94 protein-coding genes, 6 tRNA genes and 1 pseudogene (1 of these 101 running past the window's edge) are annotated in these 115343 nt (G+C 64.9%); 26 read left to right on the top strand and 75 right to left on the bottom strand.

Annotated features, from left to right (window positions below; all coding sequences use genetic code 11):
- The 6 genes from BLT68_RS01285 to BLT68_RS01260 all read right to left on the bottom strand — a co-directional run.
- Positions 1-136: the start of a phosphatidylinositol mannoside acyltransferase gene (locus BLT68_RS01285; protein ID WP_074632529.1), read on the bottom strand. It extends 791 nt beyond the left edge of the window; only the first 136 of its 927 coding nucleotides appear in the window; the start codon lies at positions 134-136; its stop codon lies beyond the left edge, outside the window.
- Positions 133-759 carry a phosphatidylinositol phosphate synthase gene (gene pgsA / locus BLT68_RS01280; RefSeq protein WP_050694667.1) on the bottom strand — a complete coding sequence of 209 codons (627 nt, stop codon included), beginning with the start codon at positions 757-759 and terminating at the stop codon, positions 133-135. Before pgsA ends, BLT68_RS01285 begins: the two co-directional genes overlap by 4 nt.
- The gene (locus BLT68_RS01275) at positions 759-1352 is read right to left on the bottom strand and encodes an HIT family protein (protein ID WP_050694666.1); all 594 of its coding nucleotides are present in this window, start codon (positions 1350-1352) and stop codon (positions 759-761) included. Before BLT68_RS01275 ends, pgsA begins: the two co-directional genes overlap by 1 nt.
- 5 nt (positions 1353-1357) lie before the next feature.
- Positions 1358-3355, bottom strand: a complete 1998-nt coding sequence (gene thrS, locus BLT68_RS01270) for a threonine--tRNA ligase (protein WP_050694665.1) — start codon at positions 3353-3355, stop codon at positions 1358-1360.
- A gap of 73 nt (positions 3356-3428) precedes the next feature.
- Entirely contained in the window at positions 3429-4454 is a 1026-nt protein-coding gene (locus BLT68_RS01265) for a lipid II:glycine glycyltransferase FemX (protein WP_050694664.1), read from the bottom strand.
- Between the two features lie 113 nt (positions 4455-4567).
- Positions 4568-5845, bottom strand: a complete 1278-nt coding sequence (locus BLT68_RS01260; RefSeq protein ID WP_070778991.1) for a carboxylate--amine ligase — start codon at positions 5843-5845, stop codon at positions 4568-4570.
- 71 nt (positions 5846-5916) lie between these two features.
- Between BLT68_RS01260 and BLT68_RS01255 the strand changes: the two genes are divergently transcribed.
- Together BLT68_RS01255 and BLT68_RS01250 are read left to right on the top strand one after the other, a co-directional pair.
- Positions 5917-6684 carry a flagellar basal body-associated FliL family protein gene (locus BLT68_RS01255; protein WP_050694662.1) on the top strand — a complete coding sequence of 256 codons (768 nt, stop codon included), beginning with the start codon at positions 5917-5919 and terminating at the stop codon, positions 6682-6684.
- 100 nt (positions 6685-6784) lie between these two features.
- Entirely contained in the window at positions 6785-7558 is a 774-nt protein-coding gene (locus BLT68_RS01250; RefSeq protein WP_070778990.1) for a hypothetical protein, read from the top strand.
- A 299-nt stretch (positions 7559-7857) separates the two neighbouring features.
- Here the strand turns inward: BLT68_RS01250 and BLT68_RS01245 are convergent.
- From BLT68_RS01245 to BLT68_RS01225, 5 genes are all read right to left on the bottom strand, one after another.
- Positions 7858-7932: transfer RNA gene (locus BLT68_RS01245), tRNA-Val, on the bottom strand.
- A 1-nt stretch (position 7933) separates the two neighbouring features.
- Positions 7934-8004: transfer RNA gene (locus tag BLT68_RS01240), tRNA-Cys, on the bottom strand.
- A gap of 34 nt (positions 8005-8038) precedes the next feature.
- Positions 8039-8111: transfer RNA gene (locus BLT68_RS01235), tRNA-Gly, on the bottom strand.
- Between the two features lie 56 nt (positions 8112-8167).
- Positions 8168-8239, bottom strand: a tRNA-Val gene (locus tag BLT68_RS01230).
- A gap of 1 nt (position 8240) precedes the next feature.
- A tRNA-Gly gene (locus tag BLT68_RS01225) sits at positions 8241-8313 on the bottom strand.
- A gap of 152 nt (positions 8314-8465) precedes the next feature.
- Between BLT68_RS01225 and glgX the strand changes: the two genes are divergently transcribed.
- From glgX to BLT68_RS01210, 3 genes are all read left to right on the top strand, one after another.
- Positions 8466-10577 (top strand): glycogen debranching protein GlgX, encoded by a 2112-nt coding sequence (gene glgX, locus BLT68_RS01220; RefSeq protein WP_050694660.1) that lies wholly within the window; start codon positions 8466-8468, stop codon positions 10575-10577.
- A 116-nt stretch (positions 10578-10693) separates the two neighbouring features.
- Positions 10694-11248, top strand: a complete 555-nt coding sequence (locus BLT68_RS01215; protein ID WP_050694659.1) for a DUF3000 family protein — start codon at positions 10694-10696, stop codon at positions 11246-11248.
- Positions 11249-12493 carry an HRDC domain-containing protein gene (locus BLT68_RS01210; RefSeq protein WP_074632527.1) on the top strand — a complete coding sequence of 415 codons (1245 nt, stop codon included), beginning with the start codon at positions 11249-11251 and terminating at the stop codon, positions 12491-12493. It begins immediately after the preceding gene.
- Positions 12494-12515: 22 nt separating this feature from the next.
- Here BLT68_RS01210 and dxs read toward each other — a convergent pair whose 3' ends face one another.
- The gene (dxs, locus tag BLT68_RS01205; protein WP_050694657.1) at positions 12516-14417 is read right to left on the bottom strand and encodes a 1-deoxy-D-xylulose-5-phosphate synthase; all 1902 of its coding nucleotides are present in this window, start codon (positions 14415-14417) and stop codon (positions 12516-12518) included.
- A gap of 133 nt (positions 14418-14550) precedes the next feature.
- Here dxs and BLT68_RS01200 point away from each other — a divergent pair, with 133 nt between their 5' ends.
- Together BLT68_RS01200 and BLT68_RS01195 are read left to right on the top strand one after the other, a co-directional pair.
- Positions 14551-16551, top strand: coding sequence for a S9 family peptidase (locus BLT68_RS01200; RefSeq protein ID WP_074632525.1), 2001 nt, complete (start codon positions 14551-14553; stop codon positions 16549-16551).
- A 50-nt stretch (positions 16552-16601) separates the two neighbouring features.
- Positions 16602-18404, top strand: coding sequence for a chloride channel protein (locus tag BLT68_RS01195; RefSeq protein ID WP_070779064.1), 1803 nt, complete (start codon positions 16602-16604; stop codon positions 18402-18404).
- Positions 18405-18542: 138 nt separating this feature from the next.
- On the opposite strand, the gene BLT68_RS01190 is transcribed toward BLT68_RS01195, so the two are convergent.
- Both BLT68_RS01190 and BLT68_RS01185 read right to left on the bottom strand, forming a co-directional pair.
- A complete protein-coding gene (locus BLT68_RS01190) occupies positions 18543-19889 on the bottom strand; it encodes a class I SAM-dependent RNA methyltransferase (RefSeq protein WP_074632524.1) in 1347 nt (448 codons plus the stop codon).
- Positions 19886-21949, bottom strand: a complete 2064-nt coding sequence (locus tag BLT68_RS01185; RefSeq protein WP_050694654.1) for an APC family permease — start codon at positions 21947-21949, stop codon at positions 19886-19888. The genes BLT68_RS01190 and BLT68_RS01185 overlap by 4 nt, the downstream gene beginning before the upstream one ends.
- A gap of 106 nt (positions 21950-22055) precedes the next feature.
- On the opposite strand from BLT68_RS01185, the gene BLT68_RS01180 reads away from it, so the two are divergent.
- Both BLT68_RS01180 and BLT68_RS01175 read left to right on the top strand, forming a co-directional pair.
- Positions 22056-22706 (top strand): potassium channel family protein, encoded by a 651-nt coding sequence (locus tag BLT68_RS01180; protein ID WP_207512872.1) that lies wholly within the window; start codon positions 22056-22058, stop codon positions 22704-22706.
- A 2-nt stretch (positions 22707-22708) separates the two neighbouring features.
- The gene (locus BLT68_RS01175) at positions 22709-23410 is read left to right on the top strand and encodes a potassium channel family protein (protein ID WP_050694652.1); all 702 of its coding nucleotides are present in this window, start codon (positions 22709-22711) and stop codon (positions 23408-23410) included.
- Here BLT68_RS01175 and BLT68_RS01170 read toward each other — a convergent pair.
- From BLT68_RS01170 to BLT68_RS01155, 4 genes are read right to left on the bottom strand one after another with little or no spacing between them, the layout of a single operon-like run.
- Positions 23356-24027 carry a DUF3159 domain-containing protein gene (locus BLT68_RS01170; protein ID WP_070778986.1) on the bottom strand — a complete coding sequence of 224 codons (672 nt, stop codon included), beginning with the start codon at positions 24025-24027 and terminating at the stop codon, positions 23356-23358. The two genes, BLT68_RS01175 and BLT68_RS01170, sit on opposite strands and share 55 nt — an antisense overlap.
- Positions 24027-24407, bottom strand: a complete 381-nt coding sequence (locus BLT68_RS01165) for an OB-fold nucleic acid binding domain-containing protein (protein WP_050694650.1) — start codon at positions 24405-24407, stop codon at positions 24027-24029. Before BLT68_RS01165 ends, BLT68_RS01170 begins: the two co-directional genes overlap by 1 nt.
- Position 24408: 1 nt before the next feature.
- On the bottom strand, positions 24409-25047 hold the full coding sequence (locus BLT68_RS01160; RefSeq protein WP_050694649.1) for a DUF3710 domain-containing protein: 639 nt from the start codon (positions 25045-25047) through the stop codon (positions 24409-24411).
- A 9-nt stretch (positions 25048-25056) separates the two neighbouring features.
- On the bottom strand, positions 25057-25359 hold the full coding sequence (locus tag BLT68_RS01155) for a DUF4193 domain-containing protein (RefSeq protein WP_050694648.1): 303 nt from the start codon (positions 25357-25359) through the stop codon (positions 25057-25059).
- Between the two features lie 166 nt (positions 25360-25525).
- Here BLT68_RS01155 and sepH point away from each other — a divergent pair, with 166 nt between their 5' ends.
- Positions 25526-26692, top strand: a complete 1167-nt coding sequence (gene sepH / locus BLT68_RS01150) for a septation protein SepH (protein WP_074632522.1) — start codon at positions 25526-25528, stop codon at positions 26690-26692.
- A 24-nt stretch (positions 26693-26716) separates the two neighbouring features.
- Here the strand turns inward: sepH and BLT68_RS01145 are convergent, their stop codons facing one another.
- Complete coding sequence (locus BLT68_RS01145) at positions 26717-27865, bottom strand: alkaline phosphatase family protein (RefSeq protein WP_074632519.1); 1149 nt, start codon at positions 27863-27865, stop codon at positions 26717-26719.
- Entirely contained in the window at positions 27858-28412 is a 555-nt protein-coding gene (locus BLT68_RS01140) for a DUF5998 family protein (RefSeq protein ID WP_050694645.1), read from the bottom strand. The genes BLT68_RS01145 and BLT68_RS01140 overlap by 8 nt, the downstream gene beginning before the upstream one ends.
- Positions 28413-28479: 67 nt before the next feature.
- Between BLT68_RS01140 and BLT68_RS01135 the strand changes: the two genes are divergently transcribed.
- A complete protein-coding gene (locus BLT68_RS01135; RefSeq protein WP_074632517.1) occupies positions 28480-30954 on the top strand; it encodes a DNA gyrase/topoisomerase IV subunit A in 2475 nt (824 codons plus the stop codon).
- Between the two features lie 94 nt (positions 30955-31048).
- On the opposite strand, the gene BLT68_RS01130 is transcribed toward BLT68_RS01135, so the two are convergent.
- The 5 genes from BLT68_RS01130 to BLT68_RS01110 all read right to left on the bottom strand — a co-directional run bounded on the left by BLT68_RS01130 (position 31049) and on the right by BLT68_RS01110 (position 37962).
- Positions 31049-31999, bottom strand: a complete 951-nt coding sequence (locus BLT68_RS01130) for a PfkB family carbohydrate kinase (RefSeq protein WP_050694643.1) — start codon at positions 31997-31999, stop codon at positions 31049-31051.
- Positions 31992-33455 carry a sugar porter family MFS transporter gene (locus BLT68_RS01125; protein ID WP_074632516.1) on the bottom strand — a complete coding sequence of 488 codons (1464 nt, stop codon included), beginning with the start codon at positions 33453-33455 and terminating at the stop codon, positions 31992-31994. The genes BLT68_RS01130 and BLT68_RS01125 overlap by 8 nt, the downstream gene beginning before the upstream one ends.
- Positions 33456-33673: 218 nt before the next feature.
- On the bottom strand, positions 33674-34696 hold the full coding sequence (locus BLT68_RS01120; RefSeq protein ID WP_074632514.1) for an N-acetyltransferase: 1023 nt from the start codon (positions 34694-34696) through the stop codon (positions 33674-33676).
- A gap of 17 nt (positions 34697-34713) precedes the next feature.
- Complete coding sequence (locus BLT68_RS01115; RefSeq protein ID WP_082175829.1) at positions 34714-35652, bottom strand: GNAT family N-acetyltransferase; 939 nt, start codon at positions 35650-35652, stop codon at positions 34714-34716.
- A 189-nt stretch (positions 35653-35841) separates the two neighbouring features.
- Entirely contained in the window at positions 35842-37962 is a 2121-nt protein-coding gene (locus tag BLT68_RS01110) for a DNA gyrase/topoisomerase IV subunit B (protein WP_074632511.1), read from the bottom strand.
- 265 nt (positions 37963-38227) lie between these two features.
- Between BLT68_RS01110 and BLT68_RS01105 the strand changes: the two genes are divergently transcribed.
- Positions 38228-38443, top strand: coding sequence for a DUF7455 domain-containing protein (locus tag BLT68_RS01105; protein WP_050694638.1), 216 nt, complete (start codon positions 38228-38230; stop codon positions 38441-38443).
- Between the two features lie 46 nt (positions 38444-38489).
- On the opposite strand, the pseudogene BLT68_RS09475 reads toward BLT68_RS01105, so the two are convergent.
- From BLT68_RS09475 to ileS, 8 genes and pseudogenes are all read right to left on the bottom strand, one after another.
- A pseudogene (locus tag BLT68_RS09475) lies at positions 38490-39690 on the bottom strand (IS110 family RNA-guided transposase).
- 358 nt (positions 39691-40048) lie between these two features.
- Positions 40049-43759: a chromosome segregation SMC family protein gene (locus tag BLT68_RS01095; protein WP_074632509.1), complete on the bottom strand. Its 3711-nt coding sequence runs from the start codon at positions 43757-43759 to the stop codon at positions 40049-40051.
- A gap of 20 nt (positions 43760-43779) precedes the next feature.
- Positions 43780-44250: a nucleoside-diphosphate kinase gene (gene ndk / locus BLT68_RS01090; protein ID WP_074632507.1), complete on the bottom strand. Its 471-nt coding sequence runs from the start codon at positions 44248-44250 to the stop codon at positions 43780-43782.
- Complete coding sequence (dhaM, locus tag BLT68_RS01085) at positions 44247-45017, bottom strand: dihydroxyacetone kinase phosphoryl donor subunit DhaM (protein WP_074632505.1); 771 nt, start codon at positions 45015-45017, stop codon at positions 44247-44249. Before dhaM ends, ndk begins: the two co-directional genes overlap by 4 nt.
- The gene (gene dhaL / locus BLT68_RS01080) at positions 45014-45676 is read right to left on the bottom strand and encodes a dihydroxyacetone kinase subunit DhaL (protein WP_074632503.1); all 663 of its coding nucleotides are present in this window, start codon (positions 45674-45676) and stop codon (positions 45014-45016) included. Before dhaL ends, dhaM begins: the two co-directional genes overlap by 4 nt.
- Before the next feature lie 22 nt (positions 45677-45698).
- Positions 45699-46691, bottom strand: a complete 993-nt coding sequence (gene dhaK / locus BLT68_RS01075; protein WP_074632502.1) for a dihydroxyacetone kinase subunit DhaK — start codon at positions 46689-46691, stop codon at positions 45699-45701.
- Positions 46692-46810: 119 nt separating this feature from the next.
- A complete protein-coding gene (locus BLT68_RS01070) occupies positions 46811-48478 on the bottom strand; it encodes a bifunctional folylpolyglutamate synthase/dihydrofolate synthase (RefSeq protein WP_074632500.1) in 1668 nt (555 codons plus the stop codon).
- A 235-nt stretch (positions 48479-48713) separates the two neighbouring features.
- Positions 48714-51989: an isoleucine--tRNA ligase gene (gene ileS / locus BLT68_RS01065; protein ID WP_074632499.1), complete on the bottom strand. Its 3276-nt coding sequence runs from the start codon at positions 51987-51989 to the stop codon at positions 48714-48716.
- A 345-nt stretch (positions 51990-52334) separates the two neighbouring features.
- On the opposite strand from ileS, the gene BLT68_RS01055 reads away from it, so the two are divergent.
- The 5 genes from BLT68_RS01055 to BLT68_RS01035 all read left to right on the top strand — a co-directional run bounded on the left by BLT68_RS01055 (position 52335) and on the right by BLT68_RS01035 (position 57940).
- A complete protein-coding gene (locus BLT68_RS01055; RefSeq protein WP_074632497.1) occupies positions 52335-53345 on the top strand; it encodes a permease in 1011 nt (336 codons plus the stop codon).
- Positions 53342-54205 carry a TIGR03943 family putative permease subunit gene (locus BLT68_RS01050; protein ID WP_074632699.1) on the top strand — a complete coding sequence of 288 codons (864 nt, stop codon included), beginning with the start codon at positions 53342-53344 and terminating at the stop codon, positions 54203-54205. Before BLT68_RS01055 ends, BLT68_RS01050 begins: the two co-directional genes overlap by 4 nt.
- Before the next feature lie 140 nt (positions 54206-54345).
- Positions 54346-55866 (top strand): sulfatase family protein, encoded by a 1521-nt coding sequence (locus tag BLT68_RS01045; protein ID WP_074632496.1) that lies wholly within the window; start codon positions 54346-54348, stop codon positions 55864-55866.
- A gap of 8 nt (positions 55867-55874) precedes the next feature.
- Complete coding sequence (locus BLT68_RS01040) at positions 55875-57149, top strand: anaerobic sulfatase maturase (RefSeq protein ID WP_050694627.1); 1275 nt, start codon at positions 55875-55877, stop codon at positions 57147-57149.
- Positions 57146-57940, top strand: coding sequence for a sulfite exporter TauE/SafE family protein (locus BLT68_RS01035; protein ID WP_074632494.1), 795 nt, complete (start codon positions 57146-57148; stop codon positions 57938-57940). The genes BLT68_RS01040 and BLT68_RS01035 overlap by 4 nt, the downstream gene beginning before the upstream one ends.
- Before the next feature lie 167 nt (positions 57941-58107).
- Here the strand turns inward: BLT68_RS01035 and BLT68_RS01030 are convergent, their stop codons facing one another.
- Genes BLT68_RS01030 through glpA form a run of 3 tightly spaced genes read right to left on the bottom strand, consistent with a single transcriptional unit; the run spans position 58108 to position 62221 of the window.
- Entirely contained in the window at positions 58108-59391 is a 1284-nt protein-coding gene (locus BLT68_RS01030) for an anaerobic glycerol-3-phosphate dehydrogenase subunit C (protein ID WP_074632493.1), read from the bottom strand.
- Entirely contained in the window at positions 59388-60638 is a 1251-nt protein-coding gene (gene glpB, locus BLT68_RS01025) for a glycerol-3-phosphate dehydrogenase subunit GlpB (RefSeq protein ID WP_050694624.1), read from the bottom strand. The genes BLT68_RS01030 and glpB overlap by 4 nt, the downstream gene beginning before the upstream one ends.
- Positions 60635-62221, bottom strand: coding sequence for an anaerobic glycerol-3-phosphate dehydrogenase subunit GlpA (glpA, locus tag BLT68_RS01020; RefSeq protein ID WP_074632491.1), 1587 nt, complete (start codon positions 62219-62221; stop codon positions 60635-60637). Before glpA ends, glpB begins: the two co-directional genes overlap by 4 nt.
- Positions 62222-62485: 264 nt before the next feature.
- On the opposite strand from glpA, the gene BLT68_RS01015 reads away from it, so the two are divergent.
- Complete coding sequence (locus BLT68_RS01015) at positions 62486-64534, top strand: M13 family metallopeptidase (RefSeq protein ID WP_074632490.1); 2049 nt, start codon at positions 62486-62488, stop codon at positions 64532-64534.
- A gap of 115 nt (positions 64535-64649) precedes the next feature.
- Positions 64650-67214 carry an aminopeptidase N gene (gene pepN / locus BLT68_RS01010; RefSeq protein ID WP_050694621.1) on the top strand — a complete coding sequence of 855 codons (2565 nt, stop codon included), beginning with the start codon at positions 64650-64652 and terminating at the stop codon, positions 67212-67214.
- A gap of 152 nt (positions 67215-67366) precedes the next feature.
- On the opposite strand, the gene BLT68_RS01005 is transcribed toward pepN, so the two are convergent.
- From BLT68_RS01005 to BLT68_RS00950, 13 genes are all read right to left on the bottom strand, one after another.
- Entirely contained in the window at positions 67367-68158 is a 792-nt protein-coding gene (locus BLT68_RS01005) for a PspC-like choline-binding domain-containing protein (protein WP_232618786.1), read from the bottom strand.
- A 471-nt stretch (positions 68159-68629) separates the two neighbouring features.
- Complete coding sequence (locus tag BLT68_RS09500) at positions 68630-69670, bottom strand: RodZ family helix-turn-helix domain-containing protein (protein ID WP_332838225.1); 1041 nt, start codon at positions 69668-69670, stop codon at positions 68630-68632.
- A gap of 79 nt (positions 69671-69749) precedes the next feature.
- A complete protein-coding gene (locus BLT68_RS09495) occupies positions 69750-70382 on the bottom strand; it encodes a CAP domain-containing protein (RefSeq protein ID WP_332838226.1) in 633 nt (210 codons plus the stop codon).
- A gap of 1208 nt (positions 70383-71590) precedes the next feature.
- Positions 71591-71663: transfer RNA gene (locus tag BLT68_RS00995), tRNA-Ala, on the bottom strand.
- A 128-nt stretch (positions 71664-71791) separates the two neighbouring features.
- The gene (locus BLT68_RS00990) at positions 71792-72526 is read right to left on the bottom strand and encodes a histidine phosphatase family protein (RefSeq protein ID WP_074632488.1); all 735 of its coding nucleotides are present in this window, start codon (positions 72524-72526) and stop codon (positions 71792-71794) included.
- Positions 72523-72948: a ribosome silencing factor gene (gene rsfS, locus BLT68_RS00985; RefSeq protein WP_074632487.1), complete on the bottom strand. Its 426-nt coding sequence runs from the start codon at positions 72946-72948 to the stop codon at positions 72523-72525. Before rsfS ends, BLT68_RS00990 begins: the two co-directional genes overlap by 4 nt.
- Before the next feature lie 13 nt (positions 72949-72961).
- Positions 72962-73672, bottom strand: coding sequence for a nicotinate-nucleotide adenylyltransferase (gene nadD / locus BLT68_RS00980; protein ID WP_074632485.1), 711 nt, complete (start codon positions 73670-73672; stop codon positions 72962-72964).
- Positions 73669-74949 (bottom strand): glutamate-5-semialdehyde dehydrogenase, encoded by a 1281-nt coding sequence (locus BLT68_RS00975; protein ID WP_050695741.1) that lies wholly within the window; start codon positions 74947-74949, stop codon positions 73669-73671. The genes nadD and BLT68_RS00975 overlap by 4 nt, the downstream gene beginning before the upstream one ends.
- Before the next feature lie 37 nt (positions 74950-74986).
- Positions 74987-76114: a glutamate 5-kinase gene (gene proB, locus BLT68_RS00970; protein WP_050694616.1), complete on the bottom strand. Its 1128-nt coding sequence runs from the start codon at positions 76112-76114 to the stop codon at positions 74987-74989.
- A 2-nt stretch (positions 76115-76116) separates the two neighbouring features.
- On the bottom strand, positions 76117-77634 hold the full coding sequence (gene obgE / locus BLT68_RS00965) for a GTPase ObgE (protein ID WP_050694615.1): 1518 nt from the start codon (positions 77632-77634) through the stop codon (positions 76117-76119).
- Between the two features lie 75 nt (positions 77635-77709).
- Positions 77710-77967: a 50S ribosomal protein L27 gene (gene rpmA / locus BLT68_RS00960; RefSeq protein WP_003792637.1), complete on the bottom strand. Its 258-nt coding sequence runs from the start codon at positions 77965-77967 to the stop codon at positions 77710-77712.
- A 33-nt stretch (positions 77968-78000) separates the two neighbouring features.
- Positions 78001-78321: a 50S ribosomal protein L21 gene (gene rplU / locus BLT68_RS00955; RefSeq protein ID WP_050694614.1), complete on the bottom strand. Its 321-nt coding sequence runs from the start codon at positions 78319-78321 to the stop codon at positions 78001-78003.
- Between the two features lie 218 nt (positions 78322-78539).
- Positions 78540-81305, bottom strand: coding sequence for an Rne/Rng family ribonuclease (locus tag BLT68_RS00950; RefSeq protein WP_074632695.1), 2766 nt, complete (start codon positions 81303-81305; stop codon positions 78540-78542).
- 360 nt (positions 81306-81665) lie between these two features.
- Here BLT68_RS00950 and BLT68_RS00945 point away from each other — a divergent pair, with 360 nt between their 5' ends.
- From BLT68_RS00945 to BLT68_RS00925, 5 genes are all read left to right on the top strand, one after another.
- Positions 81666-83213, top strand: coding sequence for a cytochrome ubiquinol oxidase subunit I (locus tag BLT68_RS00945; protein ID WP_074632484.1), 1548 nt, complete (start codon positions 81666-81668; stop codon positions 83211-83213).
- Positions 83214-83229: 16 nt separating this feature from the next.
- Complete coding sequence (gene cydB / locus BLT68_RS00940) at positions 83230-84351, top strand: cytochrome d ubiquinol oxidase subunit II (protein WP_070778958.1); 1122 nt, start codon at positions 83230-83232, stop codon at positions 84349-84351.
- Between the two features lie 108 nt (positions 84352-84459).
- Positions 84460-86148 carry a thiol reductant ABC exporter subunit CydD gene (gene cydD, locus BLT68_RS00935; protein WP_173546182.1) on the top strand — a complete coding sequence of 563 codons (1689 nt, stop codon included), beginning with the start codon at positions 84460-84462 and terminating at the stop codon, positions 86146-86148.
- Positions 86145-87899, top strand: a complete 1755-nt coding sequence (gene cydC, locus BLT68_RS00930; protein ID WP_074632482.1) for a thiol reductant ABC exporter subunit CydC — start codon at positions 86145-86147, stop codon at positions 87897-87899. The genes cydD and cydC overlap by 4 nt, the downstream gene beginning before the upstream one ends.
- Entirely contained in the window at positions 87896-89548 is a 1653-nt protein-coding gene (locus BLT68_RS00925) for a sensor histidine kinase (protein WP_074632480.1), read from the top strand. The genes cydC and BLT68_RS00925 overlap by 4 nt, the downstream gene beginning before the upstream one ends.
- Positions 89549-89656: 108 nt before the next feature.
- On the opposite strand, the gene BLT68_RS00920 is transcribed toward BLT68_RS00925, so the two are convergent.
- The 9 genes from BLT68_RS00920 to BLT68_RS00880 form a co-directional block, all read right to left on the bottom strand.
- Positions 89657-93154, bottom strand: coding sequence for an alpha-L-fucosidase (locus tag BLT68_RS00920; protein WP_074632479.1), 3498 nt, complete (start codon positions 93152-93154; stop codon positions 89657-89659).
- A gap of 255 nt (positions 93155-93409) precedes the next feature.
- Positions 93410-94024: a response regulator gene (locus BLT68_RS00915; protein ID WP_050695738.1), complete on the bottom strand. Its 615-nt coding sequence runs from the start codon at positions 94022-94024 to the stop codon at positions 93410-93412.
- A gap of 76 nt (positions 94025-94100) precedes the next feature.
- Entirely contained in the window at positions 94101-94826 is a 726-nt protein-coding gene (rnc, locus tag BLT68_RS00910) for a ribonuclease III (RefSeq protein WP_050694608.1), read from the bottom strand.
- Complete coding sequence (locus tag BLT68_RS00905; protein WP_074632478.1) at positions 94826-95377, bottom strand: YceD family protein; 552 nt, start codon at positions 95375-95377, stop codon at positions 94826-94828. The genes rnc and BLT68_RS00905 overlap by 1 nt, the downstream gene beginning before the upstream one ends.
- Positions 95370-96080: a hypothetical protein gene (locus BLT68_RS00900; protein WP_074632476.1), complete on the bottom strand. Its 711-nt coding sequence runs from the start codon at positions 96078-96080 to the stop codon at positions 95370-95372. Before BLT68_RS00900 ends, BLT68_RS00905 begins: the two co-directional genes overlap by 8 nt.
- A gap of 30 nt (positions 96081-96110) precedes the next feature.
- Positions 96111-96581: a pantetheine-phosphate adenylyltransferase gene (coaD, locus tag BLT68_RS00895; protein ID WP_074632475.1), complete on the bottom strand. Its 471-nt coding sequence runs from the start codon at positions 96579-96581 to the stop codon at positions 96111-96113.
- On the bottom strand, positions 96578-97216 hold the full coding sequence (gene rsmD, locus BLT68_RS00890; protein WP_074632473.1) for a 16S rRNA (guanine(966)-N(2))-methyltransferase RsmD: 639 nt from the start codon (positions 97214-97216) through the stop codon (positions 96578-96580). Before rsmD ends, coaD begins: the two co-directional genes overlap by 4 nt.
- A 23-nt stretch (positions 97217-97239) precedes the next feature.
- Positions 97240-99387, bottom strand: coding sequence for an ATP-dependent DNA helicase RecG (locus tag BLT68_RS00885; protein WP_131800057.1), 2148 nt, complete (start codon positions 99385-99387; stop codon positions 97240-97242).
- On the bottom strand, positions 99375-100988 hold the full coding sequence (locus BLT68_RS00880) for a DAK2 domain-containing protein (RefSeq protein ID WP_074632472.1): 1614 nt from the start codon (positions 100986-100988) through the stop codon (positions 99375-99377). Before BLT68_RS00880 ends, BLT68_RS00885 begins: the two co-directional genes overlap by 13 nt.
- Positions 100989-101190: 202 nt before the next feature.
- On the opposite strand from BLT68_RS00880, the gene rpmB reads away from it, so the two are divergent.
- Positions 101191-101382 (top strand): 50S ribosomal protein L28, encoded by a 192-nt coding sequence (gene rpmB, locus BLT68_RS00875; protein ID WP_003792657.1) that lies wholly within the window; start codon positions 101191-101193, stop codon positions 101380-101382.
- A 203-nt stretch (positions 101383-101585) separates the two neighbouring features.
- On the opposite strand, the gene BLT68_RS00870 is transcribed toward rpmB, so the two are convergent.
- The 10 genes from BLT68_RS00870 to BLT68_RS00825 form a co-directional block, all read right to left on the bottom strand.
- Positions 101586-102230 carry a TetR/AcrR family transcriptional regulator gene (locus tag BLT68_RS00870; protein ID WP_050694602.1) on the bottom strand — a complete coding sequence of 215 codons (645 nt, stop codon included), beginning with the start codon at positions 102228-102230 and terminating at the stop codon, positions 101586-101588.
- A 169-nt stretch (positions 102231-102399) separates the two neighbouring features.
- Positions 102400-102588, bottom strand: coding sequence for a hypothetical protein (locus tag BLT68_RS00865; RefSeq protein ID WP_050694601.1), 189 nt, complete (start codon positions 102586-102588; stop codon positions 102400-102402).
- 91 nt (positions 102589-102679) lie between these two features.
- On the bottom strand, positions 102680-103672 hold the full coding sequence (gene thiL, locus BLT68_RS00860) for a thiamine-phosphate kinase (protein WP_074632692.1): 993 nt from the start codon (positions 103670-103672) through the stop codon (positions 102680-102682).
- Positions 103673-103720: 48 nt separating this feature from the next.
- Positions 103721-104569, bottom strand: a complete 849-nt coding sequence (locus tag BLT68_RS00855) for a TrmH family RNA methyltransferase (protein ID WP_074632470.1) — start codon at positions 104567-104569, stop codon at positions 103721-103723.
- A 3-nt stretch (positions 104570-104572) separates the two neighbouring features.
- A complete protein-coding gene (gene rplT, locus BLT68_RS00850; protein ID WP_050694599.1) occupies positions 104573-104953 on the bottom strand; it encodes a 50S ribosomal protein L20 in 381 nt (126 codons plus the stop codon).
- 27 nt (positions 104954-104980) lie between these two features.
- A complete protein-coding gene (gene rpmI / locus BLT68_RS00845; protein WP_050694598.1) occupies positions 104981-105175 on the bottom strand; it encodes a 50S ribosomal protein L35 in 195 nt (64 codons plus the stop codon).
- Between the two features lie 36 nt (positions 105176-105211).
- On the bottom strand, positions 105212-105835 hold the full coding sequence (infC, locus tag BLT68_RS00840) for a translation initiation factor IF-3 (RefSeq protein ID WP_278246123.1): 624 nt from the start codon (positions 105833-105835) through the stop codon (positions 105212-105214).
- A 321-nt stretch (positions 105836-106156) separates the two neighbouring features.
- Positions 106157-106924, bottom strand: coding sequence for an SseB family protein (locus BLT68_RS00835; RefSeq protein ID WP_050694596.1), 768 nt, complete (start codon positions 106922-106924; stop codon positions 106157-106159).
- Complete coding sequence (locus BLT68_RS00830) at positions 106924-107124, bottom strand: hypothetical protein (protein ID WP_050694595.1); 201 nt, start codon at positions 107122-107124, stop codon at positions 106924-106926. The genes BLT68_RS00835 and BLT68_RS00830 overlap by 1 nt, the downstream gene beginning before the upstream one ends.
- Positions 107121-107768 carry a hypothetical protein gene (locus BLT68_RS00825; protein WP_050694594.1) on the bottom strand — a complete coding sequence of 216 codons (648 nt, stop codon included), beginning with the start codon at positions 107766-107768 and terminating at the stop codon, positions 107121-107123. The genes BLT68_RS00830 and BLT68_RS00825 overlap by 4 nt, the downstream gene beginning before the upstream one ends.
- 93 nt (positions 107769-107861) lie before the next feature.
- Here BLT68_RS00825 and BLT68_RS00820 point away from each other — a divergent pair, with 93 nt between their 5' ends.
- Positions 107862-108092 (top strand): RNA-binding S4 domain-containing protein, encoded by a 231-nt coding sequence (locus tag BLT68_RS00820; protein ID WP_050694593.1) that lies wholly within the window; start codon positions 107862-107864, stop codon positions 108090-108092.
- Positions 108093-108146: 54 nt separating this feature from the next.
- Here the strand turns inward: BLT68_RS00820 and dnaE are convergent, their stop codons facing one another.
- The 7 genes from dnaE to BLT68_RS00785 all read right to left on the bottom strand — a co-directional run.
- Positions 108147-111689: a DNA polymerase III subunit alpha gene (gene dnaE / locus BLT68_RS00815; protein WP_050694592.1), complete on the bottom strand. Its 3543-nt coding sequence runs from the start codon at positions 111687-111689 to the stop codon at positions 108147-108149.
- A 75-nt stretch (positions 111690-111764) separates the two neighbouring features.
- Positions 111765-112718, bottom strand: a complete 954-nt coding sequence (locus BLT68_RS00810) for an RluA family pseudouridine synthase (RefSeq protein ID WP_050695735.1) — start codon at positions 112716-112718, stop codon at positions 111765-111767.
- A gap of 11 nt (positions 112719-112729) precedes the next feature.
- Complete coding sequence (lspA, locus tag BLT68_RS00805) at positions 112730-113230, bottom strand: signal peptidase II (protein WP_074632467.1); 501 nt, start codon at positions 113228-113230, stop codon at positions 112730-112732.
- Positions 113231-113300: 70 nt separating this feature from the next.
- Entirely contained in the window at positions 113301-113873 is a 573-nt protein-coding gene (locus tag BLT68_RS00800) for a DivIVA domain-containing protein (RefSeq protein WP_050694590.1), read from the bottom strand.
- A 175-nt stretch (positions 113874-114048) separates the two neighbouring features.
- Positions 114049-114360 (bottom strand): YggT family protein, encoded by a 312-nt coding sequence (locus BLT68_RS00795; protein WP_074632465.1) that lies wholly within the window; start codon positions 114358-114360, stop codon positions 114049-114051.
- Positions 114361-114369: 9 nt separating this feature from the next.
- Positions 114370-114822 carry a cell division protein SepF gene (locus BLT68_RS00790; RefSeq protein ID WP_050694589.1) on the bottom strand — a complete coding sequence of 151 codons (453 nt, stop codon included), beginning with the start codon at positions 114820-114822 and terminating at the stop codon, positions 114370-114372.
- 171 nt (positions 114823-114993) lie between these two features.
- The coding region (locus tag BLT68_RS00785; protein WP_131800056.1) for a purine nucleoside phosphorylase YfiH/LACC1 family protein at positions 114994-115343 on the bottom strand (350 nt) is incomplete at its 5' end.

Genomic DNA, 115343 nt, shown 5'->3' with positions numbered 1-115343 from the left:
TCGAACGCAGGCGAAGGACAGATGGTCCCCCGAGCCACGCCGCAATCCCCGCGCCGACGTGCCCCGCGCGCATGACGACCCGTAGGGGGATATGAGGCGCAATCGCAAAAGCGAGCGACAGGGGCGAAAAGGTCACCGCGTTCCCTCATCGATCGTGCGGGCGGTGAAGTAGATTCGTTGGCACACTGTCACGAAGGACGCACAGGCGACCCACGTCAGGCCGAGGGCGAACACCCACTGCGGGGCGCCCACGCTCATGATCATTGCCGACCCGTTGCCCACGATCAACCGGTCCGCGCGTTCGGCGATACCAAGCTTCGCGACGACGCCGACCGATTCCGCGCGGGCGCGCGCGTAGGGAACAGTTGCGGCGCCGACGATCGAGCAGATACCCGCGATAATCGTCCACGTGCGGACGGGAGTATCGGCCATGTTAAACACCGCGTAGGCGGTGAGGGAGCCAAAGACCGCACCGTCAGCCAAGCGATCAAGCGTCGAATCCAGGAACGCGCCGAATCGGGTGCCACCGGTCGTCATGCGGGCCAGGGTCCCGTCTACTGCGTCCCCGAACATGACGACCGCCAACGCGATGCCGCCCTGCCAAATCCACCCCCTCGGAATGCAGATCACCGCGATTGCGATCGAGGCGACGGTGCCGACGACCGTCACCATGTTGGGAGTGACCCCCATCCTGGCTAAGATTCGCGCGAGAGGAGTAAAGACGGTCTTCGCGATAGAACGCCCGTGATTTCCGAGCATCAGTCCTCCTTCGGCCAGGCAAAAGCGAGCCGCACACGCGCGTCTTCAAGCAGCTCGGGCACGGCCTTCGTCCGCGCGATGATCGGCAGGAAGTTCGCGTCGCCCGGCCAGCGTGGGACGATGTGCTGGTGCAGGTGAGCGGCAATCCCAGCACCGGCCACCTCACCCTGATTCATTCCCAGGTTGAATCCCGCGGGAGCGGAGACCTCGCGGCACACCCGCATGGCGGTGGCCGTGAGCTCTCCCAGCTCCACGCGTTCTTCATCGCTCAAGAACGCATAGTCGGAAACATGACGGTACGGGCACACGAGCATGTGCCCAGAGTTGTAGGGAAACAGGTTCATGAGCACGAAGCATGACCGGCCCCGATACACGATGAGCCCCTCGTCATCGCTCTTGTCGGGGGCGATACAAAACGGGCAGGTACGATCCGATGAATCCGCCGGTTTTCCCTCCCCGTGGATGTATGCCATCCGATAGGGGGTCCAGAAACGACCGAAACCGTCCGGGACGCCCGCGAGAGAGCGGGCGTCCTCGGTCGGAAGCGGGCTACCTGGCGTGCCGTCACCGTCGGTGTTAGCGTCGCTGTTCATGTCTCTCACGCCTGGTCGAGGCCGTCGATGTGGTCGCTGTTGTGGCGCCCCCTGATGTGGGCGTCGATCAGTTCGACCGCACGATCAACGACGATTCCGTTGTGTTGCGACCCGTCGCGCAGACGGAACGACACGGCTCCGGCCTCCACGTCCTCGCCGCCCGCGATGAGTGTGAAGGGAATCTTCTCCTTGGACGCGTTGCGAATCTTCTTGCCGAAACGGTCATCGGAGAGATCGGTTTCGACCCGTACCCCGCGTTCGCGCAGCTTCGCGGCAACGTCTTTCACGTATCCGTCGAATGCCTCGGCAACGGGGATCAAACGCACCTGGACGGGGGCGAGCCACGCCGGGAACGCGCCCGCGTAGTGCTCGGTGAGCACTCCGATGAAGCGCTCAATGGAGCCAAACTTTGCCGAGTGGATCATGACCGGCTCGCGGCGCGTTCCGTCGGGGGCCGTGAATTCCAGGCCGAAGCGGTGCGGCTGGTTGAAGTCGTACTGGATGGTGGACATCTGCCACGTGCGCCCGATGGCGTCCTTGGCCTGGATGGAGATTTTCGGGCCGTAGAACGCGGCGCCCCCCGGGTCGGCCACGCACTGGAGACCCGTATCGGCGGCGCAGCGCTCCAGGATCGCGGTGGCCTGCTCCCACTGCTCATCGGTGCCGATGAACTTGTCCTTCTTCTTGCCGTCGGTGTCGCGCGTGGACAGCTCCAGGTAAAAGTCGGTGAGCCCGAAATCCTGGAGCAGGCGCAGGATGAAGGTGAGCAGGTGCTTGATCTCGTCCTGCGCCTGCTCCGGCATGACGTAGCTGTGCGAGTCGTCCTGGGTGATGGAGCGCACGCGGGTGAGGCCCTGGAGCACGCCGGACTTCTCATCGCGGTAGACGGTGCCGAACTCGAAGAGTCGCAGGGGCAGCTCCCGGTAGGACCGCCCGCGGGCGCGGTAGATGAGGTTGTGCATCGGGCAGTTCATGGCCTTCAGGTAGTAGGCCTGGCCCTGGTCGTCCATCGGGGGAAACATGCCGTCCGCGTAGTAGGGCAGGTGGCCGGAGGTGTGGAACAGTTCCTCCTTGGAGATGTGGGGCGTGGCCACGTACTGGAAGCCGTTGGCGATGTGCGACTCGCGCACGTAGTCCTCCATGACGCGCTTGAGGACGCCGCCCTTGGGGTGGAAGACGGGCAGGCCGGGACCGATCTCCTCGGGGAAGCTGAACAGGTCCAGTTCGGTGCCGAGGCGGCGGTGATCGCGGCGCTCCGCTTCCTTTATGCGCTCCTGGTAGGCGATCAGGTCGTCCTTTGAGGCCCAGGCGGTGCCGTAAATGCGCTGCAGCTGGTCGCCGTCCTGGTTCCCCTTCCAGTAGGCGGCGGACGCCTTCGTCAGGGCGAAGCCGTTACCGATTAGCCTGGTGGATGGCAGGTGGGGGCCGCGGCACAGGTCCTTCCATGCGACCGAGCCGTCGCGGCGCACGTTGTCGTACATGCTCAAGGTGGCGCCACCGACCTCAACGGAGGCCCCCTCCGCTCCCTTGCCCTTCGTGGTGACCAGCTCAAGCTTGTAGGGCTGGTCGGCCAGTTCGACACGGGCCTCGGCCTCACCGATTTCGCGGCGTACGAAGCGCTGTCCCTCCTTGATGATGCGCTTCATGCGCTTCTCCAGCTCGCGCAGCAGCTCGGGGGTAACCGCGTCAATGTTGCCGAAATCGTAATAGAAACCGTCGGTGATAAACGGTCCGATGCCGAGGTTCACGTCGGGGAAGACATCCTGGACGGCCTGGGCGAGCACGTGAGTGGCGCTGTGGCGAAGGATGTCCAGGCCGTCTTCGCTATCGAGGGTGATCGATTCGACGCTCGTCCCCTCTTCGAGCAGCGTCGCCAGGTCGCGAGGCGTGCCATCGACCTTGATTGCGACAACGTCGCGTGTCTTTTCGAACCACGTGGCGCCCGTGGTCCCCGCCGGCACTGTTTCGGGCTGTCCGTTGATGACGAGCGAGATATCGGGCACTGTGTCTCCTCTGGTTCGATGGGTACGCGCGATTGCGCTGTTGGTGGGATTCTATCGCCCGGGGGCACACGGTTCAGGAGCGGCCACGCCAGTCCTTGATGGCTTTCGCCGCCGCCAGCGCCCGGTAGGTACCCTTCTTGATGGGCATGTCCCAACCGCCGGGAACATCTGTGACGTGCGCGGCGAAGGCAATCTTGTATTTGCCGACGCGAAACAGGTCGGGGCAGCGGGGGGAATGTGCGCCCATGAGGTCAAATTCGCGCACCCCGTCGCGGGCAAGGTATTCGGCGGCCAGGAAATCCAGGACGGGGGGTTGTCGCAGACGCCGACCGTCCTCGGTGGATGCGCCGTATTCGGCCTGCGCGCGGATGCCTTCGACCAGGCAAAAGTCCCAGCACAGGATGCTACCTTGTGCGTCCCGCATGGAAAAGATGCGGGCATGTTTGGGGCCAAGGGTGCTCAGCAGGTCCATGTAAACGGCCTTGGGGTGGGGGCGGAAGCCATCGCGCCGCGCCGTTTCCTCCATGACCGCGTAGTACTCGTCGATAACGGATGCGGCGTGTGCGGTGTCCTCATGGAAGGTGACGCCCTCAGCCTTTCCCTTCTTCAGCCCGCTGCGGATCGATCGCCTGCCGGACTTGGGCATGGTGGCAAGAATCGCGTCTTCGGTCTTCCCCGAGGTGTCGATGACGACCGTGCGATCATAGGAGATGGTTTGCAGCGGCATGCGCAGGTCAGGGTGCTGGTAGATGGCGTGCAGGCGCACGAAGGCAACGGAACGATCCTTGGCCCTGATCTCGCGCAGCAGGTCGGCTCGTAGCGCCGCTTCACGTTCGGGGGTAGCCTCCTTGATCCACGCGGGCCCCCACTTTGCCCACAGGTAACGGACGCCGCGCACCGAATACTTGTACAGGGTAATGAAGGCGACCTTCGTATCGTCTTCGCACCATGCGTAGCGGCCCCACACGCCGTGCCCCTGGGATTCTTCAAAGGCCTCCCACACGCATGCCTGCTCGATGGGCATGGAACGGTCCTGGAATCCTGAGACCGCAGCGGTCTTGTCATCCTGCGAGATGGGGACGAGTGCGGTGATCGTCATGGTGTCCTCGTTCGTCGAAAGTACAGGGCGCGTGTAGGTGGTCAGTCTAGCAGGGGCTCTCCCCTATCAACGAGGTCGTGGAGGGACAAAAGAGGCAGTCCGCGGACTCGAGCTCAATAGGAGGTCTCCGTCGGCTCGGGGTAATAGCGCGCAAACTTACGGCGGTGGTTTTGCTTTTGGAGCCACACGGTGAGGTTTCGGCGCAGGTCCTTCTCAATGGGGTTCAGGAGGAGATCGAAGCGGCGACCCTCCCGAATGATTCTCTTCACCCTCCGACGCAGGTCCTCGTCCGTGATGTAGCGCAGGAGGAGGGAATCCGGAACGAGCGTATAGAGGATCTCGTCGGTTGCCTGAGCCTGTTCGCACGCCACGCCGTCGATGAGGTCGGCAACCATGGGAATCATCGGATTTGCACCGGCTGCCGCCATGTACCAGTTGTTACGCCCGATGCGCGGGTTGACCTCCAGGAAGAGGGCGCGTCCGTCGCTAGGATCGATCTTGACATCGAGGTTCGCGAACCCGCGGTAGCCGTTTTGCGTCAGTAGCGCGCACGCGTCAGCCCACAGCGAGGGGAAGTCCTCGGTGATCATGGCGACGGGGTTACCGATCATCGTGGGCGCATGATCTTCGAGGAGCACGCGAGCCGACCCGATGAGGGTGACCTCGCCCCGTGAGTCGACGTAGGCGGTGATCGACCGCATCGCCGTGTTATCTCCCGGAATGAGCTCCTGAACCAGGAAAGTGTCCCGAAAACCGACGTCTTTGAGGGTCTCCCACAGCTGCGCAAGCTGCGCGGGCGAATCGATGAACCAAATCTTGCGTTTTCCCTCAAACTCAAGCATGTCGTAGGGTTCGCCATTCGCAGGCTTGGCGACCACGGGGAAGTCGAAGGGAATCTCCGGAGCGCACCAGGCATCGTCGTTACCCCCCGAGAATTCCACGGCAAGTGTCCGGGGAGTGTTGATTCCCACACGCTCACAGGCCCGAGCAAACTCCGCCTTGTCCGTGAGGCTATCCATCACAGTTTTGCTGGGGAACGGGAGCGCGTAGTGGGGCGAGAGAGTCTCCATGTTCCGGGCGACGAACGCGGAGAAAATGTCGTGATTGGCCATCAGAATGAGCTTCTTGTCACCACGGTCCCCCGCGATGGTCATCAGGGCATCCAGCAGCTGCGTGTCGTCTGCGTGAGCGCCCACGTGCCGGACGTCGAAGAAGGTCGACCGGGTAATCGACTTGGTCGGCTGCGAACCGACGCAGATGCAGTCACAACCGAAGGCCTCGTTGAAACAGCGCCCGATTCCGTAGACCCCGAAGTCTCCCCCGATGATCACGGGCAGGATGTCCTCTCGGGGTGTGAGCGGACGAGGCCGCGTCAGATATTCGATCGTCATACCGCAAGCCTAGCGCCTGGTAGGATGACGGTACGTTCCCTGAGATCGCTCTCACCGACAAGGACATAGACATGAGCACTCCGTTCCCACCTCAGAATCAGCCCCCCTTCCAGCCGCAGCAGGGCGCGCCCGGGTATCCCGCACAGGGGGGATATGCTCAGGGGGGTAACCCCCAGGGGGGATATGCTCAGGGGGGCAACCCCCAGGGCGGATATCCTCAGGGCGATTACGCTCAGGGTGGCTTCCCCCAGGGCGGTGGCCAGCAGGGCTACGGCTCCCCCATGTATGGCCAGCCCGCATACGCCGGTGGACCGATGGGTCCCCAGCCCTCCGGTTCGAACACGGGGAAGATCGTCGCCATCATCGCGGGCGCATTCGCCGTAGCGCTCATTGTCGGGCTCGTGATCTACCTGCCTCTGCGCGGTGGTTCTTCCAACGAAGACACGACCGCCAACCCCACGTCGGCCGGACAGCCGACCTCAGCGCCCTCGGCCCAGCCGCCCTACGGTTCCAACCCGTCGGGTCAGCCTTCCTCTGCCCCGTCGAAAGGTTCTGGCTCGGCACCCGGAAACGGCAGCGGTTCTCAGGACGGCGTGGAAAATATGTTTATTTCTGCCTGCAAAACAAAGCTGTCCTCTCAGATCAGTTCCGCTTCCTTTTCGGACGAGAAGCTGACACGGACTGGATCGTCCTCCCAAGTCGACACCTATAACTACGACGGACGCGTCACTGGCGTCAGCACCAAGAACAACAAGAAGATCGACGCTTCCTTTAGCTGTAAGGGTGTCTACGACAAGTCCACGGGGATCGTTGAGATCCTCGCCTCTGGAACCAAGTGACGTCGGCCGTTTGGCCTGCCCCGCACTTGTTTTCCTCCACCGGATAAATCGTTGACATCCGCCTTCCAGCGCTCAACCGTATCGACATCAGGGAGCCGTCATGTCCAATCCTCTTGACCCCAATCAGCAACCCATTTCCGGCGCCGGGCATGGTGTGGCTGGCCCGTATCCGGGCGGGCAGCAATTTGGCGCTCCCTACGATCCGCGGTCCGCTCAGCAGACGCCCGCCACCGGAGGATTCTCGGGCTACGGCCAGAATCAGCCCGGCTGGGCCCCGCAGCCTCAGCAGGGCTACTACGGCGTTCAGGGTCCCGCCCTCCAGGGAGTGGCTTACCCGAACGGATCCTACGGTTCTTTCGGCGGACAACCACAGCAGAGCGGCCCTAAGAAGGGGCTCATCATCGGCATTATCGGCGCCGTGATGGCGTTCATCTTGTTGATAGTTCTCGCACTCGCCCTCACCCAGAATGGAAACCGCTCCTCGGATCGCTCCGCCTCACCCACAGCGCCGGGTGGCGCTACCCCCGTGCCTTCCGCAACTCAGCCCAATCCCGGCTCGGCACAAAACCCTTCTTCGGCGCCCGATAATAAGTCGCAGAATTCTTCGAACGAGGTGAGCAGCGAAGAGGAGCGCAACGTCAAGGAGGTGTGTCGGGACGCCCTCATGCAGAGTGTCAGCAAGGGGAGCATCGACGATTGGAAGGTTGATCGTGATGGCGCCAACGAGGCTGGCGAACCACAGTTTCTGATGACGGGTAAGTTTAACGGGACGCTCTCGTCGGGGCGTAGCGGTGTCTTTAATTTCAAGTGCACCGCAGTGCACCACCCCCAGGAAAAATCGTACGAAGCGTGGGCCAGCCTCGACACGAAGTAATCCACTTTCCTGACGAGTACGCGTGTCACCGCGAATCTCCTCGTCGTCTCGTCATCACGCCTAGTTGGCGGCTTGTCACGGCGTCGCGCCGCGCTCAACGCATCGCTTCCTTACAGCCCCGCGCCATCGCATTGCTGTGACCGACCCCTCATTGACGAGGTTTGCCGGAGAAACAGCGCTGTTCGTTGAACACGCCATACCGGCGCATGGAGGCTCCGCCCGCTCGGATAAAACAGCGTACGCTCCCAGGCCGGCCTGGCCTCGACACACAAAAACCGGATCGTACGATCCGGTTTATCTGGTGGGCGATACTGGGATCGAACCAGTGACCTCTTCCGTGTGAAGGAAGCGCGCTACCCCTGCGCCAATCGCCCGAGGTGGGTACGGGATTCGAACCCGTGTGGACGGCTTTGCAGGCCGCTGCCTCGCCTCTCGGCCAACCCACCACGCCCAACGGGATCGTGTGGATTCCCGACTGAGAGCGGATGACGGGACTCGAACCCGCGACCCTCACCTTGGCAAGGTGATGCTCTACCAACTGAGCCACATCCGCGTGAACCGCTTGTGCGGCCGGGCGAACGCCCGCCTATCCTGTCGCCAGGACGACCGTGGGCGATACTGGGATCGAACCAGTGACCTCTTCCGTGTCAGGGAAGCGCGCTCCCGCTGCGCCAATCGCCCGAGCGGATGACGGGACTCGAACCCGCGACCCTCACCTTGGCAAGGTGATGCTCTACCAACTGAGCCACATCCGCGTCTGCCGAAACGCCAACCGTCCCGTGCAACGGATAAAACGATAACAGACCTCCCCCTGCGAACGCAAAGCCAAGAGTCAGTTATCCAAGTCACACGACCTCTGCGGGAAGATTACTGCCGGTCGGTGCGCTTTCGTGCCACTCTTGAGGGTATGGATACTCGACCTGGTAAGGCGTACCCTCTGGGCGCTACATTCGACGGAACCGGTACGAACTTTGCGATTTACTCGTCTGTCGCCACTTCGGTGACCCTGTGCTTGCTAGACGAGAGCCTCAACGAAATGCGAATCCCGATGACCGAGGTGGACGCGTGGGTCTGGCACGTCTACGTTCCCCAGGTGCGCGCCGGGCAGCGCTACGGCTACCGAATCGAGGGCCCGTGGGACCCTCGCAACGGCCTGCGATGCGACCCGTCCAAGCTCCTCCTCGATCCCTACGCAAAGGCGATCGAGGGCCAGCTCACCGACTCGATCGACCTCCTGTCCTATCGCGCCGACGATCCCCTGATCCTCAAGGGGGGCGATTCCACGGAGTCGACCATGCATTCGGTCGTGGTTAATCCCTTCTTTGACTGGGAGGGAGATCACAGCCCTGGACACGACTATTCGGAGACCATCATTTACGAGGCCCACATCAAGGGCATGACGATGCGGCATCCGGAGGTACCAGAAGAGCTGCGGGGAACGTATGCGGGCATGGCGCATCCCGCGATCATCGAACACCTGTGCAAGCTCGGCGTGACGGCGGTCGAGCTCATGCCGATCCACCAGTTCACCAACGACACGACGCTCCAGGCCAAGGGCCTATCCAACTACTGGGGCTACAACACAATCGGTTACTTTGCCCCGCACAACGCCTACGCGGCCTCGACCGATCCCGGGGCACAAGTGTCGGAGTTCAAGGCTATGGTGAAAGCCCTGCACGCGGCCAACATCGAGGTCATCTTGGACGTCGTATACAACCACACGGCGGAGGGCAACCACATGGGCCCCACCCTGTCGTTCCGCGGCATCGACAACCCCTCGTACTATCGGCTGGTTGACGGGGATCGCCAGCACTATTTCGACACGACGGGCACGGGCAATTCGTTGCTCATGAGCTCCCCGCAGGTTCTCCAGCTCATCATGGACTCACTGCGATACTGGGTAACAGAGATGCACGTGGACGGTTTCCGATTCGATCTGGCCTCCACGCTCGCCCGACAGTTCGCCGAGGTCGACCGCCTATCCGCTTTCTTCGACCTGATCCACCAGGATCCTGTGGTCTCGCAGGTCAAGCTGATCGCCGAGCCGTGGGACGTCGGCGCGGACGGCTACCAGGTGGGTGGCTTCCCTCCGCTCTGGTCGGAATGGAATGGACGTTACCGCGATACGGTCCGCGATTTCTGGCGAGGCGAGTTCTCATCCCTACCGGATTTCGCCTCCCGACTGGCAGGCTCGTCGGACCTTTACGGGACGACCGGGCGCAAGCCGATGGCGTCGGTGAACTTCGTGATCGCGCACGATGGCTTTACCCTGCGCGACCTGGTCTCTTACAACGACAAGCACAACGAAGCAAATCTCGAGGGTGGCGCGGATGGCGCGAACGACAACCGTTCGTGGAACTGTGGCACCGAGGGTGACACGGACGACGAAGAGATCGTTGAATTGCGCTACCGCCAGCAGCGAAATTTCCTCACGACTTTGATGTTCTCACAGGGCGTTCCGATGATCGCTCACGGGGATGAGCTCGGACGCACGCAGCGCGGCAACAACAACGTGTACTGCCAGGACAACGAGCTGTCTTGGATTGACTGGAAACTGGACGAACACGATCACAAACTGTTGCAGTTCACCCGCCACCTCATCCACTTGCGTCGCGATCATCCGGTCATGCGCCGTCGGCGATTCCTTGAGGGGCCCGCGCGGCGCGGCGGCGAATCGGAGCTCGGTGAGATCGAATGGTTCACCCCGGCCGGAACGCACATGACGGAAGAGGAATGGAATCAACCGTGGGCCCGCTCAACGATGGTCTTTTATAACGGGGATGCAATCTGCGAGCCGGACGCAAACGGGCGCCCAATCCTGGACGATGACTTCCTCCTGCTTCTGAACGCCGCGCCGGAACCGGTCGACTTCACGCTGCCGGACACAAAGTACGGACACGTGTGGTACACGGTCGTCGATACCGCTGGCGACGATGATCACCGTGAATATCATTCCGGGGACATTGTTCACGTCACGCCACGCACATCCTTTATCCTGCGTAACCCGCGAGGTTTATGACGACAGCCCCATTGAGGATAAGCCATTACTCGAAAAACGTACCGGCTACTTATCGAGATTAGCCTCAGCGGCGCGTCTGTACCAAAAGACGTGGTGACACTCGTACGATTTAAATTGTGAATGAAAATGCGGTGCCCGAGAGGTTTGTGCGGGCCCTGCTGTCCCTGCGACAGGCCGACCACCTGCCGCACATACTCCTTGAGGAGGTTCCCTCACCTCGTGGTTTGGCGCCCTTCGCAGCGGCACTCGCGATGCGCACGACAGACGAGGACGACGCGGGACAGCCCCTGTCTACTGGTCGCATAGTCATCCTGCACGACCCTGTGGAGCAAATTGGCTGGAACGGGACGTTCCGTATGGTTGGTCAGCTACGCACCCAGATCGATTCTGAGATGATCGCGGACCCGCTCCTCGCGGAAGGCGTCTGGGGCTGGACCCACGATTGTTTAGACGCGGCCGGTGCTGGATTCCATGACCTAACGGGCACCGTGACGCGGGAAATAAGCGAAGCATTCGGGGGGCTTGAGCTGCGCGGCTCATCTCTGTTCGTTGACGTGCGCGCCTCGTGGACGCCGAACAGCGAGTATCTTGGTGAGCATCTGTCCGGGTGGGCAGATGTGATGCGTCGGACGGCGGGTATCGTTCCGACGCGCCATCTCGAAGGAGTCTGAGTGTTGATCAACAACGGCGGCGGCTTGCCGCGCGGCGATACGGATGACCCGAAGCTCATCGCGCAGCCGCGCGGGGGGATTCCCGCCGTCATTGACACGCAGCACGACCTTGAGCGTGCCGTACGCAACCTGAAAACGGGCACGGCCCCGGTCGCCCTGGATGTGGAGCGCGCCCAGGGCTTTCGCTACGGCTCTGACCCCTACCTGGTGCAGATTCGACGCGAGGATGTTGGGACTTTCCTGATCGACACCCACGCGCTGCCCGATCTGTCCGCGTTGCAGCCCGGGCTGGAGGACGTGTGGCTCCTCCACGATTGTCTGCAGGACCTGCCGAATCTTCGTCAGGTTGGTTTGCGTCCGTCCTCGCTGTTCGACACCGAAATCGCGGCGCGCCTGGTTGGCTTGCAGCGCTTCGGCCTGGCGGCGGTCGCTGAGCAGGTGCTGGGCCTGGGCCTCGTCAAGGACCACCAGGCTTCGGATTGGTCGGTTCGTCCTCTCCCCAAAGAATGGCTACGCTACGCCGCGCTGGACGTTGAGCTCCTCACGGAGCTGTACTACCGCCTGTCAAAGAAGCTCGATCAGATGGGTCGGTGGGAGTGGGCTCAACAGGAGTTCTCGTACTCGCTGTCGGTTCCGCCCGCTGCCACGAAACCGGATCGGTGGAGATCCGTACCAGGATCCGGAAAAATTCGCAGCCGCCGAGGCCTGGGCGTGCTCAAGGCACTGTGGGAGACACGCGAGTCGATTGCGCGCCGCATCGACCTGTCCCCCGGTCGCCTCGTACGTAACGCGGCACTGATACGTGCAGCGGCTGCGCCACCCAAGAACAGGCGCGCGCTCATGAGCATCAACGAGTTCCGATCCCCCGTTGCCAAGCAGTACATGAACGAGTGGATGCACGCCCTCGCCAGCGTCAACGCAATGGCAGAAGACGAGCTTCCACCCAAGAACAGGCCCGTTCAACCGGGTTCGATTCCGGAGCCACGCCAGTGGAATCGCATCGACGAATCCGCTGCCGCCCGGCTGGGAACCGTACGCGCCACGGTCGCGTCGGTCGCCTCGAGGCTCGACTTGGCCCCCGAAGTTGTGCTGGCACCGCAGGTACAACGCTACCTGGCTTGGGCCCCCCTGGATCCCTCGCGCCCGTCCGGTGACGAGGTGGAGGAACGCATGGTGTTCCGGGGGGCCAGGGACTGGCAGATCGACCTGACGCTCGACCCCATCTGCGACGCGCTCGGCGTCTGACCCCTGTCCCCTGTCCTTCCCCCTAGCAGCGGACGAGGCCCTCGACCTGCACGCGGACGGCAGATTCGATGCCGCTCGCGTCGTACCCGAACTCCCTGATCATCGCGGATCGGTCTCCGTGCTCCGGCAGGATCTGGGGAACGCCGAGGCACCGCACGGGAACGCCCGAATCGTATAAAGCATCCCTGAGAGCCCACCCGAAGCCGCCGCGCACGATCCCGTCCTCGACGCTGATCACGCAATCGAAGGTCGACGCGAAGGAGGTCAGGTCGGCGCGAATGGGCAGCAGCCACCGGGGGTCAACCACCGTGACACTGACGCCGCCTGCAGCCAACCGACGAGCCGCCTTAAGCGCGTCGGGCACACACGCCCCCGCACCGACGATGAGCACCCGGGCGGACGAGGCCTCCACCTCCTCCTCGAAGAGGACATCGATTCCCCCGACCCTGCGCAGCGCGGGCATCGGTTCGGGGAGAGCACCCTTCCGGTAGCGTACGACGGTCGGCGCGTCGGCGACGTCAAGAGCCTCGCGAAGTTCCTCGCGCAGCGTGGCTTCGTCTCGGGGCGCGGCCAGGCGGACGCCGGGAATGAGCGAACACATGGCGATGTCCCACACTCCGTTGTGGGAGGCTCCGTCGGTGCCCGTGATGCCCGCACGGTCCAGGACAAAGGTTACGCCCGCCCGATGAAGGGCAACATCCATGAGCAGCTGATCGAAGCCTCGATTCAGGAACGTCGCGTACAGGGCGACCACGGGGTGCGCCCCCTCGTAGGCCATGCCGGCGGCAGAGGTGACGGCCTCGGCTTCGGCGATGCCGACGTCGATAACTCGACCGGGGAACGCCTCGTGCATGGGGCCCAGTCCGACCGGATGCATCATCGCGGCCGTGATGCCGACGATGTCATCACGCGCGGCCGCCAATGAGCGGATCTCGTCGGCAAAGACGCCCGTAAAACCGAAACGCTCCGGGGCGATGGGCAGGCCCGTCTCCGGGTGAATCGGGCCCACGGCGTGGAAGCGATCCGCGATGTCTTCCTCGGCGGGCGTGTATCCGCGTCCCTTCTCGGTGATCATGTGTACGAGAACCGGTTCGTCCAGGGATCGCGCGCGCCTCAGCGCCCTTTCGACCGCGGCGATGTCGTGGCCGTTGACAGGACCGATGTACTTAAGTCCCAGGTCCTCGAACATGACCTGCGGGATCAGCGCGTCTTTGATGCCGGTCTTCAGGCCGTGCAACGCGTCGTAGGCCGCTCGCCCGGGAACCCCGTGACTAAGCAGGTGCTGCTTGCCCCACGCGAGCGCGCGCTCGTACCCCGCCGACGTGCGCAGGGCGTCCAGGTGGGCAGCCAACCCGCCGATCGTCGGAGCATACGAGCGCCCGTTGTCGTTGATAACGATGGCGATGCGACGATTCTTCGCGGTCGCAATGTTATTGAGCGCCTCCCATGCCATCCCACCCGTCAGCGCCCCGTCTCCAATGACGCCAACCGTCCAGGTCCGGTCCCCCCGGCGGTGCTTCTCGCGGGAAATACCGTCCACCCACGCCAGCGATGCCGATGCGTGCGAGGACTCCACCACGTCGTGCTCCGACTCAGAGCGTGAGGGGTAGCCCGACAAACCGCCCGGGCACCGCAGGGAAGAAAAGTCCTGGCGCCCCGTGAGCAGCTTGTGGACGTACGCCTGGTGTCCCGTGTCGAACACGACCGTGTCCTGCGGGGAACGAAACACCCGATGCAGCCCGATCGTGAGTTCAACCACGCCCAGGTTGGGGCCCAGGTGACCACCCGTACGAGCGACATTATCGATCAGAAACGCTCGAATCTGCGCCGCCAATTGGTCCAGTTGTCCCCGCTCCAGACGACGCAGCTCCCACGGTGCGGTACATCGCGATAGCAGGTCACGCGACTCATGTGCTCCAGACATGAGCACCAGTGTAGTTGCCCGAGCGTCCCACCAGCGGATCGAAGCGGAATCCTCCCCTGCCCGATCCGCGCAGGCTGGTATCGCGCGCACTAAGATGGGACCGTTGGCTCGCCATACCCCTCAAGGAGGCACTATGTCCGTCACTGTCGCACCCCACGGCATCTGGAAGTCCCCCATCACGGGTGATTCCTTCACCGCGCGTTCAGTCACCCTGTCCCAGGTACGTGTTGATGGTCCCGACACCTACTGGGTTGAGGGTCACCCGCTTGAGGGAGGTCGCGGTACACTGCTACGGCGCAGGGGAACCGGCGAGACGGGCGAGGTCCTGCCCCTCATTGACGGCGTTCGCCTGCCTGACATCGGCACTCGCGTCCACGAGTATGGCGGCAAAGCCTACGCGGTTCACCACGGAGTCATCGTCTTCTCCGACCGCACCGACGGCCGCGTCTACGCCTACGACACGTCGGATCCACGCCGAGGCGTGCGCCCCCTGACGACGCTGTCAAAGGTCCGCTACGGCGACTTCTGGATCGCCGACGTGCGCGGCCTCGTCTACGCGGTCGCCGAGGACCACTCTGGGGATGGCGAACCCGTGAACTCGATCGTTGCGATTCCGCTCGACGGCTCCGCCGCACGCAACGACGACGCCATCATCACGGTTTTTGGCGGCACCGACTTCGCCCAGGCGCCCATGGTCTCGCCCGACGGCACCAAGCTGGCGTGGATTTCCTGGGATCACCCGAACATGCCCTGGACGCGCTCGCAGCTGCGGGTAGCCTCCCTGACGTTCGAGGGAACGATCGACCGGGAGGTCGTCCTCGTCGACCGCCCGGGCGTGTGCGTCTACGAGCCGCGTTGGACGCTGGACGGAGACCTTATTCACGTGGATGATTCCTCGTCGTGGGCGAACCTGTACCGCACCCAGGGCTTCGTCTGGCACGAAGACGAGGACCCGAATGCGTGGACGACGCGCCTGCGCACCCGTGCCCTGCACCCGGGGCACCGCGCGTTCTCCCACCCGCACTGGCAACTCGGCCTACACTCCTACGACAACTACGATAACGACTACCTGGTGTGTTCCTGGGTCGAGAATCAGATCTGGCACATCGGCACCGTGCGCATCGACAACGGCATGGCTGAGGAATGGGCGACCGGCTGGTGGCCCATCGGTAACGTTGCCGCAGCCGACGGCCGGGTCGTTTTCCTGGCGGATTCTGCCACGCACACGCCGGCGATCATCGAGGTGTCGCGCGGTAAGACAAAGATTCTGCGTCCCTCCTCCGAGGCGCAGGTGCCCACCGCCCTTGTATCGACCGCTCAGATGCTGACGTGGAAGACCTCGGACGGCGAGGAGTCGCACGGCTTCTACTACGCGCCCGTGAACCCCGACTACTGCGCGCCCGACGGCGAACTACCGCCGCTGATCGTGAACGTGCACGGCGGCCCGACCAGTGCGACACGCCCCGGCCTGTCCGTCCCCTTCCAGTACTGGACCAGCCGCGGTTTCGCCGTCCTGGACGTCAACTTCCGCGGCTCAACTTCCTTTGGGCGCGCCTACCGCGAGAAGCTCAACGGGCAATGGGGCGTCATGGACGTGCAGGACTGTATCGACGGCGCTCAATACCTGATCGATCAGGGGTACGTCGATCCCCGCAGGATCGCCATCCGCGGCAGCTCCTCCGGTGGTTTCACCGCGCTCAATGCGCTGGCATCTTCCCCTATCTTCACGGCCGGCGCCTCGTTCTACGGGATTGCTGACCTGGCGAAGCTCGCGCAGAGCGCACACAAGTTCGAATCCCACTACGATCAGCTGCTGATCGGATCAGACGACCTGTCGGAGCCCGTGTGGACTCAGCGTTCCCCCATCAACAAGGTCAAGCGGATCCACGCTCCCCTGCTGCTCCTACATGGCAGCGACGACCCGGTTGTCCCGGCCTGCCAGGCCGCGGAGATGTACGAGGCTCTTCGCGCCAGCGGCAGCGCTGTGGCGCTCAAGCTCTACCAGGGTGAGGGGCACGGCTTCCGCTCGGCAGTCAACATCAAAGACGCATGGCAGTCCGAGCTGTCGTTCTATCGGACCGTGTGGGGTATCGCCACCGACGCCCCCATTCACGTGGAGATCGCTAACCTGTGACGCGGCCTGATCTGTCCCCGCACCCGGAAGAGACGGCTGCGGGAGCCCGCTTGCGCGTCGGCCGCACGGTCGCCGCGCACCGTTCCCTGCTGGGCGTCGCCGCCGCCATCGTCGGAGCCGTGGTTGGCGGAGCCGCTGTCCTTTTTAATCTGGCGATCCACGCGTGGACGTGGGTGTCGACGGGGTTCGACGAGTACACGACCCACATCGGCGACGCGCACGGGACGTGGGGGTGGGCTCCGTGGGTGTTCCTGCTGTTCTCCCCCGCCGTGGCCGGCCTGATGTACGGGCCGCTCATCCAGCGTTTCGCTCCCAGCGCGAAGGGACACGGTATTCCCGAGGTCATGCTCGCGGTCCGCCGCAAGGGCGGGCGCATTCCCGGCCGCGTCGCCATCGTAAAGATCCTGGCGTCCGCGCTGACGATCGGCTCTGGCGGCTCCGCGGGACGCGAAGGCCCCATCGTGCAGGTGGGCGCATCGCTGGGCTCCACAATCGCCTCGTGGATGGGCATGCCGGTTTCCCGGGTCGTGTTGCTGGCGTCGTGCGGGTCGGCAGCCGGCATCGCCGCCACATTCCACGCCCCGCTCGCGGGCGCCGTCTTCGCTCTCGAGGTGATCCTCACGGAGTTCACGGCCGAGGCCTTCGGCTTCGTCGTGCTTTCCGCGGTCACCTCTTCGATGGTCGCCCGGCTCTTGCAGGGCGATGAAATGGTGGTGCGCGTCGCGGGCGACCTGTCCTTCGCATCGCAGGCGGACATGTGGTGGGTCGCGCTGCTGGGCCTCGTGGCCGGCCTGTGCGGCCTTGGTTTCTCCAAGCTTTTGTACGCGTTAGAAGATGCGATTGACTGGATGTGGGCATGTGCGCGCATGCCGGAGTGGGCGCGACCGGGGGTGCTGGGCCTCTTCCTCGGCGCTGCCTTGGTGGCGTTCCCGCACATGTTCGGGTCAGGCTATCCGCTTGAGGAGCAGGCCATCGCCGGTCGGTTCTCGATCGCCTTCCTGCTCGCCCTGATGGTCGGGCGCGCGCTCTATACGTCCGTCACCATCGGCATCGGCGGCTCGGGCGGCGTCTTTGCCCCCACGCTGTTCATCGGGGCGATGGCTGGCGCGGCTTTCGGAAACGTGATCTCGCCTCTGTCCGATTCACCTGTGGGGGTTTTCGCCGTGGTGGGAATGGGCGCGGCATTCGCGGGTGCCGCCCGCGCGCCCATGACGGCCGTGCTCATCATCGTGGAGATGACCGGGCAGTTCTCGTTAATCCTGCCAATGATGCTGGCGGTCGTCATCGCCACGGCCTCTTCTCGTTTCCTGACGCGAGCGACGATCTACACGGAGAAGCTGCGCAGGCGCGGGGACGTCCTGGACGACCCGGTTGAGGGCACCCTCCTGGGCACGCGGGTCGCCTCGCAGTGGATGGCGGAGCCCCCCGAGGTGCTTCCCGCCTCCGCCTCCGTCGCGTCCGCCCTGTCGGCGTTGCGCCGCACGAAGGAGACCGTGCTGCCCGTCGCGGCACGCGACATGAGGTTTGTGGGCCTCGTGTCGTCGCTGCGGCTCGCTGAGCTCACGCAGGGGGGCGGGGCACTCGATGCTCCCCTGTCCGACCTGCCCCTCATTGACGAGGCCGTGGCCGCCTCCAGTCAGCCCTCCGAGGTCCTGGGAGCGCTTCGCCGCACCGGGCTGCAGGCCCTCCCGGTCCTGGACGAGCAGGGCCGTGTCGTCGGTTGGGTGTCAGAGCGGGACCTGGTGGACCGCATGTACCGCGACCAGCGGCGCGCAATCGCAGCCAGGACACAGACGTCATGGGGTTCGCGCATAAAGGAGCGCAGGGCCAGGAACCAGAGCGATACCCCGTAAGTGTCCTTTCCCTTCCCTCTGCGCCCGTATCCGCGATCCACGCCGGTCCTGCCGCGTCGGCGTGCGGCACGCATCCGACCGATGCGAGCGTAGCGCAGCTCGCGGCGGTCGTCTTCGGTGTACCGTCGCGGGCAACGGTCATCGGCTCAGGACCGCCACCATTTCCACGTGGTGCGTGTGCGGGAACAGGTCCCACGCGCGTAGGCTTAGCAGACGGTACCCGGAGTCGGTGAGCGAGCGCAGGTCACGCGCGCCCGCCGCCGGATCGCAGGACACCAGGACGACGCGGGGTGCACCCGTTGCTGCGATGGCCTGGCACACCTGTGCCCCCGCACCCGCTCGTGGCGGATCCGCCACGAGCACGTCCGGTACCCTTCCCAGCTGCCCCGACAGATCGACAATGCCCTGGCGGTTCACGCTTCCACTGAAGACGTCAACCCATTCCATGCCGGCCACGTTCTCGCCCGCATCGCGTACGGCGGCCTCGTCGCCCTCCAGGCTCACGACGCGCCCGGCATCGCCGACGGCACGCGCCAGGGGGACGGTGAACAGGCCTGCACCCGAGTAGAGTTCCATGACCGCGCTGCCCTCCCCGGCCTGGTCGCCTCCGAAAGCGGCGGCAAGGACCGCGTTTGCGAGCACCTCGGCGCCTCGCACGTGGGTCTGCCAGAAACCGGATGGGCGCACGCCGTAGGACTGAGGGTATCCCCCGATAGGCACGTCCCAGCACAGGAGAGGCACGTCGATGCGCGTGCCGTCGGCCGCATACGCGTCCTCGCCGATCAGGACGACCGGCTGGCCGCCACTGGGAGCGACGGCGCGCACGCGGTCACCGGGCTTCCACAGGGAGCGCCACGGCGAATCCTGGTCGAACAGCCCGAGGCCACGAATCTGCGGGACGGCCAGCGGCATGCGATCAAGGGCGATGACACGGCGGCCACGGTACTCGTGCATGCCCGCGCGACCGCCTGCGTCGATGACGACGTCGATGCGCGAGCGGCGACCGGTCAGCGGGTCCGACGGTTCCTCGTCACCCCAGGCAGGGGCAACCTCCACGCCACCGAGCGCGCCCGCGGCCTCGGCCAGCGCCTGACCTCCGACGCGACGCAGCTGCCCTGAGATAACGCGCCGCTTCCAGTCCCGCTGGGCGGCGGGCGCCAGGTGCGACAGCTCACCGCCTCCGACGCCGCCAGGACCCGCTTGAGGCCACACGGAGTCGACGCGGTCAGTCGAGGGTTCGAGAACCTCAACGGCGTCCGCCCATGCGAGCCTGCTACGCACGGCGCTCACGCGCGCCGACACAACCTCGCCCGGCGCGGTGTGACGCACGAAGACGACGCGCCCGCTATCGTCCCGGGCGACGCAGGCGCCACCGTGCACCGGTTCACCGACGGTGAGACGGAGGAGGCGCCCAATCCCCTCTCGGGTTGTTTCGCGGATGGAGCTTCGGCGCCGGGACGGACGCCTGGGTGCACGGGGGCTCACGAGGTCTCTCGCGCGTCGTTCTTGGCCTCAGCCGCGGGCGTCTGCTCGGGGGATGAGTCCGGGGCGGGCACGCGCAGGAAAGGATCGTTGACCCGCTGGCGGCCTTCAACGACGTCGTCCTCGCCCAGCTGCCACGGGACGACCGTGATGACCACGCCGGGAACGTCGAGCAGGGAGGCGCGCAGGCGCAGGCCGGACTGGTTATGGACGAGATTTTCCCACCAGTGGGTCACCAGGAACTGCGGCATGTACACGACAAGCATCTCGGTGGGCATCGAGCGCCGACGAGAGCGCACGTATTGGAGGATCACGGAGGAAATATCACGATAGGGTGCGGACAGCAGTGTCAGCGGCACGGGCACGCCCGACGCCTTCCACTGGCGCAATATCCGTTCTTCTTCCGCGTCGTCCGCGACGACGGAGACCAGTTCGATGGACGTCGGCGATGAGGCACGGGCCGCGGCGATGGCTCGCATCGCCGGGCGCGACAGGGATGAGACCAGCACGAGGGCTCGCACGCGTGTCGGCAGCGCCCGGCGCGCATTCCAGTCCTCCACGCACAGCTGAGAACGAACGGTCTCGTAGTGGTGGTGAATCGAAATCTGGAGGCCGAAGGCGATGGCGATCATCAGCAGCGTAATCCACGCCCCGTGCGTGAACTTCGTGGCCAGGACGATCACCAGAACCAGGCCGGTCATCATGAAACCAATGATGTTGACAGCCCGGGAACGCAGGACCGCTATGCGTTCATCGCCGGACTGACGGGTGCGTAGCTGCTTGTTCCAGTGACGAATCATCCCCAGCTGCGACAGCGTGAATGAGATAAACACGCCGACGACGTAGAGCTGAATCAGGCGCGTGGTCTCCGCCTGGAAGCCAACAATCAGCGCAATCGAGGCGAGGGTCAGGACGACGATGCCGTTCGAATACGAGAGCCTGTCCCCCCGGCGCACCATCTGGTGCGGCAGGAAGGAATCACGCGACAGGACGGAGGCCAGAGTCGGGAAGCCGTTAAAGGCGGTGTTTCCGGCCAGGACCAGGATGAAACCGGTGACGACGGTGATGAGGATGAATAGCACCGATCCCTGCCCGAACACGGCCGAGGCGATCTGGGAGATCGCGGGGTCGATCGGGGTTTTCTCCGAGACGGCCTGGCCCTGGTAGGTCAGCTGCGTGGCCGGGTCGTCAACGATCTTGACGCCCGTCGCGCGGGCCAGCACGAGGATCGAAATCATCATTGACGCGGCGATCAGCCCCAGCATCGCCAGCGTGGTGGCCGCGTTTTTGGACTTGGGGTTTCGGAACATGGGGACCCCGTTTGAAATGGCCTCAACGCCGGTGAGTGCCGCGCACCCCGACGAGAATGCACGCATCAGTAGGAAGACTCCCGCGAGGCCTGCCAGGCCGTCCGCGTGACCGGGGGCCACGACGAGATCGTAGGCGGCCGTGGGCGCGACTCCCAGGTGGCCCGTGGCCAGCTTAGCGAAGCCAACAACGATCATGAGGCCGATAGCAAACATGTACACGTAGGTCGGTATCGCGAAGGCGCCGCCGGCCTCGCGTGTCCCACGCAGATTCAGGGTCGCCAGGACCACGACGAGACCGACAGCGATAGGGACCTCGTAGCCGAGCAGCGCGGGCACGGCGGTCGTGATGTAGTTCGCGCCGGAGGAGATTGAGACGGCAACCGTCAGGATGTAGTCCACCAGCAGAGCCGAGGCCACGAGAAGGCCCCAGGAACGGCCCAGATTCGTCGTCACGACCTCGTAGTCGCCGCCGCCAGAGGGGTACGCGTGGACGGTCTGACGATAGGAGGCGACGACGATTGCCAGGACCAGCGCGACAACGGCGCCGACCCACACGGACTGCAGGGCGGCCATGGTCCCCGCCAATGCCAGCGTCAGCAAGACTTCGTCGGGCGCGTACGCGACCGACGACAGCGCATCCGAGGCGAAAATGGGCAGAGCGATACGTTTGGGGAGCAGCTGGTGGCCCATCGCGTCCGATCGCATCGGGCGTCCGATAAGCACACGCTTCGCGTAGGCCAACAAGTTCTTCACGGTGTGTAAGCGTAGTCCACTTGGCGCGGGTGTGGGAGAAACGTGCGCCCTCGCGTGGCCGTTTAGCCCCGGTCGGGGTACTTTGGTAGCTGTGCACTTTGTGATCATGGGTTGCGGGCGCGTTGGCGCTCGCCTGGCATCAACGTTGGACGCCGCGGGCCATTCCGTGGCCGTTATCGACCAGGATTCTAAGGCCTTTGCGCGCCTGCCGTCGGATTTTTCCGGTCGTCGCATAACGGGCGTGGGCATGGACCGCGAATGCCTGCGACAGGCGAATATCAAGGACGCCTACGCGTTCGCTGCCGTTTCCTCGGGTGATAACTCGAACATTATCGGCGCGCGCATCGCTCGTGAGGTTTTCCACGTCGAGCACGTGGTGGCTCGAATCTACGACCCAACGCGCGCGTACCTGTACGAGCGGCTGGGGATTCCCACGGTCGCGTCGGTGCAGCGCACGGCGGAGTCTGTGCTGCGCCGTATGCTTCCCCCGAATGCCTCGCTCACGTGGTCGCATCCGACCGGCGCGGTGGCTCTGGTGAATGCGACCCCCTCCCCCGGCTGGTACGGCCTCGGTTTCCCGACCGTCGAGGAGCTCACGGGCAGTCGGATCGTCTTTACGTCGCGCCTGGGTTCGATCCGCACGGCCTCGCCTGACTTGGTTGTCCAAGAGCACGACCAACTGTACTTTGCGATCAATGGAACTGAGACGGCGCAGCTGCGCGATAAGCTGGCGGCTCCGCCAAAGATGGAGGGGTGAGCATGAAGATTGTCATTGCTGGGGCCGGTTCAGTTGGGCGCAGCGTTGCCTTGGAGCTGCTCGCTCACGGCCACGACATCACGCTGATTGACCACACGCCCGCGGAGCTGCGGATCACGTCCATCGCCGACGCTGACTGGGTGCTCGCGGATGCGTGTTCCCCCGACGCCCTGCGCGACGCGGGCGTGGCCGAGGCCGACGTGATGGTCGCGGCGACGGGCGACGATAAGGCGAACCTGGTCATCTCACTGTTGGCCAAGACAGAGTTCGCGGTGCCCCGCGTGGTCGCGCGCCTGAATAACCCGATGAACGAGTGGCTTTTTGACCAGGCGTGGGGCGTGGATGTCTCCGTGTCAACGCCGCGCATCATGACCTCGCTCGTTGAGGAGGCGGTGTCCGTCGGCATCCCGGTGCGCCTCTTCTCCTTCAACACGGCCGCGGTGTCCATGCACGCGCTGATCTTGCCGGAGGATTCGCCGGTGGTCGGTAAGCGCGTCCATTCCCTGGAGCTTCCCCCGAACTCGGTGTTGGCCGCATTGCTGCGCGATGGGCGACCGATTACCCCCAGCGCAGACGACGTGTTCGAGGAATCGGATGAGCTGCTGCTCCTGGTGCCCGACGCCGATCGCGACGGGCTGAATCGACTGCGTCAGTCGGTTGCGCCTGCCGAGCCGGACTCCGAGGAGGAGGCAGCCGGAGCGTAGCCGCGCAGGCCCCACCAGGTGGCCCAGGCGCCAAGCGCAAAGAGAGGGAGCCCAAGGGCAAGCTTCGCGATACCGAGCGCGGCGACTTCTCCGGCCGCCCACAGCGGGGCCTGGACCGCGACGCGCAGCGCGAAGAGGCCCGTCCACATCCAGGTGAGCAGGTTGCAGCGTCGCCGCAATTCGACGTGGGCGAGGTCGCCGCGCCATCCCGTCGGCAGACCCGCCAGAGTTGCGTAGAGGCAGCCAACGATGCCGCGCCGGATGAGGACCGACACGGCGAAAGCCAGGGACATGACGGCGTTCGTAAGGATGCCCCACACGAAGTAGTTTTCTCCACGCCCGGTCGCCGCCGCAAAGAGGACGCCGATGGCGACACCGAAGAATCCGGAGAGCGCTTGTCCGACGCCCTGGCGTTGGACCAGCCGAGTGAGGCACGCGATCAGCGCGACGGAGGATGCGGCGATCAGCGTGGGGAGGATGGCATGGGTGGCCACGTAGACGATGACGAACAGGAGTCCTGGCGCCGTCGTCTCAATAACGCCACGCGTGCCGCCCAACGCGTCTGCCCAGGAGAATTCCTGCGCGGTTGACTGGCTCATCCAGCGTGGGGTGGGCATCAACCCTCCCCACCGATCACTCGGTACAGGGGATTGATGATGATCAGGCGTTCGCCGACCCGCCCGACCGTTCCCTCCACCTCCAGGCGTTGGCCGACGCTCAGCCCCGGGATAGAGGAACGTCCGGGCCAGCGCAGCTCGAGGGTGTCGGTGCCGTCGTACAGCGTTGCGACGAGGACGCGCTGGCTGCCTTCCTCCGGAGGATAGGTCATGCCCAGGAGGGTGCCGAATACAAGCGCATGGCTCCTGTCGGTCACGTCCCGGATGGGTGTGACGCCTCGGGCGGCGCGGGCCGAGTCTTCGTCCAGTGCGGCGTCCAGGGAACGCGTATCTTTATCGAGGCCGAGCGCAGCGCTGACCCGGGAAAATAACGATGCCATGTCAGACTTCCTGTGCGCCTGCGGGCAGGTGAACGGGCAGCAGCTCAAGGCGCGTGCGCGGATGGTCATCGCGATGCACGACGATCCGGTCGATAACCTTCTCGATGTCGACGCCGGCCTCCGCGTTGGCGGCAGCGGGACCAAGGATGTCAATGCGCGCGAACCACCGGTCGCCTTCGCGTCCGAGGATACGCATCCGCGAGGTCGCGGAACGCCCGTCGGGCATCTGCATGGGCATGTCGACCAGCAGTTCGTCGCCGTATCGCGTGCGAATGTCCGCGACCTTTGCGTTCTGTTCCTCGAAGCCCTTGCGGATCTCTTCGCGTAGCTCGTCCCAGACGCCACCCGAGCGCGGCGCGGCGGCGACGCTCATCTGGATGCCGGAGTTACCCAGAACGACGAGGATCTGGAGGACGGTGGTCCCATCGTCGGCCACCTGGGTGCGCAGCTGCATCCCCTGTACGGCAGGGAACAGGATGGCTCCCATGTCAACGTAGCCCTCGGAGGTGTCCACGTCCCCATAGTTGCGGGGGCCGGGTTCGCTCCAAATCTCGGCATCCTCGTCATTCAGGCGAGGCAGTTCCTCGATCTGCTCGTTCTCGCGTTCCGTTGTCTTCTTCTTGTTCTTGCGTCCGAACATCGTCCTGCCTTACAGCGCACACTCGGTGCACACGGGGGCGCCATTGGCGTCCACGTGGTCGAGCTGTGAAGCGTGGTGGACGAGGAAGCACTGCGAGCAGGTAAACTCGTCGTCCTGACGGGGAACGACATGAACGGTGAGTTCTTCCTTTGAAAGGTCAGCACCGGGAAGCTCAAAATTCTCGGCCGCTTCGTTTTCATCTTCCTCGATCTCAGCGGAACCGGCGTCGTTGCGACGGGATTTCAGTTCCTCGATCGAGTCCTCTGCGACCTCGTCCTCGTTCTTGCGCGGCGCATCGTAATCGGTTGCCATGGTTCTCCCCTTTCACCCTCGAGCCGGTTTGCGCGAAGGACCTATGCGCAGGGAGGATAACACTTGTTCGAGTAATGTGCCATCGTATGCGTGACACGCGAACGGATGCGCGACATTGTCAGCATTATTTGAGACGATTCGACCACGAGGTAATAAGGAGGAATCGATGATTGAGCTCGAATTGCTCGGGACCGGCGCCGACGGCGAATCCCTGGTGCTGACCGATGCCCAGGGAGAACGCTATTCGGTGTTGATCTCGGACGAGCTCCGCGGCGCAACACGCCGTGATCGTCCGCGAGTCGAGGTCGCCCCATCGCGCCCGACGCTCGCTCCTCGCGATATTCAGGCCCTGCTGCGTGCGGGGGCAACCCCGGAGGAGATCGCATCGCAACACGGGATGGACGTCAGTGCGGTTGAGCGCTTCGAGGCTCCCGTACAGGCGGAGAAGGAGTACGCGCTCACCCGTGCGCGCGCCGTGCGCATCGGCGAGGACGGCCCGACCATGGGCGATCTGGTCCTCGACCGTCTGGCTGCGCGCGGCGTGGCCCCCTCTTCTCTCGAATGGTCAGCCACTCGCGAAGTTTCAGAGCCGTGGCAGATCATCGTGACCTTCGTGCAGGGAGCGGCGGAGCACGCGGCGCACTGGCACCTGTCCGGTTCGGGGATCCTTGAGGCCATCGACCAGGAGGCGCAGTGGCTGACCGAGCAGGTGTCGAACACCCCCACGGCTTCGATCCTCACCCCCCTGCCGCGCGCCGCCCCCGCGCCGGATCCCGACGGCGAGGACCTGCGCGCCCGCGAGGCTCTGGTGGATCAGCTCAATGCAGCCCGCGGCAAGCGCCAGCAGATCGAGTTTGACCTGAGTGACGAGGAAGACGAGGAAGCCGAATACCTGGCGGCCATCGCTGTGCAGGAAGATGGGGCACCCGAACCAGAGCCGTCAACCGGACCGATTTCGGCGCGCATATACTCGCTGGCGTCCGCGCGCACCAAGGCCGAACCGGCTGCCGACCAACAGGATGCGCCCGCGTTTCCCGAGACTCTCGAGCCTCCACCCCATCCGCCCCTGACGGGCGATATCCCCGCGGTGTCCCCTTCTGGCGACGAGCGCGAGGCCGACGCCGACGCGGAGGAACACCCGACGCCGCCCCTCCCCATGACAGCAGTATCATCCGGCGACGCCTCCGTGACCGGGGCAAACACCGAACAGGCGGCTACCGGCTCCGTGCCCGCTCAGGGCGCATCGGGCGCGCGCATCGCCCGGGCCTCGTCAAAAAAGGGACGCCGGTCGGTGCCCAGCTGGGACGAGATCCTCTTCGGTTCGAGGCCTTAAGGCCATCAGGACCAAAAGCGCCTGTTAGGACAGGACGACCAGCGGAATGCGCATCTCAGCCGGGGTGAGCGACCCGTGGATGCCCGGCATCGCGATAGCCGACGCGTTTTGTGTCCGCGAATCAACGACGCCCCCCGCGCCGCGAGCCAACACCAAAAGGTCACCGATGATTGACGAGCCGCCGCCCGGGCCTATGAGGGCGCTCATCTGATCGCCAGACAGGAGCCAGGCGCGCTCCCCCAGCCTCTCGCGCCAGCGTGCCTCCACCTCGGCGGCGCGCCCCTCTTCCGCATGGACGTGGACCGCGCGCGTCTCGCCGGCGATGATCCGTACGCCCTCGCGCAGAGCGGGAACCGATGCGACGTCAATGATTTTTGCCGGGTCGACGTTGATCATGCCGTGGTCGGCGGTCAGTACGGTGCGCACCCCGTCGGGAAGCCCTCGCAGCAGGGAGGCGAGCCCCGAGTCGAACTCTTCGAGCTGCGCGATCCATGCGTCGGATCCGACGCCGCAGGAGTGCCCCGCGTGATCGATCTCGGACCAGTAAAGGTAGACGAGGGGCGTGCCTGCGCGTAGCTCCCGCAGGGCGGCGCCAATGCGATCGCTCAGCGACTCGGCGGGCACGTGGCGCGCTCCGCGCAGCGCCGCCCCCGTCAGGCCAGAACCCGCGAAACGCGCCGGCGAAATCACCGCAGAGGGGACGTCTTGGGCGGCCAGGCGTTCAAAGAAGGTAGGAACCGGCTGCCACTTGGCGGGGGCCGGGCCGCCCTCCATGGCGAGCAAGTTCATAATTCCGCCCCTATGCGCGACGGAGAAACCAACCATGTGCGTAGCGCCTGGACGCTCCCCCGTCCCAAACGCCGTAATTGCCGCCGCGGTCGTTGAGGGAACCACGGTGTGGATAGAGCGAATATCGTCGCGGACGCGGCGAAGCGTCGGGGCGTGGCCGATGTGCCCCTCGATCAGCTCGTATCCGAGCCCATCGACGAGGACCAGCAGCAGCTGGCGGGCTCCCGACTCAATGCCGAGCGCCCGGGCCCGCGCCGACGACGCACCCTCGAGTCCGGCATCGATCGAGCACAGGGCCCCGGAAACGATATCCGTGATCGCCGGATCCTCCTCCCCCGGCAGGTCGGCGCCGGGCAGGTCAAGCGTCATCGCGCGCTCACTCACCGCTATCCCCCGCATCGCTTCGGGTTCCCATGAGCCGCGCCAGGTGGTCGACGAAGACCCGGGCCTCATCGACAGCGTCCTGCCCGTCGGCGGCCGCCGAAACACGGAAGGTCATGTCGTCTGGAAAAGACGAGGCAGTAAACCCGTGGTCGGCCTCGCAATGAGAGTGCTCGCACTGGGTGGGTTCTATTTCGAGGCGGCGCGCTCCGCCCAGATCCAGGGCGATGGTCATTTCGCTGATTCCGCGCGCCTTCTCGGGATCCGTGTACACCTCCATCGTGGAGTAGCCGGCGATGTCGGACACGCGACGGACTGCCGTCGCAATCATCGCGAATCCACCGTCCATTTCGTCGACGTGCAGCTGGACGATGGCCCTGTCGGTGATCGAGGCGATCGTCAGGTGACGGAACACCTCCCCGCGGTCAAAACCCGTATCCACCTGGCACAGCGTCGCCAACGGCTCGGTGCGCCCCAGCGCCCGGCGCAACGCCCTTTGCACCGCCTCGGGGTAAAAGCCGCCACGTTCGATACGGGTCCATGTGTCCATCCCACAATTGTGCCCCGAAGCGGCGCGGCAGTCGAAATGAGCGCCCCCGCGCGCGATAATTGCGCGTATGGCTAAGAAGGACCAGGTTGTCGACATCCCCGAAGCGGACGAAAACATCTCCGAGATTGACGTGTCCGCTGAAATGCGTGGGTCCTTTCTGGAGTATGCGGTATCGGTCATCTACGCTCGGGCACTGCCCGACGCGCGCGACGGACTCAAGCCCGTCCAGCGGCGCATCCTCTTTCAGATGGATCAGATGGGGCTGCGCCCCGATAAGGGGCACGTGAAGTCTCAGCGCGTCGTCGGCGAGGTCATGGGTAAGCTCCACCCCCATGGGGATTCCGCCATTTACGAGGCCCTGGTGCGCCTCGCGCAGCCGTTTAACCTGCGGGTCCCCCTGGTGGATGGTCACGGTAACTTCGGTTCGCTGGACGATGGGCCTGCCGCGGCGCGTTACACGGAGGCCCGCATGGCGTCCTCCGCGCTGGACCTGGTCACCGGCCTGGACGAGGACACCGTTGATTTCGTTCCGAACTACGACAATCAATTCATGCAGCCGGAGGTGTTGCCCGCCGCTTTCCCGCAGCTTTTAGTGAACGGCGCGTCCGGTATCGCCGTGGGCATGGCAACGAATATTGCCCCGCATAACCTGTCCGAGACAATCGCCGGCGCCATTCACCTGCTGGATCACCCGTCGGCCACAGTGGCCGACCTGATGCGTTACATTCCCGGTCCCGACCTGCCCGAGGGAGGCGTCATCGTCGGCCTGGACGGCATCAAGGAGGCGTACGAGACGGGGCGTGGCGCATTTAAGACGCGCGCAAAGGTTCAGATCGAGCGCGTGACCGCCCGCAAGATGGGGATCATCGTCACGCAGCTGCCTTACATGGTGGGGCCGGAGAAGGTCATTGAGAAGATCAAGGAGAACGCGAATGCGGGGCGCCTGAAGGGCATTTCGTCGGTGCAGAACCTGACGGACCGCCTCCACGGTCTGCGCCTGGTCATTGAGGTGAAGAACGGTTTCAATCCCGAGGCCGTGTTGCAGCAGCTGTATCAGCGCACGCCCCTGGAGGATTCCTTCTCGATCAATGCCGTCGCCCTGGTGGGCGGCCAGCCGCGCACGCTGGGCTTGAAGGAGATGCTGCAGGTTTTCCTGGATCACCGCCTGGACGTGACGACGCGGCGCAGTCGCTTCCGGTTGAAAAAGTGCGAGGATCGGTTGCACCTGGTGGAGGGCTTGCTGATCGCGATCCTCGACATTGACGACGTTATCGCAATTGTCCGTTCCTCAAACGACGCCGAGGCGGCGCGTGATCGCCTGATGACGGCCTTTGATCTGTCGGAGGCTCAGGCGAGCTACATCCTGGAGCTGAGGCTGCGCCGCCTCACGAAGTTTTCGCGCATCGAATTGGAGTCCGAGCGCGACGATCTGGCGGCCAAGATCGCGTCGCTGCGCGAGATCCTGGCCGATCCGGAGCTGCTGCGTGCCCTGGTCAAGAAGGAGCTGCGCGAGGTTTCGCAGCGGCTGGGCACGCCGCGTCGCACCCTGCTGTTAGCGTCGACGGGCACACCTGTGGGCTCGACCGGGGGGACGGACGAGGCAGCGCTGGCTGCGCTGCCGTCGGTGTCTCGCTCCGGCAAGGGACTGGACCTGCAGATTCCCGACGATCCGTGCGTGGTGGTCCTGTCGTCCACGGGCGCACTCGCGCGCGTGGCGGGTGGGGAGCCGTTGGAGCCCGGGCCGCGTGCCGCGTCCGACGGTTGGCGCGCGCAGCTCGCGTCTTCGGCGCGTTCCCAGGTCGCCGTGGTCACGCAGGACGGTATCGCTCACCGCATTGACGTCGTTGACCTGCCGGCGCTGCCTCGCTTTGAGACCGGACTGTCGCTCGCAGGCGCCATGCCCTCCGAACTGCTGCTGCATACGGATGCGCCGACGGTGGGTCTGCTAGATCCAGAGGGCACCGACGTGGTCGCGATGGGGACGGCTCGTGGCACGGTGAAGCGTTTGCGTCCGGATGTGTTGCAACGCGAGAAATGGGAGGTGATCACGCTCGAGGAGGGTGATCGTCTGGTGGGCTTCGATCGATGCAGTGACGGCGCCGACCTGGTGTTTGTCTCGTCGGACGCTCAGCTGTTGCGCACCCCCGCGGCGAAGGTGCGCCCGCAGGGCCGTACGGCGGGTGGTATGGCGGGCATGAAGCTTTCCGGTGGCGCTGAGGCCTTGGGTTTCTGGGTGGTCGAGGCCCCCATTGACGCCGTCGTTGTCACGGTTGCCGCCGCGCTCGGTGCGCTGCCCGGAACGGGGCAGACGACCGTGAAGGTCACCCCGTTTGAGTATTACCCCGCGAAGGGACGCGGGGGCCAGGGCGTGCGCTGCCAGCGTTTCCTGCGTGGCGAGGACCACCTGGATATCGCGTGGGTGGGCGCCAGGCCCGGGCGCGCGGCTTCGTCCGACGGTTCGCCCGTCGATCTGCCGACCGAGGATGAGCGCCGAGACGGATCGGGCGTGCCCATCACCTTCGCGATCACGTCGATCGGGTGAGGCACCGATCAGCTATGTCACGTGATAGCGCGGGCTCGTACCGATGCGGGTGGGCCCGGCCGGGCCCACCCGCTGATGCTGGTCAAACCACCCCTCAGCCTCGCAGCTGCGGGTCGGCGGCCAGGACCGAGGCGACCTCCTCGCGCGTGGGTGAGTAGGCGCCCGCGTAGAGGATGGTGATGCCCGAGGTGATGATGCCCCGGTGGATGGCTGGCAAGATCTTGTCCCACGACGCCTCACGCAGGCGCTGCTTTGCTTCGCCCGAGCCCAGGAGGTCGGCGTCGAGCAGACCGGAGATCAGGCCCGCCATCAGCGAGTCGCCGGCACCCACCGTGTCCACCAGCTCGACGTCGAGGGGATCCACGACGAGCATGTCACGCTCGGCGGCGGTCTTGATGTACACGCCCCACGGCCCGCGTGTGCAGATGATCAGCGCCGGCCCCGACTGCGACCACTCACGGATCACGTCCTCGACGGGGCGGCCCGGGTACAGCCACTCCAGGTCCTCGTCCGAGGCCTTCACCACGTCGGCCAGGGCAACGATCGCCTCGACGTGGGGGCGTGCCTCGTCGGGCGTCCCCAGCAGGGCGGGACGGATATTCGGGTCGTAGGAGACGGTGCCGCGGATGGCCTGGCGCTTGACGGCAGCCAGGACCTTCTCGGCGCCGGGCTCCACGGCGACAGCATAGGAACCGGTGTGCACGTGTCCAACCGAGTCCGGATCCTCGACGGCAGGCACGTCCCACGACAGGTCGAACTCATAGGTGGCTCGACCTCTCTCGTCAAGGGAGGCGTGCGCGACCGTGGTGAATTCGGCCGCATCGCTGCCGGGAGTCAGGGTGACCCCAGCTGCCTCCGCATGCTCGCGGACCTTGACACCGCGCGCGTCGCGAGCGAACCACGTCGCCAGCTCTGAGTCGTGCCCCAGGCGGGTCAGGCCGGCCGCAACGTTGAGCATCGAACCGCCGACGACCTCGACGGGGGCGGTGTTCGGGCGAGTAATCTCATCGATGAGCGCCTCACCGATATTCACGATCCTAGTCATTCGTAAGCCCCAGCTTCTCTTCCATTTCTTCGAGAGGAATGCCCTTCGTCTCGGGCATAACCGTCAGAACCCAGAATAGCTGACCGATCATGGCCAGGAAGAAGATTCCGAATGCGAAACCTCCGCCCAGCTTGTCGGTGAGCACCGGGAAGGCGTAGGTGGTGACAAACGCGAACGCCCAGTGCGTCAGCGAGCCCAGCGACTGGCCGCGGGCGCGCACACGGTTGGGGAAGATCTCGGAGATGAACACCCAGATGACCGAACCCTGGCCGAAAGCATGGGACGCGATGAATCCGAGCAGGCCCAGCAGGATGAGCCACACGAAGGTCGGGCTCTTCGACACGTAACCGCCTTCGTAGGCGAACATCATCGCGGCCAGGAAGCCCAGGGAGATCAGGTAGCCGATGGAGCCGACAATCATGAGCTGACGGCGTCCGAGCCGATCAATGACGGTCAGGGCAGCCATCGTGGCGATCAGGTTCATGAGGCCGACGATGACGGAGCCGATGTAGGGGAACGCGGCGCCCAGCACCTCGGATCCGCCGGCCAAATCCATCACCTTGGGCGCGTAGTACAAGATCGCGTTGATGCCGGAAAGCTGGTTGAACATGGCGATGCTAAAGGCCATGAGGATGACCTTGCGGTAGCGCCGCGTAAAGAACGGAGCCTTACCCAGAGCGGCGTCTTCGGCGAGCTGTGCCTTGACTTCGGCAATCTGCTCGGCGCTCTCGGCCTCGGAGCCGGTCAAGCGCCGGGAGATGACCGTGGCCGTGTCTTCGTGTCCGTGGGACAGGAGCCAGCGCGGCGTCTCGGGAACGGTCGCCAGGAAGATCAGGAAGAAGGCGGCGGGAACGGCCATGACACCGAGCATCCACCGCCAGGAGATGTTTTCATGGGCGATCTCGCGGATGATCGCGTTGGAAGCGTAGGCCAGCAGGATACCGAAGACGATGTTGAACTGAACCAATCCGACCAGGCGCCCACGGACTCGGGCGGGCGCGATCTCCGCCGTGTAGATGGGTGCGACGACGGAGGACATGCCCACGCCGATACCGCCCAGGAAACGGAACAACATGAAGAAGGTGATCGGGAAAGCAGACGAGGCCGCGGCCGACCCATCCGCAGCGGTGACCAGGGTGGGCGTCGGGGCCAGGGCGGTGGCCAGGGCGCCGACGCCGAAGAGGATGCCGATGCAAAAGAGGATGGGCTTACGACCGAATCGGTCGGCGAGTTTGCCCGCGACGATCGCCCCCAGGATGGTGCCGATGGTCGCGATGGCGACGATCATCCCCTCCCCCAGGGAGGACAGGGCATAGAGTTCGGTGAGTTTTGCTTCCGCGCCGGAGATAACGGCCGTATCGAAACCGAAGAGCAGGCCCCCCAGGGAGGCAACGATGGCGCTTCGGATGACCAGTGGGGAAACGGAATGTGTTGGTGCTGACGACTGCGTGGTCATGCTGGCTCCGCACTGTGGAGATGGGACGCGCGTGGCGCCGAGGCCGCTCCTGGCCTCTGGTGCGAGCCTATGTAATTTATTGGTCAGACAATTAGGACCAACGCAGCACTCTTGCGGAAAACGGGGAAATAAACAGGAGCTTTACACCCCATTCTTGCAGAATGTAATCTCTCACACAGCGCTGGGGAGAAGAAACTATCCACTATGCGAAATGATCGTCAGACTTCGATCGCATACAGCCTGGTTTGCCCGACCGTGCGGAATCCCAGGTAGTCATACACGGCCAACGCACCCGTGTGATTCGCCGAGCCAACGCCCGTGGCGGCACGATCCATGTCGTCGCGCCGCTGCGCCCACATTGACGCCAGGATAAGTGCGTCCGCGACCCGGCTCTCGCGCCAAGCCGACAGCACGCCAAGCTGATCGATATAGCCCTCGCGCCATCCCAGCGCCGCCCAGTCCTGCTCGTAGCGGGAGGCCAACAAAAACCCGGCGACGCGCGGACGGTCCCCCGTGCGATCCACGGCCACAAAGGACCATTCAGGGGCAAAAGCTGTGCGCCCGTGCATCCACTGTTCCTGAGTGAGCGGGGGCCTGCCCCACTCCGACTCGTTGAGCCGGTTCGCCGCGCGCAACGCGGGCTCTTCCCACTGGGGCCCCCACGCCTCGATGCTCATATAGGAGCCCACGTCCGGCACCGGCGGCAACTCCGCGAGCGAGGCGCGAAGCTCGTAGTACGTGCGCGCCCACCGAAAGCCGTGAACCTTCAGTTGGGCTTCCAGGTCATCCTGACCGGACTCCACGTGACACGTGATCTGGGCGGGACCGTCGCCTTCCACCTCTGCCAGCATCTGGCGCGCCGTACCCTCCTGCCAGTCGACGATCGCGCCGCCCAGTCCGATGCACCGGAAATCGGGGTCCACTCCCCCGACGCACACGCACTCGACGCGTCCCGGGAAACGCAGGATCACCTGAGCGAAGGCGACCACGCGCCCCGCACCCATGCCTCGTCGCACGGTGCCGACCAGACCACGCCATTGCGAGGCCGGGGAGAGCATTTCCTCCACCTCGTCCGGGCTGGTGCGGTACGGCGGGTTATCGAGGGCCTCCATTCGTGCAAACAACGCGGCCAATCCGCCGTGGTGGGCAGCCGTCAGCGGCTCCCACTCGATACCGTGATGCTCACCCGGGAGGGGAACGAACTCGGGGGCATCGGCTCGCTGCGCGAGAGGAATGCTCATGCTCGCCTCCTACCGGGCTACTGACTGATCGTGTAATACACCTCGGCGGCTTCGTCGACGAAACCCAGGTGTTCGTAAATACTATGCGCCCCGTCCGGACTCGACACGTCGACGTCCAAGCCGATGCGCGACGCGCCCGACGCGGAGGCAGAGGCAACGGCGTGCCCCACCAGGGCGCTCGCAATGGAACGGCCCCGATGCGCCTCGGCCACGCCCAGCAGGTAGACGTACGCTTCGGGGCGCCCCGTCGCCACCCACCGCTGGGCGGGGCGGCCCGTCATCGCGTAGCCGACCACGTCCCCTTCGGAGTCCACTGCCACGAACGACCAGCGCGGGTCAAAGTGATTCATCGCGTCGTCCCACCACAGGGAACGCAGCGGGGACCGGAACGCCTGTTGGAAGGCCTCCATGTGGATCGCGCGAATCTGATCCTGCGGGACCTGGTTCCACGGCAGAATCCGGTAGCCGTGGCGCACCTGAGGGGCGACCTCGCCACCCGCCAGATCGCGATACATGACCTGATAGATGCGCTTAGCGAAAAAACCCGCCGCGATGTACAGGCGACGGCGATCCGTCATGTGCGCGTCGACCAGGTTAGAAATAGACGCGGGCACCTCGGAGTTAGCGCCGAAGGTTTCAACCAGCATCTGGCGGGCGCGCCCGTCCTGCCAGTACAGCAGCGCTCGGCCCACTCCCCTGCCCCGCCAGTGAGGGTGGATGTAGGCGCTGACGACTCCCGTGGCGGCCTCGTGAATACCTCGCAGGACGCGCACCGAAGCGACCGCGCAAATGTTCTGCTTCGCGTCCAGACCCACGATCGTGTCCACCCAATCGCGCCCGTTTTCACCCTCCATCATGTCCGCAATATCGTCCACGGAGGTGCGTCGAATCGCGCGATCGTCGTCTTCGATCATCGAGATGAGCGCGTATACGGCGGGCGCGTCACGGCCGATCATGGGCCGCCAGCGCAACCCGAGGTGATTGCCCGGGTACGGGACGGACGCGGGCGGCGTGAGTCGCTGCGCAAGTCCTGTCATGCCGCCATCTTACCGGGTGTGAGGGCCTTTAGTCACACTGACGACAAACACCCTGCTCACTTCGCGTTGGTCAGTTGCATCTGGCGGTGGGCGTGTCGGGGTGTTCCCTCATGCGTCGATGCGCATTCGATCCAGGCCGACGGACTCCTCGACGATGAATTCGCGGCGCGGGCCGACCGTCGACCCCATGAGCAGCTCGAACACGTCTTCCGCCTGGCGCAGGGCCTCCTCGTCCGCCAGGGTAATCCTCCGCAGGGAGCGGTGGGCCCGATCCATCGTGGTCTCGGCCAGCTGGTCGGCGTCCATCTCACCCAATCCCTTGTATCGCTGGATCGGTTCCTTCCACGTGCGCCCCGAGCGATGCAGGGCCGTGAGCTTGCCGTGCAGCTCGTCCTCGGAGTAGGTGTAGACGTATTCGCGTTTCTTGCGCCCCTTTCCGGCGACCTCGATTCGGTGCAGGGGTGGGACTGCGGCGTAAATGCGCCCGGCCTCGACCATGGGACGCATGTAGCGGAAGAAAAGGGTGAGCAGCAGGGTGCGGATGTGGGCGCCGTCGACGTCGGCGTCGGTCATGAGGATGACCTTGCCGTATCTGGCCTGGGACAGGTCGAAGGTGCGTCCGGATCCCGCGCCGATAACCTGAATGATGTTGGCGCATTCCGCGTTTGCCAGCATGTCCGCGGTTGAGGCCTTTTGGACGTTGAGGATCTTGCCGCGGATCGGGAAGAGCGCCTGGTAGTGGGAGTTACGCGCCGCCTTCGCGGTTCCCAGGGCGGAGTCGCCCTCGACGATAAAGAGCTCTGTTTCGGTGACGTCCTCGAGGCGACAGTCGGCCAGTTTGGCGGGCAGCGAGGAGGTTTCCAGGGCGTTCTTCTTGCGGGAAATCTCTTTGTGGATGCGCGCGGAGACGCGGGCCTTCATTTCGCCGACGACCTTCTCCATGAGCAGGGAGGTCTGCTGTTTGTCGTCGCGCTTGGAGGAAGCGAACTTGGCTTTCAGCCAGTCGGTGACGACCCGGTTGACGACGGCGCGAATCTGCGGGGTGCCCAGGGTTTCCTTGGTTTGGCCTTCGAACTGGGGTTCGGGGAATCGGACGGTGATGACGGCGGTCATGCCGGCCTGCACGTCGTCCTTTTCAAGTCGGCCGTCTTTGGCGCCGACCTTGAGTTTGCGCGCGTTCTTGTCGATGGCGGCGCGCAGGGTTTTCAGGACGGCCTGTTCGAAGCCCGTGACGTGCGTGCCGCCCTTGGGGGTGGCGATGATATTGACGAAGGAACGCACGGTGGTGTCGTATCCGATGCCCCAGCGCAGGGCGATGTCGACGTCGCAGGTGCGCTGGACCTCGGTGGCGCGCAGGTGGCCGCTCTCGGGGTCGAGGACCTGCACGGTCTCGGGGTAGGTGCCGGACCCGGTGATGTGCCAGGTGTCGGTGACGGCCCCGTCGGTGGCGAGCCAGTTCGCGAAATCGAGGACTCCGCCGTCGAAGCGGAAGCTCTCGGTGACCTCTTCCTCGCCGCGTTCGTCGTGGCAGTTGATGGTCAGGCCGGGGACGAGGAAGGCTGTCTGCCGGGCGCGGGCCAGCAGGTTTTCCCAGGAAAATCCTTCGGTGGCGGGGAAGATCTGGAAGTCGGCCCAGAATCGCACGCGCGTGCCCGTCTTGTTCTTCTTGACCTTGCCGACGGTGGCCAGGGTGGACCCGTCGATAAAGGGAGTGAAGGGCGAGTTGGGTGTGCGCTGCTTGGAGTCATCGAATTGCCCGGGTTCTCCGCGACGGAAGCACATTTCATGAGTCTTGCCGCCACGGTCGACCTGCACGTCGAGGCGGGCGGACAGAGCGTTGACGACGGAGGCGCCCACGCCGTGGAGGCCACCGGATGCGGCATAGGAACCGCCGCCGAACTTTCCGCCAGCATGAAGCTTGGTGTAGACGACTTCGACGCCGGTCAGGCCCTGACCGGGAACGATGTCGACGGGGATGCCTCGTCCGTTGTCGGCGACGGAGGCGGAGTGGTCGGGGTGCAGCCGCACGTCAATGGTGTCGCAGTGTCCTTCCAGGGCCTCGTCGACGGCGTTGTCGATGATCTCCCAGAGGCAGTGCATGAGACCTCGGTGGTCGGTGGAGCCGATGTACATGCCGGGGCGCTTGCGCACGGCCTCGAGTCCTTCGAGGACTGAGAGGTGCCGTGCGTTGTAGTCGGATGCGTCGGTAGGAGTCACGTGGTGCATCATAGGGGTCCCGGGCGTTGGATTGGGGTCGGTGGGGCGCGTGGCGGCTGTTCTGGGACGCTTTCCACGCATCATTAGGGCCGGGTTTGGTTGGGCAGGCGGACGCGGTTGCGGGGCACGTGGCTAGGTTATGCGCACGGGTGGGGTGGGCTGCGGGAACCCGGGAGGGGTTTGTGCACGTATGACGCGCGGTTTCGTGATCCGGCGCGGGATTGCGCCACCGGTGAACAGGGGTGCGCGGGATGGGGCGATGGTGTGTGATGGAATCATGAAGGCACAGACTCTTGAACGCCCCACACTGGACGAGCCCCAGCTGAGCGCGGCGAATCGTTGCGACGCGTGCGGTGCCCGCGCGTGGGTCCGTGCCACCATGCCGTCGGGTGGCCAGCTGTTTTTTTGCGGCCACCACGCGAACGAGCACCTGCCTTCCCTGGTGGGCTCCGGCGCGCAGATCCTGGACGAGCGCCACTTTATGACCGACTGAAGCCTCTCCCCACTGTCTTTACGTGCCCCTATTTCCTTTGTCAAGTCTAGGCGGCTGCTTTAGTGGGCTGGGGTTGGCAGAAGGTGCCGTCTCGTAGCATGGCGTAGATGACGGTTAGGCGCCGGTGTGCGAGTGCGATGACGGCTTGGTTGTGGCGTTTGCCAGCGAGGCGTTTCTTGTCGTAGTAACGGCGTGAGGTGGGGTCTGCACGTAGGGAAGCGAATGCGGAGAGGAAGAGGGCTCGTTTGAGGCGTTTGTTGCCCGTGTGGGGGACGGTCTCGGATTTGATTGAGGTCCCGGACTGGCGTGTTCTTGGTGTGAGTCCGGCATAGAATGCGAGATGGGTGGCAGAGTCGAAGTCTTTACCGGCGAGCTCAGCAATGATCACGGCGGTGGTCCTAACCCCGACACCGGGCACGGAGGTTAGGGCCGGGTAAAGAGGGTGTTCGGTCACCAACGCCTCGATCTGTGTCTCAACAATCATCGCGTTGACGATAGAGCCCGGCTCAGGTTTGCGCGAGGTGCGGTACGACGATGGCTGCTGCGTTCGCACCCGTCACGGTCACTGTCTGCGTGGCAAGAGCATCGATAATCTCGTTGGCCATGCTTGCCAGCGCCTGGCTCCGTGTTTCTTGAGCTTGGCACCAATGCGAGCACGGCCGGCTTTCTTCAATGCGGCAGGAACAGGCCAGGTTTGTAGCATGGCAAGGATCGCTCGATGGTCTAGGCGTGGCCCGATCACGCGTTCCACACCGGGATGAATCTGTGTAAACAAGCCGCGGATCCGGTTACGAGTCTGGATGATCTGACGTGCTAGGTCATCATCAAACCCGGTGAGCATCCCCAACTCGACATCGTTTTCATCAATAGCGCGAAGAGTGCGCAGCGCGTGGGGCATTGTGCGAGCTGCTTGGGTGGTGATGAACGCATCACGCTGGTCAGTTTTCGCATTACCTGGCTACAGGCTTGGCAATGCGTCGCATTGCCAAGCCTGGTAGATATGCGACAGCGATTCCCATCGCCTGCGCGACCGCGACAGCTAGAGCGCCGATTGTTGCGGGTTGATCGACAACGATCCGCATGCGGCCGTGAGCCGCCAGATCGGCATAGATCTGGCGTAGTTTGCTTTCGTCGTTAGGCAGTGAATGGGAATAGCCTTGCTCGCCAGCGTCGTTAACAACGACTGCCCAGTGATCGGTCTTTCCCACGTCGATACCCAGCCAGATCGTGACATCTTCTGGTTCCATAATGCTCTCGCCTTCGAGATAGAAACGGTCAAACTCGTTGGCCGTACGGCAAAAACACATCCGCCTTACACCCACGTTACGACAGGCATCATATTCCAGTGCCACGCCCCTTATCAGCAATCACGAACGTCTGTCCGACCCCGGTGACAACACCCCCGGATCAATCACAGAGACAGGGGCAAACAATCATGCCGGGATCGTCCAGCCAACACACCCATCATCCCGCAAAACCAGCAGAACTAGGGCTCCTCAATACAGCAACGGGGACGGATGAAAGCAAGCAGAAACCGAGTACTCTCGAGGTTGTGTCAGCCATGCCGCACGGCAGACGTGAAGCGGCAATTAGTCTGCCTCTCCCCTACTCCCCCAGCCGCTGGGACACCACGGTCGTGACGCCGTCGCGCATGGTGACACCGTAGAGGGCGTCGGCGATCTCCATCGTGCGATTCTGGTGGGTGACGATGATTAGCTGCGATGTCTCCTGCAACTCCTTGAAGATGGCCAGCAGGCGCGTCAGGTTCACGTCGTCCAGGGCCGCCTCGACCTCGTCCATGACGTAAAACGGCGAGGGGCGTGCCTTGAAGATCGCCACCAGGAAGGCGATCGCCGCCAACGATCGTTCACCACCCGACAGCAACGACAGGCGCTTAACCTTCTTGCCCGCCGGCCTCGCCTCGATCTCGATGCCCGTGGAGAGCATGTCCTCCGGATCGGTCAGCACCAGGTCCCCGTGCCCACCCGGGAACAGCACAGAAAACACATGCTCGAATTGCTCGCGCGTCTCGGCGAATGCCGACGCAAACGCCTCCTCCACCAGGCGGTCCACGTCCGCCACGATGCGCAGCAGGTCCGCCTTCGACTTCTTCAGGTCCTGCACCTGGTCCACCAGGAACTTGTGCCGGGCCGCCAGGGCCTCGTGCTCCTCCAGAGCCAACGGGTTCACGCGCCCCAGCTTTTCCAGCTCCTTCTGTGCCTGCGCCAGCGCCCGTTCCTGCTCCGCACGCACGTACGGGCCGGGTTCCGCGGCGGCCGCCGCCTCAACCTGATCGGGATCCAGGGGCAGCATCGGCACCAACGTGTGCGGCCCAAACTCGGCGATCAGCTGATCCCCCTCCAGCGACAGCTCCTCCAGGGCGCGCCGCTCTAGATCCTCCACGCGCAGGCGCGTCTGCTCGGCCGCGATCTGCCCGCGGTGTGCCGCGTTCGTGGCTTCGGCCAGCTCAGCACTCATCCCATCCAGCGCACGCCGGGCATCCGACACCTCCCGGGACACCTCCAAGCGCCGCTCGCTTAGCCGGTCGCGCTCGGCGGTCGCCCGCGCGAGCGCCCTTTCGGCAGCGTCCAGCGCCACGCGCGCGGCAGCCTCCACGTCCGAGGCCGTGGCCAGCTCTGCCTTCCGCGCCGCCTCGCGCTGGGCATAGCGGGCACGCTCCTCGCGTTCGGCAGCGGCCGCTTGGCGCAGCGAGCGGGCACGGGAGGCGGCGCGCCGCGACTGTTCTTCGAGCGTTCGCAGGGCCAGGCGCGCCTCGTTTTCCCTCTCGCGCGCCTCGCGTGCATCCCGAGAGGCCCGATCCGCACCGGCCTGAGCCTCCTCGAGGGATTCACCAGGCCCCACCGTGTCGGCGCCCGCTAGCTGGGCGCGCGCGGCTACGTCCTGCTCGCGCGCCCACTCGATCTGTTCGTCGGCGCGGCGCGCGACCTCGCGGGCGCGGGCGGCCTCCGCGCGGGCGGCCTGCGCTGCCGATTGGGCGCGAGCCAGCTCCTGGGCCTCCTTCGCTCGCTGCGCGTCCTCCTCGCGCAGAGCCTTCAACGCCTCGCCCGCCGCCCTGATGCGTCGGTCCAAGTCATCGTTGGCCAGTTGCAGCTGAGCGCAGACCTCAGCCATACGCGCCCCGGCTTCCTTCGCCTGCGAACTGGCCTCCTCGAAATCGGCTCGCACCGACAGCACGGAGGAAGCCTGACGCCCTCCCTCGATCGACCAGGAACGCAGCACGTCCCCGCCCTCGGTGACGACGGCGCGCACGCCCGGAATTGCCAACACGTCGGGGGCAATCTGGGCGCCGCACGCCACCACCCCCTCAAGCAACGGGGTAAGAGCCGCGGTCGGCCCCTCGCAGGTGGCCACCGACAGCAGCCACGTCGCCTCATCTGGCAGGGCGGGCAGATCCGCGGCGTCGGTGGGGTTCGGCGCAGCAACGGGGTTGGCGGCGGCGTCGCCCCCGAGCAGCTTGGCACTCCCCGAAACGGGTGATTCCGCGCCGATATCCGCGCGAGAGCCGAGGCATTGAGCCGCCTCGCCTGTAGGCGCGACGACCAACCTGAGCGCCCGACCGGCGACGCGGGCCTCCGCCAGCTCGCCCACGCCTCGCTCCAGGGACTCGACCACGACGGCATCCGCAAAGGGAGCCAGCGCCGCGGCGACGGCGTCCTCGAACCCGGGAGCAACGCGCAGGAGGGACGCGACCTGGCCCAAAACCCCTTCACGGCCCAGCAGCTCGGCTGTGCCGTCCTCGGGGGTGAGCAGCTGCGAGAGCGCGTCCCTGCGGGCCTCCCAGCGGGCGCGGTCGGCCCGCACCTCGCGCTCCACGCCGAGCAGCTCGTCCACGCGGGCACGCGCGGCATCGCGCATTGCCGAGGCCCGAGCGTGTGCCCGCGCCGCTCCCCCGGCCCCCTCGCTCGGAAAACCGGATTCGCCCGTGGAGCCAGAACCGTCCGACGCGCCAGCGTCATCCGACACACCGGACCCGCCCCCGGCCCCGTCCACCGAGGCAACCGGAACAGCAGCATCGGCCTCCTTGGCCCGCTCCTGCGCTTCCCGGTACGCGCCCCAGGCGCGCTCGGCCTCGGCGACCGCCGCCTCCAAACGGGACGATGCCGTCGAGGCGTCACCCGTCAGCCGGGCGACCTTTTCGCGGTGGTCGGCGATCACGCGGTTGACGCGCGCGAGCTTGCGCGAAGCTGAATCGTCGGCGTCCTCCGCCGCCTCGCGGGCGCGCGTCGCCTCGGTCAGCGCGCTGTGAGCCGCCTCAACCTGCTCGGCAACATCGGCGTCCTCGCGGCCCGCCAAGCGGGCACGCTCCTCCAGGGCCTGCGGGTCCTCGCCGCTCCGGGGCCGCTCCGGGGTGGCTCGCGCAGAAACCTTCTGGGACGCCGCCATGAGTGTGCCGCGCAGTCGCTCCGTCAGCGTCGTCAACTCCTGCCAGTCTACCGAGGCCTGCTCTATGGCCGGGGACGCCGCCCTCTCGGCTTCCTCTAGGCGGGCCAGCTCGGTCCGCCCGTGCTCGATCCGTTCCTGGAGCCGGTGCCGCCGTGACGCCGCTTCCTCGTCCGACGCCTCCATCGCGGCCAGCTTCGAGCGCGCCGACGCCAGAGTGTCCGCCAAGAGCCGCGCCTTCGCGTCACGCACGCGCGCCTGGATCAAAGACGCTCGCTTGGCCATCCGCGCCGCACGAGCAAGCGGCCCCAGCTGCCGGTGAATCTCGTTGGTCAGATCCAGGATGCGCACCAGGTTCGCGTCCATGTCCGTCAGCTTCTTCAGGGCTCGTTCCTTGCGGCGCCGGTGCTTGAGCACGCCCGCGGCCTCCTCGATGAAGCCGCGCCGCTCCTGCGGGGTTGACGACAGGATCGCGTCCAGCTGTCCCTGGCCGACGATGACGTGCATCTGGCGGCCCATGCCCGTGTCGGACAAGAGCTCCTGCACGTCCAGCAGCCTCACCGGCGTGCCGTTGATCGAATACTCCGAGCCGCCCCCGCGGAACAGGGTGCGGCTGATCGTCACCTCCGAATACTCGATGTCGAGCAAGCCGTCGGTGTTGTCAATCGTCAGGTCCACCTGGGCGCGCCCCAGCGCCGCGCGCCCAGATGTCCCGGCGAAAATGACGTCCGCCATTTGCGAACCGCGCAGAGCACGCGCGCCCTGCTCGCCCATGACCCAGGCCAGCGCGTCAACGACGTTCGATTTTCCCGACCCGTTGGGGCCCACGACGCACGTAATACCCGGCTTAAGGGCCAGCGTGGTCGCGCCGGCAAAGGACTTAAAGCCCCGCAGCGTCAGGTTTTTCAGGTACATCCTTGCAGGCTACCGAAACCTCAGTAGATCTCAGGGAACCACAGGGCGATTTCGCGCTTTGCGCTATCCACAGAGTCCGAGCCGTGGACCAGATTCTCCATGTGGGGGGTGTTCCACGCGCGCCCCAGATCGCCGCGGATCGTTCCGGCCGCGGCCGTGGTCGGATCCGTCGCTCCCATGAGCGCACGCATGCCTTCGACGACGCGTTGGCCCTCGACGATGATCGCGACGACCGGACCGGAGCTCATGAAATCCAGCAGGCCCGCAAAAAAGGGCTTGCCCTCGTGGTCCCTGTAGTGCTCAGCCAGCAGCTCGTGGGAGGCAACCATGAGTTTCAGGCCCTTCATCGTGTAGCCCTTGGCCTCGATGCGGCGCAGGATTTCACCGGTGAGGCCGCGCGCATAGCCATCGGGCTTGACGACGATGAGGGTATGCTCCAGGGTGGGGTCGAGCAGGTGCTGTGGCTCCAGCAGGACACTCTTAGCGCTCATGATGTCTCCTTCGGGTCTGACGGTTGATGGCCGGTCCCCTCAAGCATATCCGTCAGGGCCGCAACAGCTTCTATGGCGTTAACCCCAATCGCCTCAATGTGGATGCTCTGTCCCTGGGTGACGCCCAGGGACATCAGTTCCAGCACGGAACCACCGTCCACACCATTAACGGTTACCTCCGCGTCGAAACTGCCGGCCAGGCGCACGAAGGCCGCGGCGGGGCGCGCGTGCAGGCCCACCGGATCCGCGACGATCACGTCTGCCTCGGCCCGATCCGCGCCACCCATCGACGAGGCCTGCCCCCCTACCGTTGTCCCGCCCACGTCCGCGGTGGCTGGGCCGGGCACCCCCCGCGCGTCGTCAGCATCGACGCGCGGGGCAAGGGATGCGGCCACGCCGGCCACCCGGCTCAGGTCTTCGCCGAGCTGGGCGCGCACAGCGGAAGCGACGGCGCCCTCCACCAAGGCCGTGTCGACGAAGCGTACGCGCTCCGACTCATCACTCATGTCGATGACCGATTCGACGGTCATGGTGGCCGAGCCGAGGTCGGTCAGGACGATGACGCCGCTGCCCTTCCCCTCAACCGAGGCGAGGGCGGCCTCCACGGCTGCCTCGACGCGGTCGTAAGAGGTGCCGATCCTGCCGTCCTCCGTGCCCCCGGCGGCCTCGAAGTGCACGTCGGGGGCCATCTGTGCGGCCAGCTCGGCCACGCCGGAGGCGAGGGAGGAGGAGTGGGAGACGATGACGAAGGCGACGCGCACGCTCATGCCTGTGCCTCGCCACCCCGGGAGGCCGCTACAGCAGCGGCGCGCAGGATGAGCGACGTGGAGACGGCACCCGGGTCAAGGTGTCCGATCGAGCGTTCGCCCAGGTAGGAGGCGCGTCCCTTCGTGGCGCGCAGGGGCTCGGTGGCCTGCGCCCCGGCCTCGGCGGCGCAGGCGGCGGCCTCGAGGACCGCCGCGGCGTCCCCGTCCGCCTCCGCGGCTGCGCGAGCGGCGTTAAGCGCGGGGCTCCACGCGTCCACCATGGTTTTCTCTCCCGTGGTCGCCTTGCCTCGCGCCTGGATTCCGTCGAGGGCTCCCGCGATCACTGCGGCCACGCCTGCGCCGTCCAGCGCACCGTCACTGCTGGATAGCGACAGCGCAGCCTTCGATGCGCGCAGGAACGCCGTTCCGTACAGGGGTCCGGCGGCGCCGCCCACCGTGGACATGAGGGCCTTGGCGACCGTCTTGAGCACGTCGGCCACGCTGCCTGCCTCCGCAAGGCGCAGGGCCTCGACGGCGGCGCTGAACCCGCGATCCATGTTCTCTCCGTGGTCGCCATCCCCGATGGCCCGATCCAGGTCCACCAGGTAGTCGCGTTGGGTGGCTACTTCCGCAGCCGCCAACTCGATCCACCGGCGCGCCCACGCCGCATCAACGCTCATCGTCATTCCTTCCCTTCTTCTCTTACTTCCAGGCCACCGTGTCCGCCGGTGCGTCGAAGAGCTTCAGCAGCTCGTCGTCAACGCGCATGAGGGTCACGGACATGCCCGGCATTTCGAGGCTGGTCACGTAGTTGCCCACCATCTGGCGGGCAATCTTGATGCCGTCCTTCGCCAGCAGGGCGGCCAGCGCGCGGAAGCAGATATACAGCTCGCTGACGGGCGTGCCTCCCATGCCGTTGACCAGGGCGACCACGCGCTCGCCGTCGGACAGGCCCAGGTCGTCGCGTACGCGCTCGTACAATTCCGCGATTAGGGCGTCCGCGCTTTCCATCGCGCCGCGGCGATACCCGGGTTCGCCGTGGATGCCGATGCCCAGCTCGATCTCGTCCTCACCCAGGTCGAAGGAGGGCTTGCCCGCGTGGGGAACCGTGCACGGCCCCAGCGCCAGGCCCATCGAGCGGGTCTGGTCGTTGACCTTGGCCGCGATGCGCGCGACCTCCTCCAGGGAATCTCCGCGCTCGGCCGAGGCCCCCGCGATCTTTTCCACAAAGATCGTACCGGCCACGCCGCGACGTCCGGCGGTGTACAGCGAGTCCTCCACGGCCACGTCATCGTTGACGACCACGGTGGCCACCCGGATGTCCTCCATGTCGGCCAGTTCGGCGGCCGTCTCGAAGTTGAGGACGTCGCCGGTGTAGTTCTTGACGATGTGCAGGACGCCCGCGCCGTGGTCGGCGGCCTTCGTGGCTTCCAGGATTGGGTCCGGCGTGGGCGAGGTGAACACCGCGCCGGGGACCGCAGCGTCCAACATGCCCAGACCCACGAAACCAGTGTGCAGGGGTTCGTGTCCGGAACCGCCGCCGGACACCAGGCCGACCTTGCCGTTAGTCTTCGGAACGTGTCGGGTCACAAAATCTGGTTCGAAGTGAACGTCGACGAGGTCCGGGTGTGCCCGGGCGAAACCTTCCAGGGTCTCACGGACGACGGCGTGCACATCATTGACGAGCTTCTTCATGATGCCTCCTTGCAATGCGCTCATCTGTTCTTGTATGCGTGAACAATCGTGCCACTGAATCGCACGAAATCACAACCGTGGCGGCCACCACCATCTGGCTGCCACGGCCCGATTCCATCCTAGCGCGGGAACTGACCCGCCAGCGCCAGCATTTCCCCGGCCAGCATGACCGATCCGAATACCAGGACGCCGCTGCGATCCAGGGGCTCTGATGAGGCTTCGACGATTTCGGCCGCGCGATCAACCGCGTTGGCCAGCGACTCGCGTACCTCGACGCGATCTGGCCCGAAGACATCGCCGGCGATTTCGGCCAGGCGAGTCACGTTTGCCGCGCGTTTACCCGGCATCTGCGTAACGACAAGGTGGTCCAGGAAGGGCTCAACCTCGGCCAGGACGCCTTCGATGTCCTTGTCCCCCATGGCGGAGTAGACGCCCGCGATCCGCGCGAATCCGAAGGAGGATTCCACGGCCTCGCGCAGGGTCGCCGCGCCCGCGGGGTTGTGCGCCGCGTCGACGATGATGGTCGGCGAGTGACGGACGACCTGCATGCGTCCGGGGCTGCTTGCGTTCATGAGGCCCTGTTCGACGATGCGCGCCTCCAGGCCGCGTCCACCCATGAAGGCCTCCGCTGCCACGAGAGCGGCAGCCGCGTTGTGGGCCTGGTACTGCCCGAAGAACGGGACGAACACGTCCTCATAAACCGCGGAGGGGGTGCGGATGGTCGCCATCTGGCCGCCAACGCCCATCTGGCGGTCCAGCACCTCGAAGTCCCTGCCCTCGACGCGCGCGATGGCGTCCACGGAGCGGGCCCGCTCCAGAAGGATTTCGAGCACTTCCTCCTCCTGACCCATGATGATGACGACCTGACCGGGCTTGATGATTCCGGCCTTTTCTCGGGCGATGTCAGCAAGCGTGGATCCGAGCCACTTGGTGTGGTCGAGGGCGATCGGGGTGATGACGGAAACGTCGGCGTCGAGGACGTTGGTGGAGTCCCATCGTCCGCCCATGCCGACCTCAACGACGGCAGCGTCCACCGGATAGTCCGCGAAGGCCGCGTACGCCATGACCGTGAATACCTCGAAGAATGACAGGCGGGGTCCGCCCTGCTCCCGGCTGCGCTCGTCCACCATGGCCACGTAGGGGGCTATGTCCTCCCAGGCGCGCACGAAACCCTCACGTGTGATGGGGTGGCCTTCCAGGGAGATTCTCTCGCGCACGTCGATCAGGTGGGGGCTCGTGAAGCGGCCGGTCTTCATGCCGAAGGCGCTGAGCAAGGAGTCGATCATGCGCGAGGTCGAGGTCTTGCCGTTCGTGCCCGTGACGTGGATCGACGGGTAGGCGTTTTGCGGGTCCCCCAGGATGTCGAGGGCAAGCCTGACGCGCTCAAGCGTCGGGTCGATGTCGTGCTCGGGGGCGCGCTCCACGATCGATTGGTAGATTTCCTGCACGCGACCATCGAGGGCCACGTCGTCCTGGGCGCGCGTGAGCGCCGCTTCGTGCGTCTCGCGTTCTTGTCGATCCTGTGCGGCGTCGTCCTCGTCCACGTCGCTCTCGATCTCGGCGAGGATGGAGGGATCGGGACCTAGGAGCAGGGAGTGTTCGACGAGGGCGCGCAGGGCGGCCTCGCGCCGCCCTTCCGCTGCATCCGCCGGATCCTGGACGTTGGCCTCCGGGTCGGGTTCCTCGGCCTCGTCGGCCGCCTCCAGGTACGGGATGAGGTCGGCGGGAATGCCGCCCTCCTTCTCCTGGTGGGTGGGCTCTTGCCCAAAGAACGATTCGCCTGCCATGTTTCCTCCGGGGTCCGCAGTGTCCCCAGTAGTTTACCGGCAGCGGATGTTAACGCGGCCTGTACGGCCCGTCACGGTGTCATTCTTTGCGCGAGCCTATCTGCCTTTCAGGGGCGGTTGATCAATATCTACGGGTTGTGATCACGGCGGCTCAGGCCGGAAAAAATTACCCCGGTCGCGGCGCACGCAAGCGGGCGGGCCGCGCAACCGCGCAGCCCGCCCGCCTCGGCAGCAATCAGTGCTTGGCCACGCTCACGGAGAGCTTGTCGCCGGCTGTGATCGCGACCGACAGCGCGAGGGTCTCGGCGGCGATCATGTCGCGCCAGGTCTCCACGTCGGCCACGTGGTCGGCGGGAACCGCCAGCACCAGGTCGATACGGTCCGCGACGTGCAGACCGGCGTTCTTACGCTCATCCTGGACAGCGCGCACGACATCGCGGGCGTAGCCCTCGGCCTTCAGCTCCGCGGTCAGCTCGGTATCCAGGACCACGAAGGTGCCCGAAGAAAGCACGTCCGCAACCTGCCCCTCGGCAGCGTTAACCGAGGTGGACACCGAGAACATGTCGCCCGTCAGCGCGAGCGGCGAGCCGTTAACCAGCACGGAGGGGAAGCGGCACTCCCCGTCCGTCACCTCCCAGTCACCCGACTTCTGAGCCTTGAACAGCTGGCTCGTCAGCTTACGGAACGTGGGATCGAAGGCGCGCGGGTTCAGGGTCAGCTCGGTGCGCACGCTCAGGCCCGAGTTCCTTGGAGCGGCGAAGAACACGGACTTCACGTTCACCTCGGAGGCAATCAGCTCCGCGAAAGGCTCCAGGTCCGTAAACTTTTCGGACACTACCCGCAGGGAGGACAACGGCTGGCGCACGCGCAGCTGATGCGTCTTGCGCAGCGCGTAGACGGCCGACACGACCGAGCGAACCTCGTCCATCGCGGCAACCAGCTTAGGCGCGGCCACGGCTTCGTCCAAGACCGGGAAATCGACCAAGTGCACGGACTCACCGCCCGTCAGACCGCGCCAGATCTCCTCGCTCAGCAGCGGCAGCAGGGGGGCCGCCAGCTCCATGAGCGTCACCAGCGCCGTGTACAGCGCGTCGAAGGCAGCGTCGTCCTCGTCCCAGAAACGCTGACGCTGCGTGCGCACGTACCAGTTCGTCAAAACGTCCAGGTAGTCGCGAATCGCGTCGCACGCCCCCGCGACGTCGTAGGCCTCCAGCGCGCCGCGCACATCCTCAGCGAGCGTGCGAGTGTGGGCCAGCAGGTAGCGGTCCATCTGTGCTAAGGCGGCTACCGTGGACGTCGATGACAGGTCCAGGCGGCGGGCCTCGTAACCCGCTCCTGCGTTGCACGCACCCGCGTACAGCGTGAAGAAATAGTAGGCATTCCAGATCGGCAGCAGCACCTGGCGAACGGTATCGCGGATCGACTCCTCCTTGACCATCAGGTTGCCGCCGCGCACCACCGGGCTGGACATGAGGAACCAGCGCATCGCATCAGAGCCGTACTTGTCAAACACTTCGGACACGTCCGGGTAGTTGCGCAGCGACTTGCTCATCTTCAAACCGTCGTCGCCCAACACGATGCCGTGCGACACACAGGAGCGGAAGGCCGGGCGGTCGAACAGCGCGGTCGCCAGCACGTGCAGCGTGTAGAACCAGCCGCGCGTCTGACCGATGTATTCCACGATGAAGTCGCCCGGATAGTGCGACTCGAACCACTCCTGGTTCTCGAAGGGGTAGTGCACCTGCGCGAAAGGCATCGCGCCCGACTCAAACCAGCAGTCGAACACGTCGGAAATGCGGCGCATCGTGGATTTGCCCGTCGGATCGTCCGGGTTCGGACGCGTCAGCGAATCGATGAACGGACGGTGGAAGTCCGTCACCTTCACACCGAAGTCAGCCTCCAGCTGCTCGATCGACCCATACACGTCCGTGCGCGGATAGGCCGGATCATCCGACACCCACACGGGGATCGGTGCACCCCAGAATCGGTTACGTGAGATCGACCAATCGCGCGCACCCTCAAGCCACTTGCCGAAGATGCCGTCCTTGATGTGGGCGGGAGCCCATGTGATCTCCTGGTTCAGCTCCACCATGCGATCACGGATCTGCGTGACCCGCACGAACCACGAGGACACGGCCTTGTACATCAGCGGCTTGCGGCAACGCCAACAGTGCGGGTAGGAGTGCACGTAAGACTTTTCGCGCACCAGCACAGCGCGAATCTCGGGCGCGCGACGCGCCATCGGCCCCGACTGATCGCGCAGATCGGCCACGATGTAGCGGTTCGCGTCGAAGATGTGCTTGCCCGCGTAGTCGGACACCTCCGAGGTGAACAGGCCTCCCTCGTCGACGGGCAGGACGACGCCGATACCGCGGTCCATACACGTCCACATGTCGTCCTCACCAAAGGCGGGCGCCTGGTGGACCAGGCCGGTACCGTCGGTGGTCGTCACGTAATCGGCGGCGATGATCGACCAGCCGTTCGGGCCGGGGGCCGCGCCCTCGGCCCGGTGTTCGGGCGCATCGAAGTAGTCGTAAATCGGGTGGTAGTGCGTGCCCACCAGGTCCGATCCCCGGTAGGAGGCCACGACGCGCGGGTCCTCGCCCAGCTCCTTGGCGTAGGCGAACACCAGGTCGGCGGCGATCAGCACACGCTCGCCTGCGAGGACGCCCTCGTGGTCGGCGGCGACCTCAACCAGCACGTACTCGATGCTCGGCCCCACCGCAATCGCCGAGTTCGACGGCAGCGTCCACGGCGTCGTCGTCCAGATGAGCGCCAGCTCCGGGCGCTCCGAATCCTCACGAAGCTTCTTCTCCAGGCGTAGCCCCACCGTCACGGTGTTGTCGGTGCGATCCTGGTACACCTCGTCGTCCATCTTGAGCTCGTGGTTGCTCAGTGGAGTGCGATCATGCCAGCAGTAGGGCAGCACGCGGTAGCCCTGGTAGGCCAGTCCCTTGTCGTAGAGTTCTTTGAACGCCCAGATCACGGACTGCGTGTAGGCCATGTCCAGCGTCTTGTAGTCGTTGTCGAAATCTACCCAGCGCGCCTGGCGGGTGACGTATTCTTCCCATTCCCGGGTGTAGCGCAGCACGGAGGAACGGCAGGCCTCATTGAAGGCGGCGATACCGACGCCGCCCTCGCGGGTGATCTCGGTGACGTCGTCGATGCCGAGCTGGCGCTGGGCCTCAAGCTCGGCGGGCAGGCCGTGAGTGTCCCACCCGAAGCGGCGCTCCACGCGACGCCCTTTCATGGTCTGGTAGCGTCCCACGACGTCTTTGACGTAGCCGGTCAGCAGGTGACCGTAGTGGGGCAGGCCGTTCGCGAAGGGGGGGCCGTCATAGAACACGAACTCGTTGGAGCCACCCTCGCCCGCGTCACGATTCTCGATGGACTTGCGGAACGTGTCGTCGGTGGCCCAGAACGCCAGGGTGTCAGCCTCCATGGCGGGGAAGGAAGGGCTGGGGTCCACCTCGTCTTGCCGGTGGCGGGGGTAGAAGCCGTGCTTCGTCATGAGTGTCCTCGTCTCGCTCCTATAACAGGGACGAGGACCGGCGTCGCCGGAACCCGCGGTACCACCCCGCTTGCCGCTCCCTGGCTGGGGCGCGGCCGCTTCCTTGGGGCTGTGTCGGGCCCTCCCGTCCGGTTCTACTGGAGGGGACGAGGCCGTGGCCGACTCTCGCGTTCCTCGTTCTTCCGGATGCTCCCCGGTGATGCCCCGCGTGCGGGCCGGATCGTAGCGATAGCCCAGTGTAGCGAAGCGTGCGCCTCCCCGCCCGCCGCGAGGTCGTTCCTCCGCACACAGTTCCTCCCGGCGTGTAACCGATGCGAAGCTGGCACCTTGTCCTACAGTGGCTGGGTGACTCACGCAGCTTCCCCGCACCCCGCGCGCCCTTGGGGCGCGGTGGTGGGCGCGTGCGCACTGGCCGCCTTGATCGCCGTGTGGGCGTTGCAGGGGCCCCTCTCCGGTGCCGGTTTGCCGGTTGGGCGCGCGGCGACGATCGCTGTGGGGATGACGCTCCAGGCCGTCCCGTTCTTGCTGCTGGGCGTCCTGGTTGCCGAGGTTATCGAGGTCTATGCCTCTCCCGCCCTGATCGCCCGCATTTTCCCCACCCACCCGGGAGTGTCAATCCTCACAGCACTCTTGTTCGCGTTCCTGCTGCCCGTGTGCGACTGCTCCGCGGTGCCCATCTTCCGGTCGCTCCTGCGCAAGGGAGTCCCCCTATCTGCGGCGACCACGCTCATGCTCGCCTCCCCCGCGATCAATCCCCTGGTCATCGCCTCCACCTGGTACGCCTTCGGATCGTGGGGCCTCGTTGGCGTTCGCGTCGGCCTCAGCGCCCTCGTCGCCCTCCTCGTTGGCCTGTCGATGCTGATTGTTCCCCCGTGGGCGCTGCGCGACTCCGGGGGCGATGAGGGGACCGACGGGTGCTGCTGCGCCGACGGATGCGAGTTGCCCGACCGGTCGGCGGTTGGCGTGTTGGCGTCAACGGGGCGCTCATTCGGGCGGATCGTGCCGTTTTTGCTGGGCGGAGTCGCGGCGTCGACCCTCGCGCAGGTGCTGTGGCCGGTATCGTCGCTGCTGTCGGGTCTGCCCGGGGCGGCCGCGTTGGCGCTCATGATGGCGGCGGGCTTCGCCCTGTCCCTGTGTTCTTCATCCGACGCGGTGATCGCGCGGTCGCTGGCATCGTTGGCTCCCTCGGGTGCTCTCATGGGCTTCATGGTGTTCGGGCCGATGATGGACGTGAAGAATGTTGCGCTGTTGGCGTCGCAGTTCCGCATTTCCTTTGTTGCCCGATTGTTTATGACGGTCACGATTGTTGCGGCGCTCGTCGTGGGCGGCTCGTGGTGGGCGGGGCTGTTGCCGTGAAGTTGATCGATCGCGTTGCCTCCGCCGCCGAATCGCTGGCCCTGGCATGCCTGGGGGCGACTCTTCTATGGCTGTCCCTATCGGGCAAATACGCGTCCTTCGTTCCACCGTCGACGCGCCCCGGAATCGTCGCCTCGGGGGTGCTGCTGCTCGCGTGTTCGTTGGCCCTCTCCTCCACGGTCGGCTCCGGCGACTTAGAGCACGCTGGTTCGCGCTCCTCTCGGCGCGCCCTCGCGCGCGCGCTCGTCGCTTTCTTGGCGAGTGTCCTCCTGTTCCTCCCCTTCCACGTGTCTCCTTCGGAGCTGGCCTCGTCGCCTCTCGGCGCGCGCGCGGCCGACACCGAGGCGCAGTCGGCTTCGGACACCGACCCTTCCACCGACCAGCCCCCCACCGACTCTGGGAGCGACGCGGATGGGAGCGCAGATTCCGCCGATCCTCACCCCCATCGCGGCGGGAGCGGGGATGGGGCTTCGTCGGCGGGAACGTTGGAGCTCACGACGGACAACTTCTTCGCGCAGGTCGAGGAGCTTTCCTCTCACGGTCGGGCGCACGACGGTCAACATATCGAACTCGTCGGCTTCGTGATGAGCACCGAGTCGGCGCGCGGGCAGGCATCGATTCCGCGTATTACGCAGCGAGAGAGCTTCGCGGTGGCGCGCATGGCGATCTGGTGTTGTGCCGCAGACGCGTACGCAATTGGTTTCGCTGTGCGATGGGACGGAACCGCCCCTGAGGCGGACAGCTGGGTGCGAGTGAGCGGAACGCTTCGGGCGCGCGGGACGAAGGCACTGGTCATCGAGGCGGATTCCGTTGAGGTGACGAGCGCGCCTCACCCGGAGTTCGTCGTCCAGACGAAGTGACACCCCCACCCAAACCAGTAGCACAGATCACACCCTCTCTTTATGTCCGGCACCACGGACACAAAACGAGGCGCGTACGGTGAAGGGAAAGAGTACGAGCGGCTGCCCTCGGCCGCAGACCCTGGGAGGAGCAGCCACCGATGGCCCACGCATCACGGGATATTCCCGACACCGTTCGCAACTTCCTGGTCATCATGACCGATCAACATCGCACGGATACGATCGGCTGCCTCGGGAACCCGCACGCACATACCCCGACCATCGACGCCATGGGCGAGTCGGGATTCGCCTTCACCCACTGCTTCACGCCCACCGCGATCTGCACTCCCGCCCGCGCCTCGCTGCTCACGGGGAAACGCCCGGGCAAACACCAGGTGTTGGCGAACCCCGAGTGGAACATCGCCTACCAGGTGTCGATCCCGGAAGGCACGTGGACGTACACGCAGGAGCTGCGCGATGCCGGTTACAACGTCGGGATCGTCGGAAAGTACCACTGCGGATACAACCTGCCCGACAAGTTCGGCGCGGACGACGACACCTACTGGGGCGCAGAGAACCCCGTCGCCAACGAAAAGTACGTGGCTTGGCTGAACGAGCGCGGTCTTCCCCCCGTGCGCGCCCACGACCTGTGGCGCGGAAAGCTACCCGGCGGCCGCGACGGACACGTCATCGCCGCGCGCCTCGACCAGCCCGAGGAGGCGACGTTCGAGCGCTTCCTCGCGGACCGCGCCATCGAGAAGCTGTGCGAGTACGCGGCCGATTGGAAGGACTCGCGCCAGCCGTTCTGCCTCGATGTGCACTTTTTCGGCCCGCACCTGCCCTACTTCCTGCCCGACGAATGGTTCGACCTGATCGACCCGGCGGACGTCGAATTGCCGGAGAGTTTCGGGGACCCCCTGATCGGCAAGCCCCCCATCCAGCTCAACTACGCGACCTACTGGTCCACGTCCTCGTTCACGAACCAGCAGTGGAAGAAACTAATCGCCGCCTACTGGGGCTATGTGGCCATGATTGATTTCGAGATCGGTCGCATCATGGACGCGGCGCGCGAGCTGGGCGTCCTGGACGACACCGCCGTGTTCTTCTGCGCCGACCACGGGGAGTTCACGGGTTCTCACCGCCTCAACGACAAGGGCCCCATGATGTACGACGATATCTACAACGTGCCTTTCATCGCCCGCATCCCCGGCGTGTCGACGGTTGGCCGCTCCGACGCTTTCGTCTCACTCATCGACCTGCCTGCAACCGTCCTCGACATTGCCGGATTAGACACCTCCCTCGTGGAGGACGGGCGCTCGATCATCGACTTGACTCGCGGCCAGGCGGTCCAGGGGTGGCGCCAGGACATCGTATGCGAGTTCCACGGCCACCATTTCCCCCTCCAACAGCGCATGCTGCGCACCCGTGACTTCAAGCTTGTCATCAATCCGGAGTCAATCAACGAACTCTACGACCTGCGCCTGGATCCCGCCGAGATGAACAACGTGTACTCCTCTCCCATCTACGACGAGATTCGCCGCGAACTGGCCACGAACCTCTACCGGCAACTGCGCGAGCGCGGGGATCATTCCTTCGCCAAGTGGATGGCTGCGATGACCGACTTCGACGTTCCCCTGGTCAACACGGCCCGCTCCGACCTCGACGAGGTCGGAGCAGAGTAGGCGCGCCCATGAGCAGCCCCCTCCCTTTCTCCGTCGTCGTCAAGCCCACGGGGGCTGCGTGCAATTTGGACTGCCGATACTGTTTCTTCCTGTCCAAGGAGCTGCTCTACGACGCGCGCGGGCAAGCGATGTCGGAGCAGACGCTGGATCGCTACGTGCGTACCTACCTGGAATCCAGCGGCGACGGCGAGGTCACCATGCTCTGGCAGGGCGGGGAACCGACCCTGCGTGGGCTCGGCTTCTTTGAGCGCGCGATGGAGCTGTGCGAGCGTTACAGGCGCCCCAGCCAGAGGGTTCGGCATGCGCTACAGACCAACGGGACTCTGATCACGGACGAGTGGGCGAGCTTCTTCGCCGGCCACGACGTGCTCGTGGGGGTGTCGATCGACGGTCCAGCCGCCCTTCACGACGCGTACCGTCTCAACCGTGGCGGTCGGGGCACTCACGCAATGGTCATGCGCGGATGGGAAGCTCTGGCGCGCGCGGGTGTGGAGACGAACGTGCTGTGTACGGTCAACGCCGCGAATGAGGACCACGGAGAGCGGGTCTACCGCTACTTTCGCGACGATCTTGGCGCCCGGTACCTGCAGTTCATCCCGGTCGTTGAGCGCGTGCGCGCGGCCGACCTGGCCCAGGCGGAGCTCGGCTGGCGCTCGGGTTCCTCCGCCCTGCTATACCGCCAGGACGGGGACTGCGTGACGAGCCGGTCGACGTCCCCGGGCGGGTACGGCCGTTTCCTGCGTGACGTGTTTGACTTGTGGCTCGCCACAGACGTGGGCGAGGTGTTCGTTCAGGACTTCGACTCCACCCTGTCCGCCTTATTCGGCTCGGCGTCGGTGTGCGTGCACGCGCCGCACTGCGGGGCGAACATGGCGATGGAGTTCAACGGAGACGTGTACGCGTGCGATCACTGGGTTGAACCAAACTGGCTGGTCGGCAACATTGAGACCTCCTCCTTCAGCGAGCTTGCTTCCTCCTCGAGAATGCGAGACTTCGCACGCCTGAAGCCCGACTTGGACGAGGAATGTCAGGCCTGCCCCCACCTGCGCCTATGCCAGGGAGGGTGCCCGAAGGATCGCTTCGTGACGCGCGCGGGAGGGGCACAGCATAACTACCTGTGCGCGGGATACCGAACCTTCTACGAGCGCGTTACCCCGGTACTGAGAGCGATGGGCATGCTGATCTCGGCGGGCTATCCCGCCTCGGACATTATGAAGCCGCGCGTCGCCTCGTCGCTGGGAGTAAGCATCCCCTGTCCTACCGCTGCAGGGGAGACGCCGTGATCGTTAAGGCGCTCTGCATCGGAGCCTTCGTCGGCGTCGTCGTCGGATCGCTGGGAGCCGGCGGCGGCATCCTCTCGGTTCCGATTCTCGTCTACGTCCTGGGAGTAGAACCGCATCAGGCAACCGGCTTGTCTCTCGTCATTGTCGGGCTCACGGCCGCCGCATCCTTGGCGACGCGCGCCCATGGCGGACAGGTCGCGTGGCGCGAGGGGACTCTCTTTGCCGCCTCGGGCCTGGTCGGCACCTGGGCTGGCTCCACCCTGGGATCCCTCGTCTCGGCGCGCACACTCATGCTGGCTTTTTGTACGCTCCTCGGCTTTGTCGCAGTGTTCATGGCGCGCTCCCAGTTGCATCCCTCCCCATCCCCCACCAGCGAGGCCGGGGCAAGTAGGGGCGCCGACCCCTCGGCCGCCTCCACGGTCGTCAGGGTCATAGCACTGGCTACGCTCACGGGTTTCCTCACGGGGTTCTTCGGTGTTGGCGGAGGCTTCGCGATCGTGCCAGCCCTGCACCTGGCGCTGGGTTACCAGTTCAAGCGCGCGGCTGCCACTTCCCTGCTGGTCATGGTCCTCTCCTCGACATTCGGGCTCGCCTCGCGCGCGCTGTCAGGATCACTCACGATAACGGCCGAGGCTGCGGTGATGGTCACGCTCTTCGCCGGCGCTTCGATGCTCGGCGGAATCGCCGGGGCGCGCCTGACCAAACGGGTGTCAAACCGGGTGCTGGGGTTGGTCTTCGCGGCGCTCCTGGTCGGTGTTGCCGTATCGACGCTGGTGGCCACCCTGGCATGAATGCGTGCGCGTCAGCGTCGGCGCAAGCAAACGGGCACCGACGCCCCGTCGTGACTCGGGGCGTCGTGCTCTCGCGCCCCGAGCGCAGCCGCGCCCCCACCTGTCGCAGCGCGTAAGCGGGTCCCGCCCCCCGGTTTCCGCCGCTCGTGTGCGGCTATCGGCTCCATTTATCCATTCGGCAGGCCGTAGGCCCTGTGGATCAGCCAGATCGGGTGAACAACGTTCGCGCCCGTCGCCGTGCGCAGCTGCCAGCGGCACGTCTCCGTGTCGCACGCCGCCAGCTCGGCGTTCACCTGCTTGATGAAATCAAAGACGGGCGCGCCCACGGCCTGGGCGATCGCATACTTCTCCTTCTTCATACCGTAGGTGCCCGCGATACCGCAGCACGGCTGTTCGGAGTCTTTCACGGTGACGCCGGGGATCAGGCTCATCAGCTCGATCGCAGGCTTTCCCAGGCCCTGCGACTTGAGCTGGCAGGGTGCGTGATACGGGATGGTAACCTCAATGCGCTGAAAGTTGGTGTCCAGCTCGCCCATGTCGTACAGGTGCAGCAGGAACTCGCAGATGTCCCACGTGCGGGAGCCCACGTCGCGCAGTTCGGGGGTATCCATCTCCAGGATCTCGTGGGCCTCGTGGCGTAGCATTCCGCCACAGGAACCCGAGGCGGAAATGATGGGCGCATCGCGGTTGGCTACCCGCAGGTCCTTCGTCAGCTTCGAGACGTACTTGCGCGCGTCGTCGTAGAGGCCATTGGACTGAAGCGCTAACCCGCAGCAGCCGTGCTTGGGGACCAGGACCTCGTATCCCAGGTGCTCCAGGACCAGGACCGAGTGGATGGAGGTCTCTACCTCGAAGTACTGACCGGCGCACCCGTGGAAGAAGATCACTTGGCCGCGAGTGCCGGAGGTGGGCAGGGGCGTGTGTTTCTTGAACCAGGACTCGAATGTGCGCCCATAGGCGCGGGGCATCGGCGCGGCTCGGTGCACGCCAATGATCGCCTCCATGGCCACGCGGACCGGCTTAACGTCCAGTGCCCAGTTCGCGATGGGAGCGACCGGGGTCATCATAGTACCGATCAGGGAGGTACGGCCGATGAGCCGGTCGCGCATCGGGATTCCGTGGGCTTCCTTCATGGCGGTGCGCCTGTGGTGGATCAGCTCGGTGACTTTCACGCCCTGCGGGCACACGAGTGAGCAGGTGCCGCACGAGGAGCAATAGTCGATGGATTTGTCCACCATCTGCCCGTTCTTGCGGAAGCGTTCGGCTTGGGGACCCGAGTACTTCGGTCCGCCAAACAGGTCGGTGACGCGCATGACCGGGCACTGCGTCTCACAGATCGTGCATTTGACGCATGCGTCCAGGCTGGAGCGCAGGGCGGCATCCCCGGTCAGAGAGAACACGCTGTCCTCTTCAACGCCTGGGCCCATCAGCGTTGTCATCTCCAGGCTCATTTCAGTTCCTCCACGATTGCGTCGACTGCTGTAAGGGCGCTGGCCAGCGCGATTCCTTCGCCGCTCTTTTCGCGCCAGCGGGTGGCACCGGCCAGGTTTCCTCCCGCTGCGTACAGGTTGGCGTACACGGGCTCGCCGTCGGCGTCGACGACGCGCATGGAGTCGTCGACGGCCAGGCCGGACAGGAAGAGGGGCTGGTCATCCCCCCAGAAGTCGGCGTGCAAGAGTTGACCGGTGGCACCCATGACGGGCAGGCCACAGATGGTCTCGCGCACGGTTCCGTAGGAGTCCATGTCGAGGGCCCCGGATTCAAAGCCTCCCGCCGCCAGGATCAGGGAGCGCGTCTCGATGCGGGTGGCGCGTCCAGCGCTGGCGTATTCGATGGCCTTGACGCGTCCGTGTGCGGCGTGAACCGTGCTGATCGGGGCTCCGAGGATGACGCGGGCTTTCTCGGATGCAAGCCGCGTCAGTTGTGCGTTCAGGCGCATGCCCGGAACGGACGGGGGCTGGATCGGGATCTCGAAGACCGGGTGGCCCAGCTTGTCCGCCAGGTCGCGCCAGGCGGACGCATTGTCGAGGCCGAGGACCGCGGGCAAGCCGACGGTCTCTCCGTCCTGGAGGAGGGGACGGATCGTGTCCGCTAGGCGCGCGCGATTTTCTTCGCGGTCGAGGCTTCGCGCGTGGTTGGTGCCGGTGGAGTCGATCTCTCCGTCGCGCACGACGTAGTCGACGCTGAGCGCACGGGCTTTGATGGGTTGGGAATCGGGTCCCGCCTGTCGCGTGAGGTTTTCCGCGACCAGGTCGGGGTAAAAGTCTTTGAGTCGCTGCAGTCCAACGATCGCGTAGCGGGCGCCCGCTCGGGGGATGCCGGCCCGCATGGAGGGGGGAAACAGGCAGGTGGGGCGCAGCGCGCCGACGCCGGTGGGGATGCGCACGTTGCGCGTTTCGTCGCCGATGAGGGCGTCGGGGCCGACGGTATCGCGCAGCCAGGCGACGCATGCGCCAACCTGGTCGGGGGCGATGTGCGCGTAGGGGTGGGTGGGTCGCGAGGCCACGTGGGCGGCCAACGCGTCCACGGGCTTGTCGATCGGGTCGGGTCCGTATCCGAGGATGTCGACGGTGCCCGTTCCGAGTTGGATGCCGCCCACGCCCTTTGCAATCAGGGTAACGCGAAGGCCCGCGTCGGCGGCCCTGATAGTGGCGGCCAGGCCAGCTAATCCCGCGCCGACAACGACGGCGTCTCTCATCGCACAACCTCCTGCGTGGGGATGGGCAGGTGCTCGACATCGAGCGTGCCCTCGTGAATCCAGGCATCCAACGCAGCCTGCCTGGCTTGCTTGCCGTACATGATGGGCCACAGGCCGATCCAGCGATTTTTGAGGAAGAGCCGCAGAAGGGCGTTGGCGCGCATCGAGTCGATATTTCCGCGTTCGTGGGCGATTGCCGCGGCGCGCTGGGAGCAGAATCCACCCTGGCACGGCCCCATGCCCAGTCGCATCTGGCGTCGTACGTCATCCAGCTGCCCCGCGGGCAGGGTGTCCATGACTGTCTCGAGCATGGCGCGGGTGGCCATCTCGCACTCGCAAATGATCTGTTCGTGGGACGGTCCATCGTTATGGGATTCGACATTGTCCAGGCGGTGGCCGATGGAGTACAGGCGCGATTCCTTGGCGGGAGGGACGGCCTCATGGGCGGTCGTACAGGGACGCTGATCCCCCATCTCGGTGCACATAATGTCGACAATGCGCTCAGCCATGAGCCGATAGGTGGTCAGCTTGCCGCCCGCGATGGTGAGCATCCCATACACGCCGTCGCGCGTGTTGTGGTCGATGACGCTCATGCCGCGCGCCATGTGGCGGGTGTCGGTATCTGAGACCCGCGAGTCTTTGACGAGGGGGCGAGCTCCCGCCCACGCGTGCACGGCCCGGGCCTTACGGAAACCCGGGACCAGGGCCTCGCCGGAATCGAGCATCTGCTGAACCTGATCGGGTGGGATGGACAGGCGATCAGGGTCGTCGGCCTTCAGGTCGGTCGTGCCGATGATGCACACGGTGTGGTCGGGGACCAGGATGTCGCCGTCGGCCGGCCAGATGCAGCGGTTAAGCACCGAGTGACTGAGGCGGTGATTCATGGCGATCATGATGCCCGCGCCGGGGACCACATCGACGCCGTGGCAGTTTGCCATGGCGGCAATCTGCCCGGCCCAGGGACCGCCGCAGTTGAGGACGAAGCCGCATTCGATGCGCAGGTCTTCCCCTCCCCTCTCGTCGTGGACGATGACAGCGGCGATGCTGTCGCCGTCTCTCTCGATGGAGGTCACGCGGTGGTAGGTGAGGACCTGCGCACCGTAGGCCTGCGCGGAGCGGATCGCGCCCCACACCATCTGCCAGCCGTCGACCGTGCCGTCGTTCACCTCGAAGGCGCGCTTGATGCGGTGATCCAAGCGCGGTTCGCGCCGGAGCGCCTCGGCGATCGAGATCTCGGCGGCTGGCACCTGTGCGGCCGCGGCGCGAGCCAGAAACTGGTCCGCGTATTCCTCATCGTCCTGTGCACTCACCACGAAGAGACCGCCGGTGGCCTCGATGGCGTTGGAGTTGATGCGCTTGACGATCTCGTTCTCTTCGGCGCATTCGGTAGCCGACTCGGGATCGGAGGCGATGTAGCGACCGCCGGAGTGGAGCAAACCATGGAAACGACCGGATGTACCTTGGGCGATATCCGCCCGGTCAACGAGGACGGCTGCGAAGCCGCGCATGGCGACGTCGCGGACGACGCCCGCACCGGTGGATCCGCCACCGATGACGCATACGTCAGTGCGAAGTGTCTTCACCGTATGTTCCCTTCACGTCTTCATGAGGCTGTTCCCCTTTGCTGTGTCCATCATGCGCCCTGTCACACCGTTTGCACGAATGTATGCACAACTCTGCACATACGTGCATACCCCTGCTTCCTGGGGCACACATCCGCACTTGTCTCGGAAAATATGCCAAAAAGTCGCAAATAACATCCCGCCACCATTACGTAAATCGCGGGACGATTCCCCTCGGTGACGCTAAACCCACGCCAATCCCGTGTCACACCTTAGAGTTAGGGCATGACAAACACACTGCTCGCACGAGTCCTGGAAACCGCGAACATCGACCCGACTGTGCGCCCCCAGGACGATTTCTATCGCCACGTCAACGGCACCTGGCTGGCGACCCACACGATCCCCGCTGACCGCCCCATGGATGGCGCCTTCCACACACTGCGCGACGCTTCCGAAAAATACGCCCGAGCGATCGCCCAGGACGCCGCTTCCGGCGCCCTGGACGACCCCGATGCTCAGCGCATCGCCACTCTGTGGGCACAGTTTCTGGACGAAGAAGCAATCGACGCTGCGGGAGCCACCCCCCTGCAGGCCGAGCTTGGCGCTATCGACGCGTGTCGTAGCCGCGAGGACCTGGCGCACGCGATGGGCTCCCTCATGCGCGAAGGAGTCGGAGGCCTCGTCGGCGCGTACGTGAGCCCCAACCCGCACGACTCTTCGCACTACATGCTCTCGCTGGTCCAGTCCGGTATCGGCCTGCCCGACGAAGCCTACTATCGCGAAGACGACTACGCGCCTATCCGCGACGCTTACGTCACCCACACCGCCAGGCTCCTGGCCCTGGCCGGACTGTCCGACGCCGAGGCGGCGGCCGAGCGCATCATGAGAGTCGAAACCACCCTCGCCTCGCACCACCGCGATTCTGTCTCCAACCGAGACCCCCTCCTCTCCGACAACCCGACGCCATGGACGGATCTGCGCACGCTGGCGCCCGGATTCGACTGGGACGCGTGGGCACAGGGAGCCCACTTGCCCAGCGGCGCCCTGGTCGTCAACGTCGATCAGCCCGACTACCTGACGGGAGCGGCAGCCCTGTGGGCCAGCACCGACCTGGCGACCCTGAAGGAATGGCTCAGCGCCTCGGTCATTGACTCTCGCGCTTCCCTGCTCTCGAGTGACTTTGTGGAGGAGAACTTTGGCTTCCACGGGCGCACGCTGGCGGGCACACAGGAACTGCGCCCCCGCTGGAAGCGCGCTCTCGGCTTGATCGAGGCCTACCTGGGTGAGGCCATGGGGCGGGCGTGGGTGGCGCGTCATTTCCCTCCACAGGCAAAGGAGGCGATGGATGTATTGGTTCGTCGCCTCCTGGACGCATACGGGGCTTCGATCCGCAGCCTCGATTGGATGAGTGACGACACGAAGGAGAGGGCACTGGCTAAGCTCGCGACCTTTAACCCGAAGATCGGCTATCCTCCCAAGTGGCGCGATTACTCGACCCTGCACCTGGACAAAGGCGTTTCCATCGTTGACAACGTGCGTGCCGCCAGCGCACACGCTACCGACCGGGAGTGGGCTAAGCTCGGCGGCCCCGTCGACCGCGACGAGTGGTACATGACCCCGCAGACGGTCAACGCCTACTACAACCCCACCCAGAACGAGATCGTCTTCCCCGCTGCTATTCTCCAGCCGCCATTCTTTGACCCCGAGGCCGACGACGCCGTTAACTTCGGTGCAATCGGCGCGGTCATTGGCCATGAAATCGGCCACGGATTCGACGACCAGGGTTCGCGCTACGACGGCAACGGGAACCTGTCAAACTGGTGGACGGACGCGGACCGCGCGGCCTTCGAGGAGCGTACGCGCGCACTCATCGAACAATACGACGTCCTCACCCCCGCTATCTTGCTCCCCGAGAACCGGGAGGAAACTGTGGCCGAAGCGACGGATGGGACCAAGGAAGCCACCGCCGCGCCACTCCCCCACGTCAACGGTGCGCTCACCATCGGCGAGAACATCGGGGATCTGGGAGGACTCACCATCGCATGGAAAGCGTGGGTTGCCTCCCTGGCCGAACAGGGACTCACCCCCTCTAGCGCCCCCGTCATCGATGAAATTACGGGCCCGCAGCGCTTCTTCTACGCGTGGGCACGCGCGTGGCGGACCGCTACCCGCCCCCAATTCGCCCGCCAGATGCTGGCCATCGACCCCCACTCCCCCGCCGAATTCCGATGCAATCAGGTACTGCGTAACCTCGATACTTTCGCTGAGGCTTTTGGCATCACCCCTGATGACGATATGTGGCTCGCCCCCTCACTTCGCGTTACCATCTGGTAAAAGAGTGTCCCCTTCGACACTGCGTGGCGCGCCACGCGCAATCACTCCCAACACATGACAACATAGGAATGTCAAGCGCGACAGCGCTCCGATTCCTTCGACGGAAAGGCACCCCATGCCAGGCCTGAACCTGACTCGCGAGGAAGCGATCGAGCGAGCCTCGATCATCGCCTCAGTGACCCGCTACGAGATCTCTTTGGACCTCACGCGCGGAGACACCGACTTCGGTTCATTCACCCGCATCGAGTTCGACGCGCGCGAAGGCACCTCCACGTTCGCGGATCTTGTCTCCAACAACGTCCACTCGATCACACTTAACGGCAACTCCCTCGACCCCTTCGCCGCTCACCAGGACAATCGCATCGCACTGGAGAACCTGGCTGAACACAACGTGCTCGAGGTCGACGCCTCATGCCAGTACATGCACACGGGTGAGGGCTTGCACCGTTTCGTCGACCCCGCTGACGGCCAGGCGTACACGTACTCCCAGTTCGAGGTCCCCGACGCACGCCGCGTCTACACGACATTTGAGCAGCCGAACCTGAAGTCCACGTTCACCTTCACCGTCAAAGTGCCCAAGGGATGGAAGGTCTTCTCCAACGCCCCCACGCCCTCTCCCGAGGAGGACGGCGAGACCTGGACGTACCGCTTCGCGACCACGGAAAAGATGTCGACGTACATCACCGCGATCGTCGCGGGCCCCTACCAGGGCACCACATCGACCCTCACCTCGTCCGACGGCCGCACGATCGACTTGGGTGTGTACGCACGCGCGTCCATCGTTGACCACCTTGACGCCGACGAAATCCTGGACATCACCCGTCGCGGCTTCGAGTTCTTCGAAGGTGCCTACGGCATCGCGTACCCCTTCACGAAGTACGATCAGATCTTCGTGCCCGAGTACAACGCAGGCGCCATGGAGAACGCCGGCTGTGTCACCTTCCGCGACGCCTACGTGTTCCGCACGCGCCCCACCGAAGCGCAGATGGAGGCTCGCGCCAACACGATCCTCCACGAGCTGGCGCACATGTGGTTCGGCGACCTGGTCACCATGGAGTGGTGGAACGACCTGTGGCTCAACGAGTCTTTCGCCGAGTTCATGAGCCACCTGGCGCTGGCCGAGGCCACCAAGTACACCGAGGGCTGGACCGGATTCATGGTCCGCAAGGACTGGGGACTCAAGCAGGATCAGCTGCCCACTACCCACCCGATTACTGCCGAGATCCGCGACTTGGCCGACGTCGAGGTCAACTTCGACGGCATCACCTACGCCAAGGGCGCCTCCGTGCTGCGTCAGCTCGTCTCTTACGTCGGACGCGACGCGTTCTTTCAGGGCCTGCACGAGTACCTCACGAAGCACTCCTATGCCAACGCCACTCTGGACGACCTGCTTTCCGAGCTGGCCGCAGCCTCCGGACGCGACCTGGCAGCCTGGTCGAAGGTGTGGCTTGAAGAGGCCGGCGTCACCCTGCTGCGCCCGGTCATCACCACCGCGCAGGACGGATTGATCGAACGCCTTGAGGTCACCCAGGAGGCCTTCTGTGAGGGCGCTTCCCTGCGGCCCCACCGCCTGGGCGTCGCCGGATACTCGCTGACCGAGGACGATACCCTCACCCAGGTTTTCCGCGAAGAGCTCGACATTGACGGAGCCTCCACCACGGTCGAGGCCGCGGCCGCAATAGCGCGACCCGATTTCATCCTGGTCAACGACGGCGACCTGGGCTATGCCAAGGTCCGTCTGGACGCCGACTCCCTGGACTTTGGAATCGCCAACATCATCAAGTTCACGGACTCCCTCACGCGCGGCGTCGTCATGGCATCCGCGTGGGATATGACCCGCGATGGCGAGATGAAGGCGCGAGACTTCCTCAACCTGGCGCTCACCTCGATCCCCGTCGAGGACAACATGAGCCTCCTCATGTTGACCCTGCGCCACATTGATGAGGCGGTGCGCACCTTCGTCGCGCCCGATGCCCGCGAGGAGGCTTCGGAGGACACGGGTCGCCGCCTGCTGCTGTTGGCACGCACCGCCCCCTCTGGCTCCGACGCACAGCGCATGCTCGTCTCGGCGGCCGCGCGCAACGCGACCAGCACTGAGCAGCTCGACGCCATCCGCGCGCTCTACGACGGCACTCAGACCCTGGATGGCCTGGACCTGGATGTCGACCTCAAGTGGTGCCTGCTCATCGCGCTCGTGCGTGGCGACGCTGCCACCGAGGAGGATATCGCCGCCCTCGAGGCCACCGACGACACGATGACCGGCCACCAGAACGCGGCGGCCGCGCGTGCAGCACGCTCCGGAGAGTGGATCAAGGCTGACGTGTGGGACAAGGTCCTATCCGACACCTCCATCCCCAACGACACCCGCTGGGCTATGATCTCAGGTTTCTGGGCGCAGGCGCGCACCACGCCATCAGCCTACGCGTCCTACGTGACGGAGTACTTCGATTCGCTCTTAGGCATCTGGGAGACCTTCACCTTCCACACTGCCGAGGATCTCACCACGCTTTTGTTCCCGAGCGCGCTGGCGGGCTACGTGCCCGAGGTTGACGTGGTTGCCGCGGGGCTCACGTGGCTCGAGACTCATTCCGATGCCTCCGCTGGCACTATTCGCATCGTCCGTGAGCTCATTGACGTGTGTGAACGCCAGATCGCCAACCAGGCGGTGGACGCACTTTAATTCGGGAACAGATCAGGGGGCGTGGCATGTGGCCACGCCCCCTCGTCGTGGGCAGGCGCACGTGCGCGCCAACGTGATGAGTCCCGACCTCTCACGAGGTCGGGACTCATCACGTTAATGCTAGAAACTAGCTGTCACTCCACGATCCGGGGTCAGTAGACGCCCCACCAGACACCGGACTCGTAGAACCAATGGCGTTCGCCGTCGATCCACTGTGTGCCCGTCACCATCGCGCCAGAGGCACTCAGGTAGTACCAGGAATCGCCGACCTTGACCCAGCCGGTGAGCATCGCGCCGGAGTCATTCATGTAGTACCAGGAGCCACCGATCAGGTGCCAGCCCGTCACCATCACACCGGAGTCATTCATGTAGTACCAGGAGCCGTTGATCGCGTTCCAGCCCGTCACCATCGCGCCGGAGGCGCTCAGGTAGTACCAGGAGCCGTCAAGTTTCAGCCAACCGATTTGCATCAAGCCCAGGTCCATATCCAGGTAGTACCAGGAGCCGTTGATCAGGTGCCAGCCAAATGCTTGCACTCCCGACTGCGCGTAGTACTCCCACATGCCTTCCTGGTTGTACCAACCGGTGACCATGTAGCCGCGGCTATCGAAACGATAGATCAGACCGTCAATCTCAACCTGCTCATTCTGAGCGTAGGTGCCGTCGCCGAAGTCGAACCACCAGCCGATGGAGTCCTGCTTCCACGACGCGATAGGCCCGTCTGCATCCTCGCCGTCGCCCTCGGGGTTCTCGGCGTCGGCAGCGTGGTCGCCCTCGGCTCCCTCACCGGGCTCGGGCTGTTCGGCGGCCGCGACAACGTCGGGCTGCGCGGCGCCCGTGTCCGCCGGCTCAGTGGCTGCGTGCGCGGGAACGATGGAGCCGGCGACGACAGCTGCAGCACCCAGGGCCGCGATCATAATCTTGCGTGCATTGATGGGACGCATGTGTAGTCCTCTCATGGGATCGGAGTGGCGACACCGTACAGAGCCACGTGGCTGGATGCTCCAACCAACTCGTTACGGTTCCGCGTAATGCATTACTTAGTATGCAGAAGAGTTTGTCAATAATCAACCACCAGCTGACAAAAGTGATACAAGTCAATAATCCGCGCAACGAATCCGCGCTCCACCACTGGCAACGAGGTCTGCGTCGACACAACAACAATGACACGTCCGGGTGGACATACCGACACACACTTCCGCTGTCAAACATCACTCTGATGAGGGCCCGGGCGCCAGAGTCAAGGCACCCATTCCTTCAAGCACGCAATCGCGCAGTGGCACGCATAGCAAAACACGAGCACTTTACCCGAAGCGAGGCGCGTTCCGCCGCAAACGATCACGCGATCCGCTCCCCGCGAGGTTGGCGGTTCCGCCCCGCCGATGACCATTTATCGACGGGGCCGACTCGTCGTCTCAGCGTTTAGCTCGGCGCGACGCGATGAGCGCACCCGCGCCGACAACCAGGAGGGCGAGGGCTCCGATTCCGACCCATACGGCAGAGGAACCCGTTGCTGCGAGCGCCTGAGCCCGCGCCTGGGATGGGGTGGACACCCGAGCCGACGCCGGAATGCCCGACGCATCGGCATGAGCCGAGGTAGCTGGCGGAGTAATACCCGTGTGAGCAGCTTCTCCTCCTCGATCGTTGGGGGAAACCGGGGCATCGGCCGGGGGCTCATCACGCTTTACCCCGCCACCGGCAGGAGTATTCGGCGTTGCCAAGGACTGGCCGGACTGGCGCATCAAAGGATTCGCCTCCCCCTCACCCGCGTCCTGCGAACGGGCAGACTGGGAGGATGCGGGTCCAAGCGAAACGGTGGAGCACCGCGCCAGCTCGCGTTGATACTCGACCGCCGTCAGGTAACGACCAGCCCGACCGCCGTTCCGCACCGTCACGCCACCGTCCTTCTCGGGGTGAACGGAGGTTGCCGAAGCAATCGAGTCAGCCACGCGGTCGAGTTCCGCATCGATATCGGCGAGGCTTTCAGTCGCCCGCTCGTCGGGAACGGATGCTAGATAGCCGTCCAGGTCGGCCTGCGCACGATCGACGGCGGCCTGAGCGTCGGCAACCGCCTGCGTCCGCTCAACCGGTTTTTCGCTTTCCTTGGAAGCGGGAGCCGTAGACGCGGCTGTCGCAGCCCCTGGCCTAGTGGGCAGCTCAGATACATCAACCGGCAAGGACCTGCCGGGGAGCGCGCCCACCTTGTTCTGCCAGGAGTTAGCGCGCTGGTCGTCGCCGGATCCGGCCAGTCCCGACACGTAGGTCGTGTTGTCGGCGCGAAAGGCGTCGCTGTCGAATCCATAGGCCGAGGCCGCGTCCCCGATAGTGTGGAAACGTTGCGTGTTCGGCACCCCTGCGGTGATGGCGTAGAACTTCTGCGTGCCGTAGATGCGCGTGCGTTCGCCGTGCTTGGCGATATGGACGCCGACGCCTACAACATTGTTCTGAGCGAGCATATTTTTGTCGTGACCAGAGGAGTTCTTCCATTGGTCAAAGAGGGCATTTGCAGCCTGCGCCGGATCCTTCAAGGTACCGTCAGCCCCCCCACTTATCCCCGAAGTTTTCACGATGGTTGTAGGCGATGTTCTCACTCGCGTACGTGGTATCTCCGCCATCCAGCTTGCCCGCACCAAGGTACTTGTAGATCGGATCGTGGTTGAAATCATCGGAATCGGACATGTGTTTACTCCACGCGCGAGCATCGGCGGTCACGGTGGCAGAGACGACCAGCTCGGGCAGGCCAGCGTTCGCGCGATATGCGTTCACCTTTTGAACGATGAGCGCCTCAATGATCCGCGCCTGCGTTGCATCATCGACTGTGGACCAGTCGACCCAGTCCAGTCCGCGATCAGCCGCAAAACCACGAAGGGACGAGCCTCCCGCAGAGGGGGTGGACTGCTGGGCCCCCGCCTTCGCGGACTCTAGGGCCGCCTGGGCATCTGACAGGGCGGCGCGCAGCTGGGCTTCACGGGCGTGGTCACCGGCGAAAGTAGTTGCCCGGCCTGCCGCAGCGGCATAGCTCGCTAGCAGAGGATTGTATTGCGAACCGATGGGTCCTTGCGCCCCAATGAGCGACGCGCAGAGAGCATCCTGGGAGGAGTTCCTCCCCTCGGCCAGCGAGGGGATAACGACGGCAGACGCAGCGATCGTGGTGGCTGCGAGAACCACCAACGTATGGGTGCGAGCAAGTTGGAACGACATTGGGCACCGGCCTAACACTATGGGACAGGATAGATAAATCCTTCCACTCGGTACACATATCTTCAAGCTTGACTCATCAGGTCATTACATGTAAACCTACGCAATTTCAACGCATTATCGGTTTGACATAATTCGCGCGTCCCATATTCCGATACCACAACGTCGCCTCTTTCAATTACAGACTTACCACCACATCGTCAGCTAGCCGGGCCATTTGGGCAGGTTACGTTGCTGGAAGGCTGTAGGTTCTAGGGGTGGTTGCAACGCCTCGAACCTGCTGTTCAGGTCACGAAACGTGTTGCAACCACCTCCAGAATCCGCCGACCTGTCGAGCGTTGTGGTTGGGGATTGCTCCGGCAGGTTGCCTCACCCCACTGGGGGACGATGCCGTTGGCCTGGTTGGCTTGTGAAGGTTCGCGCCAGGCGCCAAGCTGGGTTTTCCCATTGCGCACGTTGACCTGCCCCGCCGCGCGTCAATCCGATTACGCGCGCATAACCCTGCTGAGGTGCGCGTGGGCAGCCCATGTATGCGGCTTTAACCGCCATCGAGGGCCACGCGCATCCCAGCGGCTTTAGCAACCACCCAACAACGGGTTGTCTGCCTGTGCGAACGGAGCGAGAGCGCGCAGCACGCGTGAGCCCCACACTTGTACAGGAAACGGACACACGAGGAAACAGTTCCCTGGATCGGAAACGGCCGCCTGGATAGGTTAATAACCTATCCACGAGCGCACTTCCTATCCAGAAACACACTTCCTATCCACGAACCAACCGCAAAAGGCAGCAACACCAACAGCAGAATACGGACCTGGGCGAACGACAGCGAAGACAGCGGCTGCACCCTTGAAGCTGCATGTTCACACCTGGTCACCACGCGCCCACACACCGGGTGTTGGGGATTGTTCACGCCACCACAATCAAACACCCACCTTCAACCAGGATCTTCCCGCGCCAACAAGCCGAAAGGCTGCGATCAAACCAACACGTTTTGCCCATCCGTCAAGCCGCCCCCCACCGACTTCAATATTGACTTTCCCCTACAATCACAACGAAAAACCCCTACAAAATAAACACGTTTTGTCCTTTAATCACTTTTTGTCACATACCCAGATGTTGACACGACACAATGTTTGACGCAAAAAACCGACACTCGAAAACGAGTGTCGGCCAAAACGTGGAGCTAGGGGGATTCGAACCCCCGACCTCTTCCATGCCATGGAAGCGCGCTACCAACTGCGCCATAGCCCCGTATTTGATTCGCCGCCTCAGCGACCTCATAAAGAATAGCGGACACCACAAAAGAAAGGCAAATCAAGATAAGTGTCACTCGTCACAAAGCAATCGGGGGCCTTGGCGCGCACCTGCCCCCTGCAGCACTACGCCCCCAAAATATCCTCGCGCGATCCGATATTGTGCGACACCAGCCGCCATCCGTGCAGGGCGGCGCTCTTCGCTGTCGACACACCCACGGGGACCAGCTCCGACCAGTGGCAGTTATCCACGCCGCGCAGCCCGTTAAAGACTGCCGGGTCTAAGCCAAGCAGGGACACGATACCGCGGGCAATAGCAGCACCGTGAGAAACGACGATCAACGACTGGCCATCACGGCATCCGCCCGCCGCCTCCAACACAGCCGCACGCACCCGCGCACCCACGGCCTCGGAGCGTTCGACCTGTGCCCGATCGCACTCGCCGCTCCCCCGATACTCACGAGAGGCGTGGGGATCCTCCTCGCCGATCTCCTCGTAGGTCTTCCCCTCGAAGCTCCCATAGAAACGCTCCGTGAGCCGTTCATCGATTATCGGCCCATCGCACGAATAGCCAGCTACATCGAACACACGGGCGACGATATGTGCCGTATCAAGCGCACGCCCCAGGGGAGAACTCACGATGCGCACGCCCCCGTCGTCGTACGCGCCATCAGGCGGCGACGCAAACATGCCCACCTCTGCGCTGGGTTCGCACAGGCGACTCACCAGCACGTCGGCGGCCCCGGCCGCCTGGGAACGTCCCGTATCATTCAGGGGCATATCAATGCGCCCCTGAAAGCGCCGCTGCCGATTGAAGTCAGTCTGGCCGTGGCGGAGCAGGACGATCCTTGGGGCGCTCACTGTCTTCCTTCCGCGCCGTGGGCAGCCGCACGCGCAACGGCCGCTGCGCGTGCTTCCTCGGTGTCCACCTCAATCGGTACCGCGGGACAGTCTCCCCACAGGCGTTCAAGCGCGTAAAACTCCCGCTCCCCGTCTAACAGAACGTGAACAAGCAGATCCGAGTAGTCCAGGAGCACCCACACTCCCTCGGAGCGCCCCTCAATGTGGGCGGGTCGGCGCCCGCCGTTCGCCCAGACGCGATCCATAATGTCCTCGGCGATTGCCCTCACCTGGCGGTCCGTCGGGGCAGAGACGACCACAAAGGCGTCGGCCAGAGCCAGCTTGCTCGTCACGTCCACCAACACCGGGTTGATGCCGCCCAGATCGTGCGCGGCGTGAGCGACGAGTGTCGCCAGGTTTCGAGTAGCGGCGGGAAGAGTCACGTTTCTCCTTACGTTACGACCGATACAGGCCGTACTTGTTGATGTACTGGACAACTCCGTCGGGAACCAGATACCACACGGGCTTGCCCTCCTCGACGCGCGACCGACAGTCCGTTGAAGAGATTGCCATCGCGGGCACTTCCAGCAGGGACACGGATTCATGAGGCAAACCGGGATCCGACAGGTTGTGACCGGGGCGGGTCACGCCGATGAAATGCGCCTGCTCGAAGAGCGTATCGGAGTCCTTCCACTGCGCGATCTGCGCCAGGGCGTCGGCGCCGGTGATGAAGTAGAAGTCCGAATCCGGATACTCCCGCGACAGATCCGCCAGCGTGTCGATCGTGAAAGTCGTCCCTCCCCGATCAATGTCCACCCGCGACACGGCAAAGCGGGGATTGGAGGCGGTGGCGATCACCGTCATGAGATAGCGATGCTCCGCCGACGTGACGCGTCTGCCTGCCTTAAAAGGCTGCATAGCGGTCGGCACGAACACGACCTGGTCGAGTCCGTACACGTCCATTACTTCGGAGGCGGCGACGAGGTGCCCGTGATGAATCGGATCGAAGGTTCCACCCATGATCCCGATCACCCGCCGCCTGCGTAGCGCGCGGGGAGGATGCTGGGGGGAGGTCGGGGCAGCGGTCACCCCGGCAGTCGCCTCAGTGGTATTCCCGCCCGGCTCCGCCTCCGCGGTCTCGTTCCGGTCGCTCTCCTGCACACTCACGGGCGGATCGTTCCCTCCCCCTCGTAGATCCAGGTCGTCGTGGTCAACTCGGTCAGGCCCATCGGTCCCCGCGCGTGTAGCTTCTGGGTGGAGATGCCCACCTCTGCGCCGAGGCCGAGCTGGCCTCCGTCCGTGAAGCGCGTCGACGCGTTGACCGCGATGGCGGCCGCATCGACGCCCGAGCGAAATGCGCGAATGGCTAAAACGTCGCTGGCGACGATTCCCTCGGTGTGTCCGGTCGAGTATCGGCGGATGTGCTCGATCGCCTCTTCAACGTCCGCCACGACGCGCACCGCCAAGTCCATCGAGAGGTATTCGGTCTCCCAGTCTTCCGCCGAGGCGTCAACGACCATGTCCGCGTCGATGGAGGGGTTGCCGTCGATGATGGTCCGGGTGGCTTCATCCGCGTGAATCGTCACGCCCGCTGTCGTCAGCCTGGTCACTGCCGCGACCAGGAAACGCGGCGCCACGTCGGCGTGAACCAGCAGCGTCTCCGCCGCGTTGCACACACCCACACGCTGCGTCTTCGCGTTCATGATGATCGCCTCGCCCGCCTCCAAGTCCGCGGACGCATCCACGTACACGTGGCAGTTGCCCGTTCCCGTTTCGATGACGGGAACACGCGATTCCTCGACCACAGCGTTAATCAGGCCCGCGCCCCCGCGCGGAATGAGCGCGTCTACGGCACCGCGCGCCCTCATCATGGCCCGAGCCCCGGCTCGCCCCCACGGATCGACCGTCGTAATGGCATCCGGCGGCAAACCCACGGATGTCAACGCGTCACGGCACACCTCGACAAGCATTCGATTCGAGGCCTGGGCGGCGCTTCCACCGCGCAGGATCACTGCATTGCCGGCCTTAATCGCCAGGCTTGCGGCGTCGATGGTCACGTTCGGTCGGGCCTCGTAGATGATGCCAACGACGCCGAGCGGGACGCGCTCCTGGGTCACGCGCAGACCGATGTCGGTGCGTGTTCCGCGCACGACCTGGCCGATCGGATCAGGCAGAGCAACGATCTCCCGGACGGCCTGCGCGATGGAACGAATCCGTTCTGGGGTCAGAGTGAGCCGATCCAACAGCCCCTCGCTCATCTGTTCCGCTTGACCGCGGGCAACGTCCTCTGCGTTAGCCGCCAGAATCTGGTCACTGCGCTCAATGAGCGCCGCAGCAATCGCTTCGAGCCCGCGGTTTTTGACCTGGGTCGTCGCGTTCGCGAGAATTCGCGCCGCCTGACGCGCTACATCCGTCACCTGGGAAATATCTGCTGGAGTATCCACCCGGCCATAATGACACACGAGCGCGCCGCGAGCCGTATCAGTCGGCATTCACGGCGGAAAACGCGTCGCCCAACACCGCCAGATCATCACGATGGATGGCTGGCCTGGGATGTTCGTACCCAGCTGAGTGAAGCTCGGGCGTTCCCAGGCCAGCGATCTGGGCCAGCGTATCGGAGTCATATCCGGACACGCCCCGTGCGATCAGCCCGGTCGGGCAGGCAACATCCACGACATCGCCCGCGTCGAAGTGCCCCAGCACGGAGCTCACTCCGGCCACGAGCAACGACTTCTTACGTTCCTTGATGGCGCGCGCCGCCCCTTCGTCAACGACGATCTCACCGCGCGAGGGGGCCGCGTGGGCGATCCACAGGCGACGCGATGCGGGACGCTCCTGGGATGGTTCAAACCACGTTCCCACGCACTCGCCGGACAACACATGCTCCAAGTTGTCCGCGCAGGCCAGTTGAACGCCGATTCCGCTGGCAGTAGCCAGCATCGCCGCCTGGACCTTCGTGGCCATGCCGCCCGTGCCCACTCGCGAGCCCGCGCCTGTCACGAGGACACTCATCAGGTCGTCCGCTCCCGAGACTCGCGTCACCAGCCGGGCCCCGGGATGATCCGGAGGCGCCGTGTACAGGCCATCGACATCTGTCAGTAAAACCAGCGCGTCCGCCCGGATCATTTGGGCAATCAAGGCGGCCACACGATCATTGTCGCCGAAGCGGAGTTCGCGGGTGGTCACCGCATCGTTCTCGTTAAGAATCGGGACGATACCGAGGCCCAGGAGCCGAACCAGAGCCGCGCGAGCATTGGTGTAATGATCGCGGCGCATCACGTCTTCCGTGGTCAACAGGACCTGCGCCACGTCCAGGTGATGCGCTTGGAACGCCGCCGTCCAGCGGGCCATCAGCAGTCCCTGCCCCATCGCGGCGGCCGCCTGCACGCTGGGTAAGTCCTTCGGCTTCGACGAGAAACCGAGGGGATCAAGACCCGCAGCAACCGCTCCCGACGAGACGATGACCACCTCGCGCTCCGACCCACGCCAACGCGACACGAGGCGCGCCACCGAATCGATACGGTTCAGGTCCAACCCGCCATCAAGGCGCGTCAGGGATGAAGAGCCGATCTTGACGACGATACGGGAGGCCGATGATATTCCGCTCATGACTAATCCGAGGCGTCCGTCCAGTGCCCCGACTGGCGCTCGGTCCACAGCTCGTCGCGGGCCGCGCTCTTCGCGTCCATGACCTGGTGGTAGGCTTCGCGCCGCTCCTTGCGGCTCGGGCGGGAAGTCGTGTCTAGGCGCAGGTCGGTGCCGCGCGACCCGAGCAGCTCGGGCCCCGTGGTGAGAGTCGGCTCCCAATCAAAGACGACACCCCCATCCAGATCGCCGATCACGACGGTATCGCCGGCGAGAGCGCCGGCTTTCATCAGCTCGTCCTCGACGCCCGCAGCGTTCAGGCGATCCGCCAGGTATCCCACAGCCTCGTCGTTAGCAAAGTCCGTCTGCCGCACCCACCGCTCCGGCTTGTCGCCGCGCACCTGGAACACGGCCTCACCGTCTTTGCGGGTCCGGCGAACCGTGATGCCGACGCTGTGTCCAATGGCCGCGGGGCGGATGACCGGACGAGCAGCCGGCAAAGCCGGGCGTTTTGCGCGTTCTTCCTCGACGATCCGCGCGAGGGCGAAGGACAGCTCTTTCAACCCCTCGTGAGAGACGGCCGAAACTTCGAGGACGGGCCAGCCAAAGGCCTCAAGGTCAGGGCGCGTGATCTCGGCCAGGTCGCGTCCGTCTGGAATATCGATCTTGTTCAGGACGATCACGCGAGGGCGCTCCATGATTGGAACGTATCCCTCGACTTGCGTCAGGTCGCCCTGATAGGCCTTGAGCTCGGCTTCAATGACGCGCAGGTCCTCCACGGGTTCGCGTTCCGTCTCACAGGCAGCCGCGTCCAGGACATGGACGAGTACCGCACACCGCTCGATGTGACGCAGGAAGTCCAAGCCCAGTCCGCGCCCCTGCGACGCCCCAGGAATCAGGCCGGGTACATCCGCGACGGTGTACCGAGCATCCCCGGCCGACACCACGCCCAGATTCGGAACCAGGGTCGTGAACGGATAGTTTGCGATCTTCGGGCGCGCCGAACTCAGGGCTGCAATCAACGAAGACTTGCCCGCCGATGGGAAACCAACCAGGGCGACATCCGCGACGGACTTTAGCTCCAGGACCACGTCCCGCTCCTCTCCCGGCTCGCCCAACAGCGCGAAACCGGGAGCCTTGCGTGCCTTGGACGCGAGAGCGGCGTTTCCCAGGCCGCCTCGACCGCCCTCGGCCACGGTGAAGCGAGCGCCGACGCCCGTCAGGTCCGCCAACAGCTCGCCCGACGTAGACTTCACAACCGTTCCGTCGGGGACCGGGAGCACGATGTCCCCGCCCTTCTTTCCCTGGCGAAAATCACCCATGCCGGGCGTCCCGTTGTCGGCACGGCGATGGGGGCTGCGATGGTAGGTGAGCAGCGTTGTTTCCTGCGAACTCACCTCAAGGATGACCGAACCGCCGTCGCCGCCGTCGCCGCCGTCGGGTCCAGCCAGAGGCTTGAACTTTTCACGCTTAATCGAGGCTACGCCGTTGCCGCCGTTGCCGCCCGCTGCGTGCAGCGTCACGCGGTCCACGAAGTCTGCCACTGCTGCTCCTGACAACCAATGTGAAATGTTGAAAAGGGCGCCCGGCAACGCCGGACGCCCTTGGTGCGCGCGGTCTCAGGCAGAGACCGGCGAAACGCTGACAACCTTGCGGTCACGCTTGCGGCCGAACTCAACCGCTCCGGCGCGCAGGGCGAACAGGGTATCGTCCTTGCCGCGGCCAACGCCGTCGCCGGGGTGGAAGTGGGTGCCACGCTGACGAACAAGGATCTCACCAGCGTTAACCAGCTGGCCGCCGTAGCGCTTCACGCCGAGGCGCTGCGCGTTCGAATCACGACCGTTACGGGAGGAACCAAGGCCCTTCTTGTGTGCCATCAGTGCTACTTTCTGCTCGTGGGAACGTCGGACTCAGGCGATCTCGGTGATCTTGACGACCGACATCTTCTGACGGTGTCCCTGACGCTTACGGTAGCCCGACTTGTTCTTGTACTTAATGATGGAAATCTTGGGGCCTTTGGCCGAGTCAACGACCTCGGCCTTGACGGAAATCTTGCCCAGCTTGGCTGCGTCAACGGTGATGGCATCGCCATCCACCAGCATGAGCGGCTGGAGCTTGATGCTCGAACCGATTTCCTCCGCCAGCTTGTCGACGACGACGACGTCACCGACGGACACCTTTTCCTGCCGGCCGCCAGCCTTGACGATCGCGTAGACCACGTTGAAGCTCATCTCTTCTCGTATTCGTAACCGGGATCCCGCCTCGAAACTGCCGAGGACTATCATAGTTTCGACGATCCCGTTGGCGCTTGTTGCGCCGACGATCAAATTTAGCCGATTCACACTGCCGATTGCAACCCGGCGCGGGCGGCGGATGGAATGAATGGCTGTGCGATTCCACACCCTATGTGTGAGGGAGGGCGCATCGGCCCCGCCCCGCACATTGCGCGCTATCCGGCGTCCACGATCCCGGTGGAGACGGCGCGCCGACGACGCTTGGTGCGCGGCTGGCCGCTGGCCTCGGGCAGGGTAATATCCTCCGTCGACCTGGTCGGCGTCACCGGGGCACTCTCCTCGGCGCGCGCGGGCAGGTCGACGACGACCGGGGCGGGAGAGGCCTCGGGCTCGACAACGCCCGTGGACACGGCGGCGCGACGCTTGTGGGTGCGGCGTGGCTGCACATCGGGGGTGGCAAAAGCACCGGCCTTGGCACCGTCCTCGGGGATGTTAGGCTCGGCGTCCGCCACGCGGGCACGCGACGCTTGAGGTGCGGATGCCGACGCCGGTTCTGCGCTTGAGGCCGCGACAGCCTTGCGTGCGACGCGACGACGGGTCGTGGCCGCTTTCTCCTGGTGATCGGGCAGTCGAATGTCAGCCGTGTCCTTCGTCGGAACCGCCGGGTCGCCCGCGTGCTCAACCGGATTGGGCAGCTCAATGTGCACGGGCAGCTCGGGCACGGGCGTCGTCTCTGCGGCGCGGCGACGGCGGCGGGGACGCTTGGTTGACGCTTCCTCGTCGGTCGCCGCAGCGGGGGTCTCAGTGGCACCCCGAGGCGTGGTCGAGGGCTCCTTTGCGGGGGCGGCCGCGGATTCCTGAGTCTTCGCTGCGCTCCCCTTCGGGCGACGCTTCTTCGTGGGGGTGCTCTCTGCGTCCGAGGCCCCCTCTTCCTTGCGTGAGGATGCTGCGGCGATGGCGCTCAGCGCCTCCTTCGCCCGCTCGTGCTCGACGCTATCGTCCACGCGGCGCGGCTCGGCCTTCTTCTGCTGCTTCTTCGAGGACTTGGAGGCCTTCGATGAAGACTCACCGCCGGTCGTCTCCACCGGGTGGCGGTGAACGATGAAGCCGCGCCCTTCGCAGGCTTCACAGGGAGAGGAAAAGGCTTCAACCAGCCCCTCGCCGACACGCTTGCGGGTCATCTGTACCAGGCCAAGCGAGGTGATCTCAGTGACCTGGTGCCGCGTACGATCACGCCCCAAGCACTCCACCAGGCGCCGCAGCACGAGGTCACGGTTTGATTCGAGCACCATGTCGACGAAGTCGATGATGACGATGCCGCCGATGTCACGTAGGCGCAGCTGTCGCACGATCTCTTCGGCAGCCTCGAGGTTGTTACGCGTCACCGTCTCCTCGAGCGTGCCACCGGCGCCGATGAACTTGCCCGTATTGACGTCAATGACGGTCATTGCCTCGGTACGGTCGATGATGAGAGTGCCGCCCGAGGGCAGCCACACCTTGCGATCCATGCCTTTGGCCAGCTGCTCGTCGATGCGGTGGGCTCGGAATACGTCGTGAGTGCCCACCCACTGTTCGACACGGTCGGACAATTCTGGGCTGAGCTCGTCCACGTAGTCCTTGACGGTCGCGTACGTGTCGCGCCCCTCAATGACCAGCTTGGTGAAGTCCTCGTTGAAGATGTCGCGCACGACGCGGACGGCCAGCTCGGGCTCGCCGCGCAGCAGGACCGGGGCCGCCTTGGTCGCCGAGCGCTTCTTGTCGATCTCTTCCCACTGGCGCGTCAACCGGGCAACATCGTCACGGATCTGTCCCTCCGTGGCCCCCTCGGCGGCGGTACGCACGATGACACCGGAGCCGCTGGGAACGACGGCCTTCAGGATCTTCTTCAGGCGCGCGCGTTCCTTGTCCGGGAGCTTGCGCGAAATGCCCATCATGGACCCGCCGGGGATAAGGACCAGGTATCGACCGGCCAGGGTGATCTGCGACGTTAGGCGGGCGCCCTTATGCCCAATCGGATCCTTCGTCACCTGAACGAGCACCGGGTCGCCAGACTTGAGCGCAGACTCAATACGTCGCGGCTTGCCCTCCATGCCGACGGCGTCCCAGTTTACCTCACCGGCGTACAACACGGCATTGCGGCCACGGCCCACATCCACGAACGCGGCCTCCATGGACGGCAGAACGTTTTGAACGCGGCCCAGGTAGATGTTGCCGACCATGGATGACTGGGTGCGGCGAGCGACGTAGTGCTCGACGAGTAGGCCGTCCTCGAGAATCGCGATCTGGTCCAGCCCATCTTGATCGCGGATGACCATGGTGCGTTCGACGGACTCGCGGCGCGCCAGGAACTCGGACTCGGAGATCGAGTGACGGCGGCGGCCTTCGCGGCGGCCTTCGCGGCGACGCATCTTCTTGGCTTCGAGCCGAGTCGACCCCTTCAGCGCCTGCACCTGATCCGCGGCCGCCCCCTCATCTGCGGACGCGGAGGCCGCAGAGGAACGGGCGCGACGGCGGCGGCGACGGGTCGAGCTCTCTTCCCCGTCCGAGGAGTCACTGCCAGATGACGAGGTATCCGATTGGTCGGAACTGTCCGCAGCGGGGGCCGAGGCCTCGTCCGCCTTTTTTGAACGGCGCCGACGGCGACTCTTTTGCTCCGTGGCCTCGTCGCCCCCTGCGTCAGCCGAAGAGGGTGCGGCGGAATCGGGAGAGTCGGCGTCGTCAGCGGACTTCTTCGAGCGGCGGCGGCGCTTCGGGGCGGTCTCCTCGCGCGGGGCGTTCGCTTCCGCGGAAGCGGAAGAGTGACGGCGGCGCTTTGGCTCGATTTCTTCGGCAGCCGCGGACGTCGACACCTCGGGGACAGCCTGGAAAACAGGTGCCTGGAACAGCAGTGATGCGGCGGGTGCCACGGGATTGGCGGATTCGGTTGTCACGATTCTCCAATGGTGGGCGCGAGCCACGTGCCCGGACGCACCCGTCATCATCGCCCGCGAGGGGCGGAAACCTAGTGGAGCGCAAATGCGCAGTGGTCGGCGGCAGTTGAAAACGTCATCGCCCGACTCTCGCCACGGGGGCACGCCCGCGACATCCATTCCTCCTCATTGTCGCACAACACGAGCCAGCACCGTTGATTGGGTGACCAGATCAACGTCATATCACTCCATTCGCACGGAAAAACCATGAAAACAATCGGACACTTATGTCACAAAACGATTACTCAACCGGCATTTCAATCAATCTCGCTCGCAGACTTGAGTTACATTAGTAATGATCCGTGACATAAGTCCTACGGGACCTAGGTCTTGGAACCAATCGATCCTTACCCCACACGAGAAGGGCTCATCATGACCCTCGCGCACGCAGCGCTCGACGCGGTCACGGTCGGACGATGGCAGTTCGGTATCACAACCGTCTACCACTTCATCCTCGTGCCGCTGACGATCGGCCTGTCCCTGCTGGTTGCCATCATGCAGACCGCGTGGCACCGCACCGGCAAGGAACACTGGCTTCAAGCAACCCGCTTTTTTGGCAAGCTCCTCCTGATTAACTTTGCGCTCGGCGTCGCCACCGGCATCGTCCAGGAGTTTCAGTTCGGCATGAACTGGTCCGAGTACTCCCGCTTTGTCGGAGACATTTTCGGCGCCCCGCTAGCCGTTGAGGCCCTCCTCGCATTCTTCCTCGAGTCCACTTTCCTGGGCCTGTGGATCTTTGGGTGGGGACGCCTTTCCAAGGGCATGCACCTGGCAACAATCTGGTGCGTCGCGATCGGCACCATGCTGTCGGCAGCCTGGATTCTCGCGGCCAACGCGTGGATGCAGCACCCCGTCGGCGCACGCTTCAACCCCACCACCGGTCGAGCCGAGCTCGATGGCATGAGCGGCTTCCTCAAGCTCATCACCTCCGGGGTGTACCTGAGCGAATACGCTCACGTCATCACCTCCGCGTGGCTCGTCGCCGGGTCTTTCGTGGCTGGCATCGCCCTGTGGTGGATGGTGCGCACCTCCCGTGAGGGCAGCGAAGAAGCCGCGGCGCAGTCCCGCAGCGTGTGGCGCCCGATTGCTCGCTTCGGCCTGGTTGTCGTCCTGATCAGCGGCCTCGGGACCGTCGTCACCGGTCACTTCCAGGGACAGGAGGTGGTCAAGGCTCAGCCCCTGAAGATGGCCGTGGCCGAAGGCGTCTGCGTCGATACCGACGGCGCAGCTTTCACCGTCGCCCAGTTTGGTTCCTGCCCGCTCGGCGACGATGGAGCCCAGCCGACCCAGTACCTCAAAGTCCCCGGCCTCGCCTCTTTCTTAGCGCACAATTCCTTCACGGCCCGATCCGAGGGCGTGGCTAACGCGCAGACGCGCATGGCGGACCTGCTGAACGCAGACCCGAACTTCACCGCAAAGTACGGCGACGCCTCTCGCTACGACTTCCGTCCCCCGCAGATGGTGACCTTCTGGTCCTTCCGACTCATGATCGGCCTGGGCATGGTCGCTTTCCTGCTGGCGGCATGGGGACTGTGGGCCACCCGAGCAGGGCGCACCTCCACCAACAAGTGGCTGGGTGTCGCCGCACTGGTCAACCTACCGTTGCCTTTCGTAGCCGCCTCCTTCGGCTGGATCTTCACCGAGATAGGCCGCCAGCCGTGGGTCGTCGCCCCCAACCTGGACGCGCTTTCTATGAGTACAGACCTTGGCTCCGTCGCCATGATGACCGACGCGGGTATCTCCCCCAACGTTCCGGCGTGGCAGATACTGGCGACCCTCATCCTCTTTACCCTCCTGTACGGCGTGTTCGGCATCATGTGGTACGTTCTCATGAAGCGCTACGCCGTTGAGGGAATTCACTCTTCCAAGACCGACAGGGCTGTCGACGAGGCGCCCGCCGAGCTATCCTTCGGGTACTGAGGGAGGAGCATACATCATGAGTCTGTCAATCCTGTGGTTCATCCTCGTCGCCGTGTTATGGACGGTTTACCTGATTCTCGAGGGCTTCGACTTCGGTGTCGGAATGCTGCTCCCGTTCGTCGCCAAGGGCGACCGCGAGCGCACCCTAACGGTGCGCACGATCGGTCCTCACTGGGACGGGAACGAGGTGTGGCTGCTCACCGCTGGCGGCGCGACCTTCGCCGCATTCCCGGAGTGGTACGCGACGATGTTCTCCGGCATGTACATTCCGCTGTTCCTCATCCTGGCGTGCCTCATCGTGCGCGTCATGGCGCTCGAATGGCGCTCGAAAATCGCCACGAAGAGGTGGCGCCACGCCTGGGATTGGGCCCACACGGTCAGCGCGTGGCTCGTTCCACTGCTGCTGGGCGTTGCCTTTGCGAACTTCGTGCAGGGTATGCGCATCGAGGTCGTTGACGTGGCAACGGGCACCATCGTGGATCCGACGCTGGTCAATCAATCGCTGGCGACGGCGACGCACCAATTGACGGGTGGTTTTTTCTCCCTCTTAACCCCGTACACGATCCTGGGCGGCCTGGCGGTGCTCGCCATCAGCCTGGCTCACGGCGCGCAGTTCCTGGCGCTCAAGACGACGGGCGAGGTGCGCGAGCGCGCGAACGCTATCGCCGCGCCCGCCTCGATCGGCGCCACCGTGCTGGCCGCCGCGTGGCTGGTGTGGGGTCAGTTCGCCTACACGACGAATGTCCTGGCCTGGATCCCGCTCGTGGTGGCCGCGCTCGCGATTATCGCCTCGGCCGCGCTCTCCCAGGCGTCGTTGCGCCGTGAGGGCTGGTCGTTCACGGCCTCGTCGGTGGCGATCGCGGGGGCGGTTGCGTGGGTTTTCGCTTCGATGGCGCCCGCCGTTCAAAAGTCGTCGATCAACCCGGCGTATTCTCTGACGATTGATCAGGCCTCGTCAACGAGCGCAACTCTCGGTGTCATGACGATCGTCGCCGCGTGCCTGGTCCCGGTCGTCCTGGCCTACGTGTTGTGGTCGTACTGGGTTTTCAGTGCTCGCGTCGGATCGGAGGATGTGTCGATCAAGACGGGTCTGCTGATGAAGAAGATCCGCGTGGGAGAAAGCTTCCTGGCGGGCTAACCCCCGCTCCGCATCGCCCGGTCCCACATCAGGGGGCCGGGCGATGCCGTATCCGGTGGAGACGAGGCCGAGGACCTTAGACCCATGACGAAGCGTTTTTAAGGCACAATGGTATCCGTGCGTCCATTTGATCCTCGCCTGTTGCGCTACGCCCGTTCGGCTCGCGTGCCCATTGCTGTGACGGTCGCCCTGGGGACGGCGACTGCGCTGTTGGTACTCGCCCAGGCTCTGCTGATTTCCTCCGCCCTGTCCCCCGTCGTATCGGGCAGCAAAACACTGTCGGAGGTCCTCCCTATCATTGGCGGCATCGCGGCCATCGTTGCCTGCCGCACCCTGGTGGTGGCCGCACGCGAGGCCGTGAGCACGCGCGCTGCCGCCGCCGCTGTATCGGAGCTGCGCGAGCGCGTGATTGACTCCAGCATCGCGTTGGGACCGCGTTGGCGAGCGATCAACGGAGCGCAGACGACGACGCTGCTGACGAGCGGCCTCGAGGATCTGCGTCCCTACTTCATCGCATTCCTCCCCCAGCTGGTACTCGTTTGCACGGTGACGCCGGCGGCCTTGGGTGTTATCCTCCTGCTCGACTTCTGGTCGGCGCTCATCGCGTTGCTCGTCATCCCCCTGATCCCGATCTTCATGATCCTTATCGGGCGTTTCACGCAGGCCGCTTCCGAAGACAAGCTGGCGACCATGAAACGGCTGACCGCCCAGCTCTTGGACCTCATGTTGGGGCTTCCGACGCTGCGCGCGCTCGGACGCGAGAAGGCCCCGCGCACTCACCTGCGCGCACTTGGCACAGCAAACACGAAGGCGACGATGTCGACGCTGCGCGTCGCCTTCCTCTCGGGGGGCGTCCTCGAGTTCCTCACAACCCTCTCGGTGGCGCTGGTCGCCGTTGAGGTCGGCACGCGCCTGGTGTACGGCAACATCGCGCTGTTTCACGGGCTGGCGGTTATCATGCTGGCCCCCGAGGTCTTTGAGCCGCTGCGCCAGGTCGGCGCACAGTTTCACGCCTCAGCCAACGGAGTGACGGCCTCCCGCGCGGCCTTCGACATCATCGAAGAGGCTGAGGCAATCGCTTCCCGGGGCACGGGTGCATGCCCGGATATGTCGCGCACCGACATCGTCATCGATGGCGTCGGCGTGCGTTCCCGCGGTGCTTGGGCACCGACACCGACCTCGGGAGTCATCCGCCCGGGCATAGTCACCGCCCTTTTAGGGCCTTCGGGTGCCGGAAAGTCAACGATCGTTTCCTGTCTGCTGGCCGACGTCACTCCGGACGCCGGACGAATCCTCCTACGCGCAGCGGACTCGTCCCGCGATGATCCGCTCGACGTCCCGCTGACCGACATCGACCCAGCCTCCTGGCGGCGTAACATCTCGTGGGTCCCCCAATCCCCCACCCTGGTTCCCGGCACGATCCGGCAGAACATGGGCGACCTTCCGCTGGAGGATCTGAACGCGGCCGCGGCAGCAACCGGTTTCGACACCGTCTTGGCTGCCGCGCCGCGCGGCTGGAACAGCCCAATCGGCGCGTCAGGCGTGGGCTTGTCCGTCGGGCAACGACAGCGCCTGGCCCTGACCCGAGCGCTCGCGGCCAAATCGCAGATCGTCGTCTTAGACGAACCGACCGCCCACCTGGATGCCGTCAGCGAGGAGACTGTCGCTCGCGCGATCGACGCGATGCGCGCTGAAGGCCGGACGGTCATCGTCATCGCTCACCGCAGCGCCATCATGGATGTAGCCGACGTCGCCATCGACGTCACCTCCACCACGGACGAGGAGGTGCGCCCGTGAGGCTCTTCCTGACCCGCTCGGAATCCGCGGCACTACGCCGCTGCATCGCGATGCTCCAGGTATCTCGATCCGGTTTCGCGCTCTCGCTCCTGCTCGGCGTGGCGGCCCTGGGGTCGGCGATCGCGCTGGGGGGAACGGCCGCGTGGCTGATCGCCCGCGCCTCCCAGCAACCGCCCTTCCTCTACCTGACCGTCGCGGCCACGTCGGTGCGCCTCTTCGGCGTGTCGCGCGCACTCGCCCGCTACCTGTCACGCCTGGCCTCGCACAAGGTGGCGCTTACCGGGATGGATCGCCTGCGAGGCAACCTCTACGACCGCTTATCGGCGGCCCCCGCGAACGCCCTGTCAACCCTTCGCCGCGGAGATCTCATGACTCGCGCCGGGGCCGATGTGGACGAGGTCGGTAACGTCGTGGTCAAAACCCTGCTGCCCGCGCTCGTGGCGCTCGTCGTTGGCGTCGGTACCGTCGCAGTGATTACCGCGATTTCCCCCGCTGCCGGGGCAATTCTCGCCCTTGGTCTCGTTACGTCCGGCTTGGTGGCCCCCGCACTGATCGCCCGTTCGGTCCGACTGGCCGAGAGCCGGGGTGCCCGCGCACGCGCCGACATCGCCGCTACCTCACTGGCCATCCTGGAGGGGGCCACCGAGCTTTCGCTTGCGGGAACATTGCCTGGTGCCAAGGACTCGCTCGCCCGATCGGAGGCCTCACTCAACGCGGCACTCGCCCGTTCTGCCCGCCTGTCCGCGCTTGCTCGCGGCCTGGACGCGTGCGCGATGGGCCTGTCTGTCGTCGGCACCCTCCTGGTCGGGATCCCCCAGACGACGTCCGGCGTCATATCCGAGGTTCTCCTCGCGGTCATCGTCCTCGTCCCGCTTTCCTCTTTCGAAGGTGTCGCCGAGCTGGCCCCCGCCGCAGCCCAGCTGGTCCGCAGCGCCCAGGCCGCGCAGCGCATCTGCGCGCTGCTGGGCGAGGGCACTCCCTCCGCCTCACACGACATCCCGAAGGGGCCCACCGTTATCGAAGCTACAGACCTGGCGATCGGCTGGCCGGGTGGCCCCACGCTGGCCGCCGGAATATCGCTCACGCTACGCCCGGGGTCCTCCCTTGCCATCGTCGGGGCATCGGGAATTGGAAAAACCACCCTTTTAGCTACCCTGACCGGTATCATTCCGCCCAAGTCCGGCACAGCCACGATCAACGGCGTGCCCGCGTGGGGGGCCGACCGCGACCAGGTTGCTTCGCACATCACCATGACCGCCGAGGACGCACACGTCTTTGCAACGAGCATCTACGAGAACCTGCGAGTCGCCAAGGCCTCCCTCATGCCCAGCCAGGCCCGTTCCCTTCTGGAGCAAGCCGGACTGGGCCAGTGGATCGCGTCCCTGCCGAAAGGAATCGACACGATCATCGGTTCGGGAGGAACAACCGTGTCCGGCGGAGAACGGCGGCGCCTGCTCATGGCGCGCGCGTTGGCGACTCCCGCGCCGATCATGGCGGTCGACGAGGCCTCCGAGCACCTTGACGCAGTAACGGCCGACAAACTCATGGAAACGCTCCTCACTCCGTCGCCCGACCGCGCTACCCTGGTCGTCACGCACCGGCTCAGCGCCCTGGACCAGGCCGACCACGTCCTCGTCCTGGAGTCCACCGAGCCCGGCCAGTGCGCCACGATCACCGCGCGCGGAACGCACGAAGAAGTTCAAAAAGCCCTGCCCGCCTACCGGTGGGCCCTCGATCAGGAGGAACAATGAGCCCCGACCGCATGGACTTCACCCTTCTCGAGGCGGCCCTGGATCTGACCAGCTCGCTCGACTTGCAGGCCGGCCTGCAAAACTTCGTCAACCAGGCCTGCGCCCTCACCGCTTCCCCCCACGCCGTCCTGTCGGTTCTGGACACGTGGGGCGCCACCACGCTGCAACTCGAGCACCACGAGTCACTGCCTGGGCCCGACGTTCCTCGCTCGCTCATGACGTCCATTCCCGTCACCGAGCCGCTCCTGGTGAACTCGCCCGCGGATGCACCCGACCTGACCCTGCCCGCGTCCACTCCCCCGTTCCTCGGCGTATCCGTCCTGGTGCACGAGCAGGTCTACGGTCGCCTCTACCTCGCGGGAAAGCCCGGCGGTTACACGGCCTCCGACACCGCCGTTCTCACCGCGCTGGCACCGGCCGCAGGCATCGCCGTCAAAAACGCCCACCTCTATGCGGACTCTCGGCGCACCGAACGATGGATCAGCGCCTCCCAATCCCTGACCACGACCATGCTCGAAGGCGCCGACGAGGAAGAGGCGCTCGAGCTGATCGCGAAAACCGTACGCGAGGTCTCCCACGCCGACACCGCCATCATCGTCCTGCAATCCGTGGGCGACACGTGGGCCGCCGAGATCACCGACGGCAAGAACGCCTCCAGCCTGCTCGGCCTCGTTTTCCCCCCCGAGGGACGGGCCATGAGCGTCCTGCACGAGGGCACCGGCATGATCGTCGACTCGATGGCTCGCGCCCAAATCATGCGTCTGCCGCAGCTGGCCGCATTCGGATCCGCGCTCTACGCTCCCCTGCGCTCGCGCGGAATATCCTCCGGCGTCCTCATCCTCCTGCGCCAGATCGGGGCCCCCGAGTTCGACAGCTCCGAACTCTCGCTGGCGGAATCACTGGCCTCCCAGGCCACGCTGGCTCTGGAGTTGGCCTCTGCGCGGCACGCCCAAGACGTGGCCGCCCTGCTCGACGAACGCGACCGCATCGGCCGCGACCTGCACGACTTTGCGATCCAGCAGCTCTTTGCCACAGGCATGGCCTTGGACACGGCGAAACAGAAGGTGGCGGCGGGACAGGCGGATTCGGCCTCCCTGGAAACCCTCATCGATTCCTCGCTCGCCTCCATCGACGAGGCAGTCCGCCAGATTCGCACGATCGTGCACAACCTTCGTGAGCGGGACAAGGCCGTCGGCCTGGTCGAGCGAATCCGCCGGGAATCCTCGCTGACACGCTCCGCCCTGGGCTACGCGCCGTCCCTGGTTATCACGCTTGACGGAACCGCAATCAACTCGGATCTGGACAACGAGTTGGTCGTCATCGACGAGTTCGACGGACGCGTCGACCCCGACCTGTCCGACGACGTCGTCGCAATCGTGCGCGAGGGGCTATCGAATATCGCCCGACACGCGCACGCGACGGCGGCGACCGTGTGCGTTGATGTTTCCGGTCAGGGCAAGTCCGGTCGGGTGCGTATCACGATCAACGATGATGGACGAGGCATCGACCCCGCGCGCACGCGCAATTCCGGCCTGGCCAACATGGCGGAGCGAGCCCGCCGCCACAACGGCAGCTTCGATACCGATACCGGCCAGGGCGGGGTTGGCACCCAGATCCGTTGGATAGCGCCACTGGAGGGATGGGCATAGCACCGCCTCGGTGAACACACGACGTTGGGGGTGGCGTTTCGCATCGAAAACGCCACCCCCAACGGTTTGCAAAGCGAGGCGGTTCACCACCCCGCGCTCATCGCGGGATCACCCCAGCCATTCGCCCGAGGAGGCGAAGTTGTACCAGCGTCCCCCGATCTGGTGGCGTCCCGTGTACATGTCACCACCCTCGCCGAAGTAGTACCAGTGGTTACCGATCTGGAGCCAACCCGTGGCCATCGCGCCGGAAGCGTCGAAGTAGTACCAGGTGTCGCCCATCAGCTTCCAGCCCGTCACCATCGCCCCGTTATCCTCCAGGAGGTACCAGGTGGATCCCAGCTGCAGCCAGCCGGTGTGCATGGCGCCAGACGGATCCAGGTAGTACCAGGAGCCGTTGACGTTATTCCAACCGGTGACCATCACGCCGTTGGACGCGAAGAGATACCACTTGTCAGCGATCTTCTCCCAACCGGTGACCATCGCGCCCGTATCGGGCCTGAGGTAGAACCAACGTCCGTCCTGGCCCATCCAACCGCTCACCTGAGCACCCGAGTCGTTGTGGTAGCGCCAGGCGCCCTCCCAGTAGACCCACCCGGTAATCATGTATCCGTGGTGATCGAAGCGATAGACGCTCCCGCCCAGAGTCAGGGTCTCGTTCTTGGCGTATCCTCCTCCGGTGATCTTCCACCACCATCCGATCCCGTCGTGCATCCAGGTGCCGACCGTGTGATCGGGTTTCGGATCCGGTGTCGGGTCGGGTGCCGGATCGGATGCCACAGCGATGGCCACCAGACCAGATTCGGCCGCGCCAGCCTCGTTGCGGGCAGTCAGACGGATGACCGCGCCGTTATACGCGTCGTCGACGGCGAACGTGAGTTCGGCACCCTTCTCCTTGTCCAAGGTCTCCCATGAGTCGCTGCCCTTACGCTTAATCTGCCAGGACAGGGTCGGGTCGGGCTTCCCGCTCACCGTCGCCTTGATGGTGACCTGCGTTCCCTTCTTGGCGGTGACGGTACGGAATGCGCCGTCACCGTTGATCTGCGCGTCCTTGGCCGGGTTGGCGGTCACGGCCAGAGGCCGGATCTCAGGCGCGACGGGCTTGTCCTCCGGGTCCGGATCAGAGCCCTGTGCGGCGAATGCTTCCACCTCTGCGAGGGCAAACTCACCGAGGCTCGTCGGCTGGAGCACGCGAATGTAGCGCGCGTCGGCGCCCTTGAAGTCAACCGCAGTGGGTCGGCCACCGACTCCCTCAACTTTGATCATGTGAACGCCGTCTGCCTCTGCGGCCGTGGCGGGGTCAAAGGTATCAGAGAGTCGTTCCTTCGAGGCGATAACCCAGAAGTCATGGAGCCGCTGGTTGCACGGCGTTCCCTGGCAGTCATCGCTGGCGGAACGGTTCCATACGTTCACGGTGCCCAGGTAATGGTTCTGACCGAGGTCGACCTCCCACCAGGGGTTTGCCTGCCTGCCCGTGTGGGCAAGCGAGCCGTTGTCCCACACGCCGTCCGTGTTACCGTCAACAGCGCGAGAGGCGACGCCTCCCCAGCCCGTGGACGACATGGATGCGGCCTTGTTGAGGGCCAGGTTGTTGCTGGCCTTGGTCACGGTCAGCGTTGCGCGCGCCGAGGTCGTGGATCCGTTGGAATTCGTGGCGACGGCATAGAACTGCGCGCCGTCATCGTCAATCGTCGTCTTGAGCGTGTACGAGGCCTCGGTGGCCCCCTCGATCAGCGTGCCCTCGGTAGCGCCCTTGGGAACGCGGTACCAAGCAATGGTGGGCGCGGGCCTGCCTGATGCGGCAACCGTAAACGTGGCGTTCTCCCCCTCGGTGACGGAGACGGAAGCGGGGTTTTCGGTGATGACCGGCGGCTGGGTGTCCGAGCCCTCGCCATAGACGTGGATGGTCGCACTCGGCTCACCGATACCGATCGGATCCGCATAATATGCGGGGTGAGCCAGCTCAACGCGCAGGGGCGTCACCTTACCGGGTTCGAGGGTGAAGCCCTGCCCGACTTCTCCCGCGTTGATCTGGGCGCCGCTGGCTTCGATTGAGGTCGTGCCGAGCGTGATCTTGTAGGCCGTCTCGGCCGCGAACTTGCCGCTGAACTTCAGGGTCATTTCGGTGATGGGCTTGTCGCCCTTGTTGACCAGGTAGGCATCGTAAGTCTGAGCGCCGGAGTAGCGCATGGCTGAGGCGCGCCCAAAGAACTGGTTCGCAGCGATGGTCGCACCGTCGACCGCCGTCACCGTCTGCGTCGGCAGGTAGGTGGGCTCCTCATCGAAGGTCACCTTGATGACGGGACGCAGGCCGGGTTCGGGATCCTCACCGGATTCCGTCACGGTCAGCGTGGTGCCGTCTTGCTTGTACTCCAGGGCGCGGCCCGTGCCGTCAACGGTCACGCCGGTGACGCGGCTACCGACCCCGGGCAGCGTGAGGGTCTTGCCGTCCTTCCAGTCCTCGGGGATGAAGTACAGGGCGTTTGCCTTGGTCGTGACCTTGCCCCAGTCCGGAGCGGGGAACCACGTGGGGCGGGCGCCCGTGAGAGCGTCGGGGTGGCGCTTTAACCAGGAGCCGACCTCGGTCACGACACTCGTGTCGAACTCCTCAATCGTTCCGTCTCCCTTGGGCCCGATGTTGTAAGCAAACTGGCCGCCCGAGGCGATGGTGCCGACCAGGTTGGATACCAGTTCGTGAATCTTCGTGCCCTTTCTAGAAGCACTGCGGTCGGCCCAGGTACAGTACCCCCAGCATGAGGGGAAGATGGAACGGATCGATTCCCATGGAGCCATGTGGAAATCGGTGGTCACGGAGTTGTCTCCGCCGACCTCGAAATCACCGGCTTTGTTCCACACACGGGAGTTGACCATCGTGTCCGGCTGCAGCTCGTGGACCCACTGAGCCATGCGCTGCGACTGGTCGGCGGTCGGGCCTCCCATGTCGAACCAGAACTCTTGGATGGGACCATAGTTCGTGAGGAGCTCGGTAATCTGGGGCTTGATGGTGCCCGTCATGAGTTCTTCAGTGATGGGGTTCTGGTTACCGTAAGGCTCGGGCTCGTGCTTGGTCCAGTCGATGATGGAAAAGTAGAAGGCCATCTTCACGCCGAGCTTGTTGCACTCGGTGGACAGCTCCTTCATCGGGTCTTTCCCATAGTCGGAGAGCTTCACGATGTTGTAATCAGTCGTCTTGGTGTCCCACATGGCAAAGCCATCGTGATGCTTGGACGTGATCATCAGATACTTCATGCCGGCGTCGCGGGCGGTTTTGCAGATGGCGGAGGCATCGAAGTTGGAGGCCAGGCCCTTCGCCATGGCTTTGTATTCTTCGGTGGGGATCTTTTCCCACGCCTTGATCTGCTCGGGGTAACCCATGTGCTGACGATGGCCCTTGTAATTGCCACCGTAGAGGGAGTAGACGCCGAAGTGCATGAACAGTCCGTATTGGAGCTGTTGCCAGTTGGCGATTTTGGGAGTGTTGCTGAGGGGGACCGCTGCGGGAACGCCGGTGGGCGCGGGTGGCTCATCGGCGAAGGCGGGGGCGCTCATGGGTGCGAGCACCAGCGCCGCAGCGGCCGTAAGACCGGCAAGCGTTCGCTTGAGGTTCACGGGATGTCCTTTCAAGGGGATAGTGGACTGCGATGTCCGTCCTCATCGGTGAGGACACAGAAACGCTACCTCATTAGACTTTTTCATAAACCAGTTTGACAGTAGCTTTCTCAAAAATCAGGGACCCACCTGTTTAGTTAAAAACTACACTGGCGGCATAAATACCGCTCCCCGCCCCCGCGCGCGAATAAGCGGGCCGGAGACCCCGACCCGCTCACCCTAGCTTTCGCTCCCCGAGGGGAATAAAGCACCGATTCAGTTACGCCACGCCGCAGCCCGCTGCCCCGCCACCCACGCAGCCACCTGCGTGCGCCGCTGAAGCCCCATTTTCGACAGGAGGGACGTGATGTGATTCTTCACGGTTTTCTCCGCAACCCCAAGCTTCTCGCCGATCTCTCGATTCGACAGGCCATCCCCGATGAGATCCAAGACCTTACGCTCCGAGGGCGTCAGGTCGGCAGTGGGATCCTCGTGATCAACGCGCCGACGAGTCAGCGTGCGTTCATCCAGCAGCACGCGACCGTCCGCCACCGCCTTGATGACGTCGGTGATTTCGGCCCCGCGAACGGTCTTAAGGATATAGGCACGCGCGCCGGCCTCGAGAGACTCAGCCAATGCCTCGTCGTCATCGAAGGAGGTGAGAACGACGGGGAGGATCTGCGGATGGGAGGAGCGCAACTGATTCATGATGTCGATACCGGTCCCGTCGGGAAGCTGCAGGTCCACTAAGATCACGTCGGGACGAACCAGGTCCGCGCGCCGCACCGCGTCCGCGACGGAACCGGCCTCGGCGACGACCTCCAAGGCGTCGTCCCGGTCAATGATCTCGGCAATACCGCGTCGAACGATCTCGTGATCGTCAACGATCATGACGCGCGTGCGCGCAGACGTATTTTCACTCACGTGTTCAATCCTAACCGTCGGGAGAGCAAACGCCCTCACGTAACTATTGCTCCTCCGGAGCCAGGCGATTCATCGCGTCCCGCGCGGCTGCATTCTCCGAGTGCTTCTTCGACGAGGCCCGGCCCAAACCGATAGCCTCGGAGCGCTCGGACACGAAGGCACGCGCGGTAAACACGCGCTGATGATCCGGGCCTTCACCCTCCACCTCATAGGACACCTCACCGAGCCCCTCGGCCTGAGCGTACTCGACCAGGAGGGTCTTCCAATCCTGGTGGTGCCCCCGCGAGGGCGCGTCGACGAGCAGGAAGCCCAGCCGCGCGAGGATGACACGACGTGCCTCCTCAAGCCCGCTGGTCAGGTATGTTGCGCCAATCAACGCTTCGAAGGTGTCGGAGAGGATCGAATCCTTATCCCGGCCCCCGTGCATGGACTCACCCTTGCCCAGGAAGACGAAGGCACCCAGGTCGATGCGCCGAGCCGCCGCCGCCAGGGGTTGCTGCGACACAGTGGCTGCGCGCATGCGCGACAGGTCGGACTCGGCGACGTCCGGATACTGCTCGTAAAGCTTCTGCGCGATCACAATCGAGAGCACCGAGTCACCCAGGAACTCCAGGCGCTCGTTATTCGCAATCCCCCCGGCTTCATTCGCGTAGCTGCGGTGCACCAGGGCGAGATGCAAAAGCGGCGGATCGATACGCGTCCCCCATGCCGTAACCAGCGCTTCCGTGTCAGTGCGTGGGGGGACGGGCAGATGCTTCGAACGCCCCATCAGGATCGCCCCTGCTCGGGAGAATCTCCCAGCAAAGACGCCAGGGAAGCCAGGCGCGGATCGACGACACAATGCTCGTGGTCGCGCGGCAGGTCCGCCCACTTCTCGCCGCACACATCGCACAGCCCCGCACAGTCGGGGCGACACAGGGGACGCGGATCCACCAGCGGGACGATAGCGTCACGCAGTTGCGTTTCGATCGATACCGTGTCGCGCTCGCCGATGACGAAAAGACCCTCGTCCTCGTCGTTCGAGGCGGGACCGTCGGGCTCGAAATACACCTCGCCGCTGGACACGTCGTGGTGCTCCCTGACCTCGTCCAGGCAGCGCACGCACTCACCCACGAGGTCAACGGAGGTGGACAGCTGGACGAGGACGCCGTCCTTGACGCTGGTCATGTCCACTGCCACATCCAGAGGCGTTCCGGTGGCCACCGACATCGATGGCGTCCCCAGGTCATCGGGGGCAACCCACACGATGTCCCGGTGAAGGGTTGACCCGAGCGCGCGCGGTAGGCGCGCCAGGGAGAGGGTCAGCGGATGCTCACTCATCAGTCAGATCCACGTTGGTGACGTCAACGCCGCGTCGCTCGGCAATGGTGCGACGGCCTGCATCCGTGCGCCGCGACAGATCCGAGATGAGGTGCGCCAGTTCGTCGAGGGAAGAGGCGACGTAGTCGTCGGCCCCCTCACGCAGCGAGGCAGCGGAACGCTTTGCCTCCGAGACGATATCGCGAGCGCGATCCTCGGCCATGCGCACGATGTTCTCCGTGGATACGATACGCGCGGCCTGGGCGTTCGCGTCGGCGATGGTGGCCTCGGCGTCGGAACGCGCCTGCGACACCAGCGCCGTCGCTTCGTCATTAGCCCGCGACCGCGTGCGCTCAGCTTCCTCTTCCGCATCGGAGCGGATCTGGGCGGCTCGCTCGTTTGCCTGATCCAGGGTGGAGGAGGCCCGCGAGTTTGCTTCGGCGATGCGGGTTTCGGCGGCAGAGTCTGCGCGCCCCAAAACGGCGTCGGCGTCGGCGACGACCGCGTCGGCCGCGACGAGATCCTCGGGAAGGGCCTCGCGCGCCTGATCGAGCAGGTCCAGGATCTCGGCCTTATTGACCATGATCGACGCGGAGAGGGGGACCGCTCGTGAGGATTCAACGAGATCTTCGATCTGGTCGAGCGCGGCAATCACGGTGGAGGGACCGTAGACGGTTTCCTCGTTCCATTCGTCCTGAGTCGTGTCTTCGGGCGTGTCGGCCATGGGCTCCTCCTGCGTTCCACCGGGCACTATTCAGTTTCTATTGTCGGTCAGATAGCGCTCGACCGCTGGCGGGACATACCGGGAAACATCCTTTTTGAGACCGAGAAGCTCGCGCACGGCCCCCGAGGATACGTGTGCGAGCGCGGGGCGGGTCGGAATCCACCATGTGTCCACGCCTCCGGCCTCGTAGTTGAGCGCCGCCTGCGGCAACTCGTAGTCCACATCCAGCAAGGAGCGCACGCCCTTGACGATGAGGCCGGCGCCCAGCCGGGTAGCCTCGTCCACGGTGGCGCCGCGAAGCAGGACCACCTCAACGTTTGCCAAGTGGGAGGTGGCCGCCGCGATCAGCGTGACGCGCGCCCGGGGAGATATGAATCCCCGCTTGAGCGGATTGGTCCCGACTCCGATGATGAGGCGCTCGGCCACTGCGGCGGCCCGCTCGGCCACGTCCAGATGGCCGAGCGTGAAGGGATCGAAGGACCCGGGGAAGAGAACGATCACCGCTTGCCACCGCCTTTGATTGACCGGACCGGCATCTCTGTAGCTCCTCCCGCGCTGGCCGCACCTTCATCCTCGGGCAGGGGCGGACCCGCAAAGTAAGCGACGGTCTCTCCCCACGTCCGTTGATCCTCGAGGACCAAGAACGACGGCCAGGAAGGGGCGGGGGCGCGCGTGGAGCGTTCGACGACGACCAGGGCATCAGGTCCGATCCACGGGCCGAGCGCCGCGAGGACGGCGGTCATATCCCCCTCGGCGATATTGTAGGGCGGATCCACAAACACCAGGTCGTTCTCTCCGGCGAGCTCATCCCCCCTCCGGGCGGCGAGGAAGGCACGGGCGTCAGCGGTCACGACTCGGGCACACAGCCCCGTGGTACGAACGTTCGCCGAGGCGACGCGTGCGGCGGCGCCCGCGCGTTCGACGAGCGTGGCGTGGGAGCTCCCCCGCGAGAGCGCCTCCAGCCCGAGGGCCCCGGTGCCGGCGTAGAGGTCGAGCACCGCAGCCCCATCAAGGACCTTCATGTGGTCCAGGCGCGAGAAGAGGGCTTCTCGCACGCGCTCGGAAGTGGGACGCGTGCCGGACTTGGGCACGACAAGGGTTCTGCCCTTGGCGCTGCCCGCGACGATTCTGGTCATGCCTCTACCCTACCGAGCGTGTTCTATGAGCGTTGCATCCACTCAAGCTGGGAATTGGAAGCGGCTCGCAGGGCGCTTCCCAGGTCGCGGTGGCGTCGAAGCGCCGGGTCCTCATCAAGCACCCTCTCCGCCTCGTCTTTAGCTGCGCGGATGAGGGATTCGTCGCGGCGAACCGAAAGAAAACGCAGATGAGTCGCCGTGCCGGACTGTCCGGCCCCCAAGACGTCGCCCTCTTTGCGCAGGCGCAGGTCGGCCTCGGCCAGCTCAAATCCGTCGGTCGTTTCGGCGAAAGCCCGGAGCCTGGCCCTGCCGGCATCAGTCAGTTGGTGGCGGTGCATGGCAATACAGAGGGAGGGCAGAGCACTTCTCCCGACGCGCCCGCGCAGCTGGTGCAGCTGCGCCAGCCCAAACTGCTGGGCGTCAAGGATGATCATGAGGGTCGCCTCCGAGACGTCGACGCCGACTTCGATGACGGTCGTGGCCACGAGCAGCGGGGCGCGACCGGAGGAAAAATCCTCCATGATGCGCGCCTTGAGGGCGGCGGGCGTTCGCCCAGTGAGCTCGTGAATTGTCACTCCGGCCAGGACCGGATGGGAGCGCAGGTATTCCGCGACAGAGGCGACAGAAGCGAGGGGGGCCGAACCGTCCTCTTCAGCGTCCGCCACGTCGTCGGAGGCATCGATGCGGGGACACACGACGTAGACGCGCCTTCCCTCGGCGATCTCCTCCGCCGCGCGCTTCCACGCCCGCGCGGCCCACGCGGCGTTGGCCGCATCGGCCAGGTAGGTGGCGACGGGCGAACGCCCCTTCGGCATACCGCTCATCCGCGTGTCGTCGAGATCCCCAAACACGGTCATCGCAATCGTTCGGGGGATCGGGGTGGCCGTCATGACCAGCTCGTGAACCGCCCGGTCGTCGTTACGCGCACCGCGCAGCGAAGCGCGTTGCTCGACCCCGAAACGGTGCTGCTCGTCAACAACGACCAGGGCGAGGTCCGCGAACCGCACGCTGTCCTGGAACAGAGCGTGCGTGCCAACGACGATGAGCGGGGCCGCGGAGGCCATCAACGCGGCAATCTCGCGGCGGGCGGCCCTCGGCGTGGAACCGGTGAGCAAGCGCACGTCGGGCGCGTCTTCGCCGAGGGGCCCCAGGAGCGCACGCAGGGAGGCGGCGTGTTGCTCGGCAAGCACCTCAGTCGGAGCAACAAACGCCCCCTGGTGCCCAGCCGCAACCACCTGCAGAAAAGCATTCAAGGCGACGACCGTCTTACCGGCGCCAACATCCCCCTGCAAAAGACGCTGCATCGGGACCTCACCGGCCAGGTCGGCACCGATCTGCGAGATGGCTTCGCGCTGGGAATCGGTCAATTCGAAGGGAAGGCAGGAGCGGAAGCGCTCCAACAGGGGCGTTGAGGAGGGCGAGGCAACCGCCACAGTCGCGCGCGCACCCCGGCGCTGCGCGGCCAGCCCCACCTGGAGAACGAAAGCCTCCGTGAAGGCCAGGGCGCGACGCGCCTGCCGGTGGTCCTCGTCCGTTTCGGGCTGGTGCAGCCTGCGAATGGAGTCGGCGCGCGCGCAGATACCCACGCGCTCGCGCACCCCCGTCGGCACCACGTCGGGCACGTCCGCGTCGTCCAGGTGATCCAGGACCATCCCGACGGCACGGGCGAAAGCCCACGAGGTGAGGGCTCCCGTCACCGGATAGATTGGGATGGGACGCGACGCGATCCGCTCAATGTCCTCGCCGTCTACCCCCTCGAAGGAGGGGTGCGTGAGCTGAAGCTTACCGCGGTATGCCCCGACCCTGCCGGCGAATAGAAAGGACTGACCCGGGGTGAGGATTCGTTCAATGGGAGCGAGCTTATAGTGGTTCTTCGCAAAGAAAGTCGCCGACAGGAACTGAACTCCATCGGTGAGCATAACCTCCAGGCGGACCCCCGAGCCGCTGCGGTTAGCGACCAGGTGAGCGGAGGCGATCTGCGCCAGTATGGTCACGTCCTCTCCTTCGCGCAGGGAGGACAGGGGCGTGAGCCGACCCCAGTGGTAGTACCTGCGCGGCGCTACCATCAGCAGGTCTGCGACCGTGACGACGCCGGCACCTTGGAGGGCATTCGCGGTCCTCTTGGGCAGACGAAGCGACAGCGGCACATCAAGCGCGCTCACGCCGTGCACCCCGCGACCAGGCTGGGTCCGGCCTGCCCACCATCCCAAGTCTCCAGGTCAATCGACGAGGACGCGTCTCGGGTGGAGAGCAGCTGGCGCACGGTCGCCACCGTGTAAGGTCCATCGTCCTCGCGCGAGATAAGCAGCCGCCACGCATCGGTGCCCCCTCGCGCGGCATCGGCTAGGGCCTCGGCGATTCCCTCGGGATCGCCGTCACGAGGCAGGGGCGCGCTCGCGCTCATCGACAGAGCGGCGTGGGATCCGTCGCGCAGCATGCGCACCAGCGTCGGCGCTGCCCCCGTCCCGCCCGGCTGAGGAACGAAGAGCGGGGCGCACGCGCGGGCGACGGCCAAGGCATCCAGGTCGTTCCTGCTCGGCGCGCAAAGAACCGCGGGAACACCCGGCGCAGGGGACGGGAGCATCGGGGCAACACTCCTCACCAGGGAGGCGCTGACCTCGTCGCAGGGAGCAACGAGCGCCACACCTGTGCGGGAGGCAGCCGCCGAGACGATGCCCGTGGCATCGCTCGCACTGGGGTTCAAGAAGACCACCGCGCCCGCGCGGGCGAGGTCTTCGACGAGGCCCGGGGCCCGCGTGCAGGCGATAACGCGCGCGCGCTCGACCCGGCGCATCGGCCGACGCTGCAGCAGGCGTACGCCACGGTGGCTCAGGCCTTCGTCCGCGAGCTCATCGATACCAATCTGTGCGTCGGGGCGCGCGTCGCTCACCTGAAAACGAATGACCTGGCCCGAGGTCGGGTGGGCCGCGAGGGGTGCGGACGTTTCCACGTGAAGACGCCACCGTCCCATTCCAAAGAGATCAACGCGACCCACGTACGACAGGCGCGCACTCAGTCCGCTCAGGCGGCCCAGCAGGAGGCGCAAATCCTCCCGGGTGCCCTCAACAATGATGTCCACCGTAAAGTCGCGTCCCGGTGGAGGCGACGCCGCCTCCGGGGCACGCGAGTGCCGTTTCGCCAGATCCGCGAGCATCGCAGTAAACGACTGGAGGATACCCGCGTCGCATCGCATCGAAGCATCGATGCACGCCAGGACCAGCGCGATGAAAGCGCCCCCCGGATCGATGCGCCCCGTCGCCTCGCTGGTCGCTTCCACGAGGCCGATCTGAGCCTGAGCTGAAAAGAGGGAGAATACGTCCTCGACCTCGGGCAGTGTCTGGCCCAAGTCCGTGAGTTCACGGGCGCCGCCACCCAGCATTTCCGTGAGCGCATCCGACCAGTCGATCGATGAGTTAGCCGGGGCCAGCGAGGCGGCAAGCATGCTACGCAGGGTCACAGCGGTCACCTGGGAAACGTCCCCAAGCGCATGACACCACGCCTCAAAAAGCGCGCCCAGTGCGACACCGCTGTGCCCGACTCCCCGATGAATAATCGTCTCGACGGCGGCCTCAAGGGCGTCGCGCAGGTGTGCACGCGGATCCAGTGACTCCAAGGCCGACGCCAGCGCCGCCATCGTCGCCGCCGCGTTCGTGCCGGTATCGCAGTCCGCTCCGTCCCACCCATCCAGGTCGTCAAGGAAAGGAGCCAGCCTGGCTGCCTCCTCAGCCCCGGCGCGACACGCCTCGATCATCACCGATGCGTTCGGTTCCATGTCTCCCCTTTCGCTCGCCCTCAATTGTCCCTGCGAGGCGCGCTGTGTGCGACCTGACACGGCCCGTGTCGGCTGTGACTTGTTGAAAGCGTGCTTCTTCCGCTATTCTGTCATGGTTGCCTTCGGTTCAAGCGCCGGAGGATGCGTTCTCCGCGACCGCGGGAACCAAGATTGAACTGGAAGATATACCGAGGAGAACATCGTGGCTGCCGTTTGTGACGTGTGCGGTAAGGGACCCGGCTTCGGCAAGAGCGTGTCGCACTCGCACGTTCGCACCAACCGCCGGTGGAATCCGAACATCCAGCGCGTTCGCGCCCTGGTCAATGGGACGCCCAAGCGCCTGAACGTGTGCACCAAGTGCCTCAAGTCCGACAAGGTCGCGCGCGCGATCTGAGTCGTCACTGACCTAACCCTGGTGGGGCGAACCAAAAGGTTCGCCCCACCAGGATTTTACGCATTGCTCGCAGGACGTGAGACGGCGAGGTAATAAGCAAAGCGCGCCGTGATCGGGCGTGACGCGTTCGGCGTGCGCGGGCAGTGGGCCTGTTGGCGCGGGAAAACGATGAGCGAACGAGGAACGGTTCGCCCTTGCCTCACTCACTGTCGAATGAGCCAGCGTTCCTTTACGTCCGCAACGACACCTGCGGTCACCTCGTGCATATCCAGTTCACGTCCACCGTCCGCACGCGAACAAAGCCACTGCACCTGTAAGCCATCGGATAGCGCAACGAGCTTGCGAGCGATCTGCTCGCTCGGCGCGTCCTCGCGCACCTCACCGCTCCGCTTGCCGCACTCGAATGCGTCAACCAGGTAGTTGATCGCAGACAGCAGGTGCTGGCTAAACCACGGGTGAGCATGGTGTTCCGCGTCGATAACGGCCGCAGACATGGCCGTGTAGAGGGCAACGCCGTCGGGGTTGCCCTGATTGTGGGCGACCATGTCCGCCCACGCATCAAGGGCTGCCGCCGCCCCTTGCTCACCCCCCGGAAGACGGCTCACGGTGCGTCGGTCGCGCTCGTCCAAGACCGCCGCCAACAGCTGGTCCTTCGAGGAATAGTGGTGCAGCAGCCCCGCTTTGGAGATGTCTGAAGCCCTCGCAATATCCGCCAGCGACGTTGCGACGTAGCCTCGAGTCGAGAAGAGGGTCAGCGCCTCCGCCAGGATCCGTGCCTTCTTGTCCTCGCTTCCCGCCTTTGGACGGCCGGGCCTGCGCGTGCGTACTGCCTGTGCGTCGCTGCTCATGCGGGCTGTTCCACTTTCACTGTGCTGGATTTAACAACAATTCATAATAGCGTTCCCGGTCCAGGTCGCCACCGGTCACGTCCCGTTCAGGGGCATCGCGGCAAAGGGACCATACAGACCGGGGCGGCCGACACCGGATCGCCGAAAGCGCGCCTCGGTACCCGCTGCTCTACCCGACCTCGTCTTCCCCCTGATCGAGGACCGGCAGCGCCTTTGTCGGCGGCACTAAGGCGTCACCGGGCAAGGCAGGCAGGGACAGTCCTGCTGTGGCCGACACCTCCTCTGACGACTCGGCAAGCTTGCGCGCCACCCGCGACATCCGCTGCGAGGCCTGGGTGTCCTGCGGCGATTCTTTCATTACTGGTCCTTTCCAATAATCGTCACGAGGTCCTCGGGCCTCCCCGTCGCTCCGATGCGACGAAAACCCGGATCCCCGTATCACAGCCAGTCTACGCGGAATCGTGAGAGAAATGATCCCACGCCCCGCGCAGAACCTCACCATCAAGCATCGCGCAGGGCCTCTCACCCTCGCGAAGCTCTCGGATACGACCCACGACACGGAATCCACGTGGGAGCTTAGTGTCCGGCGGGAAGGCAGCCAGCATCCCGTGTTCCTCGCCTCCCTGCAGCACCCACCGCAGCGGGTCACCCCCGCACACGGCGGCTGGCACATCCAATAGCCGAGCTTCCGTCTCCAACGCCCGACGGTCAAACTCGATCACGACCGCGGACGCCGCAGCCATGCGGGTCGCGTCGGCGGTCGGCCCATCGGACAGGTCCATCATCGCGTGCACACCTGCGCTCGCCGCCGCCACACCGGAGCCCAGCGGGGGGTCAGGCGCGCGGTAAGTCTGCAGGAAAGGAGCCAGGTCCCCCAGCCGGGCACTGCCTCTTTCCGAGGGATCGACGAAGCCGCCCTCCAGCAGATCCAGACCCGCGTAGGAAAACCCGAGCGTCCCACTGACCGCGAGCGCATCGCCTGGTTGTGCCCCGCTCCGGCGCACCACGGGTCCCGGGCAATATCCCATCGCCGTCACGGAGATGATCAGCTTCTCCCCCGCGCTCAGGTCTCCGCCCACAACGCCCGCGCCGGCCGTGCGGGCACGATCCCCCAGGCCTCGCACGACATCCAGGAAAACGTCGGCATCCATGTGGCGCGGTGCCACCACGGAGGCAACCAATGCCGAGGGCCGCCCGCCCATCGCGTCAATATCCGCCAGGTTCTGGGCCGCAACGCGCGCCCCCACCTCGTAGCCGGACGACCATGACATGCGGAAATGCTGGTCCTCCACCATCACGTCCGTCGTGACGATGAATGAGCCCTCCGGCGTGCCTACCTGCGCGCAATCATCACCGATCCCGATCATCGTTCGATTGCCAGGGGGAAGAACCTCGCGAAAATGAGACACCAACTGGGTCTCAGACAGGTCAGCTAACTTCATGACCCCAAGACTAGTCGCGCGCGCAGCCAGCCGCCGCAAAGCGGCATCTCAGTTTGCGAAGCACCGCACCGTTTGGGAAGCAAATAAACACGTCGCCGCCGCACCGGCAACGTTCAACGACTCCGCATCCCCCGTCATCGGAATCCTCACGAGCGCGTCGCACGCACGCATCTCCTCGTCCGACATACCGCGCGCCTCGTTGCCAAAAACCCACGCATGAGACTGCGACAGCAGCGAGCGCGACGACACGCCCGCAACCAGGAGCCCGGACAGATCCAGCGAACCGCGTCCCCCGCTGGTTCCCAGCAAGGCGGCACCGCGCCCGTGCACGAGCTGGCACGCAACGTCAAACGAGGGCACGAGGCTAACGGGCAGATGAAACACCGAACCGACGCTCGAGCGAACTACTTTCGGACTCGCAGCGTCAACCGTGCCGACGACGGCGATCACGCCGCACACCCCGAACGCGTCGGCGGTGCGAATGATGGTGCCCACATTGCCCGGATCCCGTGCCTGCGCGAGGACGACGAGCGTCTCACCATCTGTGGCCCGGGGCAGATCGCGCACCACCGCGTCCCCCGAGGCGACGGCGCACACCCCCTGCGCGTCGCGTGAGAGCGCGGCCGACACATCATCCGTCACCGGGTGAACCCAGCGCGTCGCGCGTTGCGCGGCGTCCACGATGTCCGAGTGCGCCTCCCACGCGTCCTCGCGCACGTACACGTCCCTAACGGCGCGCGGACGATGACGCACGAGCTCGCGCACGGCCTGGGGGCCCTCCACCAGCATCAAACCGGAACGCGAACGCGCCGAGCGCCCGACCAGAGCCGACACCCGGCGCACGCGATCGGCGCGCGGATTATCGATAATGGGCAGGCGCTCGGCGGAAAACGTCACCTATCAGGCCTTGGGGGCGTTGACGTTTGCGGGCAAGGCGTCCTTGGCGACCTTCACCAGGGCGTTGAACGCGTTGATGTCGCTCACGGCCAGCTCGGCCAGCATGCGACGGTCGACCTCAACGCCAGCCAGATTCAGTCCCTGGATGAAACGGTTGTAGGTGAGGCCCTCGGCGCGGGACGCAGCGTTGATGCGCTGGATCCACAGGCGGCGGAAGTCGCCCTTCCTAGCCTTGCGGTCACGGTAGGAGTAGACAAAGGAGTGAGTAACCTGCTCCTTGGCCTTACGGTACATGCGCGAGCGCTGCCCTCGGTAGCCGGAGGCCTGCTCGAGTACGGTACGGCGCTTCTTCTTGGCGTTGACAGAACGCTTAACACGTGCCATTTTCTACTGTTCTCCTCTTGCTCGAGCTCACTTGCCCAGCAGACGCTTGACGCGCTTGACGTCAGCGGTCTCCAGGACCTGGTCGGTCGCCAGGCGGCGGGTCTTACGGCTGGACTTGTGTTCCAGCAGGTGGCGGGCGCCGGCCTGCTCGCGCATGATCTTGCCCGAGCCGGTCATGCGGAAGCGCTTCTTAGCACCGGAATGAGTCTTGTTCTTCGGCATTTCTATTCCTTCGTTGTCGGGCGACGTGTATCGCCGTCAGTCCTGTTTGACAGCCTTTTCAGCTGCCACGCGTGCCTGGTCCTTGCTGGCGCGTTCCGCGCGCTTGCCCCGACGCTCCGCGCGCTCAGCTTCGCGGCGCTTGCGCTGTTCAGTCAGGGCGTCAGCCTTGCGCTTAGTGGGAGCCAGCACCATCGTCATGTTGCGCCCGTCCTGACGGGGCATCGACTCGACGGTGGCGAGCTCACCGATCTCCTCGGCGAGGCGCTGCAGGAGGCGAACGCCGGCCTCGGGGCGAGATTGCTCTCGACCACGGAACATGATCATGACCTTGACCTTGTCACCGGCGGACAGGAAGCGCTCAACGTGCCCCTTCTTCACGCCAAAGTCGTGATCGTCGATCTTGAGTCGGAAGCGTATTTCCTTCAGCTGCGTGTTCGCCTGGTTACGGCGAGCATCCCGGGCCTTCTGGGCAGCTTCGTACTTGTACTTGCCGTAGTCCATGAGCTTTGCGACGGGCGGCTTAGCGTTCGGCGCAACCTCAACCAGATCCAGTCCGGCTTCTTCGGCCAGGCGCAGCGCGTCCTCGACGCGAACGACGCCGACCTGTTCACCTCCGGGTCCCACGAGGCGAACCTCGGGGACTCGAATACGCTCATTGATGCGAGTCTCGCTGATGAGCGGCTCCTTCCACAGAATCCTTGTGCGCGTAACGAAAAGCCTCCGTTACGCGACGCGCACGGAGGCTTCCACACGGGTCGGCTCGGGCGCCGACTCAAACCCGATTCCCTGCGCAACGCCCCTGCGGGCGGCATCCTCTTCCAGTGAGAGGCGGGTATCCAGGTGGGATTGCTCCGCTTGCGTTCCGGGCACAGGCCCGGACGGTCACTTCACGGTACCAGAGTTGCCGCGGCGGCGCCAGATTCAGGGGCATTGCGCGCGTCACCCCGACGCAGGCGAACGAGCCCACGCAACGCCCGCGGCCTACCTCAGAGTGGGGACCATCTCGACTCGGTCGGCGGCGGCGATCAGGCGCGGGTTCTCCCCCATGGCAGACAGCGCCTCGGCCAGTTTTTCCTTGACCGACAAGGCCGTATCTGCCCGCGCGAAGCGGCCGCGGTCCGCGACCACAACGACCCGAGTCAGTCCTTCTCCCATATAGCCGATGGACAGATCCACGACGGCCGGGCACGCGCGGCACGCGTCAGCGAGAAGCAGGTCGCGCAGGGCTTGGTCGCGCCAGGCGGGCAGCCATTCGTCCCCCTGGGCCAGAGCAGCGACGGCCGGGCGCGGCAAGAAGACGGCATCGGTCGCAGGATTCATGACAACGCGCCCGCCGGTTTCCACCAGGGCGGCCAGGCCGATCATGCGAAAGTCAAGCGCCATAGGCCGGTCGCCGGGCAGGTGGGCGCCGAGGGCATCGACAGAGGAATAGACCGCGAGCGCGTCGCCTAAGACGGTGTGTGTTCGCACGAAATCGATCAGGTTGTGCCCGCTATTTTTCGCTTGTTTTCCATTGACGAGTGGGGCTGGCTCGACGTCGATGGGAACGATGACGCGCTCGATAGCGAGGGCCGAGGCGAGCGCTTCCAGCCGGGCGCAACCGGCGTCGCTTCCCTCCCCCATGGCCAGTGCTCGGCTTGTCCGGGGAAGCTCCTGCCCGGCGTCCGCGCGGTCGTGGCTGTTCATCGACAGGCGCTGCGCCAGACGATTCTTCTGTTCCTCGGTGAGATTGGGCACGCGAAGCGCCATCAGTGTTCCTCGTTTCTGGCGACGGCCAGCGTGATCGCGCCCCGTTTCGAGGCCTGACCGGCGTTCCCTCCCGCAGAGCAAAGGTCACGCAGGGCCTCAATCGGATAGCCCGGGTTTCCTTCGTCGATCTCACCGGGGGAGAAACGCTGCGCCCGCCCACCCATCACGCCGATAGCGGGCGAGGGGTCCAGGAGCGTCATGACTGCTTGCGACGGAACCAACCGAGGGGGCCGCCGCTGTGCCGACATCCGTCAGCGCTGACCGAATCCGCGTAATCGAGGGGAGTGGTGCGCCCCAGCAGCAGGTCCTCCGCCGCCGCCGGCATGGCCCCGAGAAGCAGGCCGGCGGGGATCGTCTCCTCTGGTTCACCGCACACGTAGCGCTGAGCGGAGATCCTCCCCGACACGCCCGGTTCAACGCCGTCACCCTCGACCAGCCAGCTCATGAGCGCGACGGCGCCGTACTTGGACAGGTTCGACACGGCGCGCGCGACCCGATCCACCGCATCGGGCATCGGCCGCTGCCCCGTCAGCAGAGCGTCCAGCTCCTCTTCGTCGGTGGGAGTCGTCCCGACACGCAACCACACGGCGGTCCACGGCTTGAGACGCACAATCGACTCGCGCACCCCCGTCAGCGCCAGCAGCGAATGCAGGGCCTCGGGATACGAAATGGGCGCAAGCACCAGAGCGACCGACAGGCGCCCTCCGTCCAAGTGCAGCGACTCGTCAACGGGAGTGTCGTCAAGGTCGCGCGTCGGCTGGGATGTCCCCGACGCATCCGACTCACCCAGTGAAGCAACCAGCGACTGGAACTCCGCATCGATATCGTCGTTGTGAGCGCTCACCGCTCCTCCTTATAGTGTGTATCTCAACCCAAGGATACTGGTCGCGACCGCTCGCGCGCGTCATGCGCGTCCCACAACCGAAAGGACCACATCGTGACAACCCCCATCATTCCCGTTCGCGGGGCGATCAAGCTCGGACAATTCATCAAGCTCGCGTCCCTCGCCGAAGACGGAGCACAGGCCCGAGAACTCATCCGCTCCGGCGACGTCAGCGTTAACGGAGAGGTCGAGACGAGGCGCGGACACCACCTGAGCGAAGGGGACGTGGTCGAGGTCGATGCCCCCTGGGGCCGGGCCAGCGCGATCGTCGGGGTCTCTTCCTGACAAACGCGGGGGCACTCGACCCCGCGCGAGAGCGTGGAGCTTTGAGCCGAGAGTCTAGGACGGCGATACGACGCCGCCAGCACCCACAACGGCCTTGATGTGACTGAAGAACGCACTGGTCTGTTCGACGCGCAGCCTCGAATCCAGTTCGACCACCGTCGTTCGCCCCGGCTCGGTCAGGTGCAGACGCACCGGCGAACCGCCCGGATAGGATTCCAGGACGCTCCGCAGGTCGGTCAACAGCTCCGGCGTACAGCGCGCCGCTGGCAGGCGCAGTTCCAGGGGCAAATCCGCCCCACCCGACAAGTCCAGGAGCGTCATCGACTGTCCGTAGATCGTCATACCCTCCTCGCGGACGTTCACCTTTCCTTCGATCTGGACGATGATATCCTGCGCCAGGTAGGTCTGAATTGACTCGTAGGAGCGCGGGAAGAAGAGCACATCCACCGAACCCGACAGGTCCTCGATGGTAGCGATCGCCCACGCGTTGCCCTGCTTCGTCACCTTCGTGGTCACGCCCGACACGAGGCCCGCGATCTTGACGATACGGTCCGTCATCGCCCCTTCCGACCCCATGACCTGCGCAATCTCGTAGTCCTGGTGGCGAGCGAGCGCAGCCTCCAAACCGCGCAGCGGATGGTCGGAGACGTACAAGCCAAGCATCTCGCGCTCCGCAGCCAGTTTCGTTTTGCGATCAAACTCGGGCAGATCCGGAATATCGACCATCAGGCCGCTGCCCGAAGTCGCGTCCTCCTCCAGCGCGCCGAACAGGTCGAACTGGCCAATCGCCTCGTTGCGCTTGACGTCGATGATCGCGTCCACGGCCTCGTCACACCGGGCCAGCAGCGCCCGGCGCGTGTGCCCCATCGAGTCGAAGGCTCCCGCACGAATCAGGGACTGAATCGTGCGTTTATTGCACACCGCCTGCGGGACCTTGTCCAAGAAGTCCTGGAAGGAGGCAAAACGCCCCTTGTCGGCGCGGGTCTTCACGATCGCCTCGACGACCGGACCGCCCACGTTCTGGACGGCGCTGAGCCCGAAGCGGATCGCCTCGCCGTCAGGCGCGAAGTTCCCCATCGACGCGTTCACGTCCGGGGGAAGAACCGTGATATCCATGTGACGGCACTCCGCTAGGTACAACGCTCGGCGGTCCTTGTTGTCCTTCGTGGAGGTCAGCAGGGCGGCCATGTACTCCGTCTGATAATTCGCTTTGAGGAACGCCGTCCAATACGACACCAGACCGTAGGCGGCCGAGTGCGCCTTGTTAAACGCGTAGGCCGAGAACGGGACAACGACGTCCCACAGGGCCCTGATCGACTCCTCCGAGTAGCCGTTGTTTATCATGCCCTGGCTAAAGCCCTTGAACTGCTGGTCCAGGACCTCCTTCTTCTTCTTACCCATCGCCTTACGCAGGATGTCCGCCTGGCCCAGCGTGTAGCCCGCGAGCTTCTGGGCGATCTGCATGACCTGCTCCTGGTAGACGATCAAACCAAAGGTCGTCCCCAGGATCTCTTCGAGCGGCTCGGCCAGCTCCGGGTGAATGGGCGTGATCTCCTGGCGCCCGTTCTTACGCAGCGCATAGTTCGTGTGCGAGTTCGCGCCCATCGGGCCGGGGCGATACAGGGCGCCGACGGCCGAAATATCCTCAAAGTTGTCGGGCTTCATGAGCTTGAGGAGGTCGCGCATGCCGCCACCATCAAGCTGGAAGACGCCCAGGGTGTCGCCCCGGCCCAGCAGCTCGTAGGTCTTCTTGTCGTCGAAGGATAGGTGGTCAAGATCCGGGTCCGGCTTACCGTTGATCGCGATATTCTCCAGCGCGTCGGACACGACCGTGAGGTTACGCAGACCCAGGAAGTCCATCTTCAGCAAGCCCAGCGTCTCGCACGTCGGGTAATCGAACTGCGTGATAATCGCCCCGTCCTGGGGCCTCTTCATGATCGGAATGATGTCGGTGAGCGTGTGCGAGCTCATGATGACCGCGCACGCGTGTACGCCCCACTGGCGCGTCAGTCCTTCCAACCCCAGCGCGTACTCGACGACCTCGTGGGTGTCGGGGTTGTCCTCGTAGAACTTGCGAAACTCGGCGGCCTCCGCATAGCGTTTATCCTTCTCATCAAAGATGCCACGCACGGAGATATCCTTCCCCATGATCGCGGGGGGCAACGCCTTAGTCAGCTGCTCGCCAACCTTAAAGTCTTTGCCAAGGATGCGTGCGGAGTCCTTGAGGGCCTGCTTGGTCTTGATGGTTCCATACGTGACGACCTGACTGATGCGGTCCTCGCCGTACTTACGTTTGACGTAGGAGATGACCTCATCGCGCCGCCGCTCGTCGAAGTCGACGTCGAAGTCGGGCATAGAGATTCGCTCGGGGTTGAGGAATCGCTCGAAAATCAGGCCGTGTTCCAGGGGATTCAGCTCGGTGATCTTCATGGCGTAGGCAACCATGGAACCCGCGCCCGAGCCACGACCGGGGCCCACGCGGATGCCCTGCGACTTCGCCCAGTTGATGTAGTCGGCGACGGTGAGGAAGTAGCCGGGGAAGCCCATCGAGATGATGACGTCTTCCTCGTATTGAGCCTGCTTGCGCACGGCGTCGGGTATCCCCTTCGGAAAACGATCGCGCAGGCCCCGTTCGACTTCCTTAACGAACCACGAAGTCTTGTCCTCCCCGTCGGGGACGGGGAACTCTGGCATGTAGTTGGCCCCCTCCTTCGTGGTCGTGAAATGCACGTCGCAGCGCTCGGCGATCTCCAGGGTCGAGTCGCACGCGCCGGGCAGCTCGCTCCACAGGGAGCGCATCTCATCGGAGGAACGGATGTAGTAGCCGTCCCCGTCGAACTTAAAGCGATCGGGGTCGTTGATGCGCGACCCGGAGTTGATGCACAGGAGCGCATCTTGAATCTTGCGGTCGTCCCTCTTGACGTAGTGCGAGTCGTTGGTGGCCACGAGGGGCGCGTTCATCAGCTTGGCGATGTCCAGGACCTGCTGGTGGGTGCGCCGCTCAATGTCGATCCCGTGATCCATGACCTCGACGTAGAAGTTCTCGGGCCCAAAGATGTCGCGCAGCTCGGCCGCCTCGGCCACGGCCTCGTCCCACTGCCCCAGGCGCAGGCGCGTCTGCACGGCTCCCGAGGGACACCCGGTGAAGACGATGAGCCCCTCGTGGAACTGGCTCAGCAGTTCCTTGTCGGCGCGCGGCCACTTGCCGAATTGCCCGTCCGTCGAGGCGTAGGAGCCCAGGCGGAACAGGTTGAGCATGCCCGTCGTATTGTAGGCGATCAGGGTCAGGTGGTTGTAGGAGCCTCCGGCGCTCACGTCGTCGGAGCGCTGCCACGGTTCACCCCACAGGACCTTCTGGCGATCGAAACGCGAGGTTCCCGGCGTCACGTAGGCCTCGAGGCCGATGATGGGTTTGACGCCCGCGTTCAGGCAGTTCGTGTAAAAGTCGTAGGCGCCAAACAGGTAGCCGTGATCCGTCAGGCCGATCGCGGGCTGGCCAAGCCTGGCGGCCTCCTCCGCCATGGCTTTCGTCTTTGCCGCCCCGTCGAGCATCGAATACTCGGAGTGGTTGTGGAGGTGCACAAAGGAATCAGCCATGTCTCGATTCTACTGTCCGCCGCCCGCGCGAGGCCGGTGAACGACGCGGGTCGGTGGTCGTTCATCTCACGGCGCTCATCGCTTCGCGGCCGGGCCCATCCGCGCTCGCCCCTTCGTCAGCGGATCCGCGCGCGGGTGGCGAAGCTCCTCGAGAGCCGCCTGGAGGTCGCCCGGGTAGGGGCTCGACACACTCATCGGCATCCCCGTGCGGGGGTGAGCAAAACCCAGGCGTACGGCGTGCAACCACTGTCGCGTGAGGCCCAGACGCTTGGCCTGCGTGGGGTCAGCCCCGTAAAACGTGTCCCCCACGCACGGGTGCCCGACGGCAGCCATGTGAACGCGAATCTGGTGGGTGCGTCCCGTCTCCAGGTGAATCTCAGTCAGCTGCGCGAGAGCCATCAGTTCGACAGTGTCGTAGTGGGTGACCGCTCGCTTACCGCCGTCAATGACGGCCATGCGCCACTCGCGCGAAGGGTGGCGTGCGATGGGGGCGTCGATCGTTCCCGAGGTGGGGTCGAGGTGACCGGCCACGACCGCGTGGTACACCTTCTCGATCGTGCGTTCCTTAAAAGCGCGCTTCATGACCGTATAGGCAAGCTCTGACTTCGCGACCATCATGGCCCCGGAGGTTCCAACGTCGAGTCGGTGGACGATCCCCTGCCGTTCGGGCGGTCCGTAGCTGGTGATGCGATAGCCCGCTGCCTCTAGGTTGCTAAGAACCGTGGGGCCCTGCCAACCGGGGCCGGTGTGCGCCGCGACTCCGACGGGCTTGTCCACGACCACGATGTCCTCGTCCTCGTACAAGATGGCCATGTCGGTTACCGGCGTCGGTTTCTTCTCCGGTTCGGGGATGGTCACTTCGATCATGTCGTTTGCGCTCAGGCGATCCGATTTGCCACACGCCACCCCGTTGATCAGGACCGTGCCGCCCCCGGCAAGCTCGGCGCAGCGCGAGCGCGACAGGCCGAGCATACGAGCCAGGGCGGCGTCCACCCGCTCGCCCACGAGAGCGTCGGGAACGGGGAATATGCGGGGAGAGGTCACTGCGGCTCCTTGTGTGGCTCACGGGACAGCGCGAATACCAGCCACAGGGCACCGAGGACAATCCAGATGTCCGCGACGTTGCCGACGAAGAGGTTACCGTACGAGATGAAGTCGGTGACGTGCCCGACACCAAATCCGGGATCGGCGGTCAATCGGTCGATGAGGTTACCCCACGCCCCACCCATGAGTAACGCGACGGCGAGCAGGGCAAAGAAGCTGCGGACACGAAAGAGCAGCGCCGCCAGGAAGCAGATGATAATCACCGTGAAAATCGTCAGCACCCAGGTCTTATCAGAACCGAGCGAGAAGGCAGCGCCCGAGTTGTGGATGAGCCGCAGGGATAGCCACTGCCCCAGCAGGGGATGAGAGGAAGCATCTGCGAGCGCCAAGCGCGCCCACATCTTCGAAGCCTGGTCGGTCGCGACCGCAAGTATGAACACGAGCGCGGCCAAGAGCCAGTTGACACGGGTGAGGACCGGACGGGAAGAGTCAGCCATAGTTTCCTAATCATAAAGTTCCGGCGACGGCGCACAAAAGAGTGCACCGCCGCCGGGGAGGCGCGGGCGGTCAGTTCGTGTTGTTGCCGACCTCGCTGAGCAGGGACTCGAGGTGGCTGCGCAGGTTCGAGCGGTACTCGGACTCGAAGGTACGCAGTCCGTTGATCTTGTTCTCGAGCAGCTCGCGCTCCTGATCGAGCTGAGAGAGCAGCGATTCCTTCTGCTTCTGGGCGTCCGCGATGATCGAATCGCGTTCTGCGTTGGCCTCGGAGATAATCTTCGCGCTCTGTTCTTCGCCATCGCGCACGTACTCGTCGTGGACACGCTGGGCGAGAGCAAGCATCGACGTAGCGGACTCGGCATCCTGGGGACCGTTGAGCATCAAGGCGGGTGCTTCCACAGCCGGTGCGGCCGCAGGGGCCGGGGTCTCGGCGGGGGTGAAATCGGAGTTGGAAAGCTCGGCGACGCGACGCTCGGCGGCCTCAAGCTTCTCCTTCAGCTCCTGGTTCTCTACCTGCAGGGAGTAGATGGTGGAGACAACCTCGTCGAGGAACTCATCAACCTCGTCCTGGTCGTACCCCTCGCGGAACTTGACGTACTGGAACTTCTTGTTGAGGACGTCCTCGGTAGTGAGCAGGGCCATTTCTTCGCCTCTCGGTCGTTTCGATTGGACACGCAGATACATCCGCATGCCTGGACGACCGGGAAGGCCGCCCGCTGTCACATCACAAAAATAATAACTGAAATTGTCACACGAGCAACATCCATCACGGGGCGAGCTGCGCTAATGTGGGACCTCTCATCTTACAATTCGATGCCTACTGGCTAATAAAGTACAAAACGTTGGCGAAGCGCTGTGCAATGATGAGTACAAGAAACAACACCATGAAACCCACATCAATTGCCATCCCTCCGCCGAGTCGAAGTGGCGGAATGAAGCGTCCAATCCAACGGATCGGGGGATCGGTAAGCGCATAGAGCAGGTTGGCAACAATCAGCAATATGCCTCGGGGGCGCCACCCGCGCGCAAAAAACTGCACCCAGTCCAAAATAACGCGCGCGAACAGCACCATCATGTAGAGGTTGATAAGGACGCTCAGCCCCCACCCGATCCAGCCGAGAACGATCACGAGTGAATCTCAACCCTGGTTATAGAGCGAGCCGCGACGCGCGGAACTGCTGTCTCCCGCGACCTCGACAGAGGCCGGGGAGAGCAGGAACACGCGATTCGTCACGCGCTCGATCACCCCGTGCAGGCCGAAGGTGAGTCCGGCGGCAAAATCCACGAGGCGGCGCGCCTCCTCCTCGCCCATGTCGGTCAGGTTAATAATGACGGGCGTCCCGTCACGGAACGCCTCACCGATAGTGACGGCGTCGGAGTACGCGGTCGGATGGATCGTCATGATGCGAGTGAGGTCCTCGACGGGCTCCTCGCGCCGAATGCTTGTCAGCGTCGGACGGGTCATGGGCGTGATGTCAGCCACGGGAACTACCTCTTCCACCTCGTCGAACTCTTCGAAGTCGTCGATGGACTCCTCGGGTGAGTACCAGCCCATGAACTTGCGTGCACGCGCACCAAACGACTCACTCATTGCTCCTCCTTCAGCCTGTTCCTAGCCACAAACTACATTCAACCGACAGCGTCGAAGCGCAGCGCGCTCGGCGCGTCGCAAGGAGAGGCGGCGAGGCTCATCACGCGTCGCCGATCAAGGATCAGGCCCGGGAGACGAAGCCCAGCGGACCGGCCTGGGCGCTCGGGCGATTCAAGCAGGCACAATGATGAGCGCCTGGCGGCCGCACGCGGGCTCGGCACGGTATGAGAACAGGCGCGGATCCTCGAGAGTGCAGCGCCCATCGACGACCACTCTCACCCCCAGATCGGCGAGGGATCTGGCCGCGGCACCGGGCAGATCGAGAGACGGGGTGCCCCACGACGTGCGCGCACAGATGCCGGGCATCACGGCGTTACTCCGTTCGGCCATCTCGGGGGGCACCTCGTAGCACCTGCCGCAGATCGCCGGGCCGATCATCGCGTCGATCGGGCCGTCCACGCGCGCCCGGATTTCCCCGACAGCACACGCGAGGATACCTCCCAGAAGTCCGCGCCTGCCCG

This window comes from Schaalia meyeri (assembly GCF_900105015.1).
In the GTDB taxonomy this organism is placed as follows: domain Bacteria; phylum Actinomycetota; class Actinomycetes; order Actinomycetales; family Actinomycetaceae; genus Pauljensenia; species Pauljensenia meyeri.
Note: the sequence above shows the minus strand (reverse complement) of the source record. Positions and strands in the feature narration are given on the sequence as shown.

What these genes read in the sequence shown, in the direction of transcription:
- pgsA (WP_050694667.1), bottom strand. Translation starts at nt 759, where the DNA reads ATGCTCGGAAATCACGGGCGTTCTATCGCGAAGACCGTCTTTACTCCT.
- BLT68_RS01275 (WP_050694666.1), bottom strand. Translation starts at nt 1,352, where the DNA reads ATGAACAGCGACGCTAACACCGACGGTGACGGCACGCCAGGTAGCCCG.
- BLT68_RS01265 (WP_050694664.1), bottom strand. Translation starts at nt 4,454, where the DNA reads ATGACGATCACCGCACTCGTCCCCATCTCGCAGGATGACAAGACCGCT.
- BLT68_RS01260 (WP_070778991.1), bottom strand. Translation starts at nt 5,845, where the DNA reads ATGACGATCGAATATCTGACGCGGCCTCGTCCGCTCACACCCCGAGAG.
- BLT68_RS01255 (WP_050694662.1), top strand. Translation starts at nt 5,917, where the DNA reads ATGAGCACTCCGTTCCCACCTCAGAATCAGCCCCCCTTCCAGCCGCAG.
- BLT68_RS01250 (WP_070778990.1), top strand. Translation starts at nt 6,785, where the DNA reads ATGTCCAATCCTCTTGACCCCAATCAGCAACCCATTTCCGGCGCCGGG.
- glgX (WP_050694660.1), top strand. Translation starts at nt 8,466, where the DNA reads ATGGATACTCGACCTGGTAAGGCGTACCCTCTGGGCGCTACATTCGAC.
- dxs (WP_050694657.1), bottom strand. Translation starts at nt 14,417, where the DNA reads ATGTCTGGAGCACATGAGTCGCGTGACCTGCTATCGCGATGTACCGCA.
- BLT68_RS01200 (WP_074632525.1), top strand. Translation starts at nt 14,551, where the DNA reads ATGTCCGTCACTGTCGCACCCCACGGCATCTGGAAGTCCCCCATCACG.
- BLT68_RS01180 (WP_207512872.1), top strand. Translation starts at nt 22,056, where the DNA reads ATGGGTTGCGGGCGCGTTGGCGCTCGCCTGGCATCAACGTTGGACGCC.
- BLT68_RS01175 (WP_050694652.1), top strand. Translation starts at nt 22,709, where the DNA reads ATGAAGATTGTCATTGCTGGGGCCGGTTCAGTTGGGCGCAGCGTTGCC.
- BLT68_RS01170 (WP_070778986.1), bottom strand. Translation starts at nt 24,027, where the DNA reads ATGCCCACCCCACGCTGGATGAGCCAGTCAACCGCGCAGGAATTCTCC.
- BLT68_RS01165 (WP_050694650.1), bottom strand. Translation starts at nt 24,407, where the DNA reads ATGGCATCGTTATTTTCCCGGGTCAGCGCTGCGCTCGGCCTCGATAAA.
- BLT68_RS01160 (WP_050694649.1), bottom strand. Translation starts at nt 25,047, where the DNA reads ATGTTCGGACGCAAGAACAAGAAGAAGACAACGGAACGCGAGAACGAG.
- BLT68_RS01155 (WP_050694648.1), bottom strand. Translation starts at nt 25,359, where the DNA reads ATGGCAACCGATTACGATGCGCCGCGCAAGAACGAGGACGAGGTCGCA.
- sepH (WP_074632522.1), top strand. Translation starts at nt 25,526, where the DNA reads ATGATTGAGCTCGAATTGCTCGGGACCGGCGCCGACGGCGAATCCCTG.
- BLT68_RS01140 (WP_050694645.1), bottom strand. Translation starts at nt 28,412, where the DNA reads ATGGACACATGGACCCGTATCGAACGTGGCGGCTTTTACCCCGAGGCG.
- BLT68_RS01135 (WP_074632517.1), top strand. Translation starts at nt 28,480, where the DNA reads ATGGCTAAGAAGGACCAGGTTGTCGACATCCCCGAAGCGGACGAAAAC.
- BLT68_RS01130 (WP_050694643.1), bottom strand. Translation starts at nt 31,999, where the DNA reads ATGACTAGGATCGTGAATATCGGTGAGGCGCTCATCGATGAGATTACT.
- BLT68_RS01125 (WP_074632516.1), bottom strand. Translation starts at nt 33,455, where the DNA reads ATGACCACGCAGTCGTCAGCACCAACACATTCCGTTTCCCCACTGGTC.
- BLT68_RS01120 (WP_074632514.1), bottom strand. Translation starts at nt 34,696, where the DNA reads ATGAGCATTCCTCTCGCGCAGCGAGCCGATGCCCCCGAGTTCGTTCCC.
- BLT68_RS01115 (WP_082175829.1), bottom strand. Translation starts at nt 35,652, where the DNA reads ATGATCGGCCGTGACGCGCCCGCCGTATACGCGCTCATCTCGATGATC.
- BLT68_RS01110 (WP_074632511.1), bottom strand. Translation starts at nt 37,962, where the DNA reads ATGATGCACCACGTGACTCCTACCGACGCATCCGACTACAACGCACGG.
- BLT68_RS01105 (WP_050694638.1), top strand. Translation starts at nt 38,228, where the DNA reads ATGAAGGCACAGACTCTTGAACGCCCCACACTGGACGAGCCCCAGCTG.
- BLT68_RS01095 (WP_074632509.1), bottom strand. Translation starts at nt 43,759, where the DNA reads ATGTACCTGAAAAACCTGACGCTGCGGGGCTTTAAGTCCTTTGCCGGC.
- ndk (WP_074632507.1), bottom strand. Translation starts at nt 44,250, where the DNA reads ATGAGCGCTAAGAGTGTCCTGCTGGAGCCACAGCACCTGCTCGACCCC.
- dhaM (WP_074632505.1), bottom strand. Translation starts at nt 45,017, where the DNA reads ATGAGCGTGCGCGTCGCCTTCGTCATCGTCTCCCACTCCTCCTCCCTC.
- dhaL (WP_074632503.1), bottom strand. Translation starts at nt 45,676, where the DNA reads ATGAGCGTTGATGCGGCGTGGGCGCGCCGGTGGATCGAGTTGGCGGCT.
- dhaK (WP_074632502.1), bottom strand. Translation starts at nt 46,691, where the DNA reads ATGAAGAAGCTCGTCAATGATGTGCACGCCGTCGTCCGTGAGACCCTG.
- BLT68_RS01070 (WP_074632500.1), bottom strand. Translation starts at nt 48,478, where the DNA reads ATGGCAGGCGAATCGTTCTTTGGGCAAGAGCCCACCCACCAGGAGAAG.
- ileS (WP_074632499.1), bottom strand. Translation starts at nt 51,989, where the DNA reads ATGACGAAGCACGGCTTCTACCCCCGCCACCGGCAAGACGAGGTGGAC.
- BLT68_RS01045 (WP_074632496.1), top strand. Translation starts at nt 54,346, where the DNA reads ATGGCCCACGCATCACGGGATATTCCCGACACCGTTCGCAACTTCCTG.
- BLT68_RS01040 (WP_050694627.1), top strand. Translation starts at nt 55,875, where the DNA reads ATGAGCAGCCCCCTCCCTTTCTCCGTCGTCGTCAAGCCCACGGGGGCT.
- BLT68_RS01030 (WP_074632493.1), bottom strand. Translation starts at nt 59,391, where the DNA reads ATGAGCCTGGAGATGACAACGCTGATGGGCCCAGGCGTTGAAGAGGAC.
- glpB (WP_050694624.1), bottom strand. Translation starts at nt 60,638, where the DNA reads ATGAGAGACGCCGTCGTTGTCGGCGCGGGATTAGCTGGCCTGGCCGCC.
- BLT68_RS01015 (WP_074632490.1), top strand. Translation starts at nt 62,486, where the DNA reads ATGACAAACACACTGCTCGCACGAGTCCTGGAAACCGCGAACATCGAC.
- pepN (WP_050694621.1), top strand. Translation starts at nt 64,650, where the DNA reads ATGCCAGGCCTGAACCTGACTCGCGAGGAAGCGATCGAGCGAGCCTCG.
- BLT68_RS01005 (WP_232618786.1), bottom strand. Translation starts at nt 68,158, where the DNA reads ATGCGTCCCATCAATGCACGCAAGATTATGATCGCGGCCCTGGGTGCT.
- BLT68_RS09500 (WP_332838225.1), bottom strand. Translation starts at nt 69,670, where the DNA reads ATGCTCGCTCAGAACAATGTTGTAGGCGTCGGCGTCCATATCGCCAAG.
- proB (WP_050694616.1), bottom strand. Translation starts at nt 76,114, where the DNA reads ATGAGCGGAATATCATCGGCCTCCCGTATCGTCGTCAAGATCGGCTCT.
- rpmA (WP_003792637.1), bottom strand. Translation starts at nt 77,967, where the DNA reads ATGGCACACAAGAAGGGCCTTGGTTCCTCCCGTAACGGTCGTGATTCG.
- rplU (WP_050694614.1), bottom strand. Translation starts at nt 78,321, where the DNA reads ATGAGCTTCAACGTGGTCTACGCGATCGTCAAGGCTGGCGGCCGGCAG.
- BLT68_RS00950 (WP_074632695.1), bottom strand. Translation starts at nt 81,305, where the DNA reads ATGATGACGGGTGCGTCCGGGCACGTGGCTCGCGCCCACCATTGGAGA.
- BLT68_RS00945 (WP_074632484.1), top strand. Translation starts at nt 81,666, where the DNA reads ATGACCCTCGCGCACGCAGCGCTCGACGCGGTCACGGTCGGACGATGG.
- cydB (WP_070778958.1), top strand. Translation starts at nt 83,230, where the DNA reads ATGAGTCTGTCAATCCTGTGGTTCATCCTCGTCGCCGTGTTATGGACG.
- cydD (WP_173546182.1), top strand. Translation starts at nt 84,460, where the DNA reads ATGGTATCCGTGCGTCCATTTGATCCTCGCCTGTTGCGCTACGCCCGT.
- BLT68_RS00925 (WP_074632480.1), top strand. Translation starts at nt 87,896, where the DNA reads ATGAGCCCCGACCGCATGGACTTCACCCTTCTCGAGGCGGCCCTGGAT.
- BLT68_RS00915 (WP_050695738.1), bottom strand. Translation starts at nt 94,024, where the DNA reads ATGATCGTTGACGATCACGAGATCGTTCGACGCGGTATTGCCGAGATC.
- rnc (WP_050694608.1), bottom strand. Translation starts at nt 94,826, where the DNA reads ATGGGGCGTTCGAAGCATCTGCCCGTCCCCCCACGCACTGACACGGAA.
- BLT68_RS00905 (WP_074632478.1), bottom strand. Translation starts at nt 95,377, where the DNA reads ATGAGTGAGCATCCGCTGACCCTCTCCCTGGCGCGCCTACCGCGCGCG.
- BLT68_RS00900 (WP_074632476.1), bottom strand. Translation starts at nt 96,080, where the DNA reads ATGGCCGACACGCCCGAAGACACGACTCAGGACGAATGGAACGAGGAA.
- rsmD (WP_074632473.1), bottom strand. Translation starts at nt 97,216, where the DNA reads ATGACCAGAATCGTCGCGGGCAGCGCCAAGGGCAGAACCCTTGTCGTG.
- BLT68_RS00880 (WP_074632472.1), bottom strand. Translation starts at nt 100,988, where the DNA reads ATGGAACCGAACGCATCGGTGATGATCGAGGCGTGTCGCGCCGGGGCT.
- BLT68_RS00870 (WP_050694602.1), bottom strand. Translation starts at nt 102,230, where the DNA reads ATGAGCAGCGACGCACAGGCAGTACGCACGCGCAGGCCCGGCCGTCCA.
- BLT68_RS00865 (WP_050694601.1), bottom strand. Translation starts at nt 102,588, where the DNA reads ATGAAAGAATCGCCGCAGGACACCCAGGCCTCGCAGCGGATGTCGCGG.
- thiL (WP_074632692.1), bottom strand. Translation starts at nt 103,672, where the DNA reads ATGAAGTTAGCTGACCTGTCTGAGACCCAGTTGGTGTCTCATTTTCGC.
- rplT (WP_050694599.1), bottom strand. Translation starts at nt 104,953, where the DNA reads ATGGCACGTGTTAAGCGTTCTGTCAACGCCAAGAAGAAGCGCCGTACC.
- rpmI (WP_050694598.1), bottom strand. Translation starts at nt 105,175, where the DNA reads ATGCCGAAGAACAAGACTCATTCCGGTGCTAAGAAGCGCTTCCGCATG.
- BLT68_RS00835 (WP_050694596.1), bottom strand. Translation starts at nt 106,924, where the DNA reads ATGGCGCTTCGCGTGCCCAATCTCACCGAGGAACAGAAGAATCGTCTG.
- BLT68_RS00830 (WP_050694595.1), bottom strand. Translation starts at nt 107,124, where the DNA reads ATGACGCTCCTGGACCCCTCGCCCGCTATCGGCGTGATGGGTGGGCGG.
- dnaE (WP_050694592.1), bottom strand. Translation starts at nt 111,689, where the DNA reads ATGGCTGATTCCTTTGTGCACCTCCACAACCACTCCGAGTATTCGATG.
- lspA (WP_074632467.1), bottom strand. Translation starts at nt 113,230, where the DNA reads ATGGCTGACTCTTCCCGTCCGGTCCTCACCCGTGTCAACTGGCTCTTG.
- BLT68_RS00800 (WP_050694590.1), bottom strand. Translation starts at nt 113,873, where the DNA reads ATGGCCCTGCTCACTACCGAGGACGTCCTCAACAAGAAGTTCCAGTAC.
- BLT68_RS00790 (WP_050694589.1), bottom strand. Translation starts at nt 114,822, where the DNA reads ATGAGTGAGTCGTTTGGTGCGCGTGCACGCAAGTTCATGGGCTGGTAC.